Genomic DNA, 115,343 nt, shown 5'->3' on the forward strand with positions numbered 1-115,343 from the left:
CAGATGAACAAGGAAGGCACCAACCGCCTGCGTTTCGTGGTGGATGCTCAAGGTAACGTCCTGTCGTTCAAACTGGTGGACAGCGCCGGCACGGAGTCCCTGGACAAGGCCACCCTGGACATGATCCGCGACGCCCAGCCGCTGCCCAAGCCACCGGCCGACATGCTGACCAACGGCTCTGTCGAAATCGTCGCGCCGTTCGTGTATTCCATCGACAAGCGTCGGCGCTGACCCCCTGCTTCGATCGTTCCCACGCTCCGCGTGGGAATGCCTCAAGGGACGCTCCGCGTTCCAGCTCCGGCACACCGCAAGCAGGTGTGACGCAGAGCGTCACGGGCTGCATTCCCACGCGGGAGCGTGGGAACGATCGGCACAGACAGACGACATTGGACAGTGTCACACCGCGCCCGCAGTCTGATAACGTGCGTCTATCGATTGCAGCCGGTATGCTTGGCTCGCAACTTCACGGACGCTCGCCATGACCCTCACAGAATTACGCTACATCGTGACCCTCGCCCAAGAGCAGCACTTTGGCCATGCGGCCGAGCGTTGCCATGTCAGCCAGCCGACGCTGTCGGTGGGCGTGAAAAAGCTGGAAGATGAACTCGGCGTGCTGATTTTCGAGCGCAGCAAGAGCGCCGTGCGCCTGACGCCGGTGGGCGAAGGCATCGTGGCCCAGGCGCAGAAAGTGCTTGAGCAGGCCCAGGGCATCCGCGAGTTGGCCCAGGCCGGCAAGAACCAGCTGACCGCTCCGTTGAAAGTCGGCGCCATCTACACCGTCGGCCCGTACCTGTTCCCGCACCTGATCCCACAACTGCACCGGGTCGCCCCGCAGATGCCGTTGTACATCGAAGAAAACTTCACCCATGTGCTGCGGGACAAGCTGCGCAACGGCGAGCTGGACGCGATCATCATCGCCCTGCCCTTCAACGAAGCCGACGTGCTGACCCTGCCGCTCTATGACGAGCCGTTCTACGTGTTGATGCCGGCCCAGCATCCCTGGACTCAGAAAAAGACCATCGACGCCGGCCTGCTCAACGACAAGAGCCTGCTGCTGCTCGGCGAGGGTCACTGTTTCCGCGACCAGGTGCTCGAAGCCTGCCCGACCCTGACCAAGGGCAGCGAAGGCGCCAAGCACACCACGGTGGAATCCAGCTCCCTGGAAACCATCCGTCACATGGTCGCGTCGGGTCTGGGTATTTCGATCCTGCCGCTGTCGGCGGTGGACAGCCACCACTACGCCCCCGGGGTGATCGAAGTCCGCCCGATGACGGCGCCCGTGCCGTTCCGCACCGTTGCCATTGCCTGGCGCGCCAGCTTCCCGCGGCCCAAGGCCATCGAGATCCTCGCTGACTCGATCCGCCTGTGTTCCGTGGCCAAGCCGCCTTCGGCCAAGTAACCCTCGACCATGACTGAGCTGTCCAAAGTACCGGTCACGACCCTCAAGGGTGTCGGTGAAGCCATGGCCGAGAAACTGGCCAAGGTCGGTCTGGAAAACCTCCAGGACGTGTTGTTCCACCTGCCGCTGCGTTACCAGGACCGCACCCGCGTGGTGCCCATTGGTCATTTGCGGCCGGGGCAGGACGCGGTGATCGAAGGCACCGTCAGTGGCGCCGACGTGGTCATGGGCCGCCGTCGCAGCCTGGTGGTGCGCCTGCAGGACGGTACCGGCGGGCTCAGCCTGCGCTTCTATCACTTCAGCAATGCGCAGAAGGAAGGCCTCAAGCGGGGCACCCGCGTGCGTTGCTATGGCGAGGCGCGGCCCGGTGCGTCGGGGCTGGAGATCTATCACCCGGAATACCGCGCCATCACTGGCGACGAACCGCCGCCGGTGGACGAAACCCTGACCCCGGTCTATCCGCTCACCGAAGGCCTGACCCAACAGCGCCTGCGCCAGCTCTGCCAGCAGACCCTGACCCTGCTGGGCCCCAGCAGCCTGCCCGACTGGCTGCCCAAGGAACTGGCCCGGGACTATCAACTGGCGCCACTGGCCGACGCGATCCGTTACCTGCATCACCCGCCAGCCGATGCCGATGTCGAGGAACTGGCCCTCGGGCACCACTGGGCCCAGCACCGGCTGGCCTTCGAAGAGCTGCTGACCCACCAACTGTCGCAACAACGCCTGCGCGAAAGCCTGCGTTCGCTGCGCGCCCCGGCGATGCCCAAGGCTCGGGACTTGCCAGCGCGCTACCTGGCCAACCTGGGCTTCACGCCAACCGGAGCCCAGCAACGGGTCGGCAACGAAATCGCCTACGACCTGAGCCAACCCGAGCCAATGCTGCGGCTGATCCAGGGCGACGTGGGCGCGGGCAAGACCGTGGTCGCCGCCCTCGCCGCGCTCCAGGCCCTGGAGGCCGGTTACCAGGTGGCGCTGATGGCGCCCACCGAGATTCTGGCGGAACAGCATTTCATTACCTTCCAGCGCTGGCTCGAACCCTTGGGCATCGAAGTCGCCTGGCTGGCCGGCAAGCTCAAGGGCAAGAACCGCACCGCCGCCCTGGCGCAGATCGCCGAAGGCGCACCGATGGTGGTGGGCACCCATGCGCTGTTCCAGGACGAAGTGCAGTTCAAGAACCTGGCCCTGGTGATCATCGACGAACAGCACCGTTTCGGCGTGCAGCAACGCTTGGCCCTGCGCCAGAAAGGCGTGGGCGGGCGCATGTGCCCGCATCAGTTGATCATGACCGCCACGCCGATTCCGCGGACCCTGGCCATGAGCGCCTACGCCGACCTCGACACCTCGATCCTCGACGAACTGCCACCCGGGCGCACCCCGGTCAACACCGTGCTGGTCACCGACACCCGGCGGGTCGAGGTGATCGAACGGGTGCGCAGCGCCTGTGCCGAGGGGCGGCAAGCCTACTGGGTCTGTACGTTGATCGAGGAATCCGAAGAGCTGACCTGTCAGGCCGCCGAAACCACATACGAAGACCTCACCGCCGCCCTCGGTGAGTTGAAAGTCGGGCTGATCCACGGCCGCATGAAACCCGCCGAAAAAGCCGCCGTCATGGCCGAGTTCAAGGCCGGTGCCCTGCAATTGCTGGTCGCTACCACGGTGATCGAAGTCGGTGTGGACGTGCCCAACGCCAGCCTGATGATTATCGAAAACCCCGAGCGCCTGGGCCTCGCGCAACTGCACCAGCTACGTGGTCGGGTGGGCCGGGGCAGTGCCGCCAGCCATTGCGTGCTGCTGTATCACCCGCCGCTGTCGCAGATCGGCCGCCAGCGCCTGGGCATCATGCGTGAAACCAACGACGGCTTCGTCATTGCCGAAAAAGATCTCGAATTGCGCGGCCCCGGTGAAATGCTCGGCACGCGCCAGACCGGTCTGCTTCAATTCAAGGTAGCCGACCTGATGCGCGACGCCGATCTGCTCCCTGCAGTACGCGACGCCGCCCAGGCTCTGCTGGAACGCTGGCCCGACCATGTCAGCCCACTGCTGGACCGCTGGCTGCGCCACGGGCAGCAATACGGCCAAGTGTGAGCACGCTCGCAGTTTCCGGGCGCATCTGCCACGGCAAGCTGGTTATACTGCTCGACTTGTAGGAAAACGGATACAGACCATGACTGAAGCTGCCCTCGTCCCCGAAATTCCGCACGCTCCGTCAGTGATTCGGCAGTTGCTCGAGAAATTAGGCATCGGCTTTGACGAAGTAATCGAACGACCGAGCCTGAACCCCGCCCGCAAGGTGCAGGCGGTTCTGCTACACGATGCCGTCGGCGCACTCATGGTGCTGTTTCCACAAAGCCAGCTGCTGGACCTCAACCGCCTGGCCGAACTCACCGGTCGCAAACTCACGGCGGTACCGACCGAACGCCTGGAGCGCATGCTCGGCAAACATAGCCTGAGCCTGCTGCCCGGCCTGCCGGCACTGACCAGCTCGCCGTGCCTGTACGAAGAGAGCCTGCTGCGCGAACCGAAGCTGCTGATCCATTCGGGCGAGCCGGGGGTGCTGCTGGAAGTCACCAGCGAAGCCTTCAAGAGCATGCTCACCAAGTCCAGCGCCGCGACATTCGGCGAGCCCGTGAGCAATATCACCCCCAACCTGGACCGCCCGCACGACGACCGCGCGGAAATCACCCAGGCTGTACAGGCCTTCACCGCGCGCCGGATCCAGCAACGGCTGGAAGAAACCATCGAGATCCCGCCACTGGCGGAAACCGCGCAAAAAATCATCAAGCTGCGGGTCGACCCCGACGCCACCATCGATGACATCACCGGTGTCGTCGAAACCGACCCGGCCCTGGCCGCGCAGGTGGTGAGCTGGGCCGCGTCGCCGTACTACGCCTCGCCGGGCAAGATCCGCTCGGTGGAAGACGCCATCGTCCGGGTGCTGGGTTTCGACCTGGTGATCAACCTGGCGCTGGGCCTGGCCCTGGGCAAGACCCTGAGCCTGCCCAAGGACCACCCGCAACACGCCACGCCGTACTGGCACCAGTCGATCTACACCGCCGCCGTCATCGAAGGCCTGACCCGCGCCATGCCCCGTGCCCAGCGCCCGGAAGGCGGCCTGACGTACCTGTCCGGCCTGCTGCACAATTTCGGCTACTTGCTGCTGGCCCACGTGTTCCCACCGCACTTCTCGTTGATCTGCCGCCACCTGGAGGTCAACCCGCACCTGTGCCACAGCTACGTGGAACAGCACCTGCTGGGCATCAGCCGCGAACAGATCGGCGCCTGGCTGATGCGTTACTGGGACATGCCCGACGAGCTGGCCACCGCCCTGCGCTTCCAGCACGACCCGCACTACGACGGCGACTATGCCGCCTACCCGAACCTGGTCTGCCTGGCCGTGCGCCTGCTGCGGGCCCGTAGCGTCGGCTCAGGCCCGGACGAAGAGATTCCCGATGCACTGCTCGAACGTGTGGGCTTGACGCGGGAGAAGGCTAACGACGTGGTCAGCAAAGTGCTGGAAGCTGAAGTGTTGTTGCGGGAGTTGGCTTCGCAGTTCCATAGCTGAAGAGCACACCGGATCACTGCGTCACCGAGCCTTTGTGGTGAGGGGATTTATCCCCGCTGGGCTGCGAGGCAGCCCTAAAATCTGTATGCCGGGTGTGTCAGGCTGATTGCATCCAACCTTGTTGGGGCTGCTTTGCAGCCCAACGGGGATAAATCCCCTCGCCACAAAAGCAGTCACTAGGCTTTCGTCTTCCTCGGCTTCAGATACCGCATCAGCCCCTGAAACCAGATCACCAGCGCCGGGCTGCCCTTGATCTGGATCGACTTGTCCTGAATCCCGTTCATGAACGCCAGCTGCTTGTTCTTGGCCTGCATGGTGGCGAAGCCATAGGCGGCGTCCTTGAAGGCGATGGCGAAGGCCGGGGTGGGGTAAGTGCCAGAGTGGCTGGTGATGCGCTGATTTTTCACGGTGAAATGCCGGGCGACCTTGCCGTCCAGGGTTTGCAGCTGGAACACCAGCTCCTTGTCGCCCAACTGCTGCTGGAACGCTGGATTGGTCCGGCTGGCCTTGCCCATCAAGAACCCCAGCATCCACAGCAGAAAACGAAATTTCATGGGCACAGCCTCGTCAGAAAAGATGAATGGCTGGCAGTTTAGCGATTCTTCGGCACAACGCCATCATCGAATCACGTTGGCGAGAGATGAATAGCTTTTCATGAAAGATGACTGCTAAGTCACGGCATAGCGCCGAAAGATCTCTTTTTCGATCCATTCTGTCCAAGGCGCCTGGCTGAATGCGTTAGCCAGCCTGAGCGAGGGACTTGCTCCCTCACCGCGAACCGGTCCGGCTCCCGGGGCCGGAACGTTGAACAGATCGAAAGTGGGCGGCCGGCTCATTGAACAAAAATGCAGACCGGCACCGTACAAGCCCCTTTCTGGCCCGTCACGGTGATGTATTTGATAGGGGTAGGGCTGTTATCCGGGAGCAGGATATTGATAGGAACCTCAGGATAACTTTCGCTGTTATAACTCTGCGTAGGCTCGACTTTCTGAGACAGACCTTTCTGGCTGACCACGATGGAGACCTTACTTCTATTCCAGACCTGCGCCGTGGTGGTGGCTACAGCAGCTGCGCCCGAAGCCGGAACGGCCGCTTCAGGCACCGCGCCCTGGGTGGCGGGCTCGGGGGTTGGCACGATGGCTGTCGCCGTCTCGGCGTTCGTGGACTGCATGGAAAACGCTAGAAACAAGGCTGCAACGTGGATCGAATGCTTGATGGCCATTTTTTCCGTGTGTCCTTGTAAAGTGCCAATGTGCGAAACCAGCGCCCTTTCCTGCAAATACGCTTCTTTTGACGCATGACTGTCATTCAACAATCAATGCAGATGGGTGTCACCTGTAGTAACTGACAGGTCGCCATCTCTGGTTTTCGCGAAAGATGCCTAAAAGATCGCAGCCCCCGGCAGCTCCTACATCGGTTTCTGTAGGAGCTGCCGGAGGCTGCGATCTTTTGATTTCTTGTCCCTGCCAACCCCTCGGATATTTCCTTCAAAACGTCGGGCTGTTCATGAACTAGGCAGGGCGCTGGTGCGCCGCTAACCTTTGTTCGTCATCGCAAAAAACGGTGACACGGACGTGCAAGTCCGGTTTGGTACGCAATTGGTTATGGCTATTGACCGAGCATTTTTTTATGCTCGCGTCCGTTATGGCGATTGTGCGTGGGAGGCCTTCGGGTCTGCCGGCGGTACCGGACCGGTCTTGCACACCTACGCACAGTTGCCACCTCTTCGAATGCAAGCGAAAGGATGGCAACTCCAACTCTGGTACATAAATATGGTCAAGCCGTCACCTAACCCGCCGCAAAGCGGCCACAAATCCCGCGTCGAAACCCTCGAAGCCAAAAAACACGAAGACGCCGCCACCCGCGCCCTCGACTACTACCTCAACCCCCCACCCTCCCCGCCTGAAGCCGACAAGCACCAGCTCTTCATCGTCGCCCCCCACATCGACACCGAAACGCTGCTGGCCAATGCCTCCGAAGACCTGCAATCGATCAGCACCATCGCCGCCGACCTGGCCGATGACGTCGACGACTCACGCCGCTGCATCGCCCTGGCGATCAGTCGCATGGCCGATGGGGTTCAGTTGTTGGTGGAGCGGGCGTTGGATCGTCTGGAAGCGCAGGAGACGGCGGCGGGGTAATCTCGGCAGGAATGGCGCCATCGCGAGCAAGCTTTGCTCCCACAGGTTCAACTCCACAGCCGAAAGTGACAGGTTGGCTATAAGACCGCCTTGCTTTTGCTTTTGCTTTTGCTTTTGCTTTGCTTTGCTTTGCTTTTGATCTTCAGGCCCCATTAACCACGACGGCCGAACGCAGGCATTGCGTAGTGGGCATCCCGGCATGGATGCCGGGTTAGCCGCGCTGGGCCATGGATGGCCCTTCGCGGCGGGCCCACGGAGCAATGCCGGAGTGAGGGCATGCCGAGCCTAGGCGAGGCACCGAGTGGTGGGGCCAAGCCTTTTTTGCTTACTTTTTTTGGCGTCTGAAAAAAAGTGAGCCGCCGTAAGGGCGGAACCCTAAGTGGCCGTTACCGCAGCAATGGATATGTACTCGACGCAAGACCGCCATCGCGAGCAGGCTCGCTCCCACAAGGGAATCGGGGATAACGCGGATACTGCGGCCAACACAAAACAACTGTGGGAGCGAGCCTGCTCGCGATGGCGGGGTGTCAGTCGGCAGCGATACCAACTGAACCGACGCTATCGCGAGCAAGCTTTGCTCCCACAGGTTCAACTCCACAGCCGAAAGTGACAGGTCGGCTATAAGGCCGCCTTGCTTTTGCTTTGCTTTGCTTTTGATCTTCAGGCCCCATTAACCACGACGGCCGAACGCAGGCATTGCGCAGTGGGCATCCCGGCATGGATGCCGGGATAGCCGCGCTGGGCCATGGATGGCCCTTCGCGGCGGGCCCACGGAGCAATGCCGGAGTGAGGGCATGCCGAGCCTAGGCGAGGCACCGAGTGGTGGGGCCAAGCCTTTTTTGCTTACTTTTTTTGGCGTCTGAAAAAAAGTGAGCCGCCGTAAGGGCGGAACCCTAAGTGGCCGTTACCGCAGCAATGGATATGTACTCGACGCAAGACCGCCATCGCGAGCAGGCTCGCTCCCACAAGGGAATCGGGGATAACGCGGATACTGCGGCCAACACAAAACAACTGTGGGAGCGAGCCCGCTCGCGATGACGCGGGACCAGTCGACATTGAAGCCAACTGAACCGACGCCATCGCGAGCAGGCTCGCTCCCACAGGGTTTATGCAGTGATCAAATGATCAGCAGCAATCACTCAATCAAACATTCGGGCAAGGAACCGGTGCCCAGTCGCCCAGGTCCGGGTTTTTGCACATGCTGTTGACTTGAGTATTGCCAGCGCTGGCGACCTGCTTGCTTTCATCCTGCTTGGCCTTGGCGGTCTGCAGGGTTTTCTCGGTGGTGACCGCTTCTTTCGGCACGGTTGGCAGCACAGGCTTTTTCGCCGGTTTCACGGTTTTCTTGGTCTTGGTGGTCGGCGCTACGACTGGGGTGGTTTCGGCGGTTGCCACGGTGACCACGTCAGTGCGCTGTACGCCCACTTGCTGCAGGTCTTTCTCGTAGGCCTGGGTGTAGTTGTTCAGGTCTTCGGAGGCTTTGCCGTTGACCGCGACGATCAGGTCGTTGGACTCTTTCAGGCCGGCGACGATTTCCGCCAGGCGCTTGCGGCCTTCGGTGTCGTTGACGGTCTTGGCCTTGCGGTCGGCGACCAGTTTGGTGAACGCGCTCTGGTAGCACTGCTGCGAAGCCTTGGCGTAGGCGGTGCTGCGGTCGATGTCGCCCACACGCTTGTTGACGTCGGCGGCGTAGGAGGCGATGCGCTGGTTGTCATCGGCGATCTGCTTCTGGCGCTCGTTGTAGTAACCCACTGCACCACCGGCCAGGGCGCCGCCCGCGGCACCGATGGCGGCGTTGCGGCCACGGTCTTCCTTGTCGGCGGTCAGGGCGCCCAGCAGCGCACCACCGACGGCACCGACGGCGGCACCGGTGACGACCGACTGGGTCATGTTGCCTTCGGTGGCGCGCAGGTGCTGCACGGGCTCGTAGCAGTTAGGGTAGTACTCGACCTTGGTGCTCGACGCGACCTTGGATGTCGGCGACGTCGCGCAACCGGTCAGTACGGTGCTGAAACCGACAGCGACCATCAGCAAGTGACGCTTGGAAACCGAAGCAAAAGGTTTACGGGAGAAAAGCATAGTTGTGTTCTCTTTTAAGTTTTGACCAACCCAGCACGGCCGACGCCGCCTGGGTTCCCTCCAAGCTTGCCAACACTGAGCGCTCAAGACCGCAGGGCGCTCGTTGCCAGCAATTCCTTCAATATCGCCGCCGGGTCGGCTCGTTTTTGTTGACGATAATCCCCGACATGACGAACGAATAAGGTCGCGCGCGCCACCAGGCTCTTGCCCAGCACCGGCTTGCGCTCCATCTCCTCCTTGATGCGTTGAAACTGCGCCTGGATCACGGCATCGGTGTAGCGCGTGCCGGTCGCCAGGTTGTCGATATAGATCGCCACCGCGCCATCCAGCGCGCTGCGGCCGTTGTCGATGGCCGTGGCAAACAGTTGCGCGCTGGCATCGTCCTTGGCGTCCACCGCCGTCTGGTAACTGCGTTGCAGATTGGTCAGGCGGATGTTGTAGTTGTTGACGGTCTCGGCCACCAGGGCCGCCGACTGGATCAGGTTGCCGGCCGCTTCCTCGCGCTGCTGGGCGATGAGCGAGACGTTGCGCTTGAGCTCTTCGTTGACCAGTCCCAGTTCGGCTTGCAGGCGCGGGTCGACGCTGGCGGCGATGATGCTGTCCAGGCGTTTGGTCGGATCCTGGGCGTCGTCGATGGCATCGGTCAGGGACGCGAGGCGGCCTTCTTTCTGCCATTGGGCGAACAGTTCCTTGTAGCGCGAACGTGGTGCCGACAACGCCCCGACGGCCACCCGGAAGCCGGTGGTTTCGTTGCTCTGCTCGGTGCCGTCGGCAGCGAACAAGGGGTATTCGCGACGCATGCCGGTGAACAACGTGCCCTCGCCTTCCAGGTAGTTACCGCCCTTGACCACGAAACCACCGTAGGCGCCCTGGCGCCGTCCGGAATGCACCAGTTGGAAGGATTCCTGAACCATCTCGGCCGCGTTGCCGATCACGTCGAACAAGCCAACGGGGTTTGGCAACTTGGTGCCGATAGGCATCAGTCGTGCGGCCTGGCCCGTGCCGCCGGCCACTTGGTTGAACACCGCCCAATCGGCCAATGGCCCGTCGCTTTCACTGCCCTCCAGGCGCCGTGGGAACAGGCGCCCTTCCAGGTCCTGGCGGCTGACGGCCTGTCCGCCACGGGCGGCGAATTCCCACTCGACTTCGGTGGGCAGGCGCACGAAGCCCAGCCCGCCGTCTTCGGCGGAGGTGCCGCGGCCGCTCACCGGCAGCAGGTCCTTGTGGTATTTCATCAGCCAGGCGCTGTACACCGCCGAGAAACGCTCGGCCTCGAACTTCGACAGCTTCACCTTGGGCAAGCGCCCGGCCATGCCCTGGGGCAGCTCGGCTTGCAAGGCTTCGCAAGCCGGTGCAGGTTCGCCGCTGGCCAGGGACTGCGCCTGGGCCATGACCTGGGCGTACTGCCGCGCCGTAACTTCGTATTTGCCGATGAAATACAGCATCGGCTTGAGCGGCGTCTGGGCGTCGGTCTTGGGCATCAACGGCGTGATGGTCTTGTTCCAGTCCTTGGGCAGGTCCTTGAGGGTGAACTGGCCGTTGATGAAGTCGCGTCGATAGCCGGAAATGAACGACTGTTGATAACCGGCCTCGCCCTCGCTGAACGGGTAGCCCAGGCTGATCTCGCGGTCGTCCAGAGTGCCCTGGGCGAGGATGTAGACGTAACGGAACACCATCTGTCCGTCACACGGCAGCGGCAGGCTGACGTCATCGGGTAACGGCTTGGGATTGTCCAGCTTGTCGCTGCCTTCATCGGCGCTTGCCAGGTTGCTCAGAGCGGCCAGACTGGCCAGGCTCAGCGCCACGGCGGCGCCCAATAACTTATACATCGCGAATTCCTTCAGAAGCCTGGATGCGCGCCACCCGCCAGCCGCCACAGGCCGCCGCCACGGCGCTGACGCCGAGCACGGCCACCAGGGCCAGGGTGTAGTGACGCAGCAGCAGATGGCTGGCGTACTCACCCGGCATCTGCGCAAATAAATGATTCAGCCCCGACTGCGCCAAGCCGTACAGCCCGACGCTCAGCACAGCTGCAAGGCCGGCGCTGTACAGCGCCTGCAACACCACGAACAGCAACAGCGCGGCGGTGGACACCCCCAGCAGGCGCAGCACCGACAGCTCCCGCCGCTTGCGCTCGACCGCTGCCAGCGCCCCGGCAAAAATCGCCGCGAACGCCCCCGCCAACGCCAACCCGGCGATGATCCAGAACACGATCGACAGGTTGCGGCTCAACGATTGCACTTGTGCGATGGTCTGGGCCTGAGTCGACACCAACAGATTCTGCGCCGCGAAATACTGCCGCAGCGGCTCCACATCGCCGAGGCTGCGGGCGTACAAGCGAAACGCCGGATAGACACGCTGCCCGGCCACCCCCACCGCCTCGCCCGGCCAGCCGAACGCGGGCACGGCACGCCCGTCGCGGTAATCCTCAGCCGCTTCCAGCAAGGCCAGCGGCGCGAACAACCCATCACGGGCGAAGGCTTCCAGCGGCAACACGTGCAGCACCCGGACCCGGGTCCGCTGCGCCTCACTGCGACCGGCCACCTGCCGACCGAAACTGGCCTGCAACCAATCGCCGGCCTTGGCGCCGAGCTTTTCGGCAGCGGTCTGGCTGAGCACGACCTCGTCCAGTCCTTGGGGCAACGGCAGATGTTCGAGCAGCGGGTCGTTGGCGGCGGTGGGGATCATCTCGACGGTGACGGCCGCCGTCGCGTTGTTCAGGTCCGCCGTTGCGGCGATCTGCCGGGTGCGCGGAAGGGCGAATGACACATCGCTGCGCTGGCCCAACTGCTCGATGAACTCGGCGCTGAAGCGACCACCACCCAGAGGAATGATTTCCCGGGTGGCCGGGTCGCTCTGCAGGCGCTCGGTCAGGCTGCTGACCAGACCGAATTTCAGCCCGAACAGCACCAACAACGGTGCCACCACCGCCACCAAGGCCAGCACCGAGCAGGCCGACAGCCAGGCGTCGTTGCGATAGTCTTGCCAGGCCAGGGAAGCCACCAGCGCGCTGCGCATCAGCAAGCCTCCCCAAGGGTGGCGGTGACACCGCCGTCGACGTCGCGACGACAACTGATGCGCCGCACCTGCAAGCCGCTGGCGCGGGCCAGGGCTTCATCGTGGGTGGCAACCACGCAGCACACGCCGCTGTCGCGGGCCTGGGTCACCAGCAACTGCATGACCCGCTCGGCGTTCAACGGGTCGAGGGCCGCCGTCGGCTCATCCGCCAGCAGCAGCCGTGGACCGTGGGCCAGGGCCCGGGCACAACTGACCCGCTGGCGCTGGCCGACGGACAGGTCCGCCGGTTTCTTGTCCAGTTGATCGGCAATATCCAGTTGCCCAGCCAGGCGCGTCACGCTGCCGTCATCCTTCAAGCCCAGCAGTTTGCGCGACAACTCGATGTTGCCACGCACCGTCAGGAACCCGAGTAAACCGCCGGTTTGCAGCACATAGCCCAGGTGCCGACTGCGCAGCTGCGCCAGCTCACTTTGCTCGGCGCCGCGCCACAGCCGGGCGATGTCCAGCGTGGTATTGGCAGGGGTAAAGTCGAACTGCCCGGCCTGATCCGGTGCAAGCACCAACGCCAGCATATCCAGCAAGGTGCTCTTGCCGCAGCCGCTGGGGCCGACCAGTGCCAATTGCTCACCGGCACGCAGTTGCAGCCGTGGAATCACCAGGCTGTAGCGTTGGCTGCCGGCACCCCGGCTTTTGTGCACTGCGCTCAGGCTCAGCATCATGGCAAGGTCGACAATGGAACACGGTACAGGGCATCGCCCGGCTCGGCGTCGCCGAAGCGCACCCAGTTGGCGAGGTCGTTGTGGAAGGTTTCGTAGAGACGGATTTTCGAATCCAGCTCGTCGATGAAGTCTTCCTGCTCGGCCACGCTCAAGGACAGCCACAGGTCCTGGGTCATGTTCAGCGACTTGCTGCGGTACGGCAGCCCTTCCAGGTACTCGCCCAGGATGCCGCCGTCGGCCAGGTTGCCGCCCTTGCGCAAGGCGGAAGGGTCGCGGCTCATGTAGGCACTGGCGCTGGCGATTTCCTGGAAGAAATCCTTGGGCGAACTCTGGGTCTTGCGGGCCGCGTCGACGATCAGTTTCAGCGACTGTTGCAGGTCGTTGAGCTGCAGCTTGGTCAGCATCACGCAGACCTGGAACGCCGGCAGCGCCGGGTTGGTCAGGTCGCGGTCGGCGGTCCAGGCGCTGACCAGTTGCGGTGCCTGGCTGGCGGCCTTGTGGCCGAGGAAATCCATGTGCATGGCATAGCCGACCGCCGCCGATTTGTCGGCCAGGCTCGGCGCGGCGCCCAACTGCGGAACTGCCTGCTCCTTGTTGCTGCGTACCTGGTGCACCAGGTCGGCGAATACCGTGCCGATCTCGTCCACCCGCTCGCCCAGCTTGCGCACATCTGCGCCCGCGACGGGAATGTACAGGTCGCCGATCTGCGGGTTCGCGTCGGCGGTCAGGGTGCGGTATTGGCTCTGGGCACCGGCGTGGGTTTTCTTGCCGGCGTCGCTGAGCAGGTGCAGGGCGTAGATCTTGATCTGCTTGCCCAGGGCCGCCTGACGCACTTCGGCTTCGTTCATCTGCGTGGTGGAAAAGGGATCGTTCTTGCGCAAGGCACCGGCGTCGGTAACGAGCAGGATCAGGCGCCCACCATAACCGGACCAGTCCATGTTCTCGACCGCTTCCATGACCCCGGCAAACGCATCCTCGTTGAACGAATGGCTCGACACCGTTGACGCCTTGACCTGCCGTGCAAGGTCGAGGAAGCGTTGCGGGTCACGGCCCTGCTCCAGGGTGATCAGGGTCTTGGCGACGTATTCCAGGCCCGGGGTTTTCTTGGTGCTGTTGCGGAACCCCACCAAGCCGAAGCTGACGCTGTCCAGCTCGCCGCGCTCGGCGATGCGGGTCTGCAGCTCATGGACCACGTCGCGCACCTGATCGATGTAGGGCTGCATGGACACGGTGGTGTCCACCACCAGGACCACAGCAGTGCGGAACGCATCGGCATTGGCGGTCAGGATCGGCGTGTTGTTGGACGCTGCCCGAGGGGTGTTGCCAGGGTCGATGGAGGCCACGTTGAGCAACTGCACCGGCTGGCCATTCTCGTCAAAGCTTTCGCGAGAGTCGAAAATCGGCAACAGGTAGAACTGGTTCTGCGGCACGGCGCTGGCGGCCGGCTCCAGGGCCAGCACTTGCTGGTTATCCTCGCGGTTCTGCTGGGCCTTGAGCAGCACGTTCTTGGCATTCGACGGGTTGGCCAGCAGCTTTTCCACTTCACCAGGCTGACGCAGGAACATCACCGGCGCCCGGCCGGAACGTTCGGTGAACTTGAGCACCAGGCTCTGTTTCCAGTCGCTGACCTGGGCAGCCGGCAACCAGCCGTCGCTGCGTCCGTCCGTGGCGGCGCCGACCCGCATCCACTCGCTGCCATTGACGTCCTTGCGCTGATACACGTACAGCACCGAGAACGCCGGCAGCTCCTTGCCCGGCGCGGCGCCCGGTTCGGCGGCAAGTTTCGCCCCCGGTTTGCTCAGCACTCGCTGGAACAGGGTTTTCTTGCCAGCCATCAACAACGGACGCTGGCCGCCATCGGCTTCCGTCGCCACGGGAGGATTGACCGGCGGGGCCACGGGCGGCTTGACCGGTGGCGCGTCGGGGCTCTTCATCGGAGGTGTCTCAGGCGCTTTGACCGGCGGCTTGCTGGACGAGGCCGTGGATGCCACGGACTGCTTGCTGGTTTTGCCGCTGTCACCGGACAACCACCAATACCCCGCGCCACCCAATGCCAACGCCACGGCCACCGCGACAGCGGCCAGGGCAAACACCGGGGTCTTGCGTGGCTGCGCAGCGGTAGGTCGCTGGGGCGGGCTGACCGGTGGCGCGGTTGGTTTCGGTTGTGGCGCCGGTTGTGATTGGGGCTGCGCGGGGCCGCTCGGGATGTCGATGGACATCGGCGTCAATCCCGCCAGGTCATCGCGACTCGATTGCGGCGGCACGGGCAGCGGCAATGGTCGGATCAGGGTCGCCTCAGCCGAATCCGCGGGCAGGTTATCCAGGGCCCGCAACAGCGCCGCCGCATCCGGGAAGCGTTCCGCCGGGTCCTTCGCCAACAGCTTGCGCAGCACGTCCTGGTAACGGCCGTGGTGCACCGGTAGCTCCGGCAGCGGTTCGGTCAGGTGGGCCAGGGCCGTGGACAGCGCATCGTTGCCGGTATACGGCAGCTTGCCGACAAGAATTTCGTAGAGCACCACACCCAGGGCATACAAGTCGGCGCGGCCATCGATGTCCTGGCCACGGGCCTGTTCCGGGCTCATGTAGCTGGGCGTGCCTACCGCGAAACCGGCCTGGGTGAATTGGGTGCGGTCGTCCAGGGACTTGGCGATGCCGAAGTCCGAGAGCACCGCCGTGCCATCGGCGCGGAACAGGATGTTCGCCGGCTTGACGTCACGGTGCACCAGGCCCAGCCCATGGGCGTAGCCCAGGGCCGAGGCGATCTGGCGAATGTAGATCAGGCCCTGCTCCGGCGACAGGCCAGCGGCGATGCGCTCCTTGAGCGTGCCGTTGGGCAGGTATTCCATCGCCATGTAATACAGCTCACCGACATTGCCGATGTCATGGATGGTGACCGTGTGCGGGTGCGACAGGCGCGCCAGGGTCTTGCCTTCGCGCAGGAAGCGCTCGCAGAACGTCGGATCGGCAGCCAGGGCGGCCGCCATGACCTTGAGCGCCACCTTGCGCTCCAGGGAACGCTGGGTCGCCAGGTACACGCTGGCCATCGCGCCTTCGCCAATCTCGCCGTCGATGTCGTAGCCGGGGATCTGGATGTTCGAAACGGGATTCATGACGGCACCTTCACAACCACCACGGTGATGTTGTCCGGGGCACCGCGCATCAGGCCCAGGGAGACCAGGCTGCTGGCGATTTCGCCCGGTTCGTCGTGGCTCAGCACTTCGCGGATTTCTTCGTCTTCAACGGTCTTGGTCAGCCCGTCGCTGCACAGCAGGTAGCTGTCGCCCGGCACCAGCAGCAGCTCGGTCATCGCCACGTTCAACTGCGCCTCGACACCGATGGCGCGGGTGACGATGTTGGCCCGTGGATGCACTCGGGCTTCGGCTTCGCTGAGCAGGCCGCTGTCCTGCAGGTCCTGGACGTAGCTGTGATCCCGGGAGATGCCTTCCAGCACGCCGTCGCGCAGGCGGTACAAGCGGCTGTCGCCGGCCCACAGGCACATGCCGCGCAGGTCACGGGTGGCGAGTACCACCACGGTGCTACCCATCATGGTCACGCCACGGTTGGCGGTTTCTTCACGCACGGCGGCGTTGACCCGCTGCAGGTCGCTTTGCAGCGCCGCGACGTATTCGTCCAACGAACGGCCCACGGCAATGTTGCGCAGGCTGTCGACGATCAGGCTGCTGACGTAGTCGCCCGCCGCGTGCCCGCCCATGCCATCGGCGACCACCCACAGACCGTTTTCCGGCAGGTCCAGACACGCATCTTCGTTGACCTGACGGACCATGCCGACATGGCTTTTGCTTGCAGACTTGCAGGCTTTCCCAGCACTTGGACGCATCTACACAACACCTTCTTGGCCGAGCAAAAATTGCGCAAAGTCAGCGGCGGCCGGCAGGCCCTGGCAGCGCATCAAACCGGGCGCGATGCGCTCCGAACCCTGGCCCCACCACAGGCTCGCCCCTTCGCAGGCCGACTCGGCCAGGGCGCTCATGCGCCGCTGCGGGTCGGTGGCATCGAAGCGATGCAGGCTGGCAAACCGGCTGCTGGGCACCCGTGGCAGAAACATCGGACTGCCAAGGTTTTCCAGTTCCGCGCCGAAGGCTTCGAACGTGGCCTCTACGCTCAATGTGCTCAGCAACAGGTTCTCCACCCGCTCGAACCACCCGTCCGCACCGCCGACCACCGACGCCGGGTCCGCATCGGGCTCCAGCAGCACCGCGACAGTCAGCGGAAAATAGCGCCCGACCCGGTCGATGCTCGGCATCACCACCCCAACCGCAGCGTCCGGCCCACACACGCCGGGGGCGACCATGAAGCGCCACAGCGGGCTGACCAGATAGGCATCCAGCCAACGCTCGCCGAGGCTGGTCTGGCTGGCAAGCAAACCCGCCGCCAACCACGAGTCCCACGGACCGATAAAGCTCTGGGGCAAGCCACGGCTGACAAAGTCCCCGCGGCTGGCCAACTTTCCATAGAAACCCGCTGTACTCATAGCCGCTCCGGCAGGCTGAAGCCGCTGAGCACGCGGCTCTTGAACGGGTTGAAGGCACTGTTGGCCCGCAACTCGTAGGAAGCGCTGGCGTTATCGACCCGCAGCCGCAGGTTGAAGCGGTCCGGCGAGTTGCCGGCGGTCAGGTCCGACTGCTCCAGCAACCGGAACCAGGCCCATGGCCCGTCCAGGGTGATGCCGGAGCGCCCGCTGGAAGACGGCGGCATGACCGAGATCCGCACCACGCCAATGCTGCCCGGATTAGGCCACTGCATGGCAGTCGGGCGACTCGGGCCGTGGTCGTAGCTCAACTGCTGGCCGTCGAGATCGAGCAGGAACTGGGTGATGGTCGAGTCCATCGCCACCGGCTTGAGTTCGAAACGCACCATCGGCTGGGTGCCGCCGGAACGGAAGAACGCATCGCGAATGGCCGCCGCGCGCTGGAAGGTCTGCAGCACGCCAGGGGCGATGCCGAGCTTCTGCGCCGCGCCCGGCTGCCAACGCCAGGTCGGCGTGGAGGTGTCGACGTAGGGTTGCAGGTACTTGCGGAAGTAGTTGTCCATCACCCCGCCGACGCCGAAGAACTGGCCGAAGTCATCGAGGGTTGCGTCCCGCGCACTGCCTGGCGACATCGGATAGCGCCCGGCCAGGGACTGGCGGTAGATGTTCACCACTTCGCTGGTCCAGGCGGCGTTCAGTTGATTGCGCACCCCGCCCATCATGCTGTTGGTGGTGGAGTTGACCACTGACTTGACCAGCCCCTGCACCAACGGCGGCTGACGTTCGGCGTTGAGGCTGACCCGGGTAGCGGCTGCCGCGGCCTGGTTCTTGGCCTCGCCGAGCAAGGCGTCGCCGCTGGCCCCGACCATGGCACTGACCTGAACATACAGCGCGTTCATGTCGGCCAGCAGGCCATCGATGGCGGCCGGTTCACCGTCGTTTTTGCTGACGATGCTGTTGAGCTCGGCAAAGTGCGCCGTGATCGGATCATCGCTGGCCTGCGGCGCGCTTTGCGTCGCCTGCTCCTGGCCGAGCAGATTGCCCAGACGTTCCTTGAGCTTGTCCACGCCGCCTTCCACTGGCGCGCCCTGGGCGGCCAGCAGGCGTTCGTCCTGTTGCAGGTCGGTTTCCTTCGCCACCGCCACCAACAGTTTTTTCAATGGCGAGGTCGGCCCGGAAATCACCCGCAGTACATCGGCGGCCTGGGCCACGCTGGTGATCGGCACGAAATCGATGTCGGCGAGCAAGGCGTCCCACTGGCGCTGATAGTCCTGGAAGTACAGCCGGCGCACATCGGCGGCCAGGCTGGCAACGTTCTGCTGATCGGCCTCTTCGTGCCCCAGCACCCATTGCTCTTCAGCCAGGGTGCCGGTCTGGCTCAGGCTGGTGAGCAAGAAGCCCTGGCGGTAACCCTTGACGGTGAAGAACCCGCTCAGAGGCTCGCCCAACGGCTTGCCGCTCTTGCGACTGAACACCAGCGCGGCGTCACGCCCGGCGGCTTCGTTGATACGGAAGTCCGGGATGCCTTCGGGCAGCTTCTGCCGTTTGATCCGGTCGTAGACACGCTGGGCCACGGGCAGCTGTTGCAATTGCCGACGCAGGTCTTCGATCAGCCGTGGGTCCAGCCGTGCAGTAGGCGGGTGACGTTCGAACAGCGCTTGCAGATGCTCGCTCAGGGCCACCCGTTGTTCGGCCGGCAAGTCACGGGGCAGGCTGCGATCCCAGTCCAGGGCGATCCAGGCCTTGATGAAGTCGGCGTCGTAATGCTCGTTGTCGGCGAGCATCAGATAGGCCTTCAAGCCTTCGTAGAGGAAGTCCGAATTGCCGCCGCTGTGCAGTTGCTCTTCGATGCGCGTCAGCAGGCGCGGCGCGAACACCGCGATCAGCAACTTGCGATAGACGCTGCCTGACTCGGCTTCCAGCATGTCGCCCTGGTACAGGCCCAGGCCTTCGGCCCAGTCCGGCGCATCCCCCGCCAGGTGTTTCACGGCGTTGAGCAACGGCAGCACTGCGAGCACATCGCGCTGTGCCGGGCTGAGGTTCTGCACGGTCTGGCCCAGTGGCGCGACCTTCTGGTCGACCTGGGCGATGTACGCCTGGTTGGCGCGATAACTGACCCACCACAAGCTGCCGACCACTAGTACCACCACCACGGTGGAGGCCAGTACGCCACGGGCGATCCATTTGCGCCGACGCTCGACCTTCGGATCGACGCCCACCAGCCCACGCTCGGCGAAGGCCACAGCGGTAAAGAGTTTTTCGATGAAGTAGCTGCGCCCGGTGCCGGTCTGGCGTGCCAGATGCTGGCGGTCCAGGTTCATGCTCTGGGCCATGGAACCGATCAGTCGGTCGATCGGGCTGCCTTCCTGGGTGCCGCTGGTGAAATACACACCGCGCAGCAGTACGCGCTCTTCGAAGGCGTTGGGCTTGAACACGCCTTCGAGGAAGCTTTGCAAGCAATCCTTCAACGCGCCGAACTGCTGCGGGAAACCGTAGATCAGATCACGCCGCGCCGGGTCACGTTCCTGTTGCAGGCGTTCTACCAGACGGTCGTTGAGGCGTTGCTCCAGACCGACGAATTCGCTTTGCAGGTGCGCCAGCGGACTGTCGTTGCTCTTGCCGTCGTCGAGGGCGAAGGTCATGCCCCAGACCTGGGCGCGCTCTTCCTTGCTCAGGGTGTCGAAATACTCCATGAACCCGGGCACCAGATCGAGCTTGGTCAGCATCAGGTAGACCGGGAAGCGCACGCCCAACTGGGTGTACAACTCCTGGATGCGCAGGCGAATCGCCGCGGCATGGGCGGCGCGCTCGGCGTCGCTGCCCAGCAGCAGGTCGGACAGGCTGATGGCGATGAACGCACCGTCAATCGGACGCCGGGCCCGCTGTTTTTTCAGCAGGCCCAGGAAGCCCAGCCAGGCGGCCTTGTCGATGGCCGCGTCGCTGTCCTGGGTGGTGTAGCGCCCGGCGGTGTCGAGTAGCACGGCTTGATCGGTGAACCACCAATCGCAATTACGGGTACCACCGACGCCACGCACCGCGCCAGCGCCCAACTGGGCAGCCAACGGGAAATGCAGCCCGGAGTTAACCAACGCGGTGGTCTTGCCCGAACCCGGCGGGCCAATGATCACGTACCACGGCAGCTCGTAGAGGTTACGGCGCTCGTCACCGCCCAGCTTGGCCTTTTTCAAGAGTGCCAGGGCTTCGTCCATGCGTTGGCGCAGGGTTTCGAGCTCTTCGGCGGTGGCGATGCTGGTGGGGTCGGGTGGCGTCTGCTCGGCCAGGCTGCGCATGACTTCGGCGGCCTGGCGACGGGCCTGGATGATGCGGAACACGCGGTAGGCGATCCACACCGCGAACACCAGGATGATCAATGCCCAGCGCCGGCCTTCGGGCACCAGCCAGTCCAGCAGCGGGCCGACGAACCAGATGATCAGGCTCAGGGCAATCAGCCCCAGCAACGGGATGACCCAGCGGATCATGAAACTGAAAAACGCCTTCACTCGACTCCCTCCGCCAATACGGTGATTTCAACCCGACGGTTGCGTGCACGCCCTTCCGTGGTGGCGTTGGACGCCAGTGGTTCAGTGTCGCTACGGCCTTCGGCGCTGAAGCGCTCAGGCTGGCCGGTCTTGGCCGACAGAATCTGCAGCACCGACTGCGCCCGCGCTTCGGACAGCGCCCAGTTGGACGGGAAACGCAACGTGGCAATCGGACGGTTGTCGCTGTGGCCGGTCACCAGGACCTGGCCCTTGACCTTGCGCACCGCCTCGGCAATGCGCAGCATCAACGGCTCGAAATCGTCCTTGATGCTGGCGCTGCCCGAGGCGAACAGTTCGTCGCCACGGATGGTCACCACCGAACGGTCGACGGCGTCTTCCACAGCGATGCGGCCAGCCCTGATTTCATCGGCCAGGAAACCGGCCAGGCGGGGTCGCTCGATCACTTTCGGCTGCACCACGGGGCGGTCGATGGTCTGCACCGGGATCTCGCCGAGGAAATGAATGTTCTTGAACACCGGTTCGGCATCGGAGGCGAGTTTCATGCGCAGGCCGAACAACAGCGCCAGCAGCAAGGCCGCGCCGATGGCCACGGCGATCCACGGCGGCATGAATTGCGCCAGGCGGTCGCGGGCCACGGTGACGCCGCGCCAGTGTGGCGACAACTCGCGTTCGTAGTCGCCACGGGCACTGCGGATCACCGCACTGGTGCGTTCGCGCAACGCTTCGAGTTGGCTGCGACCGTCGTTCATCACCCGGTAACGCCCCTCGAAACCGAGGCACATGCACAGGTACAACAGCTCCAGCAGGTACAAGCGTTCCCGTGGACTTTGCAGGCAATGCTCCAGCAGCTGGAACACCTTCTCGCCACCCCAGGCTTCGTTGTGCACGGTGATCAACAGGCTCTGCTTGCCCCAATCGCTGGTGCCGCCCCACGGCGTGCTCAACACCGCTTCATCCAACGCAGTGCACAGGGCGTAGCGGGCCAGCAGCACGTCGTTGCGCACCACGCCGGCAGCCTCGGCGCGTTCCTCGAACTGGCGCAGGTACGCCAGCAGTTGTGCGCGCAGGCTGGCCGGTGCCGGATGCGCAATGGTATTGCGCAAGCGCGTCAGCAGGGCCAGCAGCGGGCCGGCGGCGCTTTCCAGCGGATTGAGGCCTTGGGCCTTGCCAGTCAGGACCGGCGCGGCCGGCATCGACAGCGGCGCGGGTGCTGGCTGCGGGCGTCCGGCATCCGGGCGGAACGGATCCGCGCCACGGCCACCGGGCGTTGGCATGAACTGGGTACGATCGTCGTTGCTCATCGCGAATTATCCTCGGATCGCCCAGAACGCCAGGTTCAGCCCTGGGAACTGACCAGCGATGTGGAACGCAAAGCCGCCGGAGTTGCCCAGCTGTTTCCAGTGGTCGCTGCCCCGGTCGAGTTCGTAATAGGTGGAGCCGGCGTGATACGGAAGCTGACGTGGCGCCACCGGCAGCGGCAACAGGCCGATGCCCGGCAGTTGCAGGTTGACCAGGTCACGGATGTGCTCCACCGAACCAACCTTGCTCTGCTGGCCGAAGCGGCTGCGCAGGGTTTCGGCGGGAACGTCGGCGCGCACCACCAGGATGAAACTGGCGCTGTCGAGCAACGTCTTGTCGGCCAACATCGCCACGTGGATGCCATAGGCTTTTTCCACAATCGGAATCGGTGTGGCCTTGCTGTCGATCAACATCGACAAGGCCTCACGCAACGCCTGCATCACCGGCGTGAAGCTCAGCACCAGGTCATCATGCTGGTAGGGCGGGTATTCCTGCGGTCGTCGCCCGGAGGCGGTGAAGGTCGAGAACTCTCCGGCCAATGCCACCAGCTCGCTGTAGAACCGCTCGGGGTGCAACGGGCTCAACTGGCTCAGGTGCTGGACCAGCGGTTGGGCGCGGTTGACCAGTTGCAGCAGCATGAAGTCGGCGATCTCCGAAGCGCCACCGGCACCGGACGCCACGACCCGCCCGGCGAGGGCTTCGCCGCGTTGATGGAGCAGGCCCAGCAGTTCGCTGCGAAACGCCGCCAGGGGCTTGGAGGCGATCACATCCAGCAGCGGCGGGATGTAGGTGTCGTCGAGCACCAGGGCGCGGTCGGCGCGCTTCTCCTTGATGCGCACCACGCCGACGGCGGCGTAGTCGCCAATGCCGTCCTGGGCGGTCAACAAACGCAAGGCCCGGGAGCCCACGGCCACCGGCGCACGGTTTTCGAACGGTGCGTTGTCGTCGCGTACTTCACACACCTGGCTGACGTAACGCGCGGCCCCCAGCACTTCTCCTTCATCCACGGTGTCACGGGTACCGGCGCGCTTGAGCGGCAGGGCCAGGTACACCAGGCCGTCGCGCAGGCTGTCGTCGATGTTCAGCGGGGTCGGCGCCACGTCATCCTGGGGAATGTTGAAGGGCGTACCGTCCGGCAACAGGCCACGCGCCGAGATGATCGCCAACTTGCCCTGGGCCAGCAGGCCCTGGTCGATCAGCAATTCGGAAAAGCCCCAGGCGCCGGCCGACAAGGGCCGGCTGCGTGCGTCGATGAGGTTTTCCAGGTAACGGTCGTGCTGTTGGAAGTGCTGCGTTCCGATGAACATGCCTTCCGACCAGACCACGCGATTGTTCCAGGACATGGGGGCTCCGATTGCTTATTGGGCAGGGCTGGATGGGGGAACGACGACGTCGCTGCGCACGGCGCGTACATCGAGGCTGATCTGGTATTCGGTGTAGGCGCGCGGGGGCACATTCAACACCGTGCGCCACAGCGACTGATCCAGTTCGCGGTAGCCCACCAGGATGCCGATATAGCGGGTCGACGGGTCGAGGTCGCGTTGCAGGCTCAATTGCTGGTCGGGATGGATCAGCACTTCGTCCTGATCGATCAGATCGGCGCCCAGCGTCGCCTGGGCCCGTTCGGCCAGGGCGAAATAATCGGAACGGCCGAAGGTCGCCGCATTTTTCAATTCGAAAATCCGCACCCGCACCGGGGCCGGCTGGCCAGTGGCACCGGGGTTGAGACCGTTGATGGCGTGGAAGTGCAGCTCGACGGCGGCGGTATCGGCCTCAGCCTCTTCGGGCTGGGGTTTGGCCGCATCCTTGGCGCACGCCGTCAACAGAAGCGCGGTGGCAACTGCGAGTAAAAACCTGGGAATCATCCTGCGTCCTCAATGACGTTTGAGCTATCCGTTGTTTATCTTGTGAAGGATTATGGACAGCGACGCTCAACGGCGTCGCTGTCGGGTACTGTGTTCTTCGTAGGCACGACTGAATTCACGACCGAACAGGTCCTGGAAATCCTCCTGGGCTTCCCGGGAAATATTGCTGTAGAGCTCGGTAAATTGCTGCCAATACTGGGCCTGCCGCGAGCCGCTGAAAATCCCCGTCAGCCCGCCAGGCTTGCCCATGCGTTCTTCCAGTTGCGCCGGCTCGAAGCGCGCCAGCAAATGTTTGATCGCCGCTTCCACACCGGCCATTACCGCCAGTTGGTGCGCCCGCAGGTCATCGAAGCTGTCCCGCACGGCCGCGTCCGGTGCCATGAACGCCTGGTTGCCATGGCGCAACAGCAGCAACAGGGCTTCATCGACGTTGGGGGCGAATTTCAACGGGTTGTTTTCCACCGGCTGGATCATCGTCTGCTGGATGCGGAACTCGCCCTTGAGACTGCTGCGAGCGCGCAAGACGTCGATCAGGCCTTCGACCATCAACCGATAACTGCGCCCGATGCTTTCCATCTGCGCCTCGGCCTGGGTCTTGTCCAGGCGCAGCTGGTCCAGGCCGGCGCCGCGCAGGAAGGCTTGCAGCAGGTCGGGTTGGGCGGCGTCGACCGGAACGGTCGGCGTGACCGGCATGACTGGAGCGACCGGCGCGACTGGAGGTTCGACCCGAGCCACCGGTGGCTCGGGCAACGGCGCAGGTTCGGTCGGTATGCGGATATCCGCCAGATTGAACTCGGCGACACTCGTCTCAGGCGCGAAGATGTCCGGCAGCGGGATCGCAGGCTCGGGCATCTGGGGCACGGCTATCGAGACCGGCTCGACCACCGGCAATTGCGCGACCGGCGGCGGGGCAACGGACACCGGTGCCGGCTTGTCGCTGAACAGGTCCCAATCTTCCGGGATCACCGAGGCGGGACTCATTGCCACAGGCTCGACCACGGGCGGCGGGCTGGGACGAGGCATCGGCGTTGGTGGACGGAAATCATGCTGCTGGGCCGGCACATGATCGGGCTGGGTGGCCGGCGGCACGCTGGGCGGCGCAAGGAAATCGAACAGGTCCGGCATTGTGTCCATGGCAGAGACGCCCTGGAACTGCGCCGGCGGAACCATGGGGATCGGCGCGGGAGTATTCACTGGCGCGGCCGCCTGGCGGCCCATCAAGGCTTCGAAGCTGCTGGACGACTCGGCAAAGGGGTTGCTGTCGGTGGCCGGCAGACTGAAGTCGACCAGCGCCTGGATTTCATAATCACCGATGCGGATGATTTCGCCATCCTGCAGGGGTTCACTGTTGCCTTTGCGCAGGCGAACACCGGCCTTGACCAGCTCCACGCCATTGGTGCTGTTATCGGTTAAATAATATCGGCCGTCTTTGTATTGAATAACGCAATGTTTACCGGACACCAAACGTTCCGGGTCCGGCAATACCCAATCATTATCGGAACTACGGCCAATTGCCATCACTCCCTGATCCATGGACTTTTCAGAACACTGACCGGGGGTAATCTTGTGATAACTAGTGATAGTCAAACACAGCGGCATCTCGCCTCCTTGCCAAATACTTTTCACACGTCTGCGCGCGCGGGTGAGCTAGGGAACATTCGCCTGGTGACTCACCGGAAAACCTTGCAAACAACCGCGAAACGGCTTTTTGCCAGCATGATGGCTGATATTAACCGGCCTGCATGACAAAAAACCGCTCTCAGAACCTTCCTCGACCTGCCAGTCGCGCGGGTTGTTAAGCGCCTCACAACTGTAACAGAGTGGAAATAGCTTACCTTGACAAGCGATAAGTACTACACCAAAAATGCACAACTCCTTGAATATAAATGATGGCACTTTAAGATCATCACGCATCTAAGGGGCCATTACCGTTAAGGGAGATGCGAAGTTCCACCCGGAACTTGCATGTGAACTGCCCGACTTCATTGTTCCTCGGGCGATAGGGAGATCGATCCAAGTGGATGTGCCTTTGTTGCTCGCCGCCGTTTCCGCGAACTCGCCTTGTGGCGAAGACCTGGAATATGACGCGGATTTCCTGCGCCTGGAACGTGATTCCCAAGGTCAACCCGAGCGCAGCATGGGCGACTCGATATTGCCCGCCGAGCCCCCCGAGTGGCGCAGCATCCAGCAACAGAGCCTGGACCTGCTGCAACGCAGCAAAGACCTGCGCATCACCCATTTCCTGTTGCAGAGCTCCCTGGCCCTCGAAGGTCTTCCAGGCCTGGCCCGCGTCTTGACGCTGATCAGCGAATTACTCAAGCAATACTGGGCCGACCTGCACCCGCGCCTGGATGCCGATGACGACAACGATCCCACCGTGCGCATCAACGCCCTCGCCGGCCTGACGTCCGATGTCACCATCCGCCTGCTGCGCGAGAGCATCCTGGCCCGTTCGCGCGCCTTCGGCCCGGTCACCCTGCGCGCCGCCGCCAACGCCAGCGGCCTGCAAAGTTTCGCGGACGAAAGCCTCGGTGCCGAACAGCTGGCCGGCGCGTTGCGCGACAGCGACCCCGAACAGCTGGAAACCACCCGCGCGGCGCTGCTGGAAGCTCGCGCCGCTGCCGAAGCCATCGAGCAGGAGGTCAGCGATCAGGTCGGTTCCGCCCAAGGTGTGGACCTCGGCCCGCTGAAGCAGCCACTGAAGATGGCCTTGCAGATTCTCGGGCAGTTCGCGCCGCAGAGCGGCGACAGCACCCTCTCTGACGCCGTCGCCGACGACAGCGCCGCACCGAGCGAATACACCAGCGCGCCGAGCATGCCGCGCAATACCGGCACGAGCACGGTCAGCGGTGAAATCAACAACCGCGACGACGTGCTGCGCAGCCTGGACCGGATTCTCGCTTACTACACCCGTCACGAGCCCTCCAGCCCCCTGCCGGTGCTGTTGAATCGGGCCAAGAATCTGGTGCACGCCGACTTCGCGGCCATTGTGCGCAACCTGATTCCCGACGGCATGAGCCAATTTGAAAACCTGCGCGGCCCGGACAGCGAATAACAGCGAGCGGATCACGCAGTCACGTCACCGGCCCCACCGGATGACGCCAACACCGTCGCTCAAGCGACCAGGAGCAGCAACGTGGCGAAGCAAAGTTCTCAGAAATTCATCGCGCGCAACCGCGCGCCTCGAGTGCAGATCGAGTACGACGTCGAGCTCTACGGCGCCGAGAAAAAGGTCCAGTTGCCCTTCGTCATGGGGGTAATGGCTGACCTCGCCGGCAAGCCCGCCGAGCCTCTGGCACCCGTGGCCGACCGCAAGTTCCTTGAAATCGACGTCGACAATTTCGACTCGCGCCTCAAGGCCATGCAACCGCGCGTAGCGTTCCATGTACCCAACGAACTGACCGGCGAAGGCAACCTGAGCCTGGACCTGACCTTCGAGAGCATGGACGACTTCAGCCCGGCCGCCGTGGCTCGCAAGGTCGACTCGCTGAACAAGTTGCTCGAAGCACGCACTCAACTGGCCAACCTGCTGACCTACATGGACGGCAAGACTGGCGCCGAAGAAATCATCATGAAGGCGATCAAGGACCCAGCGCTGTTGCAGGCCCTGGCGAGCGCGCCGAAGCCAGCACAGGATCAATGATCATGACCGACAATACCGTCCGCGAAGGCGCACAGAACCTGGGCGCGACTGAAGAAACCAGCGAATTCGCGTCCCTGCTGCTGCAAGAATTCAAACCCAAGACCGAGCGCGCCCGCGAAGCGGTCGAGACCGCCGTGCGTACCCTGGCCGAACAGGCCCTGGCGCAGACCGACCTGGTGTCCAACGACGCCATCAAGTCGATCGAGTCGATCATCGCCGCCATCGACGCCAAGCTCACCGCCCAGGTCAACCAGGTGATCCATCACCCGGACTTCCAACAGCTGGAAAGCGCCTGGCGTGGCCTGCACTACCTGGTCAACAACACCGAGACCGATGAGCAACTGAAGATCCGTGTGCTCAACATCTCCAAGACCGACCTGCACAAGACCCTGAAGAAATTCAAGGGCACCGCGTGGGACCAGAGCCCGCTCTTCAAGAAGATGTACGAAGAAGAATACGGCCAGTTCGGCGGCGAGCCTTACGGCTGCCTGGTAGGCGACTACTACTTCGACCAGTCGCCACCGGACGTGGAACTGTTGGGCGAACTGTCGAAAGTCTGCGCAGCGATGCACGCACCGTTCATTTCCGCCGCTTCGCCAACCGTGATGGGCATGGGCTCCTGGCAGGAACTGTCGAACCCGCGCGACCTGACCAAGATCTTCACCACACCGGAATACGCTGGCTGGCGCTCCCTGCGTGAATCGGAAGACTCGCGCTACATCGGCCTGACCATGCCGCGTTTCCTGGCGCGCCTGCCGTACGGCGCCAAGACCGATCCGGTGGAAGCCTTCGCCTTCGAAGAAAACACCGACGGCGCCGACAGCTCGAAGTACACCTGGGCCAACGCCGCCTACGCGATGGCCGTGAACATCAACCGTTCGTTCAAACACTTCGGCTGGTGCTCGCGCATCCGCGGCGTGGAGTCCGGCGGTGAAGTGGAAAACCTGCCGGCCCACACGTTCCCGACCGATGACGGTGGCGTGGACATGAAGTGCCCGACCGAGATCGCCATTTCGGACCGCCGTGAAGCGGAACTGGCGAAGAACGGTTTCATGCCGCTGCTGCACAAGAAAAATACCGACTTCGCCGCGTTCATCGGCGCCCAGTCGCTGCAGAAACCGGCCGAATACGACGATCCGGACGCCACCGCCAACGCCAACCTGGCCGCACGCCTGCCGTACCTGTTCGCCACTTGCCGTTTCGCCCACTACCTGAAGTGCATCGTGCGCGACAAGATCGGTTCCTTCAAAGAGAAGGACGAGATGCAGCGCTGGTTGCAGGACTGGATCCTCAACTACGTCGACGGCGACCCGGCGCACTCCACCGAAACCACCAAGGCCCAGCACCCACTGGCGGCAGCCGAAGTGATCGTGGAAGAAGTCGAAGGCAACCCGGGGTATTACAACTCCAAGTTCTACCTGCGCCCGCACTACCAGCTCGAAGGGCTGACCGTGTCGCTGCGCCTGGTATCGAAACTGCCTTCGGCCAAGGGCGCGTAACAACCCCTTGATGTGATCGTTCCCACGCTCGGCGTGGGAATGCCGCCCGGGACGCTTCGCGTCCCTGGAACGCAGAGCGTCCCAAGATGCGTTGCCACGCAGAGCGTGGGAACGATCAACACAACACAACGTGGTTAGAAACCACACAGGGAGAAAACATGGCTGTTGATATTTTCATCAAGATCGGCGACATCAAGGGCGAGTCCATGGACAAGGCCCACAAGGACGAAATCGACGTCCTGAACTGGAGCTGGGGCATGTCCCAGTCCGGCAACATGCACATGGGCAGTGGCGGCGGCGCCGGCAAGGTGAACATCCAGGACCTGTCGTTGACCAAGTACGTCGACAAGGCTTCGCCGAACCTGATGATGCACTGCGCCAGCGGCAAACACATCGACAAGGTCAAGCTGACCGTGCGCAAGGCCGGCGGTGAAAGCCAGGTCGAGTACATGATCATCAACCTGGAAGAAGTGCTGATCACATCCCTGAGCACCGGCGGCTCGGGCAGCGATGATCGCCTGACCGAAAACGTCACCCTGAACTTCGCCAAGGTGCTGGTGGACTACCAGCCTCAGAAAGCCGACGGCAGCAAGGAAGGCGGTCCGGTCAAGTTCGGCTGGAACGTGCGTCAGAACGTCAAGGTGTAATCGAACACGCCCCCGGTGCCACGCGCCGGGGGTGTTTGGTGCTAGCTCTAATCCAATCCTTTGCAGCGCGGTGTCTGAGTCATGGCCAAGCCTTCGTTTATCAATTTGTGGAAAGCCTATTCCGACCTGTTGGTTGCCCATCCTGACGCAAAACCCTGTGACGGTCCCTGGGCAAACCAATGCGCCATACGCATGAGCCTGACGCTCAATGCGGAGAAAACCATCAAGGTCAACAAATCCACCTACACCAAAGACCCCCTGTGCAAGCATGAACACGCCAGGGGCGCCGAGTCATTGGCCAATTGGTTGTGGAAACATCATCTGGGCCGTCCAACTATTCTCAGTAACAGCCCCGAAGACCGAAAGACATTGATGGGCAAGACCGGCCTGATTTTCTTCAAGGACTGCTTCCAGCAATCCGGAGAGACTGCCGAAGGTCGTAGCGGCGACCATATCGATCTATGGAATCGTGGCCTGACCCAAACCAGCGACCTTTTCTATCGATCCAAGAAAGTCTGGTTCTGGGAGCTCACTTAATGAACAAGGCCCTGTTCGCCCTATGCCTGACGACTAGCCTGACCAGCCTGAGCGCATGCGCCGAGTATGCCGGGACGCCGACCACCCAGGCGGTTTTCGAGGGCCAGCCACTCAGCCTGGTGGACGATCAGGGTCAATGCACGCTGGTCAAACCCGACCAGAGTCGCATGAAGCTGGACATGGAATGGCCGTGCGGCTTCAGCTTGGATAAACAGCAGAAATTGCGCGTGGAAATGTTCAATAACATCCCGATTTTTGCGGTCTGGCGCAGTGAACACATGCCCGCCCCCAGCCGCGATTGTCTGAGCAAAATGCAGGCTATTCGTCAGCTGCCGGAAGGTTTCGAGGCGGGAACGGTCAGCCTGTATGCAGCTTGCGGCGCCGGCGGAGACCAGAAAATGTACGTGGCACCCTTTACGTGGTAACCGAAATCGCCACCCGCGATCGCCTCCAACCCTCCCTATTGGACCGGTTGACCGACGACGATCCGACCAACCCCAAGGAAAGCGCCGACAAACGCGTGCTGTCCCTGACCCAATTGAAGGCCTCGGTGCTGCGTGACCTGGCGTGGCTGCTCAACACCACCTCATTGCTCGACGCCGATGCCACGCTGCACACCCCGGCGGGTACCTCAGTGGTGAACTTCGGGCTGCCGGCGCTGGCCGGCAACAGCGCGTCGAACGTCGATCTTTCGGCGCTGGAAGCGCTGATCCACCAGGCCATCGCCACCTTCGAGCCGCGCATCCTGCGTCATACCCTGCGGGTGCGGGCCCGGTCGACGGCCGAGATGAACCACAACGCCTTGAGCTTCGAGATCGAAGGCGACCTCTGGGCGCAGCCGGTGCCGTTGCGCCTGATGCTGCAAACCGACCTGGACCTGGAAACCGGCCATGTGCGCGTGGTCAACGCCGATCAGCGGAGACGCTCATGAACCCGCGCCTGCTGGAGCTGTACAACCAGGAACTGCACCACGTGCGCGAAAGCGCGGCGGAGTTCGCCAAGGAATACCCCAAGATCGCCAGTCGGCTGACGTTGTCCGGCATGGACTGCGCCGACCCCTATGTCGAGCGGCTGCTGGAAGGTTTCGCCTACCTGACGGCGCGGGTCCAACTCAAGCTCGACGCCGAGTACCCGACCTTCACCCACAACCTGCTGGAAATCGCCTACCCCCATTATCTGGCGCCGACGCCGTCAATGACCGTGGTGCAGATGCAGGCCGACCCTGACGAAGGCTCCTTGAGCAGCGGCTTCGAGCTACCCCGGGACAGCGTCCTGCGCGCCGCCCTGGGGCGTGAAACCCAGACCTGCTGTGAATACCGCACGGCCCACTCGGTGACTTTGTGGCCCTTGCAGGTCAGCCAGGCCGAGTACTTCGGCAACCCGTCCACGGTGCTCGGACGCCTGGCCGCCAGTGAGCCGAAAGCCAAGGCCGGCCTGCGCCTGACCCTGCGCACCGGGGCCGAATTGCCGTTCAACAGCCTGGCTCTGGACAATCTGCCGCTGTACCTCAGTGGTGCCGACGAACAACCGTTCCGCCTTTACGAACAATTGCTGGGCAGCGCCTGCGCGGTGTTCGCCCGCCAACCCGGCGGCAATTGGGTCGAGCGACTGCCCCAGGATGCGTTGCGCTCGCGCGGCTTCGATGATGTCGACGCTGCGCTGCCGGTGGTGCCGCGAGCGTTCCAGGGCTATCGCCTGTTGCAGGAGTACTTCGCCCTGCCCCAGCGCTTCCTGTTCGTCGACTTCACCCAACTGAGCCGAGCGGTCAAGCGTTGCGACGGCCAGGAGCTGGAGTTGATCGTGCTGTTCGACCGCCACGACCCGAGCCTGGAAGGCAGCGTCGGCGCGGCGCAGTTCCTGCCGTTCTGCACCCCGGCCATCAATCTGTTCCCCAAGCGCCTGGACCGCATCCACCTGTCGGACCGGGTCAACGAGCACCATGTGATCGCCGACCGCACCCGGCCGATGGATTTCGAAGTGCATTCGCTGACCGGCCTCACGGGCCACGGCACCGGGCCGGAGCAACCGTTCCTGCCGTTCTATGCCGTGCGCGACCCGTCCCGTTATGGCCGCGACCAAGCCTATTACACGGTGCGCCGTGAACCCCGGGTGTTGTCCAGCGATCAGCGACGCAACGGCCCGCGCTCGACCTACATCGGTAGCGAAACCTTTGTCAGCCTGGTGGACAGCCAGCAAGCGCCCTACCGCCATGACCTGCGCCAACTGGGCGTGACGGCGCTGTGCACCAACCGCGACCTGCCGTTGTTCATGAGCGTGGGCAGCGGCAAGACCGACTTCACCCTGGCCGACAGTGCGCCGGTCGGCGCCGTGCGTTGCGTTGCCGGGCCGAGTCGGCCACGGGCCAGCCATGCCCACGACGCCAAGGCCTGGCGGCTGATCAGCCAGTTGTCGCTGAACTACCTGTCCCTCAGTGAACAAGGCCAGGGCGCCGCCGCCCTGCGTGAACTGCTGCGCCTGTACGGCGACAGCAACGATGCGGCGCTGCAATTACAGATCGAAGGCCTGCGGGAAGTCAGCAGCAAAGCCTGCACCCGACGCCTGCCGATGCCCGGCCCGATCGTGTTCGGTCGGGGCCTGGAGATCACCCTGGAATTCGATGAAAACGCGTTCCGCGGCACCGGGGTGTTTCTCCTCGGCGCCGTGTTCGAACGCTTCCTGGCACGCTACGTGTCGATCAACAGTTTTACCGAGACGGTGATCCGTACCACCGAACGCGGCGAGATCATGCGATGGAAAGCCAAGCCCGGACGTCGTCCGACCCTGTGAGTACCCTGGACGCGATGCACCAGGAACCCTGGGAATACGACTTCTTCCAGGCGTTGCGGCGCATCGAGTGCGAAACCCCCGAACTGCCGCGCCTGGGCCATTCTTTGCGCCTGGCCGATGACCCGCTGCGCCTCGGGCAACAGGCCGACTGCACCTTTGCCCCGGCCACCCTCGCCTCGGTGCAACCGGGTGTCGACGGTGCGCCGGCGCGGCTGGAGCAGTTCTTCTTCGGCCTCGGCGGCCCCAACGGCCCGATGCCGTTGCACATGACCGAGTACGTGCGCGAGCGTCAGCGCAACAACGCCGACAGCACCAGCAAACGCTTTCTCGATGTGTTCCACCATCGCCTGCTCAGCCTGTTCTATCGGGCCTGGGCCGAAGCGCGGCCAACGGTCAGCCATGACCGCCCGGACGACGACTACTGGTCGGCGCGCCTGGCGGCGCTCAGCGGCCGGGGCATGCCGAGCCTGCTCAAGCAAGGGCTGATCCCTGATACGGCAAAACTGCATTACAGCGGTCACCTGGCGGCACAAACCCGCTACCCGGACGGTTTGAAAGCCATCCTCAGCGAATATTTCGGCCTGCCGGTGGAGATCGAGGAATACGTCGGCCAATGGCTGGAATTGCCCGAACGCAGCCGCGTCGGCGTCAGCGCCCATCAGCTGGGTGTGGACTTCTGCCTGGGCCGCTACGTGTGGGACCGCCAGCACAAGTTCCGCATTCGCCTCGGGCCGCTCAAGTTCGTCGACTACATGGGCATGCTGCCCGGTGGTGAGCCGTTCAATGAGCTGGTGGCCTGGGTCGCCGAGTACCTGGGCCATGAACTGGACTGGGACCTGAACCTGGTCCTGGAACAGCCCGAGGTGCCGGCGCTACAACTCAACGGCCGTTTCCGCCTGGGGTTCAACACCTGGCTGGGACAGCCCGAAAAAGATGCCAACGATCTAATACTGGCCCGGCATTACGCCGAACAGGCCAACACCTCACAGACCTCAAGGAGCCATGAGCATGGGTGAAATCAGTCGCGCCGCGTTGTTCGGCAAACTCAACAGTGTGGCCTACAAAGCCATCGAAGCCGCCACCGTGTTCTGCAAATTGCGCGGTAACCCCTATGTGGAACTGGCCCACTGGTTTCACCAGTTGCTGCAACTGCAGGACTCGGACCTGCACCGCATCATCCGCCAGTTCAACGTCGAGCCGGCGCGCCTGGCCCGGGACCTGACCGACGCGTTGGACCGCCTGCCACGGGGCTCGACCTCGATCACCGATTTGTCTTCCCACGTCGAAGAAGCCGTGGAACGCGGCTGGGTCTACGGCAGCCTGATGTTCGGCGAAAGCCAGGTGCGCACCGGTTACCTGGTGCTGGGCATCCTCAAGACCCCAAGCCTGCGCCATGCCCTGCTGGGGCTGTCGTCGGAGTTCGACAAAGTCAAGGCCGAGGCCCTGAGCGAGCGCTTTGACGAATACGTCGGCGACTCCCCGGAAAACGCCCTGACCGCCAGCGATGGCTTCAACGCAGGCAGTGTGCCGGGCGAAGCCAGCGGCGCCATGGCCCCCAGCGCCATGGGCAAGCAGGAAGCCCTCAAGCGCTTTACCGTCGACCTCACCGAACAGGCCCGCAGTGGCAAGCTCGACCCGATCGTCGGCCGTGATGAAGAGATCCGCCAACTGGTGGACATCCTCATGCGCCGCCGGCAGAACAACCCGATCCTCACCGGTGAAGCCGGCGTGGGCAAGACCGCCGTGGTCGAGGGCTTTGCCCTGCGCATCGTTGCCGGTGACGTGCCGCCGTCCCTCAAGGACGTGGAGCTGCGCAGCCTCGACGTCGGCCTGTTGCAGGCCGGCGCGAGCATGAAAGGCGAATTCGAACAGCGTCTGCGCCAGGTCATCGAAGACGTCCAGGCCTCACCGAAGCCGATCATCCTGTTCATCGACGAAGCCCACACCCTGGTGGGTGCCGGTGGCGCCGCCGGTACCGGTGACGCGGCCAACCTGCTCAAGCCAGCCCTGGCCCGCGGAACCCTGCGCACCGTGGCCGCCACGACCTGGGCCGAATACAAGAAGCACATCGAGAAAGACCCGGCCCTGACCCGGCGCTTCCAGGTGGTGCAAGTGGCCGAGCCGTCGGAAGACAAAGCCCTGCTGATGATGCGCGGCGTGGCCTCGACCATGGAACAGCACCATCAGGTGCAGATCCTCGACGAAGCCCTGGAGGCCTCGGTCAAGCTGTCCCACCGCTACATCCCCGCGCGCCAGTTGCCGGACAAATCCGTGAGCCTGCTGGACACCGCCTGTGCTCGCGTCGCCATCAGCCTGCACGCCGTGCCGGCCGAGGTGGACGACAGCCGTCGGCGCATCGAAGCGCTGGAAACCGAACTGCAGATCATTGCTCGTGAGCACGCGATTGGCGTGGTCATCGGCACACGCCAGACCCAGACCGAAAGCCTGCTGAGCGCCGAACGCGAGCGCCTCGCCGAGCTGGAAAGCCGCTGGGCCGAGGAGAAGACCCTGGTGGACGAACTGCTCGCCACCCGCGCCACCCTGCGCGAACGCGTCGGTGTGGTGGACAGCGAGGATGCCAGCGAAGCTTCCGACAACGAAAGCCACGCCCTGCGCGAAAAACTGGTGGACCTGCAACAGCGCCTGACCGCCCTGCAAGGCGAAACCCCGCTGATCCTGCCGACCGTGGATTACCAGGCCGTGGCCTCGGTGGTCGCCGACTGGACCGGTATCCCCGTGGGCCGCATGGCCCGCAACGAACTGGAAACCGTGCTCAACCTCGACCAGCACTTGAAAAAACGCATCATCGGCCAGGACCATGCCCTGCAGATGATCGCCAAGCGCATCCAGACCTCCCGCGCCGGCCTCGATAACCCGAGCAAGCCCATCGGCGTGTTCATGCTCGCCGGCACCTCCGGCGTGGGCAAGACCGAAACCGCCCTGGCCCTGGCCGAAGCCATGTACGGCGGCGAGCAGAACGTCATCACCATCAACATGAGCGAGTTCCAGGAAGCCCACACCGTGTCCACCCTCAAGGGCGCGCCACCGGGCTACATCGGCTACGGCGAAGGCGGCGTGCTGACCGAAGCCGTGCGGCGCAAACCGTACAGCGTGGTGTTGCTGGACGAGGTGGAGAAAGCCCACCCGGACGTGCACGAGATCTTCTTCCAGGTGTTCGACAAAGGCGTGATGGAGGACGGCGAAGGTCGGGTGATCGACTTCAAGAACACCCTGATCCTGCTGACCACCAACGCCGGCACCGAGCTGATCGCCGAGGTGTGCAAGAACCCGCAGGACGTGCCCGAGCCGGAGGAAATCGCCAAGGCCCTGCGCCAACCGCTGCTGGAGATTTTCCCGCCGGCCCTGCTCGGCCGCCTGGTGACGATCCCGTACTACCCGCTCAGCGACGAGATGCTCAAGGCCATCACCCGCCTGCAACTCAACCGCATCAAGAAGCGCGTGGAGAGCACCCACAAAGTCGCTTTCGACTACGACGACGCGGTGATCGACCTGATCGTCTCGCGCTGCACCGAAACCGAAAGCGGCGGCCGCATGATCGACACCATCCTGACCAACAGCCTGCTGCCGGACATGAGCCGCGAATTCCTGACCCGCATGCTCGAAGGCAAGGCCATGGCCGGCGTGCGGATCAGCGCGGTGGACAACGAATTGCAGTACGATTTCAGCGACGCGGCCTGACCTGACAGGAACACAGAAAACCCTGTGGGAGCGAGCCTGCTCGCGATAGCGGAATTACATTCAACCTCGCGTTGACTGACCCACCGCCATCGCGAGCAGGCTCGCTCCCACAGTGGGTTGCGCTCCTTCAGCCAACACAACTTGCACGGGACACTCGATGTTATTCAACCAAGCCTCACGCCTGGCCAAAATCACCAGCCCCCTGGGGCCCGAGGTGCTGCTGCTCAAGGACATGGGCGGCGGCGAAGAGCTGGGAAGGCTGTTCAACTATGAGTTGCAGCTGCACTCACTGGACAACGCCATCGATCTCAATCAGGTGCTCGGCAAACCCATGTGCGTGAGCATGCAACTGGACGGCGGTGGCGAGCGGCATTTCCACGGCATCGTGGCCCGCTTCAGCCAGAACGTCGACCAAGGCCAGTTCGCCAGTTACCAGGCCACGCTGCGGCCCTGGCTGTGGCTGCTGACGCGCACCTCCGATTGCCGGATTTTCCAGAACCTGACCATCCCGCAGATCATCAAGCAGGTGTTCCGCGACCTGGGTTTCTCCGATTTCGAAGACGCCTTGAGCCGGCCCTATCGCGAGTGGGAATACTGCGTGCAGTACCGCGAGACCAGCTTCGACTTCGTCAGCCGCCTGATGGAGCAGGAAGGGATCTACTACTTCTTCCGCCATGAGCAGGGCCGTCATGTACTGGTGCTGGCCGATGCCTACGGTGCGCACACCAGCGCGCCCGGCTACGCGTCGGTGCCCTACTACCCGAAGAATGAGCAGCAACGCGAGCGCGACCACATTCACGACTGGCACCTGGCCCAGGAAGTGCAGCCCGGCTCGCTGGAACTCAACGACTATGACTTCCAGCGCCCCAGTGCGCGCATCGACGTGCGTTCGGCGATGCCCCGGCCCCATGCCGCCGGTGACTATCCGCTGTACGACTACCCCGGCACCTACGTGCAGAGCGAAGACGGCGAACACTATGCCCGCACCCGCATCGAAGCCTTGCAGACCCTGCACGAACAGGTCGAGCTGGCCGGTAACGCGCGGGGCCTGGGCTCGGGTCATCTGTTCAGCCTGACCGGCTTCACCCGCCAGGACCAGAACCGCGAATACCTGATCGTCGGGGCTCGCTACTACCTGTCCCAGGAAAGCGGCGAAACCAGCGGCGGCGCACCGTCGGCACAGTTCGAAAGCAGCCTGACCTGCATCGACGCGCAGCAGAGCTATCGCCCGCTGCCCCACACCCATCGACCCATCGTCAAAGGGCCGCAGACCGCCCTGGTGGTCGGCCCCAAGGGCGAGGAAATCTGGACCGATCAGTTCGGCCGGGTGAAGGTGCACTTCTACTGGGACCGACACGACCAGTCCAACGAAAACAGCTCGTGCTGGATCCGCGTGTCGCAATCCTGGGCCGGCAAGAACTGGGGCTCGATGCAGATTCCGCGCATCGGCCAGGAAGTCATCGTCAGCTTCCTCGAAGGCGACCCGGACCGGCCGATCATCACCGGCCGCGTCTACAACGCCGAGCAGACGGTGCCTTACGACTTGCCCGACAACGCCACCCAGAGCGGCATGAAGAGCCGCTCGAGCAAGGGCGGCACGCCGGCGAATTTCAATGAAATTCGCATGGAGGACAAGAAAGGCGCCGAGCAGTTGTACATCCATGCCGAGCGCAACCAGGACATTGTGGTCGAGGTGGATGAAAGCCATTCGGTGGGTCACGACCGCAACAAGAGCATCGGCCATGACGAGACAGTGACCATCGGCAACAACCGCCTGCGCATCGTCAAACAGGAAGACATTCTGTCGGTGGGCCTGCGCAAGACCGACAGCATCAGCCAGAGCTACGTCATCGAAGTGGGCGAAAACCTGCGGCTGGTGTGCGGTGAAAGCATCCTGGAGCTCAATGCCAGCGGCCAGATCAACCTGACCGGCGTGCAGATCAGCTTCTATGCCAAGGGCGATGCCGAGTTCAACACCGGTGGCGTCCTGCACCTGAACAATGGCGGCGGCCCGGGTGCCACCCCTGACGGCCAGGGCGTCAAGGCCAGCATCGACGCCAACGTCAAAGCCGCGTTCCCCAAGGGTTAATCCAGAGATTCAGGCGCCATGACTTACCGCATCAACGAATTCCAGCTCCAATTGCCGCCCAGCGAGTTGCTGGACGCGACGATCAACATCCTCAAGTTCCCCGAACTGGGCACGTCCTTGATCGTCAGTCGCAGCTTGCTGGCCGACGGCGAAACCCTGCAAAGCAACCTCGACGATCAGCTCAAGCGCCTGGAAAAACAGGTACAGGAACTGCGCTGCCAACCGGGCGCCACGGTACGCCTGGGCGCCAACCAGGAAGTCGAAGGCATCGAGCTGCGCAGCCAGTTCAGCAAGGGCAACGAAAAAGTCTTCCAGTACCAGTTGGCCCTGGTGCTGCCCGGTACTCGCAAGATGTTTGCCCTGAGCTACGTCAAGCCCGAGCCACTCGGCGCTGCCGAAGCCGCGCATTGGGCAACGATCAAGGCTTCGCTAGTGTTCGACGGGCCGGTCTGATGAGCGACGTGCATGTCTGACGCGCTCTGGGCTGCACGGCTGGGCGACGCGCTGGATCACACCTCGATGATGGCCGACATCCTCGGCGGGGTGCTGGAGGTGGCGGCCAACATCGCGATCACGGCCGTCGCCACCGCTGCCGTGGTCGCGGTCACCGGCATCACGGTCGCGACCGGCGGCCTCGGTTGCTTCCTGCTCGGCGCCGTGGTCGGTGCGGTCGTCGGCCTCGCCATGAGCAAGACCGGCGCCGACAAGGGCCTGAGCAATATTTGCGAGGGCATCGGCAACGCCCTCTTTCCGCCCACGGTGCAGGCGAACATCCTCACCGGTTCCACCGACACCCTGACCAACAACATTCCCGCCGCCCGCGCCGCCGGGGCCATCGAGTCCCATGTCGCACCGGCCGGCACCGAGCTCGAAGCGCCCGAGCCCAGCTACCTGGACATGGCCGAGAGTTTCTTCTCGCAGATGTGGCGGCCCACCGTCGCCACACCCGCCCCCGGTGCCGTGCCCAAGCCGCTGGACATGATCACCTGCCTGAAGCATCCGCCGATGCCGCCGCAGTTTCTGGCTGAAGGTTCGGATAAGGTCACCATCAACGGCCAGCCCGCCGTGCGCAGCGGCGACCGCAGCACCTGCGAAGCCAAGGTGGTCTCGTCCGGGCTGATTTCCCCCGACGTGACCATTGGCGGCGGCACCGTGGTGGTACGCGAGATTCGCAGCGGCAAGACGCCGGGCGTGGGGCTGGCGGTCACCGCGTTGCTGATGCTCAAGGGCGGCAAGGGCAAGTTCCTGAGCAACCTGCCGTGCATGTTGATAGGCGGCGCGGCCTCGATGGCGGTCAGCAGCGCGATGGGCGCGGCGGCCAACGCGGCCATGGGCTCATCGAACCCGGTGCATGCGGCGACCGGCGCCAAAGTGTTGGGGGATGTCGAGGAACTGGACTTCGTCTTGCCGGGCATCCTGCCCATCGACTGGCAGCGTTTCTACAACAGCCGCGACGAACGCCGTGACGGCCTGTTCGGTGCCGGCTGGAGCGTCGCCTACGAAATACGCGTAGAGGTCCTGCCCCATCCCGAGGGCGGCGAAACCCTGATCTATACCGACGAACAGGGCCGGCGCATCGACATGGGTTCGATCCCCTTGGGCGGCGCGGTGTTCAGCGCCGGCGAAGGCCTCAGCGTGCGGCGGCACGCCAACGGTGAACTGCTGATCGAAAGCGCGGACGGGTTGTACCGGTTGTTCAAGCCCACATCGGCGAACGCCACGCTGCTGCGCCTGGAGCAGCTCGGTGATCGCAACGACAACCGTATACACCTCGACTACGACGAAACCGGGCGCCTGGTGCGGCTGCGCGACACCTTCGATCAGGTGCAGGTCGAACTGGCCTACGACGAGCACCAGCCACGACGGGTCAGCCGGATCGACCGCCTTTACCCCGACCAGCGCCGCGAAGTACTGATGCACTACGGCTACGACGCCCAGGGGGACCTGGCGCAGGTGCGCCAGTCCAACAGCCAGGTCAAACGCCGTTATGCCTACGACTTCGGGCGGCGGATGGTGGAGCATCAGTTGCCCACGGGGCTGCGGTGCTTCTACGAATGGGCCTTGGTCGAAGACCGGGAATGGCGTGTGGTCCGCCATTGGACCGACGCCGGCGATACCTACACATTCGACTATGACCTGGCCGGCGGCATCACCCGCATCACCGACGGCTTGAATCGCGTCAGCACCCGGCGCTGGGATGCGCGCTACCAGATCACCGAAGCCACCGATGCACTGAATCGCACCTGGGCATTCGAATGGAACGACGAAAGCCAGTTGCTGGGAGCGACCGACCCCAACGGTGGGCAGCATCAGTTCAGCTATGACGAAGCCGGCAATCTCTGCCAAACCCTCGACCCGCTCGGCCGCAGCGAATCGACGCTGTGGCTCGAACACTGGGCCCTGCCTCTGGCCGAAACCGATGCCGCGGGCAATACCTGGCAGTACCGCTATGACGCACGTGGCAATCGCATTCGCGAAACCGACCCGCTGGGCCACGTCACCCGCTATCGCCACGACGCCCACGGCCAAGTGGTGGAGGTCATCGATGCCAGCGGCAAAAGCAAGACCATGCGCTGGACGGCCCTCGGCCAACTCAGCGAACACACCGACTGCTCCGGCTACACCACCCGGTTGAACTACGACGAGCGCGGTCTGTTGCTCAGCAGCAGCGATGCGCTGGGGGAACGCACGCGCTTCAGCTACGACGACCAGGGCCGGTTGCTGAGCAAGCAGTTGCCGGACGGTCGCATCGAACACTATCAACGCGATGCCAGCGGCCAGTTGATCGGCTACAGCGATCCCGCCGGCCACACCACGTCTTTCCAACACACGCCGAGCGGTCAACTGCGCCTGCGCACCGATGCCCATGGCCGACGGGTGGAGTTGAGCTACGACAGTTATGGGCGGCTGCTGGCCCTGACCAACGAGAACGGCGAAAGCTATCGGTTTGCCTGGGATGCGGGCGACCGCTTGAGCGCCCAGCACAGTCTGGATGGCAGCCTCAAGCGCTACGCCTACGATGCGCTGGACAACGTCACTCGCGTGCAGGCCTTCGCCGTTCCCGGCAGCACCGACCTGGACCTCTCGCCGCAAGCGCCCGTCATCCATGAGCTGGAACGCGATGCCATGGGTCGGTTGGTCGCCAAGGTCACCGCCGATGGGCGAACCGAATACCGCTATGACGCCCTCGATCAGGTCAAGACCATCACCTTCACCGGCCTGGCCGGCGAACAGCAAAGCATCGGCTTCAGCTACGACGCGCTTGGTCAACTGATCACCGAACAAGGGTGGGCCGGTCGCCTTACGCATCGCTATGACGAACTGGGCAACCTTACACAGACTCAGCTCCCCGATGGTCGCTGGCTGAACCGCCTGCACTACGGCAGCGGTCATTTGCACCAGATCAACCTCGATGGCCAGGTCATCAGTGACTTCGAGCGCGACCGCCTGCACCGCGAGGTGCTGCGCACCCAGGGCAGTCTCAGCACCCGTAGCGAATACGACCGCAGCGGCCGCCTGCGGGCCCGTCAGCGACGGCAACGGGAGCAGTCGACACTGCTGCCGCCAGCGGCGCAGTCGTTGTTTGCCTACGACGGCAGCGATCAGCTGGTGGAGCGCTTCGACAATCAGCCCGAAGCGCCCCATCGTCAACTGCTGCACTACGACGCCACCAGCCGCATCCTCGCCAGCCAGGACAATCTCAAGGGTCAGCGTGAAGGTTTCGCCTACGACCCGGCCGCCAACCTGCTCGACGGACTGGCGGGCTCCGGCCACGTCACCCATAACCGCTTGCTGACCTATCAGGACAAGCGCTACCGCTACGACGGCTTTGGCCGCATGGTGGAAAAACGCAGCAGCCGACGCGGTGTCCAGCGCTTCAAGTACGACGCCGAACAGCGTTTGGTGGAGGTGCACAACGACAACGGCTCGGTCGTGAAGATGACCTACGACCCGTTGGGCCGCCGCATCGAAAAAACCGAGTACGATCGCCATGCTACCCCGCTTGGTCGTACGCGCTTTACTTGGGATGCGCTGCAACTGTTGCAGGAACACCGCGACAGCCAGACCAGCCTCTACATCTATGCCGACGACGGCCACGAGCCTTTGGCACGGGTCGATGGCCTTGGTGAGCAGCAAAAGGTCCGTTACTACCACAACGACTTCAACGGCCAGCCCGAACAACTTTCGGAAAGCGACGGCCATACGCTCTGGCGCGCCCATTACCAAGTGTGGGGCAACACCGCCGAAGAGCTGCGCGAACCGTATTACATCGAAGAGCAGAACCTGCGGTTCCAGGGCCAGTACCTGGACCGCGAAACCGGGCTGCACTACAACACCCTGCGCTTCTACGACCCGGACATAGGCCGTTTCACCACGCCGGACCCCATCGGCCTTGCCGGGGGGCTGAACCTCTACCAGTACGCACCGAACCCGGTGAGCTGGATCGACCCTCTGGGGCTGATGAAATGCACCACCCCGCCGAAGGGGCGCAAGGTCAATCGGACGGTTTATCGGTTCGAAGAACCCGGGCGGATCAGCACCACCTGGACCGCCCACAAGTGGAACGTTGCCGCCCGGCACCGTTATACCGCGCCGGGGCTTGGCGGCGTCTATGGCGCCAACTCGCGCAAGACCGCCATGGGCGAGGTCAATCACTGGGGCGTGGACCTGTCCACGCGGGTGCTGGTGAGCAAAAAGGTGCAGCTCAACAACGTCCTCGATCTGACCCGGGCCGATGTGCGCAAACAACTGGGCGTGTCCCTTAAAAGCATCACCGGCAACAAATACACCCAGACCCACCAGATTGGCGCCTGGGCCAAGGCCAACGGTTATGATGGGATCCTGGCGCCGTCGGCGCGAAACCCGACCGGCAGCAACTTGATCTCCTTTGCAGGTTTTTGACATGGGACTGGAAGACGAATATGTCGGCGACGCCGACTGGCAAACTTTCGTGCGCCTGTACGAAGAGGACTACCTCGACGACAGCGCTCGCACGCTCGCCAAGGCCATGGACGACCACCTCGACATGGCCGTGGTGCTCTACGGGAAACGCGGGCTCAAGGAGGGCATGTGGTGGCTGGAACAGGTCGTGCCGGCCCTGGGTAACAAGCGCCCGGCCGATTGCCTCAAGAATCCAAAGCTGGTCAAACGCCTGAGAATGGCCTTGATGAGCATGCCGTAACCCATAGCAATACACCGTGAAGTGCTGTGCACCCAAGGGCAGACCCGCACCCGCAGCGAATAAGACCGCAGTCCCTGTGCCTTGCGCACCGCATCAGTCGAAACTCAGCACCTCGCCGCCCTTGGCCTCGAGCATTTCGCTGAACACCGGCAACCTGGCAACGAAATCCGCTTCGAACGCCAGGTAGCGGTCCTGTGCCGGCAGGTAACGCACCTGCGGCTTGATACGCCGGATATCCTGGCTGGACAGTTTGAGCACCTGGTTGTCGAGCTGATTCCAGAACCAGGCCAGGGTGTACGAGCCGAACGTATTGGTGGTGTAGTTCCAGACCCACCAGTCACCGTGCCCTCGGCTGACATGAACATGCCCGTGGAACGTGCGTAGCGTGATGAGGTTCTTTGGCTCTGTGACGAGCAGGCGAGTGTCCTGGCGCACCTCGCTGCCAAAGCCATCCAGCAGCGCCTTCGTTGCGGTGCCCGTGACCAGGTTGAAGCGCCACGCCAGCAGCACGGTCTCGTGGTAGCGCGGGTCTTCGAGATTAGGGCGCTTGTCTTCGCTGAACAGCAGGATCTCATCACCCCCAGGTAGGCGGTCGAAGCCCTGAGGTGGTAGCCGTCCACCGCCGGCATCGGCCTGGCGGCGATGGCCTGGTGCGGTGGGTCCTGGTTCCAGATCCAGCACTGTGGGCCGTTGTGTTGCATGAACAGCAGGCGACGGGGGCCGATAGGCAGTATCGTCAGTTCATCCGGGTGTTCGAAAATGACTTCGCTGGCCTGCGCGGAGATCCGCCAGATACGCGTCATCGGCACCGGCTCGTAGATGCGCTGGCGTTCGAAGACCTCGGTATCCACCACGACGCAGGGTTGTTCAAATCCTGGCCACTCTACCTCGGCAGGGCCGAAAGTCTGGATGTCGTCGCCTTGGCGAACTTCGTACTTATAGCGGTCGTCCGAACTGTAGTCGCCGCTCCTGACCCGACGCCGCCACAGGCTGCGCCGGGCATTGGCGTCGATGAGCTGCAGATCGGCGCCGTCGAGCCCATCGGTGCGATGTTCGAGCATGTCCTGCTCGGCGGGCGGCCATTGGTTGTAGTCAATCAGGAAGCACAGCCACTGCTCATCGTCCTGCTCGGTAATGGCGGCCCAACCGTTGTGGTAGTTGCCGTCATGGACGTAGGTGGGGCCGGGATAGTCGTGCACTTCCTGGAACCAGTTCACCTTGCTGCGCCTGGCCGGTTTGCGCGCGGTTTTCCGCTCAGCGACCCTAGCCTTTTCCGGCTCGATCAAGCTCGCGGTGAAGTCCTCCTGGTCTTGCCAGTGCCTGGCAAATGCCTCGCGCTGCTCGGTCGGGACCACGACCGGCCGATAATCATCGCCGCCAGCGTCCAGGTTCCACAGGTCATAGGCGCTTTCAGCCAAGGCGTTCGCCAGCGCCTGGAAGCAGATCTCGGGCATTTCGTTGGAGAGCTCGTCCAGCAACGCCTCGAATGGCTGGCCGACAAACACGTCGATATCGGGGTAGTAATGCTGGAGCAACCCAAGGAGCTCGCCGCCCGGCGTTTTCCAGTCGATATGAACCAGCGGATCAAAACGAGATTGCATCACGCCTGCCTTCCTTGAGTGTAAGGGCCAGCCCTAAATGCCAGTCAGTTAAGCCTGTGGGAGCAAAGCTTGCTCGCGATAGCAGTAAGTCAGTCACCCATAATGTTGACCGGCCTGCCGCTATCGCGAGCAAGCCTTGCTCCCACAGGTTTCTGCACCGCCCTGTCAGATGTTGGCCGGCACGAAGTCCGGGCCGCCCAGCTTGTCACGCACTGTCACTGCCGAGCGCATCAACGGTGTCCACATGCCATCCGGGCTGTTCCACGTAGCGCCCGCCCAGCGGGTATCGGCTACCAGTTCGGCCTTGTGCCGTTCCAGCAAACGCTTGAGGGCGACGGCGACACTGCCCATGTCCACGTCAAACAGATCGCCATAGGGGCCTTGCGGCTGCTTGCGCTGTTTGTCCTGGCAGAAGCGGTAGTACCAGAGCCAGTCGTGGGCGATGTAGATCGCCCGCGTGCGGTCCGGGTAGGTCGCCAGCATCGTCAGCAGCGCCGAGACGAAGCGCATGGGGAAGCTGGCGTCGTGGGTCTGGCGCCAGTACGGCATGATCAACTGGTCGAACGCGGCCACCACGTTCTGCGGCTCGTCGTTATCGCTCTTGGCTTCGAGAAAGTAGAACGGCTCGCCCACCAGGAACTTGTCCAGATCGTTATTGGCCAACGCCAGCAGCAGCACGTTGTCACTTGGATTGCTCATTGGATTCTCACTACGTCTCGGGTGGTCATCAACGCGTTGATATCGTTGCCATGGGCGATGGGCACGTTGTCCAGCACCGCTTCGCGCATGCCGCCCGGATGGGTCAGGCCGCCCGGCCGCCACAGCGAGTTCACCCCGCCTTCGTTACCGGTGGGCATCAGCACCTTGGGGTTGTCCAGGTTCATCATGTAGATGTCCTTGCCCACCAGCGATCCCGGATCGTAACCCAAGGCCGACTCCAGTACCGACACGTCGCCGGTTTTCTTGTACTCGGCGACCACGGCGTTCAGGTCGGATTTTGCCATGACGAACTTGTTCGGGTTGAACGAACCATATTTGGGGTTGGCGATATCGTCCGAGGTGAACAGGAAACTGCCACCCTCCTCCTCGAAGGTCTTGAGGTGCTTATCGACATACGGGCCTTCCAGATAATCCCGCGGCGGCGGTCGGCTGCCCTTGGGAATCGCCATGATATCGGCTTCGGTCACCCCCGCCTTGTAGGCCGCCGCGCGGGGTGTCGGGGCCGCGCCTAGACGAGCCATTTTCGGCCCCAGGCCCAGCAGCGCCATGCCGGCGATGCCCTGGAGCAAGTCGCGATAACCCGGGCCGAGGCGGTCGCCCAACTGACCCAACAGCGCCATGCCCCCCATCATCGCGCCACCGATCACCACAAACCCGGCGAAGGCCGCCGCACCGGCCATCGCCGCCAGCACCGCGGCGGCGCCCATGGCGACCATGCCCAGGGCTTCCAGCCCGGTGTGCAGCCACCCTTCGAGATCGAGGACAAAGGCGACCGCAACCGTTGGCCCGCCAATGAACGTATTGGGACTGCCGCTCTTGATATGCGCGCCGCAGACCATCTTGCTCTGCAACCGCGCCGCGGGCCGGCCGTTGATGAAAACCGTTGCGCTGCCTTCGGCGATCAGCACCGGGAATGGCCAGATCGGGTGATTCATCGGCAGACCCGAACACGAGGACGACACGTCTGCCCCCGCGCGCATCGCGTTGCGGTTATTGATCTGGACGTTGAGGCTGCCCATGACCAGCACCCCCGTGGTCGGCTCGGGCAGGTTGAAGATGGTGTTCAGGCCCTTGATGATCTGGAACATCGACAGGCCGCCCGCGGCAATCGAACCAGCCATGATCGCCAGCGCCACGCCGCCGGTCGCCACGGTGGCTGCGACCACCGCCGCACCGATCAACGCACCGGCAACGGCACCCGCCACCATCGCGGCGACACCAAAACCGTGGGCAATTTCATCGCCAAGACGCGCAGCGGCCAACATATCCATTTGGGGTTATCGTCTTCGCGCAGGGTAATCAGGCCGTTTGTGGACGCAGCTTGAGTGAGTGCATGGCCATCTTCCACGCCGACTCGTGGTGCACGAGATCGTTCGGGGTGGTGGTCAGGGTCGTGATCAATCCCACGGGCTGGCGATCGATGAATACCTGGCGCAGCATCAGCTCCCACCCCTCGCGCTGCCAGCTGTAATCGAGCAACACCGCTGCATGGCCATGGAGCGCGAAATCCCAGCGCTTGATCAGATTGAATCCGGGCAACTGCTGCTCGGCGCTTGCCAGTTGCGTGGCGACGTAGTCGTTGAACGGTGTATCGCCCCGGCCCGGGTCGCGGCTGATGACGAAACTGGCTTCCCTGGCCGTTCCGACGGCGGGCAACTTGAAGATGTTAATGCTCTGGTCCTGCCAACTGTCGGGAATGTCGAGGTCGGCTTCTTGGAGGCGATAGAGCGGCATGATTCGGGTTGTTTCCAGGCAAGGAGGTGGCGGAGTCAGCGGCAGATCTTCAAGCAATAGATGGTAACAATCAAGGCATGGGGAGGGGCCGTTCACGGGGCTATGACACCCGTCTCATTTCTCCCTCCCACAGCCTCCCTGATCACCCATTACCTGGATCTTCAAGCCGTCTTGCACGTCAACCAGGCGCTCCAGAAAAGGCTGCTGAAGAAGCGGGTGGCATCGCCGAATCCGGACTCATGCAACAACGTCATGACGGCTGCCTCGGAATGCGGAGGGTCGGCACCCTCAAGGATCTTACCGAGCTTGACCTTCACTTCATCCGGACTTGCGCCGTGCTGCCGCCAGCGTTGTCCCCAGGCCGCCAGCAGCAACGGTTGGCTGGCATAAGCATATTGGTTCCCCGCGACGATCAGCGGCGCCCCCGGTTTCAAATGGGCCCGTATGGACCGAAAGATCTGCCGCTTGGCTTCATCGCCCTCGAGGTGATGGAACACACCGATCAAGGTGGCGGCATTGTAAGACCCGTCCGCTGCCAGGTCCTCGACCTGACCAAGATGCAGGCGTGTTCTTTCAAGCAAGCCGTTCGCCTCCAACTGTTGCCTGGCGGCCTCCAGCATCGGCTCAGAAGGGTCGACGGCAGTAAAGCGCCAACCTGGCTCCAACGCTGCCATTGCAATGATCTCCTGAGCCGTGCCGCCAGCGCCCACGACCAATATGTTCGCCGAGGGTGTCTGATCGAGGCTTGCCGCCAGCATGCAGGCGGCCAAGTCTTGGCAGGCGTCATACCCGGCCAGCGCGATACGGCTTTGTCGACCGTATTCATTGGCTCGGGCGGCATCGAATTTTGCAGCTGAGGGGTGTGGGGATGATTTCAAGGCGGCTCTCCTATGTCCGAGAATCAAGCTACGTCACCCGTTGGGATAATAAAAATTCATTAATTTCATGCGCTACATTCCCATTAGGAATGGCAAGCTCTATTCGAATTGAATTCGACGCCAGGGTAAGCTTCCCTCCAGCCCCCCATCTCGAGCCGCACAACGATGAATAACCAGGCGATGCGCCGTGTGTTAATGGCTTTGATTTTCCCGATGATGTGCGCACCCGTGCACGCGGCAACGTGGCAGATCTGCCGTCTGGAACTGCGCATCGTCGAGGTGCTGAAACAACCGTATCCGCAGCTCCAGGCCCAGGTCCTGAAAGTAAGCCGCAAATCGCCCGCGATCGAATGTCCGGAGGAAGGCTCGAGCCTCACGTTCACGCCGGAAACCCCCGACTACCAAGCCACGCTGCCCCGCAAGCAATGGCCGGGGAAAGGGCAGTCGGTGCGTGTCGAGTACCGGTACCTGGATGGCATTTGCAAGGGCGATGGCAATAACTATGCGTGCCGCATCAGGCATTACCCGGTGGTGGGTCGGTAGACCGCTATCGCGAGCAGGCTCGCTCCCACAATGGATTGGGGTCGTTCGCAGATCCCCTGGGGGAGCGAGCCTGCTCGCGATAACAGCTTGACGGGCACTGGGCCACTGAAAAAAAGCCATAAAAAAGGGCATCCGACTCCCTCGTCATGCCCTTTTTCATTGCTGCTTTATCCCCTCTGCCCGAGGAGCCCGTAGCAATTACGGGTTAACGCTGTCCTTCAACATCTTGCCCGGTTTGAAAGCAACGGTGTTGCTGGCCTTGATTTTCACCGGCTCACCGGTTTGTGGGTTCTTGCCGGTGCGGGCGCCGCGGTGACGTTGCAGGAAAGTGCCGAAGCCCACCAGGGTGACGCTGTCCTTGCGGTGCAGGGCGCCGGTGATTTCTTCCAGGACGGCGTTGAGGACGCGGTTGGCTTGTTCTTTGGTGAGGTCTGCTTTTTCCGCGATGGCGGCGGCGAGTTCTGGTTTACGCATGAATGAAGCCCCTTTGACGGTTTTTTTGTTGTTATGTCTGGACTGTTCTCTTGGGAAACAGCCTCTAAGGCACCGCAGGCTCTACACTGCGGCAGACGGGAGTGAGGATGGCACGGGCCCGGACACGACGCCAGTGTCCGCGCGACCTTTGTGGCATCAAAAGCATGGCTTTTGCGACAGAACCCCCAGTATTTACGCCAGCAAGGGCGGAAGTTCCTTGTTCAGGGCCAGTTTCTCCGTCACCGCTGTGCCTGTCAGGGCATAGCCCAGGAGGTTGCCTTCGGCGTCGCGGCACAACACCTTGATGTCGGAGCCCTGCCCTTCGACACTCCAGGTACCCTCACGGCCCCGTGGTGGTGGCGATACGACCAACGGGCATACCGGTGTCTTCACAGTAATCGGCATCGGACCGTAGCCGACGGCGGTCGGATTGCCCGCCAGGGTCTGGGCCAGGGCGCGGGCGCAGCTCATCAGCGGCATCACGTACAGCAGGTTCAAGCCATCGACCTCGGCGCAGTCGCCCAGGGCATAGATGTTGGCGTGGGATGTTTTCAGGTGGCGGTCGACCACCACGCCCCGATTGACCACCAGGCCGGCGGCGGCCGCCAGGTCGATACGCGGACGCAGGCCGATGGCCGAAACCACCAGGTCGCAGGCGATCACCTGGCCGTCGGACAGATGCGCCTCCAACCCGTCGGCGACCCGTTGCAGGCGGTTGAGTACCGGCCCCAGGTGGAAGCGGGCACCCAGGCTTTCCAGTCCAGCCTGCACCGCAGCGGCGGCAGCCGGATGCAGCAGCGTCGGCATGACCTGCTCGCAGGGCGCCACCAGTTGCACTTCGTAGCCGCCGAGGATCAGGTCGTTGGCGAATTCACAGCCGATCAGGCCGGCGCCCAGCAACAGCACCCGGCGCTTGCCGGCGGCCGACGCACGAAAGCGGGCGTAGTCTTCCAGGTCATTGATGGGGAAGATCAGGTCCGCCGCGTCGCCTTGCACCGGCACGCGCACGGTTTCAGCGCCCCAGGCCAGGACCAGGTCGCGGTAGTTCAGCGCTTCTTCACCGATCCACAAGCGCTTGTGGCCCGGATCGATGCCGCTGATACGGGTGTGGGTGCGGACTTCGGCCTTCAGTTGCTCGGCCATGGTCCCCGGCTCGGCCATGCTCAGGCCGTCGGCGTCCTTGTTCTTGCCAAAGCCGGTGGAAAGCATCGGCTTGGAGTAGGAACGACCGTCGTCCGCGGTAATCAGCAGCAGCGGGGTCTCGCTATCGAGTTTGCGAAACTCCCGGGCCAGGTTGTAACCGGCCAGGCCGGTACCGACGATGACGACAGGTGCGCTCATGTTGCTCTCCATGGGGCCTTTACGTGAAGGATGATCAGTTGATTTCGATCATTTCGAAGTCCATTTTGCCGACACCGCAGTCCGGGCAAAGCCAATCGTCTGGAACGTCCTCCCAGCGGGTGCCGGGCGCGATGCCATCGTCAGGCCAGCCGTCAGCTTCGTTATAGATCAGGCCACAGACGATACATTGCCACTTCTTCATTCCAATTCTTCCTCAAGATGTCAGGCCTTGGCCGGTATTTTCCGACTCAGGGCCGTTTTGTACTGATGGCTCGCGGCAGATGCAAGCACGATCGGCAGGCCGTAGGCCAGGCCAGTCAAAACCAGCGTCCGACATGGTAAGCTCGCGGCCTCATTTGCTGCCATTCAAGACTTCTGTGCCGCATACAAATTCGATATTTCCTACACTTCAATGGCAGCCCCGGCACCTGCTGTCACCTCGCCCCGATGCCGGTGTACTCGACTGGCTGTTCGACGAAGGCTCCCTGACCCGGCGCCTCACGCACCTGTCGGACGGACATTTCAGTGTGGCACCGTTGTTCGAGGGCTGGCAGCCGCTGCGCGACGACGAGTGTGCCGCGCTGGACCTGGCTCCTGGCAGCGAAGGCTGGGTGCGCGAGGTGTATCTGCACGGCCACGGCGAGCCCTGGGTGTTCGCCCGCAGCGTGGCGGCCCGCAGTGCATTGCAGGGCGACGGCTTGCAGATGGACGAACTGGGCAGCCGATCCCTGGGTGAGCTGCTGTTTAGCGACCAGGCTTTCCAGCGCGGGGCCATCGAGGTGTGCCATTACCCCGAGCCATGGTTGCCGCACGAGGTGCGCGCCGCTGAGTTGTGGGGCCGGCGCTCGCGTTTCGATCGCGGGGCGTTGAGTGTGCTGGTCGCGGAAATCTTCCTGCCGCGCCTGTGGAGCGTCGCCCGCGCCTATTCGGAGACTTGCTGATGTACTTGCAACTGCTCAAATCCTTGAATCGCTTGAACCCGCGGGCGTGGGACTTCGTGCAATTGACCCGCATGGACAAGCCCATCGGCATCTATCTGCTGCTGTGGCCGACCCTGTGGGCACTGTGGATTGCCGGCGACGGCTCGCCGTCGCTGGCCAACATCGTGATATTTGTCCTCGGCGTGACGCTGACCCGGGCCGGTGGCTGCGTGATCAACGATTGGGCCGACCGCAAGGTGGACGGCCACGTCAAGCGCACCGCACAGCGCCCGCTGGCCAGCGGCAAGATCAGTTCGAAAGAAGCCCTGGTGTTCTTCGCCGTGCTGATGGTTGTGAGTTTCCTGCTGGTGCTGTGCACCAACACGCCGACGATTTTGCTGTCCTTTGGCGGGCTGGCGCTGGCCCTCACCTACCCGTTCATGAAACGCTATACCTACTACCCGCAGGTGGTGCTGGGCGCGGCGTTCTCCTGGGGCATGCCGATGGCGTTCACCGCCGAAACCGGCCATTTGCCGGCGTCCGCGTGGTTGCTGTACATCGCCAACCTGCTGTGGACCGTGGCCTACGACACCTACTACGCGATGACCGACCGGGACGATGATTTGCGGATCGGCGTGAAATCCACGGCGATTCTGTTTGGCGATGCCGACCGGGTGATCAATCTGACGCTGCAGGGCCTGGCGCTGGGCTGCCTGCTGCTGGCCGGCTCGCAGTTCAAGCTGGGCGGCTGGTTCCACCTGGGGCTGCTGGTCGCCGCCGGGTGTTTTGCCTGGGAGTTCTGGTACACCCGTGGCCGGGACCGGATGCGCTGCTTCCAGGCGTTCCTGCACAACCATTGGGCGGGGTTGGCAATTTTCGTGGGGATTGTGCTGGATTATGGGTTGCGCTGAGGCTAACTGTGGCGAGGGGCGGTGCGACGTTTCGCTAAATCCCCTCGCCACAATTGAATTTCACTAGCCCAAGCAGGTGGTTCGTCAGTCGGCCTTCGCAGCCTTCCAGGCGCCATCCATCAGGCCATCACCGGTCTTGTCCCCGGGCGCCTTGTCCTTGATGAAGGTGTACAACGGCTTGCCGTCGTAGGCCCACTGCATCGAGCCGTCGTCTCGCTTGATCACGGTCCATTCGCCCATGGACTTGTCGGTGTCCGTCGCCATGAGCGGTGGCCAGTTGGTTGCGCATTGGCCATTGCACATCGACTTGGCCCCTGCGTCCTTGGCAAACGTATACAGCGTCATACCTTTGTGGTCCGTCAGCATGCCGTCCTTTTCCATCGCCGGCTCAGCCGCGAAGGCCAGCGCCGGAAGCGCCAGGGCAGCCGTTACCGCCAATGCCTTGAGGGATTGCGTGAAATAAGTCATGGAAACCTTCTTTGGTGGTTGTCAGGATTCAGACTGAAAAGCGTAGTCCAGAATCCTCCTTGCCGTCGGACGCGGAAATACTGTCACACGACTGCAATAATTCCGTTATCTAATGCGGCGCAAGACAGTTAAATGACAAGAGGATTACCCCATGGTTGGCAGGAGCATTCTGATCGTCGACGACGAGGCGCCCATCCGCGAGATGATTGCCGTTGCGTTGGAGATGGCCGGCTATGACTGCATGGAAGCAGAGAACTCCCAACAGGCCCATGCCATCATCGTTGACCGCAAGCCCGACCTGATCCTGCTGGACTGGATGTTGCCCGGCACGTCTGGCATCGAGCTGGCGCGACGCCTCAAGCGTGATGAGCTGACCGGGGACATCCCGATCATCATGCTCACCGCCAAGGGCGAAGAAGACAACAAGATCCAGGGCCTGGAAGTGGGTGCGGATGATTACATCACCAAGCCGTTTTCCCCACGGGAGCTGGTGGCGCGCTTGAAAGCCGTGTTGCGCCGCGCCGGGCCAACCGATGGCGAAGCGCCAATTGAAGTCGGCGGCCTGCTGCTGGACCCCATCAGCCACCGCGTGACCATCGACGGCAAACCCGCCGAGATGGGCCCGACCGAATACCGCCTGCTGCAATTCTTCATGACCCACCAGGAGCGCGCCTACACCCGCGGGCAACTGCTGGATCAGGTCTGGGGCGGCAACGTCTATGTCGAGGAGCGCACCGTGGATGTGCACATCCGTCGCCTGCGCAAAGCCCTCGGTGACGCCTACGAGAATCTGGTACAAACCGTACGTGGCACCGGTTATCGTTTTTCTACCAAGGCCTGACCCGAGCCCTGACCGCCCGACAAGCTGACAAGGACGCGCGCTCAATTGAATCAAAACTGGCATGGCACCCTGATTCGCCACATGTTGTTGCTGGTGACCGGCTGTTTGCTGATCGGCCTGATCAGTGGCTATTACGGCTGGAGCCTCGCCGCGGGCCTGGGGCTTTACCTGGCCTGGACCCTCAAGCAGTTGCTGCGCCTGCATGAATGGCTGCGCCTGCACAAACCCGACGAGGCGCCACCCGACGGCTACGGCCTGTGGGGCGAGGTGTTCGACAGCATCTATCACCTGCAACGTCGCGACCAGCGCGTTCGCGGCCGCCTGCAGGCGGTAATCGACCGGGTCCAGGAATCCACTGCCGCCCTGAAAGACGCGGTGATCATGCTCGACAGCGACGGCAACCTGGAGTGGTGGAACCGCGCCGCCGAGACCCTGCTGGGCCTCAAGACGCCCCAGGACAGCGGTCAGCCGGTGACCAACCTGGTACGTCATCCGCGCTTCAAGGAATATTTCGAACAGGACAACTACGCCGAGCCCCTGGAGATTCCCTCGCCCACCAACGACCGGGTGCGCATCCAGTTGTACATCACCCGCTACGGCAACAATGAGCACTTGATGCTGGTGCGCGACGTCACGCGCATCCATCAATTGGAACAGATGCGCAAGGACTTCATCGCCAACGTATCCCATGAGCTGCGCACGCCGTTGACGGTGATCTGCGGTTACCTGGAAACCCTGCTCGACAACGTCGAAGAGGTGAATCCGCGCTGGAGTCGGGCCTTGCAGCAGATGCAGCAGCAGGGCGGGCGCATGCAGACCCTGCTCAACGATTTGCTGTTGCTGGCAAAACTGGAGGCCACCGATTACCCGTCGGACAACCAGCCGGTGCCCGTCGACGACCTGCTGCAGATCATCAGCGAGGATGCTCAGGAGCTGTCCGGGCCCAAGCGGCAGACCATCACCCTGGAGGTCGACCCTGCGGTGCAACTCAAGGGCAGCGAGGCGGAACTGCGCAGCGCGTTTTCCAACCTGGTGTTCAACGCGGTCAAGTACACGCCGGAACAAGGCCGGATCCACATCCGTTGGTGGGGCGATGTGCAAGGTGCCCACCTGAGTGTGCAGGATTCGGGCATCGGCATCGACAGCAAACACCTGCCACGGCTGACCGAGCGCTTCTACCGCGTCGACTCCAGTCGCAACTCCAACACGGGAGGCACCGGGTTGGGCCTGGCGATCGTCAAGCACGTATTGCTGCGCCATCGCGCACGCATGGAAATCAGCAGCGTGCCCGGCCACGGCAGCACGTTTACCTGCCATTTCGCCCCGGCACAGGTGGTTCGCGCGCGCCTCACCAACCCCGCCGATTGACACCGGTCGGCACTACCCCCTAGGCAATCGCCGAGTCAGCCGCTACATTGGCTGACTTATGCCTGCTTTTTCAGGCCCTCATTTTTAACCTCTACAGCCCTTACGGAACCTGCAAAACTCCATCATGGACCCTTCCCCTGGCTTGTCCCTCGTTACACTCTTCGCCGAATTCGGCATGATTCTTTTTGCTCTGATCCTGGTTCTGCTCAACGGTTTTTTCGTTGCGGCCGAATTCGCCATGGTCAAATTGCGCTCGACCCGGGTCGAAGCCATTGCCGACCAGAACGGCTGGCGGGGGCACATCCTGCGCACCGTTCACAGTCAGCTCGATGCCTATCTGTCTGCCTGTCAGCTGGGTATCACCCTCGCCTCCCTGGGCCTGGGCTGGGTGGGCGAGCCGGCGTTCGCCCATATCCTCGAACCGTTGCTGGACCTGGTGGGCGTTCAGTCGCCGGAGTTGATCAAGGGTATTTCGTTCTTCACCGCGTTCTTCATCATTTCGTACCTGCACATCGTGGTCGGTGAGCTGGCGCCCAAATCCTGGGCGATCCGCAAACCCGAGCTGCTGTCGCTGTGGACCGCCGTGCCGCTGTACCTGTTCTACTGGGCCATGTACCCGGCGATCTACCTGCTCAATGCCAGCGCCAACGCCATCCTGCGCATCGCCGGCCAAGGCGAACCCGGTCCCCATCACGAACACCATTACAGCCGTGAAGAGCTGAAGCTGATCCTGCACTCCAGCCGTGGCCAGGACCCGAGCGACCAGGGCATGCGCGTCCTGGCGTCGGCGGTGGAGATGGGCGAGCTGGAAGTGGTGGACTGGGCCAACTCCCGGGAAGACCTGGTGACGCTGGAATTCAACGCGCCGCTCAAGGAAATCCTGGCGCTGTTCCGACGCCACAAGTTCAGCCGTTATCCGGTGTACGACAGCGAGCGCCAGGAGTTCGTCGGCCTGCTGCACATCAAGGACCTGCTGCTGGAACTGGCGGCCCTGGACCACATTCCCGAGTCGTTCAACCTGGCCGAACTGACCCGCCCCCTGGAGCGCGTGTCGCGGCACATGCCGCTGTCTCAGTTGCTGGAGCAGTTCCGCAAGGGCGGCTCGCACTTCGCCGTGGTCGAGGAAGCCGACGGCAATATCATCGGCTACCTGACCATGGAAGACGTACTGGAAGTGCTGGTGGGCGATATCCAGGACGAACACCGCAAGGCCGAGCGCGGCATCCTGGCGTACCAGCCGGGCAAGCTACTGGTACGTGGCGACACGCCTTTGTTCAAGGTCGAGCGCCTGCTGGGGATCGACCTGGACCATATCGAAGCCGAGACCCTGGCCGGGCTGGTCTACGAAACCCTCAAGCGGGTGCCGGAAGAGGAAGAAGTGCTGGAAGTCGAAGGTCTGCGGATCATCATCAAGAAGATGAAAGGACCGAAGATCATTCTGGCGAAGGTGTTGATGCTCGATTGAGCATCGCCCTGTGGCGAGAGGGTTTATCTGTGGCGAGGGGATTTATCCCCGTTGGGCTGCGCAGCAGCCCCATACAGCCTACTCAATCTGCCTGAAACACCGCGTTGCTGGTGTTCAGGGCTGCTTCGCAGCCCAGCGGGGATAAATCCCCTCGCCACAGATAGATCCTCTCGCCACAAAAACTCCCTCGGCACACCTCCAATCTATTGCTTGCCCACCGCAAAGCTGGGCAACTCCCCCACCGGTTGATCGAACTGGTAGGGGATCGACACCAGCCCCAACCCGGTATTGCGCTGCACCACGAAGTGCAGGTGCGGCCCGGAGCTGTTGCCGGTGTTGCCCGATAGCGCCAGTGGCGTGCCCACCGCCACCCGCTGTCCTTCCCGAACGCTCACCGAACCTTTCTGCAGGTGCAAGTAGACGCCCATGGTGCCGTCATCGTGCAGCACCCGCACGAAGTTGCCCGAGGGGTCGTCGCCACGGCCGGTCTGTTCATTCTCGGTCTTGATCACCACGCCGCCCCGCGCCGCAATGATCGGCGTGCCTACCGGCATGGCAATGTCCATGGCGTAGCGGTTCTTCGGACCGTAGTGACTATATTGGCCGTTGGCCCCCTGGCTCAGCCGGAACGGCCCACCGCGCCACGGCAACGGGTAGCGATAGGCCTGTGCCACGTCTGCCGGGTCGCCCAGGGAGTATTCGAACCTGGGGGTGTACATCAACGGCTTTCCAGGTTGAATGGCCGTGAGCAGCGCCAGGCGCAGGTTGCTGCGCGCCGGCAAGACCCGACGAATCGGCCGGCTCGGCGCCCCGCTCACATTGTCCAGACCGGCGAAACTCAATTCGATCTCTACCGGTGCGTACAAGTCATTGCGCACGAACACTGCGTCCGCGCCCTTCTGCTTCTTGATGTCGAGAAACACCTGGCGCTCCAGGTGTTCAACCATGCGGTCGCGAAACACGAACACCTGGGCGCCCCTGCTCGGGCGATCACTATAGGACACCACGCCATTGGCATCCGTGGATTTGTAGATCGTCATGGCCATGGCCGAAGTGGAGGCCAGGACAAGACCGCAAGCGAACAGCAGGGGCGCGAGCATGGGCAAAGGTTCTGTCGAGAAATGGAGGCCTGTCCAGCAGCCTAGCAGCTGAAATGGACCAGCGTAATCAACGGATGTTTCAGAGGGATCAGTGAGGTGATCGTTCCCACGCTCCGCGTGGGAATGCAGCCTGGGACGCTCCGCGTCCCTCAAAACCGAACGCAGAGCGTCTGTGGAGGCATTCCCACGCGGAGCGTGGGAACGATCTCTGAAAGGCGCTACCGGATCAGGCGCCCGGTACGAAGTGCTTCTGGGCGGTGCCGCGGGCGATCAGGCGGGAGATGTAATCGAGTTTCTGCGGGTCTTTGTCGACGAAGCGGAAGGTCAGTTGCAGCCACTCGCTGTCCGGCGTCTGTTCGTGGGCGACGATGGCGTGCAGGTAGCCGTTCAGACGAGCGGTTTCGGCGTTGTCGCCCTGCTCCATGTCCAGCACCGAGCTCTCGAGCACCTGCGGCAGGGTGTCGGAGCGCTTGACCAGCAGCAGCGCTTCCTTGAGGCTCAAGGCCTTGATCACGCACTGCTGGGTGCCGCTGGACAGGCGCAATTGGCCCTGGCCGCGGTTGGCGCCGGCAGAGGCGGATGCGACAGGTGCCTTGACCGGCGGGCTGTTGAGCAGGCCACGGGCCGGCGCAGCGGCAGCAGCAGCAGGCGCCGCAGCGGCTGGCCTGGCGGGCGTCGGGGCTGCTGCCGCGACAACCGGAGCCGCCTTGCCGCCCGTCAGGGCGCTGAGGGAATCATTGCCGAACGCCGAGTTCATCTTGGTCGGAGCGCTGTTCATCAGCGTGTCGAGCTTGCCGACCTTGTGCAGGGCCTGTTTGACTTTGGTCAGCAACTGTTCGTTGGTGAAGGGCTTGCTGACATAGCCGGAAACACCGGCCTGGATCGCCTGGACCACGTTTTCCTTGTCGCCACGGCTGGTGACCATGACGAACGGCATGCCCTTGAGGTTGTCCTGCTGGCGGCACCAGGTCAACAACTCCAGGCCAGACATTTCCGGCATTTCCCAGTCGCACAGCACCAGATCGAACGCCTCGCGGGCCAGCAGAGCCTGGGCCTTTCTGCCGTTCACCGCGTCTTCGATACGGATGCCTGGGAAGTAATTGCGCAGGCACTTCTTCACCAGGTCACGAATGAACGAAGCATCGTCCACGACCAACACACTGACCTTACTCATCCAGATACACCTCTAAAAAATCCCGGCAAGCATACCGCTTTTACTGATGGCACATCGCCAAAAACCTTCAGTCACGCCGGGACTTTTCGTTCACGGGGTGCTGCTGTCGATAAAAAAAATGGCAAAAAAAAGCCCGACCAGAAGGCCGGGCGCTTTTCTTGGCAATCCTACTTATCGTCAGTTTCGCCCGGAACATTAGGGGTTTCGGACAGGGTGCCCTCAACTTCTTCCTTCATTCGCTTGAGTCCCATGTGCCGTACGTCGGTACCACGCACCAGGTAGATCACAAGTTCGGAGATGTTGCGCGCATGATCGCCGATACGCTCCAGGGAACGCAGCACCCAGATGATGCTCAGCACCCGGGAGATCGAGCGCGGGTCTTCCATCATGTAGGTCGCCAGCTCACGCAGGGCGGTCTTGTATTCGCGGTCGATGATCTTGTCGTACTGGGCCACCGACAACGCCAGGTCGGCGTCAAAGCGGGCGAAGGCGTCCAGGGCATCGCGAACCATGTTGCGTACCTGGTCGCCGATATGACGCACTTCGACATAGCCCCGTGGCGCCTCGCCCTCTTCGCACAACTGGATGGCGCGACGGGCGATCTTGGTGGCTTCGTCGCCGATCCGCTCGAGATCGATCACCGACTTGGAGATGCTGATGATCAGCCGCAGGTCGGAAGCAGCCGGCTGGCGACGCGCCAGGATACGCAGGCACTCTTCGTCGATGTTGCGTTCCATCTGGTTGATCTGGTCGTCGATCTCGCGCACTTGCTGGGCCAGGCCGGAATCGGCCTCGATCAGCGCGGTCACCGCGTCGTTGACCTGCTTTTCCACCAGCCCGCCCATGGCCAGCAGATGGCTGCGCACCTCCTCCAGCTCGGCGTTGAACTGGGCGGAAATGTGGTGAGTAAGGCCTTCCTTCGAAATCATGGGTTTGCTCCGCAAAAGCTGTGAGCTGCAAGCTTCAAGCTGCAAGCTGATTTGTGTCGTTACGCTGAACTGCTTTTACTTGCCGCTTGAAGCTTGCGGCTCGCAGCTGCCGCTAGCCGTAGCGGCCGGTAATGTAGTCTTCGGTCTGCTTCTTGGCCGGATTGGTAAACAAGGTGTCGGTATCGCCGAACTCCACCAGCTTGCCCATGTACATGAAGGCCGTGTAGTCGGAAACCCGCGCCGCCTGCTGCATATTGTGGGTCACGATGACGATGGTGAACTTGGACTTGAGCTCGTAGATCAACTCTTCGACCTTCAATGTCGAGATCGGGTCCAGGGCCGAGCAGGGTTCGTCGAGTAGCAGTACTTCCGGCTCCACGGCGATGGTGCGGGCAATCACCAGGCGTTGCTGCTGACCACCGGACAGGCCCAGGGCCGAATCATGCAGGCGGTCCTTGACCTCATCCCACAGTGCCGCCCCCTTGAGCGCCCATTCCACGGCTTCATCGAGAATGCGCTTCTTGTTGATGCCCTGGATGCGCAGTCCGTAGACCACGTTTTCATAGATGGTCTTCGGGAACGGGTTGGGCTTCTGGAACACCATACCCACGCGACGGCGCAGCTCGGCGACGTCTTCGCCCTTGCGGTAGATGTTGTTGCCGTAGAGATTGATTTCACCTTCGACGCGGCAACCGTCCACCAGGTCGTTCATGCGGTTGAAGGTGCGCAGCAAGGTCGACTTGCCGCAGCCCGACGGACCGATGAACGCGGTCACGCGCTGTTTCGGGATGTTCAGGCTGACATCGTACAGCGCTTGCTTCTGGCCGTAGAACAGGCTCAGGCCCGGCACTTCGATGGCGACAGTTTCATCGGCCAGGTTCAGGCTCTGCTTATCGCGACCCAGGGCCGACATGTTGATGCCGTGTGTATGTGCTTCGTGTTGCATGGGAGGCTCCCTGTGCTAACAAATTCGGTTCGGTTGGCTGCTGAGCAGCCATGCCAATCGGTGTACTTGTGTGGGAGCAAGCCCGCTCCCACATGGAAATCAGCTATCCAGTGCCTTGTACTTCTCGCGCAGGTGGTTACGGATCCACACGGCCGACAGGTTCAACGTGGCAATCACCAGCACCAGCAGCAATGCCGTGGCATAGACCAGGGGCCGTGCCGCTTCGACGTTCGGGCTCTGGAAGCCCACGTCATAGATATGGAAGCCCAGGTGCATGATCTTCTGGTCCAGGTGCACGTAGGGGTAGTTGCCGTCCAAGGGCAGCGACGGCGCCAGTTTCACCACACCCACCAGCATCAGCGGCGCCACTTCACCGGCGGCACGGGCCACCGCGAGGATCATGCCGGTCATCATCGCCGGGCTCGCCATCGGCAGGACGATCTTCCACAGGGTCTCGGCCTTGGTCGCGCCAAGGGCCAGGGAGCCTTCACGCACGGTGCGCGGGATCCGCGCCAGGCCTTCCTCGGTTGCCACGATCACCACCGGCACCGCCAGCAGGGCCAGGGTCAGGGAGGCCCAGAGCAGGCCCGGGGTGCCGAAGGTCGGCGCCGGCAGCGCTTCGGGGAAGAACAGACGGTCAACCGAGCCGCCCAGCACATAGACGAAGAAGCCCAGGCCGAACACGCCGTAAACGATGGCCGGTACGCCCGCCAGGTTGTTCACCGCAATGCGGATCAGGCGGGTCATCGGGCCCTGACGGGCGTACTCACGCAAGTAAACCGCTGCCAGCACGCCGAACGGCGTCACGATCATCGCCATGATCAGGGTCATCATCACCGTGCCGAAAATCGCCGGGAAAATCCCGCCTTCGGTGTTGGCTTCACGGGGATCGTCGCTGAGGAACTCCCAGACCTTGCTGAAATAGAACCCGAGCTTGGTGAAAGTGCCCATGCCGTTCGGCTGGTAAGCGTGCACCACTTTGCCAATGCCGATTTCCACTTCCTTGCCGTTGGCATCGCGGGCGGTCAGGCTATCGCGGTTGAACTGGGCGTGCAGGTCGGTCAGGCGCGCTTCAATCTCCTTGTAGCGGGCGTCGAGCTCGGCACGTTCGCTGGCCATGTCGGCTTGCGCAGCGGCGTCGAGTTTGCCCTCCAGTTCCAGCTTGCGACCGTGCAGGCGGATACGCTCCAGGCCGGCGTTGATCGCACCGATGTCGGATTTTTCCAAGGTCTTGAGCTCGGCGGCGAGCTGGTTGACCCGCGCAATGCGAGCCTGCAACTGCGGCCAGGCGGCCTCGCCTTCGGCGACGACCTTGCCTTCTTCCTTGACGTTGACCAGATAGCCGTAGAAGTTGCCCCACTCGCGGCGCTCGATGGCCATCAGCTCCGGCGGCGTGGTCTGGTCGCTCAGCCAGTCACCGACGATCCAGGTGAAGTCGGTGCCGTTCAAGTCCCGGTTGCCGACCTTGATCAGCTCGCGGGTCATGAACTCGGGGCCTTCGTCCGGCACCGGCAGGCCAGCGCTTTTCAGGCGCTCACGGGGCACTTCTTCCTTCTGCACCACTTCGCCGACCACCAGGTGCGCGGGCATGCCCGGCACGTTGTAGTTGGCGTGGATCAGGTCCGCCGGCCAGAAATGACCCAGGCCACGCACGGCAATCACTGCCAGCAGACCAATGGTCATGATGACCGCGATGGACACCGCGCCACCGCTGATCCAGACGCCGGGGGCGCCGCTCTTGAACCATCCTTTCAGGGAGTTCTGTTTCACAGACTTCTACCTTTCTTAAAGCGACGAATATTTCTTGCGCAGACGCTGACGGATCAGCTCGGCGAGGGTGTTCATGATGAAGGTGAACAGCAGCAACACCAGCGCCGACAGGAACAGCACGCGGTAATGGCTGCCGCCGACTTCCGATTCGGGCATTTCCACCGCCACGTTGGCCGCCAGGGTCCGCAGGCCTTCGAACAGGTTCATTTCCATGACCGGCGTGTTGCCGGTGGCCATCAAGACGATCATGGTTTCACCCACCGCACGGCCCATGCCGATCATCAACGCCGAGAAGATGCCGGGGCTGGCGGTAAGGATCACCACGCGGGTCATCGTCTGCCAAGGCGTGGCGCCCAGGGCCAGGGAGCCCAGGGTCAGGCCGCGCGGCACGCTGAACACGGCGTCTTCGGCGATGGAGTAGATGTTCGGGATCACCGCGAAGCCCATCGCCAGGCCCACCACCAGGGCGTTGCGCTGATCGTAGGTGATGCCCAGGTCATGGGAGATCCACATGCGCATGTCGCCGCCGAAGAACCAGGCTTCCATGTACGGGCTCATGTACAGCGAGAGCCAGCCCACGAACAGGATCACCGGGATCAGCAGCGCACTTTCCCAGCCATCCGGCACTTTCAGGCGAACGGACTCCGGCAGGCGGCTGAAGACGAAACCGGCCACCAGGATGCCAATCGGCAACAGCATCAGCAGGCTGAAGATACCCGGCAGGTGCCCTTCGACGTAGGGCGCCAGGAACAGGCCGGCGAAGAAGCCGAGAATCACCGTCGGCATGGCTTCCATCAATTCGATCACCGGCTTGACCTTGCGGCGCATCCCGGGGGCCATGAAGTACGCGGTGTAGATGGCGGCGGCCACCGCCAGCGGTGCAGCCAGCAACATGGCGTAGAACGCGGCTTTCAACGTACCGAAGGTCAGCGGCGAGAGACTCAGCTTGGGTTCGAAATCGGTGTTGGCGGCGGTCGATTGCCAGACGTATTTAGGCTCGTCGTAGTTCTCGTACCAGACCTTGCCCCACAACGCGCTCCAGGAGACTTCCGGGTGCGGGTTATCCAGCAACAGCGGTTTCAGCTTGCCACCCTGCTCCACGATCAACCGGTTGGCCCGGGGCGACATGCCGAACACGCCCTGCCCATCGACCACCTGGTCCACCAGCAATGTGCGGTGGGCAGTGCTGTGGAACACACCCAGCTTGCCAGCGGCGTCGAGGGCGACGAAGCCCTTGCGGCGCTCTTCGGCGGTGATCTCGACGATTGGCGCGGTGCCCATCTGGAAGGTGCGGATCTCTTTCAGGCGCTGCTCGCCGTCCACATCCCGGGCCATGAACCACTGGGACAGGCCGCCCTTGGAGTCGCCGACGATCAACGAAATCCCGCCCACCAGTTGGGTCGCGGTGGTGACCTGGGCGTCGGCATTTTCCAGCAACTTGTAACGACCGTTGAGGCTCTTGTCCCGCAGGCTGAACACATCGGCCTGGGCCCGGCCGTTGACCACGTACAGCCATTGCTGGCGTGGGTCGACAAAAATGTTCTTCACCGGCTCGGTCATCTGCGGCAGATCGATCCGCGTCTGCTCGCTGGTGACTTCACCGGTCATCATGTTCTCTTCGCTGGTGATCGACAGCACCTGCAACTGAGCACCGCTGGAACCGGCGATCAGCAGGGTCGAATCGGTGGCGTTGAGGCTGACGTGCTCCAGGGGTGCGCCCTGCTCATTCAAGGCGATAGGTGTTTCGCCATAGGGGTATTCAACGGCCGGTGAGATGGTCTTCTTGCCGTCCGGGTAGCTGACCTTATAGGTGTGTCGGAACACCAGGGCCTGGCCATTGGACAGACCGATGGCTACCAACGGGCTGCCGGGCTGGTCTTCGCCAATGGACGTCACGCTGGCACCGGCTGGCACCGGCAGGTCGACACGACGCAGCTCGGCACCGCTGTCGATGTCGTAGAACAGCGCCTGGCCCTTGTCGGAAATCCGCATGGCGACCTGGTTCTGCTCTTCGATAGCGATCATCAGCGGCTTGCCGGCGTCCTGCATCCAGGCCGGGGTGATGGAGTCCTTGGCCGTCAAGTCCGCGCCCTGGAACAGAGGCAACACCACGTAGGCCAGGAAAAAGAAGATCAAGGTAATGGCAGCCAGAACGGCAAGGCCACCGACCAGGACGTACCAGCGGGTCAGGCGGTCCTTGAGTGCACGGATACGGCGCTTGCGTTGCAGCTCAGGCGTATTGAAATCAATGCGCTTGGGAGGGGAAGTCGTAGTCATTGTGGAATTGGCCAGATCATTCATGCGCACACCCTAGCGATCCTGTATGACAGAAAGATGACAATGCAGTGACGCAGCAAATCCGCCGCCCGTGGAAGCTGGCAGCGGAGAGGAAATTAGTGTCTGTGGGAGCGGGCTTGCTCGCGAAGGGGCCAGCACATTCAACATGGATGCCGACTGATCCATCGCATTCGCGAGCAAGCCCGCTCCCACAGAGAACCGGGCGTTGGCCCGGGCTCAGGTGTTACTTCTTGGCGACGTTTGCGCCTTCCGACAGACCCAGGTCAGCCAGTGCCTTGGCGGCTACTTTGGCTGGCAGTGGGATGTAGCCGTCCTTGACCACGACTTCCTGACCTTGCTTGGACAGGACCATCTTCACGAACTCGGCTTCCAGCGGGGCCAGAGGCTTGTTCGGTGCCTTGTTGACGTACACGTAGAGGAAACGCGACAGCGGGTATTTGCCGTTCAGTGCGTTCTCTTCGCTATCTTCGATGAACTCGGTGCTGCCTTTCTTGGCCAGGGCCACGGTTTTCACGCTGGCGGTCTTGTAGCCGATGCCCGAGTAACCCACGCCGTTCAGCGAGGAGCTGATCGACTGCACGACCGAAGCCGAGCCAGGTTGTTCGTTGACGTTTGGCTTGTAGTCACCTTTGCACAGGGCTTCTTCCTTGAAGTAGCCGTAGGTGCCGGATACCGAGTTGCGACCAAACAGTTGAACCGGCTTGTTGGCCAGGTCGCCGGTCACGCCCAGGTCGCCCCAGGTCTTGACGTCAGCCTTGGCGCCGCACAGGCGGGTGGACGAGAAGATCGCGTCGACCTGTTCCATGGTCAGGTGCTGGATCGGGTTGTCCTTGTGCACGAATACAGCCAGGGCGTCCACGGCAACCGGGATAGCGGTTGGCTTGTAGCCGTACTTCTGCTCGAAGGCCTGCAGTTCGTTGTCCTTCATCTTGCGGCTCATCGGGCCCAGGTTGGAGGTGCCTTCGGTGAGTGCGGGCGGCGCGGTGGAGGAGCCGGCGGCCTGAATCTGGATGTTTACGTTCGGGTATTCCTTCTTGTAGTTCTCGGCCCACAAGGTCATCAGGTTTGCCAGGGTATCGGAGCCGACGCTGGACAGGTTGCCCGACACACCAGTGGTCTTGGTGTAGCTCGGGATCGCAGGGTCAACAGCGGCAACCGCGTTGGCAGTCGCTACGCCAGCAGCGACAAAAGTCATTGCCGCCATCAAACGCTTCAGTTTCATGCCTTACTCCTAGCAGATAGGGTGTGTTAAGTCGGCCAAGTATCGGTAAGCCGTGTGAACACTCTATGGCTGAAATATGACAATTGGATGAAAGGCCAGCATTGAGTTTTACAGGATGATTCGCAGAGTCCCCTATCGCGAGCAGGCTCGCTCCCACAATGGTTCTGCGCCGTCGCGTAAACCCTGTGGGAGAGAGCCTGCTCGCGATGAGGCCAGTAAAGCCAATGAAAAACGGAAGACTAGCGCCCTTTCCTCCACAGGTAGGCACCCACCACCATCCCGACCCCACACAACACCGCCACATAATAAGCCGGCCCCATCGGGCTCTCCTTGAGTAGCAGGCTGACGATCATCGGCGTCAGGCCGCCGAAAATCGCATAGGCCACGTTGTAGGAGAACGACAGGCCGCTGAAGCGCACCACCGGCGGGAAGGCTTTGACCATGACGTAGGGCACCGCCCCGATGGTGCCCACCAGCAGACCGGTGAGGGCATACATGGGGAACAGCCACTGCGGATGGTCGGCCAGGTTGTGGTAGAAGGTCCAGGCACTGGCCAGCAACGCGGCGCAACCGAAGACGAAGACCCGTCCCGCGCCGAAGCGGTCCGCCAGGGCACCGGCCAGGATGCAGCCAATGCTCAACATCACGATCGCCACACTGTTGGCTTGCAAGGCGGTGGTCGCCGCGAAATGGTAGACCGTCTGCAGGACCGTCGGGGTCATCAGGATCAGCACCACGATGGCGGCTGACAACAGCCAGGTCAGCAGCATGGAGATAACGATGGCGCCGCGGTGGTCGCGCAGCACCGCGCGCAACGGCACTTCTTCAGCCAGGGCCTTGCGCAATTGCAGTTCGGCGAACACCGGAGTCTCGTGGAGCCACTGGCGCAGGTACACCGAAAAGAGCCCGAACACACCGCCCAGCAGGAACGGAATGCGCCAGGCGTAATCCGCCACTTCCACCGGCGTATAGAGGCTGTTGATCGCGGTGGCCACCAGCGAGCCCAGCAGGATCCCCGCCGTCAGGCCGGACGTGAGGGTGCCGCAGGCATAACCAATGTGGCGCCCCGGAACGTGTTCGGAGACAAATACCCAGGCCCCCGGCACTTCGCCGCCAATGGCCGCGCCCTGGATCACCCGCATCAGCAACAGCAGGATCGGCGCCCACATGCCGATCTGCGCGTAGGTGGGCAACAGGCCCATGATCAGCGTGGGTACGGCCATCATGAAGATGCTCAGGGTGAACATCTTCTTGCGTCCCAGCAGGTCGCCGAAGTGCGCCATCACGATCCCGCCCAGGGGCCGGGCCAGATAGCCGGCGGCAAAGATGCCGAATGTCTGCATCAGGCGCAGCCACTCGGGCATGTCGGCGGGGAAGAACAATTTGCCGACCACGGTGGCGAAGAACACGAAAATGATGAAATCGTAGAACTCCAGGGCGCCGCCCAGCGCAGACAGCGACAGGGTCTTGTAATCGTTGCGGGTCAATGGACGGGCGGGTTGCGCAGGGGCTGCCGTGCTCGAAGGCGCAGTGGTCATGGCGAAGGCTTCTCTTATAGTCGGTTCTGCAACCCGCAAATCGGGGTTGGAGCGGTTTGGCACGATAGCAAATTGTTCGAAAAAGCACAGTGAGGCGCGTCATTCTCGGTCGAAATCAGAACCCGGTAGTCGTCTCGACGTCTATCGCCCGATATACTCGCTAGCTTGCGACACTCTGTAAGGGGTTGCTGTGCGAAAACGTCGTTGGTGCAGGGTTTGTAGGAAAAAACGCCAGAACCAGCCGGTTTCGCAGAGTCTCCCTTTAGCGCGCCTTTACGAAAAACGTGACGAACGCAATGTGTTCGGGCTGAATCGTTTTTTACGAAGACGGCTATTCACCTGAAGTACAAGACAGAGTTACGGGTCAGAGGCACCCCCGGCATGATAGAGCTCGAACAAGAAGATCCAATTCCGCAAGGCGACCTGGCCCTGCAAATCACCGCGCTTCCCCGCGAGACCAATGGCTTCGGCGATATCTTCGGCGGCTGGTTGGTGTCCCAGATGGACCTGGCCGGCACGGCAATGGCCAGCCGGGTAGCCGGCGGGCGCGTGGCGACCGTAGCGATCGATCGCATGGCGTTCCTGGTGCCAGTGGCCGTGGGGGCTCAGCTGTCGTTCTACACCCAGACCCTGGAAATCGGCCGCAGCTCGATCCAGATGATGGTCGAGGTCTGGAGCGACGACCCACTGTCCAGTGAATGGCGCAAGGTGACCGAGGCGGTGTTCGTGTTCGTTGCTATCGATGGCAGTGGCCGCACCCGTTCGGTTCCGCCGCGCGCTCGTTAAACGCGACGGCCGTTTTGCGGTCCATTGCGGTTCCTGTTCCTGAACGAGGTTTGCAGTATGCCCACGCCCAATGTCGAAGCCGTCAAACTGGATGAACTCAATGGCTGGCGTATCCGCCACGGTCAGGCCGAGTTGCTGGTGGCCCAGCAAGGCGCGCATATCCTCAGCTATCAAGTGGACGGCCAACCGCCGCTGATCTGGCTCAACGACCAGGCGACCTTCAAGGCTGGCAAGAGCATCCGTGCCGGTGTGCCGGTGTGCTGGCCGTGGTTCGGCAACCTGACCCGTAACCCCGACAGCGTCCAGGCCATGCGCGTGAGCAACGAGCCGGCCACCGCCCATGGCCTGGTGCGGGCGATGGATTGGGAATTGAAAGGCATCGAAACCGAGGGCGAAGGCCTGAAAGTCGAATTCGTGCTGCCCTATCCCGAAAACGGCCTGCCGGGCTGGCCTCATCAGGTCGACCTGACGCTGACCATCGTGATGGACGCGCAATTGCACATCCGCCTCACCAGCCATAACCGCGGCAGCGAAACCGTCAGCCTCAGCCAGGCGCTGCACAGCTATTTCGCGGTGAGCGACGTGCGCAACGTGCATGTCGAAGGCGTGGCCGGCTTGAACTACATCGAAACCCTGGACGACTGGAATACCGCCACCCAGGCCGGCGACCTGCACTTTGCCGGCGAGACCGACCGTGTCTATCTCGATACCCCGGCGACGCTGAGCATCGTCGATCCGCATTGGGAACGGCGGATCGAACTGACCAGCAGCGGCTCGCGCTCGGCGGTGATCTGGAACCCCTGGACCGAACGCGCCAAGGCCTTCAGCGACATGGCCGACGATGGCTGGCAGCGCATGCTGTGCATCGAAACGGCGAATGTGATGGACGATGTGGTGACGCTGCTGCCCGAGGCCAGTCATACCCTGGGCGTGAGCATCAGTAGCAAACCGCTCTAAAACCCATCACATCCCTCGGTGGGAGCGAGCCTGCTCGCTCCCACAGGGGATCTGCGTCAGGTTGACCTGAGCTACAAATCCGCTTCCTGCACCACCCGCACCTTCTCCGCATCCAGCGCATACGCCGCACTCGCCAGGTCGTTGTCGACCTTTTCGATCTTCAGCGTGCCGGTCACCCACAGCGGCGTGTAGATGTCGTCCAGCTTCAAGCCCTTGGGGTAGCGCACCAGCACCAGTTGGTTAGGCGGTGGCGGCGGAACGTGGATGCAGGCGCCGGGGTATGGCACCAGAAAGAACAGCGTGCTGCGGCCCTTGGCGTCGGTTTCCAGCGGTACCGGGTAGCCGCCGATGCGGATGTGCTTGTCGTTCATCGAGGCCACGGTCTTGGTCGAATACATCACCGCCGGCAAGCCTTTGCTTTGCTTCAGGCCACCCTTGTTGGTGAAGGTGCCATTGGCTTCGGGGGAGTTGTGGTCGATCTCGGGCATGGCCTCAAGGGCTTTCTGGTCCGACTTGGGCATCAGTTCGAGCCAATCGGTTTCCGGCAATTCGGCAGCATGGGCCAGGCCACTGCCCAGCAGAAGAAGGGTCAACACTAGACGGCGCATGAAAGGGCTCGGCAATGAGTGGTAGATGGAACGCCGGGCATTCTAGCCCCCTGCGCGCGCCATGCGCAGGGGGCTTTGTCGCATTGACTCAGTTTCTTTTGATCAGGCCGTAGATCACCAGCAGCACAATCGCGCCGACCAGGGCACCGATGAAACCGGCCCCTTGCCCGGCCTGGTAGATACCCAGGGCCTGGCCGCCATAGGTGGCTGCCAGCGAACCGCCGATACCGAGCAGGATGGTCATGATCCAGCCCATGCTGTCGTCGCCCGGTTTCAGGAAGCGTGCCAGCAGGCCAACGATCAAGCCGATGAAGATGGTTCCGATGATTCCCATGGCATTTCCCTCTTTTTTGAGACGCTAAGCCAAAGCCTGGTCAGGCTTTGGCGCTTAGCCATGAGAGAGTCTTGCCGATGAATGGTTCCACCGAAAACACGCACTATTGCTCGGCGATCAGCGTCTCGACCTTGATGATCTGCTGGGCCAGCGTGGCCCGGTCAGCACAACGCAGGTTGGCGTGGCCGACCTTGCGACCGGCCTTGAACGCCTTGCCATAGTGATGCAGATGGCAATCGGCAATCGCCAGGACCTTCTCGGTGTCCGGTACTTTGCCGATGAAGTTCAGCATCGCGCTTTCGCCGACCTTGGCGGTCGAGCCCAGCGGCAGCCCGGCCACTGCCCGCAGGTGGTTCTCGAACTGGCTGCACTCGGCGCCTTCGGTGGTCCAGTGCCCGGAGTTGTGCACCCGCGGCGCGATTTCGTTGGCCTTGAGACCGCCGTCCACTTCAAAGAACTCGAACGCCATCACGCCGACGTAGTCGAGCTGCTTGAGCACGCGGCTGGAATAATCCTCGGCCAGGGCCTGCAGCGGATGGTCGGTGCTGGCGACGGAAAGCTTGAGAATGCCGTCCTTGTGGGTGTTGTGCACCAGCGGGTAGAAACGGATTTCACCGTCGCGGGCACGCACGGCGATCAGCGAGACTTCACCGGTGAACGGCACGAAACCTTCCAGCAGGCAGCCCACGCTGCCCAGTTCGGCGAACGTACCGGCTACGTCTTCAGGGTTGCGCAGGACTTTCTGGCCCTTGCCGTCATAACCCAGGGTGCGGGTCTTGAGCACGGCCGGCAGGCCGATGGCTGCGACGGCGGCTTCCAGGTCTGCCTGGGATTGAATGTCAGCGAAGGCCGGGGTAGGAATGCCCAGGTCCTTGAACATGTTCTTCTCGAACCAGCGGTCGCGGGCGATGCGCAAGGCTTCGGCGCTCGGGTAGACCGGGACGAACTGGGACAGGAAGGCGACGGTTTCGGCCGGGACGCTCTCGAACTCGAACGTCACCAGATCGACTTCATCGGCCAGTTGGCGCAGGTGATCCTGGTCGCCGTAGTCGGCCCGCAGGTGTTCACCCAGCGCGGCGGCACAGGCGTCCGGCGCCGGGTCCAGGAAAGCGAAGTTCATCCCCAGCGGCGTACCTGCCAGGGCCAACATGCGACCCAACTGGCCGCCACCGATTACACCGATCTTCATTCGTCAACAACCTCAGGCAATGCGTGGGTCTGGATTGTCCAGGACGCTGTCTGTCTGCTCAGCGCGGAATTTTTTCAGCACGGTATGGAATTGTGGATGCTTGGCACCCAGGATACTCGCCGACAACAGGGCGGCGTTGATCGCGCCGGCCTTGCCGATGGCCAGGGTCGCGACCGGAATGCCGGCCGGCATCTGCACGATGGACAACAGCGAATCGACGCCCGAGAGCATCGACGACTGCACCGGCACGCCCAGCACCGGCAGGTGGGTCTTGGCCGCACACATGCCTGGCAGGTGAGCCGCACCACCGGCACCGGCGATGATCACCTCGATACCACGGGCCTCGGCTTCTTCGGCGTACTGGAACAGCAGGTCCGGGGTGCGGTGGGCAGAGACCACTTTCACCTCATAAGGGATGCCGAGCTTTTCCAGCATATCGGCGGTGTGGCTAAGGGTGGACCAATCGGACTTGGAGCCCATGATCACGCCAACCAGTGCACTCATCGTCGTGCCTCTTCTCTCTGGGCGCCCGCAGGCGCGTCAAAAAACAACAAGCCACGCGGGAAACCGGCGTGGCTTGTTGTACGAATAATGGCCGATCTGGACCGGCCGAAGGCCGCGCAGTATACCGCAATGAAGCAGATAAACAGCCCCTGTCGCGACCATCTGTCATTTGTGCCTGGACAGCGGTTTTATTGACTTCAAGGTCAATACAAGAACACCCCAGATCCCCCTCTGTGGGAGCGGGCTTGCTCGCGAAAGCGGAGGATCAGTGCAGAAGGTGGTGACTGGCACGCCGCCTTCGCGAGCAAGCCCGCTCCCACATCTGATCTGTATTGATTCCATACGTTGTGAACGACACAAACCCTGTGGGAGCGAGCCTGCTCGCGATAGCGGTGGGCCAGGCAACAGTGATGTTGAATGTCAGTCCGTCATCGCGAGCAGGCTCGCTCCCACAGGGTTGTGCGTGTTTTCAGGAGCCGGCGCCACCTTCGAGCTTGCGCCACAGCAATCGCACATTGGCCTTGCGCACCAGGGCACAGCGGTACAGGCGGATCTCCAGCGGGACGTGCCATTGCGCACCGCCGCAGATCACCAGTTCGCCCCGGGCCAGTTCGGCGCGCACGCTCAGTTGCGGCACCCAGGCGATGCCCAGGCCTTCCAGGGCCATGCTTTTCAAGCTGTCGGCCATGGCCGTTTCGTAGACAGTGGTGAAACGCAGCGCCCGCTGACGCAGCAACTGGTTCACCGAACGACCGAGAAACGCCCCGGCGCTGTAGGCCAGTAGCGGCACGCTGGCCTCGCCTTCGAGGTCGAACAGCGGCTTGCCGTTGGCATCGGCGGCACACACCGGCAGCATTTCGGTCTGGCCCAGGTGCAGCGACGGGAAGATTTCCGGGTCCATCTGCATCGCCGAATCCGGGTCGTAGAACGCCAGCATCAGGTCGCAACCGCCTTCACGCAGGGCATGGACGGCATCGCCGACGTTGGTCGCCACCAGGCGCGTGGCGATGTTCATGCCTTCGTTGCGCAACTGCGCGATCCAGCGCGGGAAAAAGCCCAACGCCAAGGAGTGCGCAGCCGCTACCTGGATCACTTCGCCCTGCCCGCCTTCCAGATGATGCAAATGCCGCAGCACCTCGCCCAACTGTTCCACTACCGTGCGCGCCGTCACCAGGAACAACTGCCCGGCCGCTGTCAGCTCGACCGGCGTGCGGGAGCGGTTGACCAACGTCAGCCCCAGCGCCGCCTCAAGGCTACGGATCCGCCGACTGAACGCCGGTTGCGTGACGAAACGCCGTTCGGCCGCCTGGGAGAAACTGCGAGTAGCCGCCAAGGCACTGAAGTCCTCGAGCCATTTGCTTTCAAGATTCATCACGCTCTCCCGAAACATGCACCAAAACAGGTCACACGTCCGCCGTACCGTCGGCGTCACATCCGCATTATGCCGAATATGCATAGGGCAGTGTTTAACAGCATTGGCCCTTACGTTTATGAGAGCCTACGATCCACAGCGTTCCGGCTCAGACCGGGTCCTTATCGAGATGATTTCCATCATGTCCTCCGCTGCATCATTCCGCACAGAAAAAGACCTGCTTGGCGTACTCGAAGTACCAGCACAAGCGTATTACGGCATCCAGACCCTGCGAGCGGTGAACAACTTCCGTCTCTCGGGCGTTCCGATCTCGCATTACCCCAAGCTGGTGGTCGGTCTGGCGATGGTCAAACAGGCTGCCGCTGACGCCAACCGCGAGTTGGGCCAACTCAGCGAAGCCAAGCATGCAGCCATCAGCGAAGCCTGTGCCCGTCTGATCCGCGGCGATTTCCACGAAGAATTCGTGGTGGACATGATTCAGGGCGGCGCCGGCACGTCGACCAACATGAATGCCAACGAAGTCATCGCCAACATCGCCCTGGAGGCCATGGGCCACCAGAAAGGCGAATACCAGTACCTGCACCCGAACAACGACGTGAACATGGCGCAGTCTACCAACGACGCCTACCCGACCGCGATCCGCCTGGGTCTGCTGCTGGGTCACGATGCGTTGCTGGCCAGCCTCGACAGCCTGATCCAGTCGTTCGCCGCCAAGGGTGAAGAATTCAGCCACGTTCTGAAAATGGGTCGCACCCAGCTGCAGGACGCCGTGCCGATGACCCTCGGCCAGGAATTCCGCGCCTTCGCCACCACCCTGAGCGAAGACCTGGCGCGCTTGAAAACCCTGGCGCCCGAACTGCTGACCGAAGTGAACCTGGGCGGCACCGCCATCGGCACCGGCATCAACGCCGACCCGCGCTACCAGGCCCTGGCCGTACAGCGCCTGGCAACCATCAGCGGCCAGCCGCTGGTACCGGCCGCCGACCTGATCGAAGCCACGTCTGACATGGGTGCCTTCGTCCTGTTCTCCGGCATGCTCAAACGCACCGCGGTCAAACTGTCGAAGATCTGCAACGACCTGCGCCTGCTGTCCAGCGGTCCACGCACCGGTATCAACGAAATCAACCTGCCGGCCCGCCAGCCAGGCAGCTCGATCATGCCCGGCAAGGTCAACCCGGTGATCCCGGAAGCGGTCAACCAGGTGGCGTTCCAGATCATCGGCAACGACCTGGCCCTGACCATGGCAGCCGAAGGCGGCCAACTGCAGCTGAACGTGATGGAGCCACTGATCGCCTTCAAGATCTTCGACTCGATCCGCCTGCTGCAACGGGCCATGGACATGCTGCGCGAGCACTGCATCGTGGGCATCACCGCCAACGAAGCGCGCTGCCGCGAACTGGTCGAGCACTCGATCGGCCTGGTCACCGCCCTGAACCCGTACATCGGCTATGAAAACGCCACCCGCATCGCCCGTGTTGCCCTGGAAAGCGGCCGCGGCGTGCTGGAACTGGTGCGCGAAGAAGGCTTGCTCGACGACGCCATGCTCGACGACATCCTGCGCCCGGAAAACATGATTGCTCCGCGTCTGGTCCCGCTGAAAGCGTGATCGATGCAACCACCGCTCACCAGGTCGAGGGACTAGACACCTCTCACCTTTTGAGGGCTTGGGGATTATTCCCCAAGCCCTTTTTTTGCCACTGCCACGGAGGCCTTATGCCGAAAACGACAACATCGGATAAAGATCGCAGCCTTGGACAGCTCCTGCAAAGGGCTGTCGAAGGCTGCGATTTTCGTTAATCCCAGCAAGTCGTTTCGTCGCTTGCACCACAACCGTGCAGACGGGCATCGCACTGATAGGTATAGTGCCGCCCCTCTTCACATGTGTGGTCGTCGGTAGCGAGATCTTAAACATGCGAAACCCGAACTAATAACAACCCGCGAATTGGACCGGGACGAAACCTCGCCTCACCTGTCAAGCCGTGCGCCGACGGATGTTTCGTGATGTTTCCAAATGGCCAGCATTTGCTTAAACAAAAAACAGCGAGGAATACTCATGCTCGAAGTCATCAACGACTTCCTCTCAGGGAAAGTGCTGATCCTGCTCATTGTCGGGCTCGGCGGCTACTTCACGATCCGCTCGCGTTTCGTCCAGTTCCGTCATTTCTTCCACATGTTCGCGGTGTTCCGTGACAGCCTAAAAAGCAGCACCGACCAGCTCAGCTCCTTCCAGGCCCTGATGCTCAGCCTCGCCGGTCGTGTCGGCGCGGGCAACATTGCCGGTGTCGGCATCGCCGTGACCCTCGGCGGCCCCGGTGCAGTGTTCTGGATGTGGGTAACCGCGCTGGTCGGCATGTCCAGCAGCTTCTTCGAGTGCTCCCTCGGCCAGCTGTACAAGCGCTGCGACTCCGAAGGCCAGTACCGTGGCGGCCCGTCCTACTACATCCAGCACGGCCTGCAGAAACGCTGGTTGGGCATGATCATGGCCTTCCTGCTGCTGATCACTTTCGGCTTCGCCTTCAACGGCCTGCAAGCCCACGCCGTGACCCACTCGCTGAACAATGCCTTCGGCCTCGACACCACCTACACCGGCCTGGGCCTGGCGGTGCTGCTGGGCCTGGTGTTCATCGGCGGGATCAAGCGTATCGCCCGCGTCGCCGACCTGCTGGTACCGGTCAAGACCCTGGCCTACATCGCCGTGACCATCTACGTGATCGTGCTGCAGTTCGACCACGTACCGGCCATGCTGGCTACCATCGTCAAGAGCGCCTTCGGTCTGGACCAAGCGTTCGGCGGCCTGATCGGCAGCGCCATCGTCATGGGCGTCAAGCGCGGCGTCTTCGCCAACGAAGCAGGCCTGGGCAGTGCGCCTAACGTGGCCGCCGTTGCATCGGTCGAACACCCGGTCGCCCAAGGCGTGGTCCAGGCGTTCAGCGTGTTCCTGGACACCTTCGTGATCTGCACCTGCACCGCGCTGCTGATCCTGCTGTCGGGCTTCTACACCGCAGGCTTCGAAGGCGACGGCATTGCCCTGACCCAGAACTCCCTGGCCGCCGTGGTCGGTGACTGGGGCCGGATGTTCATCTCCGTGGCCTTGGCGCTGTTCGTGTTCACCTCGATCCTCTACAACTACTACCTGGGCGAAAACAACCTGCGCTTCATGCTCGGTGAGAACCGCAAGGCGCTGATCGGTTATCGCGCACTGGTACTGGTGCTGATTTTCTGGGGCGCCATCGAAAACCTCAGCACCGTGTTCGCTTTCGCCGACATCACCATGACCCTGCTGGCCTTCGTGAACCTGATCGCGCTGTTCCTGCTGTTCAAGGTCGGCATGCGCATCCTGCGCGACTACGACGCCCAGCGTTCGGCCGGCATCAAGACTCCGGTCTTCGATTCCAGCAAATTCCCGGACCTGGATCTGGACCGCAAAGCCTGGCCAGCCAGCCCATCCGCCTCGGCTGCCCAGCCTGACGCGGTGACCGGTGTGGCCGCAGCGCAACGCTGATCGGCAAGCCTGCTGCAAAAACCGGGCGCATCCCCTGCGCCCGGCGTGACACAACGTAAGGTCGGCGTCATGCTCGACCTTATGTTGGGCAGCTCGACAAAGCTGCCGTTTTCGTCCTCGGAGAACAACCATGAATTCCTCGACCTATCCTGCCGCCCAGCACGTCATGGTGCTCTACACCGGCGGCACCATCGGTATGCAAGCCAGCGCCCACGGCCTCGCCCCGGCTTCCGGCTTCGAAGCTCGCATGCGCGACTACCTGCACAGCCAACCTGAACTCGCCGTCCCGCAATGGCGCTTCCGGGAAATGTCGCCGCTGATCGACAGCGCCAACATGACCCCAACCTATTGGCAGCAACTGCGCGAAGCGGTGGTCGACGCCGTGGATGTGCAAGGTTGTGACAGCGTGTTGATCCTGCACGGCACCGATACCCTGGCCTACAGCGCGGCGGCGATGAGCTTCCAGTTGTTGGGCCTGCATGCCCGTGTCTGCTTCACCGGTTCCATGCTGCCCGCCGGCGTGACCGACAGCGACGCCTGGGAAAACCTCAGCGGCGCGCTGGTCGCCCTCGGCCGGGGCCTGGCGCCGGGCGTGCACCTGTACTTCCACGGCGAGCTGCTGGCGCCGACCCGTTGCGCGAAAGTACGCAGTTTCGGTCGCCATCCGTTCAAACGCCTGGAGCGTCAGGGCGGCGGTGCCAAAGCCACGTCGCTGCCGGCGCAGTTGAATTACAACCAGCCGAAGCAACTGGCGAACGTCGCGGTACTACCGTTGTTTCCGGGCATCAGCGCCGACATCCTCGATGGCCTGCTGAGCAGCGGCATCCAGGGCCTGGTGCTGGAATGCTACGGCAGCGGAACCGGCCCGAGCGACAACCCGGCCTTCCTCGCCAGCCTGACCCGAGCGCGGGACAGCGGCGTGGTGGTGGTGGCGGTGACGCAATGCCATGAAGGCGGCGTGGAGCTGGACGTGTACGAGGCCGGCAGCCGTTTGCGTGGCGTCGGCGTGCTGTCCGGCGGCGGCATGACCCGCGAGGCTGCGTACGGCAAGTTGCAGGCGCTGATCGGCTCAGGGCTGCCGGTGGATGAGATCCGGCGGTTGGTTGAGCTGGACCTGTGTGGCGAACTGATCTGACCGCCAGGCACACCTGTGGGAGCAAGGCTTGCCCGCGACAAAGTTGACGCGATCCTCAGAAATCGCGGCGATATATCGCGAGCAGGCTTTGCTCCTACAATTTGCTGCCACGAAGCATGGCAGCTTTGGGCTTTACTCCCGGCACACAACTTGCTCCATTTACAGCTTCCCCAGGCTGGAAACGGACATGCTTCATTCCCACCTCACCACCCTCAACGCCGTCTCACTGGTGCTCAACGCCTTCAAACATGAAGGCCTGCCCAGTGACGAATTGCTGGCCGGCAGCGGCATCAGCGCGGCGGACCTGAGCCGGGCCGACACGCGTATCACCACCAACCAGGAAATGCAGGTCTGCGCCAACGCCGTGGCCCTCAAGCGCGACATCGGCCTGGAATTGGGGCGCAGCATGCACGTTTCCTCCTACGGCATGCTCGGCTACGCCCTGCTCACCAGTGCCACCTTAGGTGACGCCTTGCAGCTGGCGCTGCGCTATCCGGCGCTATTGGGAACACTCTTCGACCTGAACCTGGAAGACGATGGCGAGCACCTCTGGTTCAGCGCCAGCGACTATCGGGAGGCCCCGGCCCTGGCCGCATTCAACGCCGAATTCTGCATGGTCTCGCTGAAAGTCATCTGCAACGACCTGCTCGGTCACCCGCTGCCCTTGCGCGCGGCGCGCTTCGAACACCCGGCACCGGATTACCAAGCCCGCTACGGGGCCCATTTCGATTGCCCGGTGCGTTTCGGGGCCATCGACAACGCCTTTGCCTTCGACCGCCACTGGCTCGATCACCGGCTGCCGCTGGCCGACCCCATCACCCACCACGCCATGGTCGAACGCTGCCGCAAGCAAAATATCGAATTCACCGGCCGCCAGGCCTGGCTGGGCCGCATCCGCCAACTGCTCGCCGCCCAGCTCGACGCCGCCCCCGGCCTGGAAGGCCTGGCCGAACAAATGAACTGCTCCGCCCGCACGTTACGCCGGCACCTCAAGGATTCGGGTTGCAGTTACCAGGAGCTACTGGACGAACTGCGCTTCGAGCGGGCCAAGCAAATGCTCTGCGAGGACCAACTCCCCATCCACCGCATCGCCGAACTGCTGGGCTTCAGCGAAACCGCCAGCTTCCGCCATGCCTTCGTTCGCTGGAGCGGCGTGGCGCCGAGCCAGTTCAGGTCTTGAGCCCACGACTGTGGACCGCTCCCATCTCCTGTGGCGAGGGGATTTAGCGAAGCGTCGCACCGCCCCGCCGGGGTGCGCAGCAGCCCCAATCCAACCGACGCCACACACTCGTAAACCGGATAACGGCCCTTGACCAATTAGGATGCCCGTCCTACGCTCAGAACCAATAATTAGGTCGACCGTCCTAACCTCAATCAATGGGGGCCGGAAAGGTGATGGGGAGACAGTTGGATGGCTGAAATCACAACCCGCGAGCGCATCGTCGCGGAGGCAGACCGGCTGTTCTATGAGAACGGTTACGAACACACCTCTTTCGCAGACATCGCCCACGCCGTCGGTATCTCTCGTGGCAACTTTTATTACCACTTCAAAAGCAAGGACGAGATCCTGGATGCCGTTATCGCGGAACGTCTGCTGAGCACTTCACACATGCTTAAAGCATGGGAGGCAGAAAGTGCCTCCCCCTCCGAACGCATCAAGAGCTTCATCTTCATCGTCGTCACGAACCAAGCCCAGATCATTCGCCATGGTTGCCCGGTTGGCACGCTATGCAGCGAGCTGGCCAAGCTTGGCCACCCGGCGCAGCCACAGTCCAGCCAACTTTTTGCCCTGTTCCGTACCTGGTTGCGCCAGCAGTTCGTTCTATTGGGGCGCGGGCCAGACGCGGATTCGCTGGCAATGCATGTATTGGCGTTCAGCCAGGGTGTGGCGTTGCTTGCACAGGCGTTTCACGACGAGCACTTCGTCAAGCTCGAGGCCGAACGCATGAGTAGATGGCTCGACGGCATCACCGACGCGACACGGACTTCGACCCAATAACCCATCACCCTTAGGAAGGACCTACGAATGTTCATCGTATCTCTACGATTTTCAGCTGGACGCGAACTGGCGGGTCAGTGGATGCAAGCCCATAAGGACTGGCTGCAGTGCGGCTTTGACGACGGTGTCTTTATCCTGGCTGGAAGCCTTCAGCCGCAAGCCGGAGGGATGATCCTGGCAAGCGGAATCACACTGGCCCAACTTGAGGATCGCGTCAGTGGCGACCCCTTCGTGATTCAGGGTGTCGTGCAGGCAGAAATTGTCGAGGTGAAGCCATCGAAGGCCGACCCACGCCTGGCATTTTTGCTGGCCAGTACCGGGAGCTGACGCCATGGATACGACGATCATTGGCCTGGATGGGCAGCGTCGATGCCGCTGGTGCGCAGCCGCGCCGGAATTTCTTCAGTACCACGATACCGAGTGGGGCTTTCCTGTGGTTGACGATAGACGCCTGTTCGAGAAGATCAGCCTTGAGGGATTCCAGTCCGGCCTCAGCTGGCGCACGATCCTGGCCAAGCGGGATAACTTTCGTGCCGCCTTTGATGGCTTCGACTTCGTCCGGGTCGCTCAGTACAACGACAGCGATGTAGAGCGTCTGCTTCAAGACGCTGGCATCGTTCGCCATCGCGGCAAGATCGAAGCTGTCATCAACAATGCCCGTCGTGCCTGCGAGCTCGTCGAAACGGAAGGCTCGTTGGCTTCCTTTTTTTGGCGCTACGCTCCTCAGGTTGCGAACCCGATTGAACCTCAGACCGCCTCGACGTCTGTCGAGTCGGTCGCGCTATCGAAAGAGCTGAAAAAACGAGGCTGGAAGTTCGTTGGGCCTACGACCGTTTATGCGTTCATGCAGGCAATGGGATTGTTGAACGACCATGCAACTGAATGCGTTATCAGGACACGAGTCGAACATGCACGGCGGGGCATCGAACAACCTTAGGTATTCCTGAAACCAGGCAGCCTAGCTTCAATCGAATCGATGCCTGCCTACCGGCAGACTCCACCAGTCAACCTGCGACGGGACAAGGTTGCTCGCCACACATTGCAACCATTTCCAGCCCGAGTCGCATGTCCGACCGCCAGCCTTTCGCCAGACTACCCAACCTTGCGCCTTTGCCTACAACTACGCCAGAATCCACCCGCTTGTGCGCCCAGCCCCATGCCCCTAACGTAATCCCCGTCGCTGACACTCAGCGACCGGGCTTGGCGGCCCGGGACACGAACGGCGCAAGCCCCTCAAACATGATTGCAATGGCCTGGCCTTGCACGCTCTTGTTATGACGGGTTGCGCAAGGATCCCCTCGGGGATGCCGGGTTCCTTTCGTTCCGGTCCGCCAACCTTGTGTAATCCGTCACCCCATCTGCTTGGCGGCAGACGGTGATGGTTCCTCTTACGAAAGGAGCACCACCATGTTCAAGATCACACCCAATCCCCCTGAAGCAGACCCAACCTCCCCCTATGCCGACGGCATTAACGCCCGCAAACTCGACGCCGCCGCCAAGCGTGTCCTGGATTTCTATCTACTACCGAAACCGGAAAAACCTGAAGCCACCACTCAACCGAGCCAGCTGTTCACCGTCGTAGAAGACGTCGACACCGAATGCCTGCTCGCCAACCTCAGCGAAACCCTGGCTTCGGCTGATGCGATGGTCAGTGATCTCGCATTCGAATTGGATGGCTCTCGCCGCCACGTTGCCCTTGGCATTCAGCAATTGATCGAGCTGAGTTCATTACTGGCGAACCGGGCGTTGGATAACGTTGATCCGCGATAGCCGTAAGCCTTCCCGCAAGCCCGGCGCATTGCGTCGGGTTCACTTCAGAAGTGTTTATCCTGAACGGCCATGACAACGACTTGAGGGCCGATTTCGTCGCACATCCATTGAAGGGTGTAACGTCCCTATGCAGTCGCCAGTACCGCTCCTGCTTCTTGCAAATGCTCGCGGAACCGGACGGCGTAGTCCTCTGCAACGGCCGCCTGAATACTGGGATGTTTAGCCAGGGCACGACGCCACTCAGCCACTCGGCTCAGCCCATCGAACAGAGGGTGGTTGGATGCGAATCCAAGTATGTCGAAATAGCGAAAGACCGGGGCCATGGCGATGTCGACCATACTGAGTCTTTGTCCGGCGAAATAAGGGCCGTCTGACATTTCACCGTCGAATCGCTCCAGCTTTCCTCTCAAAGCTGCGGATTTTCCAAGGGCTGTCTGCTGATCTGAGGCGTTCAGAAATCCCCATGCGTCCCCCAGGGTGGCAGATGCGAATTCGACCCAGGCGCGGTGTTGTGCTCGGGTCAGCGCATTCACCGGATGCAACGCAGGGTCGGGGTGCACGTCCTCCAGGTATTCACAGATGGCGACGCTCTCGAATAGAACGGACCCGCCCTCATTGCCATCTGGCACCTTGAGCAGCGGAACCTTGCCCGTTGGTGACATCGTCAGAAACCAGTCCGGCCTGTCGCGAAGGTCGACATTTACACGCTGAAAGGAAACTTCTTTTTCGAGCAACACGATGGCCACTCGCTGAACGAATGGACACAAGTGGTGGCTGACGAGCACCAGCGGTGATCGGGACATTGGAATACCCATCAATAAAAGAATCCGCGCCCGCCGCCACGCATGGGCGCCGGGCTATATAGACGCGTCGTTCGTGCGAAGCACTTAGAGCGAGCGGCCGCCGTCGACAATGATTTCCGAACCAACCGTCCATCGTGACTCGTCCGAAGCCAGGTACAGCACAGCCTTGGCGACTTCCTCGGGCGTGCCGAAGCGGCCGAACGGGATGGTCGCAACGATGTCTTTGTTGACCTGCTCGCGATAGGCATCGGGAATCCCGAGCTTGTCGTAAAGCGGCGTATCGACCGGGCCGGGGCTGACGGCATTGAAACGAATGCCACGCTGGAGCAGTTCGCTCGAAAGCGTCTTCGACATGTTGAGGAACGCGGCCTTTGTCGCCCCATACACCGATGAATGCGCAGCGCCGATGTGTGCATTGACCGATGTATTGAGCACGACCGACGCGGGGTTCGCAAAGACGGGTAGCAGCGCCTGAATCAGAAAGTACGGCCCCTTGACGTTGATGTCGAAGGAGCGATCGAACATGTCCTCCGTCCACTCCTCGATTGGCAGCCAAACGGATACGCCCGCATTGAGGAAGGCAACATCGAGTTGGCCATAGTGAGTCTGAACGGCATGCGCCAGTTCCTTCTGAGCAGCGATGCTGGCCGAGTCGGCACGGAGTACCAGAACCTCGCTCCCCAGTTCCGCCTGGGCATTTGCGATGGATGCCGGATTGACTCCAGTGACGATCACCCGTGCGCCTTCAGCAAGGAATTGCTTGGCCGTTTCCAGGCCAATGCCGCTGGTGCCACCGGTAATGAGAGTGCGTTTGCCTTGTAATCGGGACATGTAAAGTTTCCTTTCGGTTTTCAAGGTCAGTCGATGCACTGACCTGCTTGAGGGAAACTATGTATTCATGCCCACGTATTGATAAGATTGTTTCTTTGCATACGTTTCATGCCAAAACTGCATGAATAAGAGGCTCAAATGGATCGACTGCTGCTGATGACCTGCTTTGTCCGCGCTGTCGAGACAGGAAGTTTCTCGGCTGCGGGGCGCGACTTGGGGCTGGGTCAGCCCAACGTCAGCCGCTATGTGGCGGCGCTGGAAGATCATCTACATACCAGGTTGCTGCACCGATCCACGCGAAAGCTTGCTCTCACCCCCGAGGGAGAGCGCTATTACGCAGACGCCCTGCGCATTCTCGACGCTGTAGCACAATCGGAGTCGTCCTTCAGGGAAAACGTCGCCCCGTCCGGATTGTTACGCATCGCCTGTCCGACCGCGCTAGCCCATACCTTCGTCTTGCCGCATGTCTCCACCTTCCTGGAGCGCTATCCAGAGTTGACGCTCGATCTGCAGCTCAATGACCGCTATGTAAATCTGGTCGACGAAGGGGCTGAACTGGCGATTCGCATCGGACATCTGGAAGACAGCGCAATGCGTGCCCGACCGCTGGCCTGGTTCGAGCGTGTGTGCGTTGCCAGCAAGGGATACCTGGCCAAACGCGGAGTCCCCGTTACGCCCAATGATCTGAGAACGCACGATTGCCTGATCTACACCTTGCTGTCGACAGGCACTACATGGCGTTTCCGCAATATCGAGGTTCCCGTTTCCGGCAGGCTTCGGGTCAACTCACCCGAAGCCATACGAACGTGTGTCAATGCCGGGCTGGGGATCGCACAGGGGCCTGAATGGCTTTACGAGGAAGGGCTGAAAAATGGCAATCTGCAGTTGGTGCTGAGGGACTACGTAGCCCCGCCTGTTCCCCTTCAAGTCGTCTACCTGGCGGATAGGCTCCTGCCCAAACGCGCCCTCGTATTCATGGATTTCATCGCCGAAGTATTTGCGAAGAGTCCTGCATTCAGCGAGCGCCACAAGCTGTCTCAGTTGCAATAGTCCAGCGTACGACCGCGCCATCGCCATGCCTTGATCCTAAGGTCCTGATCCCACCAAAGAGCCATTTCCGGTCAAACCTTTTGGCCATTTCAATCCCCTTTTGGCCTCTCCCACCGTTCTCCTGAGTTCCACCCGCCGCAAGACTATCCTCAACCGATCAGTCCCCTTGCGGAGAACAACAATGCTGACGATCTATTCAGACGATCACCACCTGCACCACGGCCGCTGCGAGCTCATGGACGGGCAGCTCATGCCCTGTTTCGAAATGCCCTCCCGCGCCGACCACGTGCTGGAGCGGGTCAAGGCTCGTGCGCTGGGGCCGGTGCAAGCGCCACGGGATTTCGGCCTGGCACCCATCCAGCGCATCCACACCCCCGCCTACCTGGAGTTCTTCAAAGGCGCCTGGGATCGCTGGGCCGAATACAACCGCGACGGCGACTTGCTGCCCTTCACCTGGCCGGCTCGCACCCTGCGCACGGTGATCCCGAAGAGCCTGCACGGCCAACTCGGCTATTACAGCTTCGACGGTGGCGCGCCGATCACCGCCGGGACCTGGCAAGCCGCCTACAGCGCGGCCCAGGTGGCCCTCACCGCCCAGGCCGAGATCCAGCGTGGCGTGCGCAGTGCCTTTGCGTTGTGTCGGCCGCCGGGGCATCACGCTGCCAGTGATCTGATGGGGGGTTATTGCTACCTCAACAACGCGGCCATCGCCGCCCAGGCGTTTCTCGACCAGGGCCATGGGAAGGTCGCAATCCTCGATGTGGATTACCACCACGGCAACGGCACTCAGTCGATCTTCTATGGGCGCAGCGATGTGCTGTTCGCCTCGATTCATGGCCATCCGGAGGCAGAATTTCCGTTCTTCCTCGGTTATGCGGACGAGCGCGGCGAAGGCGCTGGCGAAGGCTTCAACTTCAACTATCCGTTGCCGGCCGGCTCAGGCTGGGACACCTGGAGTGCTGCGCTGGAGCAGGCGTGCAGCGAGGTCCAGGGTTACGACGCCGATGTCATCGTCGTCTCGCTGGGCGTGGACACGTTCAAGGATGACCCGATCTCGCAGTTCAAGCTCGACAGCCCGGATTACCTGGCGATGGGCAAACGTATCGCGGCACTTGGCAAGCCGACGCTGTTCGTGATGGAAGGCGGCTATGCGGTGGCGGAAATCGGCATCAACGCCGTGAACGTTCTCGAAGGTTTTCAAAGCGCCCAATGAGGAAGAAGAGCATGCAAAGACTCAAGCGTTTGATGGTCCCCGCCCTCTGCACCGCGCTGCTGTGTAGCGCAGCCCAGGCCGAAGAGCGGACCTTGCGCGTCTACAACTGGTTCGACTACATCACGCCCAAGGCCCTGGAAGACTTCAAGGCGCAGAACAGTCAGGTCAAGTTGGTCTACGACATTTTCGATACCAATGAAGCCTTGGAGGCCAAGTTGCTGACCGGTAATTCCGGCTATGACGTGGTGGTGCCTTCCAATGTGTTCCTTGCCAAGCAGATCGAGGCCGGGGTATTCCAGCCGCTGGACCGCAGCAAGTTGCCGAACTGGAATCACCTCGATCCCAAGTTGATGAAGTTGATCGAGGCCAACGATCCGGGCAACAAGTTCGCCGTGCCGTACATGTACGGGACCATTCTGATCGGCTTCAACCCGGACAAAGTCAAGGCTGTCCTGGGTGATAACGCGCCAGTGGACAGTTGGGACCTGATCTTCAAGGAAGAAAACATCAGCAAGCTCAAGCAGTGCGGCGTGGCGCTGCTGGATTCACCTTCGGAAATCCTGCCCCTGGCCTTGCAGCACCTGGGACTGGACCCCAACAGCAAGAAGCCGGCGGATTATGCCAAGGCCGAGGCGTTGATGATGAAGCTCCGGCCGCACATCACGTACTTCCATTCTTCCAAGTACATGGCGGACATCGCCAATGGCGACATTTGCGTGGCGGTTGGGTATTCCGGGAGTTTTTCCCAGGCGGCCAATCGGGCCAAGGATGCCAAGAACGGTGTGACGGTGGACATGCGGCTGCCCAAAGAAGGCGCGCCGATCTGGTTCGACATGCTTGCCATTCCAAAAGGGGCGAAGAACCCGGATGACGCGTACGCCTTTATCAACTACTTGCTGCAGCCGAAGGTGATTGCACCGGTGAGTGATTTTGTGGGTTATCCGAATCCGAACAAGGATGCTACCGAGATGGTGGATCCGGCGATTCGTGGCAATCCCAATCTTTACCCGACAGAGGCGGCCATGGCGACGCTGTATACCTTGCAGCCTTTGCCGAGGGATGCCGAACGGGTGCGCACGCGGGTCTGGACCCGGATCAAGTCTGGGCAATGACCAGGGGGCTTGCTCGCGATGGCGGTGGGTCAGTCACCAGCGATGTTGGATGGACCGACGCCTTCGCGAGCGAGCCCGCTCCCACAGGTTCTGCGTCGGGCATGAAGATCGGGTACGCCGCCAATCCCATTGTGGGAGCGAGCCTGCTCGCGATGGCGATGGGTCAGTTACCCGTGATGTTGGATGGGCCGACGCCTTCGCGAGCAGGCTCGCTCCCACAGGTTCTGCGTTGTGCATGAAGATCGGGTACGCCGCCAATCCCAATGTGGGAGCGAGCCTGCTCGCGATGGCGATGGGTCAGTTACCCGTGATGTTGGATGGGCCGACGCCTTCGCGAGCAAGCCCGCTCCCACAGGGAGCGGCATCACCAGGCCCTTAACGACACGAGCAATACATAGTTACCACCTCCGCTGTTTCTCGCACCACTAGCATGGATATCCCGAAGCGTTCGACTTCGGGATTCCATTCATCGCGAGACAGGGAGACTCAGATGACAAACACTTCTACCACCACGATCCCCAAGGCCGACGCCAACCCCAGGGACGCTATATTGAATCAGTTGCTCGCCGGCCCCACGTATCCGGAGGTCGCGTCCATACTTCTGCGCGACGGCCTCAAGAAACTCTACCCCACGCTGAACCTTGACCCACACAACACAGTGGTCGGCGAACCGAGCTGGGACATTGTCGACGGCGAAATCGTGCCACGCCCGACCCGCTATGAAACCCTTGCCGAAATGCTGGCCGGCCTGGTGAACGAAAAAAGCGATCCGATGCTGTTGATCGAAGGGTTGCATTACCTGACCCAGCTACCACTGACGTCCCCGAGTGTGCATTTGCCAGTGCGCATCGACCAGATCGGGCGCCTGGTCAATGAGCTGGTGCCGGCCATGTTGACGGCCTGTCAGGAGCAACAACTGGCGTACTGGAATGCATCCGTTGGCGAGTCCGGCCCACGCTGGCATGAACTCTCCAGCACCCTGCGCAAGGCGTGGAACGTCGGGCGTATCGAGGGCTGGACGACGACTGAGTGCGACATGGCCAGGCAACTGTTCCATTACCCCGACCGCAAGGACCGCAAGGAGAGCGACCCTTATGACACCCACGCGTATCTGATCGACGTCGACAAGGTGGATGGCCCAGAGGTGAAACGGCTGGGCGACAACTCAATCGTGGTCCTGATCGGCACCATCGAAGGCAAGGAAGTCATCCTCAAGTACTCGATCGTCAACGGTTACGAGAAGTTCGCTTCACGGCAGGCCCTGGGCCAATCCCTCCCGAACCATTTCGGTACGGCCAGCTATCGCAAAATCCAGTGGCGGCTGTATGAGCCCGACGGCAACATTTTCGATCACAAGGCCTGCGGGATGATTGCCGAGCAGGTCAAGGTCATCGGGTCCTCCCCGCAGACCTGGGTGACCTACGAGCCCCCTGTCAACGGCGAAGAAGCCGCTGAGGACGAGCTCGTGGCCTGGTTCCAGAGACAGATGCCCCATTGGTTGCTGGAGGCCTCGCCGTCCGATCAGACGCTGTTTGCCCAGTACATGAAGAACCTGTCGATACTCAATCAATCCCATGCCGGCAAAACCTATCTGGATGGGATTCCTGCCATCAAGGACTACGCGTTAAGCGAGCTGAAGAAACAGATAGTCCTGGACCACCCCGATGCCTCGACGCTCGATCTGAATGAAATCGAGTTCGAGGTACGCAGCCCCGTTATCTGGGGGAGCTTCGTCGTGCCCGGAAAGGTCGATACCACCCGCTTCACCTTGGTCGAGCTCGCCTTGCAGAACCTGATCGCCCTTCCCCTGGGCGACAAAGCCGTCCAGTCCCTGGGCGAGAACGAGTTGCCCGAGTGGATGACCGTGGCGTACATCGAAAACCTCATCACCCAAGTCGATATCGGTCGCACTTACCTCGAGCTGGTGAAGGGCAAACTGCTCGACGATCCGGCAGAGTCGAGCCGCCGCGAAAAGTTGTACACCTCCCAGTTGCGCATCCAGCTGCCAATGCTGGCGCTGGAATGCAAAATCCGTGGGGAAGGACGCCTGGACGATAGGGGTTACCGCTACGTCGCCGCGCTGATGGAGCTTGATGAAGCCGATCGCAAGGTGGATGGAAAAACCATTGTCGTGCGCCAACTGGCCTTCGTACCCGAACTACAACTGGGCGACTCGGAAGACGTCGTGACCAATATGTTCGTCATCGGCCCCGAGGATGCGAGCGCCGGGCCTTGCCTGCTGTATCGGCCCATGCTGGAGCCGCAACTGAGCCAGTACCCATCGTTCAGCAACCTGTTGTATGCGATCAGGCAAATCCCTTCGTTACGCCAATCGGTGCTGGCCTGGCTGCCTGATGGGGTGCGTAACGATTACGGCCGATTGGTTTTTCCGGACCTGTTGCCCTCCCCTTGGGGCATCGTGTCGTTCGTGACCGACCCTTTGACCTCCTTGGCCTATAGCGGTCCCGTCAGTTTGACCGACAAAACCCTGGGGACGGATTTCCTGCCACAGTTGTTCAAGGCCAATGCCGATGCCTTGGTCGAACTGGCCGATCGGCAATCGGTGTCCAACCAGGAAAATCGCTGGGAAACCTTCAAACGCGCGGGCTGGCTGATGTTCAACCTGACCTTGCCTTACCTGGGAACCGCCGTTGGTACCGCAGCCTGGCTCTGGCAAATCCTGGACGACGTCGACACGTTGATGCAAAACAAACCAGAGGCCGAACGACCGGCCAAGTGGGAGGCATTCACTGACCTGCTGCTGAACATCGCGCTGGCGATCATTACCCACGCCATCGACCGCGCCAGGGCTGCCAGGAGTCCTCATCGGGTAAAAGCCCCGCCAGAGGTGCGCGAACTGGAAAACCTGCCAAAAACCCCACACAAACTGGTGATAGAGCAACTCGGAGCGCTTCCGAGTACGTCGCTGCCGACCGAGCACTACGAGACCATCCGTTCCATTGGCGCCTTGATGGGCAGATCGCGGGAAAGCGCACAGTTCATCGACACCTTCAGCATCGATGAACCCGCAGATCCGGGAGAGCTCCAAACCGAGGGCGTGCTCAAGGGACTCTACGAACAGACGGGGGACTGGCACGCAAAAATGGCCGGCAAGTGGTTCAAGGTACGGGTCGAAGGCGAGCTGGTCTCTATCGTCGACGGAAAAAATCCCGCCCGCGAGGGCCCTCCCCTGATGGGTGATGCCCACGGCAAATGGCACATCGACACACGTCTGCGGATACGCGGTGGCGGGTCCAAAGGTGTCAGGCAGAAAGTCATCGCCGACGCACAGCGGCGTCGGATCGATCTGCTAGCTGCACTGAATCAATTCGAAGCAAAGAAGCCGCAGAACCAGAAAGCGCTGACGATGCAGGCCGAGGCAATGGACGAAGCGTCGGGCGCGGCCAGGGAAATCAAGCGCGATGTATATGTCGCCACGCTGAAAACCCAGCGAGAAAACTACGAGCAAGCGTTGAGAACTTTGATGGAATGGCCACTTTTCCAGTCAAGGCCCGACTACCCTCGCACCCGACTTGGTTACCTGAACGCCCAGGTCAACTTCACGTTCGCCGAGTTGGAAGCTCTCCAGGAACGCTTCATTCCGGCCTTGGACAAAGCCAAAGGCTTGATCACGTCCGGGGTGAAGGTGCTGGAACAACAGCACATTGACGCCGCCGAGAGCATGGTCAGCGTCGGTGACGACATGATCGAGCGCCTGGACTATATGGAGACGCGCTTCACCGAACTGAAGAACGTCGGCTATGAAGGTTTCGAATTCATCCGGCGGCACCGTAAGAAGATGCCGATCTATACGGCCGCCGACCTTCGCCTGATCAAGATCGATATGTTTCGTCACCTGTGCCTGACGCTGGAAAGTGTCGAGTCGATGCCCGAAGGCTGGGAAGCGCTCAACCAGGTTGTCGATAACGCCACGGTCGCGTACCAAAGCCTGCGCGACGCCATCGATGAGCGCAGCGTGATCCGGCTGGATGAACGGATCGATGCATTCGGTAGCCTGGCCGAGCAGTTCGCCGCCATCGACGAACACCTCCACTACCTGAGTAACGAGTACAAGAGCAGCGTGCGTCAGCCCCAACTCGCCCGACTGCGAACGGGGATCGCTACGCTTGAACAATGGACGTTGCGTCATCTGGCGACCGCCCTCGACGAGAGAAGAGATCGGCGAAACGCTGGTTCCCCGTATGAGCAACGCCCCAGGCCGAGGAAAAAGTTCATCCGAGCGCGCTTCTGGGGCCTGGTCAGCGGCGAGCCGCGTTTATCCCGATCGATGGAGGAAACCGATTGGCTCGATGTGAAGAATCCGTTCTCGGGAGACATCATCGTCACGTTCCATCGCAAGGAAACCGGCGAATGGATCCCGCATATGAAACCCGACGCCTCGACCTCCACCGTCCCGGCCTTGAACATCAGCATCACGAAGGGCAACGACCTGATCAACGGGCTGGCGGCGTTCAAGGCACAGATCGAGGAAACCGTGAACCAGCCCAGCAAGACACCTGCCGGCATCGGGATGATCCTCAATGCCCACGCAGGCAGGATGGAGAAAGTCAGCGCGGCCATCAAGAAGGCCCTCGACCAGGCGCAAGGCGTGACCTCAAACGAAACGTTCGAACTGCCGCAAGAGCAGCGACGCTCGGCCGAGACCCTGCGCACGCAGCTTGAGAAGGAAGCGAGCGCCCTTTATGTCCTGGGGTTCGAAACCGTTCTGAATGTCATCAAACAACGTCCGCCGACCATGAGCAGCATCATATGGCTTAAAAGTCGGAACCTGATTTCCATCACCAAACAGAAGAGCCGGCAACGCATCAAGTATCCGCCCTATGGTTTCCTCGACCGGTACGAGATCAAGGACATGAAAACCGGTAAAGCGCTCTGGTATGCAGACTTCCGTTACTCGACAAACTGGGTACCCGCTTACACATTCCTTTCCGCACGCCTGAAAACCGTTGCCCAAGCCAATCACAGGACCACCGTCATCGCCGACACCGAATCCCTCACCCAACGCCAACTGATCGACCATTATCGCGCTGAAATCGCCGTGGATCAGGCCAAAGACGTGTTCTTTAGAAAAACGCGACCATAAATGCACAGCCGGGCATCCTCCAATGCCCGGCCTTCACGCCTCAGCTCTTCCAGACATTCACCAGGCTCGCCAACGCGGCAGCGATTGCCGCGGGTGGCACGGCTGCAAAACCCAGCACCAGCCCGCCACGAACCGGCGAGGTGGCGCTGGGCAACCAATAGTTGCTCAAGCCATTGACTTCGACCCCTGCCGCAGTCGCCTGGGCGATCAGTTCACGCTCACGTTCGACACTGTCCACCGGCACCGTGACATGCAGCCCGGCCACGACGGTCGGCATGGCGCCGACACCCGCAATGTTTTTTGGCCAGCCCGCCAGCAGTGCATCACGCCGCGCCAATGCGGCCCGCCGCATACGCCTGATGTGACGCTGGAAATGCCCCGCCGCCATGAACTCGGCCATCACCGCCTGGGTGCTGACTTCGGAGTGGCGCACATCCACCGCACGGCGACGGGCAAAGGCGTCCACCAGGCCGGGAGGCAGCACCAGGTAGCCCAGGCGCAAGGCCGGGAACGCCACCTTGCCGAACGTCCCAACGTAGAGCACGCGTCCCTGGCGATCCAATGCAGCCAACGGCGCCAGTGGCGCGCCGCTGTAGCGGTACTCGCCGTCATAATCGTCCTCGACGATCCAGCCGTCATTACGCTCGGCCCAGGCCAGCAACTCCAGCCGCCGCGCGAGGCTCATCACCACCCCGGTGGGGTATTGGTGGGACGGTGTCACGTAGGCCAGTCGACAAGGGTTCAACGAGGCGAGCGCGCTGCAATCCAGGCCCTCACCGTCCACCGGCACGCCTCTCACGTCGGCACCGGCCACGGCAAAGGCATGCCCGGCTGCGCGGTAGCCTGGGTTTTCCACTGCCACGACGTCTCCAGGGTCCACCAGCAACTGTGCACAAAGGCTGATGCCCTGCTGCGCGCCACTGGTGATCACAATTTGCTCAGCCGTGCAGTGCAAGCCACGGGAACTACGCAAATATGCTGCGATCAGCCCACGCAAGCGGGCATCGCCCTGGGAGTCGCCGTAGCACAGCTGTTGCAAGTCCGGTTTGCGCCAGAAAGCCGCGTTCAGCTTGGCCCAGACGTCGAAAGGGAACAGATCGAAAGCCGGGACGCCCACCCGAAACGCTCGTGGCGGACCACTGGGAGGCGCTGGTAAATGGTGCTTTTCGACCCGATCCAACGCACCACTGTGGATAACTTTACTGGATGAAATCACAGGCAAATCCAACCAATCTGTGGATAACCCAGTGGATAAGCCTGTTGAAAACCCTGTGGACACTTTTGTGGATATGTTTTTCTCTCCGGGCCTCTTCGCGCGCAAACTCGCTTCCCCGGCGGTACCCATTCCAATGTGGGAGCGAGCCTGCTCGCGATGAGGCCGGCCCAGCATGAGAGAAGACAGCTCTGCCACGTAAGTGCCGTCCCCTACCCGCCCTTCAATGAAACCCTCGGCATAGAGCTGGTCGTAGGCCCGGACCACGCTGTTGCGAGAAATCGACAGCGCCGCCGCCAGGTCACGACTGGCCGGTAGCCGGGTGCCGCTGCCCAGCCGTCCATCCAGCACCCGCGCCCGCAGCGCCTGGTAAAGCTGGCGGCTGAGCCCCTGACGACGGTCCAGCTCGATTCCCGCTGGGTTGAATGACAGCGGCGGCACGACGTTGCTCATGACAACCCTCGCAAATGGACCTATCGAATTGGTCTTAAGTGGCTCTTACAACAGACCAATAGCCTGCCTAGGATGCTCGCATTCGCCAAGGAAAATCGTCATGTACAACCCCAAAGCCTTTGCCGTCGAAGACCTGTCCCAATTACACCGGATGATGGAAGCGTGTCGCCTGGCCTTGCTGGTCACCCATGGCGAGCATGGCTTGCAGGCCAGCCATCTGCCGCTGTTGCTGGACACCCGACAAGGCCCCAACGGCAGCCTCTACGGGCATATGGCCCGGGCCAATCCACAATGGCGCGACCTGGAATCCGGGGCCGAGGCGCTGGTGATATTTGCCGGAGCCGACGCCTACGTCAGCCCGGGTTTCTATCCCAGCAAGACCGAACATGGCAAAGTCGTGCCAACCTGGAACTACCAGGCCGTACACGCCTATGGCGGCGCCGAGGTGTTCAATGATGCCCATCGGTTGCGCAACCTGGTGAGTGCCCTCACCGACCGCCACGAAAGCGGCCGGGCCCAGCCGTGGCGCATCGACGATGCGCCGGCTGAGTACATCGACAGCATGCTCAAGGCCATCGTCGGCTTCGCCCTGCCCATCCAGCGCCTGGAAGGCAAACGCAAACTCAGTCAGAACCGCGCTCCCGCCGACGCAGCGGGTGTGCGCCAGGGATTGGCCGCCAGCCACAATGCCCAGGACCACGCCGTCGCGAGCCTGATGTCCGAATTTTCGACCAAGGAATGAACATGAGCCAGATCGAGATCCGCCCCGTTACCGCTGACGATAACGCCGCGTGGCTGCCGCTGTGGCAGGCCTACCTGAGGTTCTACAACACCGAACTGCCGGAGGCGGTGAGCCAAAGCACTTGGCAACGCTTGCTTGATGAGCGCGAACCGACCCATGGGGCCCTGGCCTGGCGCGGCGACACGGCCATCGGCCTGGTGCACTTCATTTATCACCGGTCCAATTGGAGCATCGAGAATTCCTGTTACCTGCAGGACCTGCTGGTCACGGAGCAGAGCCGTGGCACCGGCGTCGGTCGTCAGCTCATCGAGTACGTCTACGCCACCGCCAAGGCCGATGGTTGCTGCAAAGTACACTGGCTGACCCATGAAACCAATGCCACGGCGATCCAGCTCTACGAGCGCATCGCCGAACGTCCCGGCTTCATCCAATTTCGCAAAGCCTTGTAAGGAGCGCCGCATGTTGACTTCACTTGCCGATTGGAAAGGGGTTCCGGCACCGTTCACACAGTTGATCGAAGGGCGTTTCATCCGCCTGGAAAAACTCGATCCGGCACGGCACGCCGACGGTCTGTGGCAAGCACTGGAAGGCCCCGGGGCCGATCCGAAACTCTGGGACTATCTGCCCTACGGCCCCTTTTCCGAGCGCAAGGCGTTCGATGCCTGGCTGGGTAATCATGCCGCGAACATCGACCCATACTTCTTCACGGTGATCGACCGCGCCAATGGCGAGGTGCAGGGCATTCTCAGCCTGATGTCCATCGTGCCAGCCCAGGGTCGCATCGAAATCGGCCATGTGACGTTCGGCGCTTCCATGCAACGTTCGCCGAAAAGCACCGAGGCGGTTTACCTGCTGGCGAAAGAGTCCTTCGCTCTGGGTTATCGACGCCTGGAGTGGAAATGCAACAACGCCAACGCCCGCTCGAAATACGCTGCCGAACGATTGGGGTTCACGTTCGAGGGCGTCTTCCGCCAGCACATGGTAGTCAAGGGACAGAACCGCGACACTGCGTGGTACTCGATGCTGGATTCGGAATGGCCGGCCATCGGCGCGGCGTTCGAGCAATGGCTCAGTGAAGAGAATCAAAGCGAGAACGGACAGGTGCGTAGCCTGGCGGAATGTCGCTCATCGCAGTGAGTGATAGATGATCGCCACCGCGAATCCCTTCGCGATGGCGATCGATCAAGGCAAGCTATCAGGACTCAGGCGGTTTCCGGGTGGCCAGGAAGGGTTTGAGCACCTCGGGCGTCACCGCACTTCGGGCATAGGGCCAGGCCCATTGCGGTATCGATCCATGAGCGCTCACGTAGCTGGCGAAATCCAGCCGGCTGTGCCCCGCCGGGCTCTGCGAGAAATCGAAATTATGGAGAAAGTACTGGGCCTGTCTTTCGCTCATGGTGTACGACCCCATGATCAACTGATGCGCCCGGGCCTCTTCATTGACCAGGCTGTCTATCAACGCCTCCGTGAAAGCCGACTCGCTGTTGAGCGAGCCGGGCCGCCCCAGGGTGAAGCGAATATTGCTGTCGCTGAATGCCGGACCCGTCAAATCCTGCCAGATGGCCCTGGCGCTTTCCCGCGAGATCCCGCGCATGGCACGAATGGACATCCACAGGTTCGGCCTGCTGAACAGGATCGCCACCCGGCTGTTGGAAAGCCGCTGCCCTGGCGCAGTGAACAACCTGGCGACAGCCGACAGGTCACTGTCCTTAAAGTACCGGACCTCCTGGAGAAAGTTGAAGAAGTCCAGTAAAGCCTGCCGATGCGTGAACAGACTGTTCAGGTTCCAGTCATCGAACGGTCGCATCCAGTTGATATCGACGCCAGCGTACCTCGTCAATTCGTCATAACGACTACTGACATAATCGCCGATGAGCTGAAGTCGCATGTTGGATATGCTCGGGTTGCGTATCCATTGTGAAAGCAGACTCACGGGAAACAGGCCACCCAGGTTGGAAGCGATCACCGGGGACTTGAGAAGAATATTTGCCCGCGTCTGCAACATAGGAAATCGCTCGAGCGCCACGGTGAGCAGGTCGGCCAGGTCCTCGGCACGGTCGTAATAAATGTGCTGCTCCAACAGCTCCGAGTCGTCATCCATGGCATTGCCGGTCTCTTGCTCGTACCGTCTCTTGACCTTTTTCAAATCATCACGATCCACCAGATAGGCACCATTGAGCAGCTCCTCTAGCTGCGTATCGTCGAGATGACCATGCAGAGCGTCATCGTAGAGGACATATGCCAGACTGTTCTTGGGATGGTGATCGGTCAGCTCTCGGGCCCTGACCCCGTATTCGAGCATGATATGAATCACGTCCTGGGAGAACATGAGGTGTTCATTGTTGAGCAGTTCTTCAATCTCCGAGCTTTCGACGGGGCGCAGTAGCGTGTCCTCGAAGAAGGTCCGCACGGATCGATCGCTTTGCATGTAGTAAGGAATGCTGCTCAGTATCGGACGACCCGGAGCCCGGGGGGACAAGTAGCTACCGATGTGTTGCAGGATCTCGGGTGGCAAGTCGGCTTTCCGGGCTTGGTTCAAGGTCCTGCGCACCATGTCGTCGGCATACAGGTTCAGGAAATGCACCAACGGTCGAAACAGGTTATGCGGGTTGCGCGTGCCATAGACAATCTGACTCACGTCATACACAGCGGCCTTGCCCAACAAGTTCTCCAGGGAGCGTGCGTTATCCGCCAGCGCCTGCTGCAAACCGGTGGGCGGTGACACCAGGTAATGACTCATCTCCGGGTGTAGATCGATATAAGCGGCGGTTTCATTGCGCAGCCCCTGCATCGAAAACGTTGGCTGGGGCTGCCCCTCGTTCAGTCCCCGGGCAACGGCATTGAAGAAGCAATTGCCGTCGGCATCGAACGTGACGTCAGTGTTATCAGCCAACCTTAAGGTGTAATGATTTTCACCGGTGCGTATCAGCACCACGTCAGTGTTGGACCTGAGCGGATGCGCGCCCGTCGGATAGCCGCTTTCCTCTTGCCCGGGGGTGAAGCGTATCGACCAGTCCTGGCGTCCACGCCGTTGATCGATGATCAACAAGCTGCGATGTTGCGGCCAGCTTGGAAGGCGGGTGATGAGTGCCGGGACCAGATCCATGATCTCGACGTCCCACTCGTTTGACGTGCGGATCAGATCGGCCACGGCGCGAAGCGATGTCGAAGGTTGCTTAGGGGCTGACGGGCCCGGTTGGGGAGGTCCTCCGCTCGGGCGTTTGCCCCCTCCGCCCAGGCCAAAGCCCACGGCATGCCACTGCCCATCGGGCGCGCGGGCCACCGTGCTCCTCATCACGCCACTGGAGCGAATATTCAAGCCCGTCGCCGGGTCGACAATGGTGGCCTCGATGGCCTTGAGCGACGTATGGTCATGGACCCGGAATACCGTGCCATCGGGTTGCTGCACATACACCTGGCGAGCAGAGCGCCCCGTGACGCTGTCCGTGATCGTGGGGCGATAAAAGCCCTGGGCATCCGCTGACACTCCCCGGAGCACCGACCTATCCGCCACGGCATAGCGCCGATAAAGCGTTTCTTCCAAGGGCAATCCAAATGGCGCTTTAGCCTGGCTTTGGCGAGCCGTTATCGCCAGGAAAGAGGAGCGCCCTCGCACGTTGACGCTCACGCCACCGAAGCCGACAGCCTTCCGGGTGTTTGCCACCGCATGGACGAACGCCAGTGTCGTCGTATTCGTTGGCACGGCACCGGTCCTGACCACCAAAAGGCCGGTCCTGACGGCACGGGTCAGCATCTGGAAACCGGGGATCAACAGCAGGCCGGCCAGGTCCATGACAATTTCAACCGTCATCATCACCAGCCGCGCGACGGTCTGCAGGCCGATGTCCCGGCTGCTGTTGGAGCGGTGATCCGCGTATGCGCTGTGGAAGTTGACGTGGGCCCGGTGAAAGCGCTCAAGCCAATCATCGGTAATCAAGACGCCACTGATCAGGGGCCGACCGCGGTGCTGCCCCAAGGCGCGCTTTATCTCCTCTGGATCGAGGGCGCAAATGCGCGAACGGAAATACGCTCGCCATTCTTCCTGTTGCAGCAGCCCGGTAATGCCATCGCTCAGGTCGGAAAACTCTTGCAGGTCATGGCCCTGGGGGCTGTCCGGTAAATACACGCCCACGGTGCCCTTGATGTCCGGCCCAAGCTGGTCTGAAAAGATCAGCACACCATCGATGCCGAGCGCGTTGCGCGGTGTACCACCTTGCGCGCTGACACTGCCCCCCAGGAGAAGACCATGGACATGGACCCTGTGCCCGCCAACCCAGGCCCGATTCGCCGCCGTGGGTGATTGCAGGACCGCCTCCAGCCAGCTAGCCAGCAGTTTTCGCGGATGGGCTGGCTTGGCAACCGGATCCGTCACTCTGGCCTGGAACACTGTGTCGCCCCTGAGTGCAGCCTCATAGCCCTTGAACTCCAGGTGGGCCCGGTACGACGCCTGCCAAGCCGCCTTGTACCGAGGTTCATTCATTTGCTGGCGCAGCAGGATTTCATAATTGCCACCGACATCGAGGCTCGTCGCCATCCTGGCCAGTTCGCCCCCAGTCACCGTGATCAGGAAACCGTTTTCCGGATGGCGGATCCGTTGACCGTGTTGATCGAGAAGGTAGACCGCCAACACTTCGCGCATGGCGTTCGGGTATTGCCGTGGCCGCAGATTGTCGAGCATCAATTGGGTCAAGCTGCTGGTACGGGACTGCCTGGGGCTGGCCCGGTCACCGTAGAACAGCCTGACCAGGGTTTGGTCCGGGTCCACGTCGATGCGCGGGTGAATGGTTTGCTGCAGGTACTGCTTGATCTTCTGGCGAGCGAACTGCACCAGGGTCGGAACACCGCTGCCCAGTGTGTAGACGGCCTCGAATACCTTTGTTTCGAGGCGGCGATAGTGGGCTCGCTCGGCAAACGTCGCGGTCTTGTAGAAACCGGGGCGACGGTTTTCCACCAAGGTTTCCTGACGGGCCGCCAGTGGCCCGGCCAGTGACAACAGGGGCAAGCCAAGGGCATCTTCCGTTTGCCGGGCAAAGTCACTCACTGTCACCGTTGCGTTTCCTGGCGCATCCAGGACTTTCTCCAGCGCCGTACTTTGCATTTGCAGCAGATCCGCCGCCGCCACTTCGAAAACATGCCCGGACAGTTCGACGGAAATGTCCTGGATCTTGCACGCCTGGCCCTCAAGGGTGGGAAATACCTGTCTGATCAGGTCCTGGAAAGCGTTGAAGCGCTGAAGCCCATGCTCCAGGGAATACAGGAACAGCGATGGCCGGTCGGTAAACTTGACCACCATCGCGGCAGGCCATTTTTGCGGCTGCGCGGCGCCGCTATCGAGCCTGACCGCATAGACATGGGGAACCGGTGCGCGCAACAGGCGACTTCTGTCCGCCTGGGAAGGATGGGTGGTGATGATGTCCAACAGGCGATCTTCATCGCTTTGCTGGATTCGCTCACCCTGGCTGAGTCGAGCGGCAGGATCCCGATCGGCTTTGTACAGGTCGAAAAGATGCAGGAAGCGCCGAGACAATAACTGCGCCAGGGCGACTTCGGTCGTGGATGACGCCGCCACGCCTGGCAACACCTCCCAGCCCTTGCGCTGACGAAAGAGCTCCAGTTCGTCGCGGAACTGTCGCTTCACCCGTTCATTCGTGGCTGGATGGGCCACATAGAACACGGCTTCCATGGCCCGCAACGTGTGCTCATCCAGCGGGCCGGCAAAGACGCTGTCGGCCTCCTCCAGGGAATCCGGACGGGTAAAGAACCCGACGCCCCCCTTCGAAAAGTCGGGCGCCGTGTCGCTGAGCAAACAGTTGCGCATGACGTGGGTAAAGCTGTCCGAGGCGGCCAGGATGCGCCCACCGTCCGGGCCCGTGGTGAAGCGGCTCACATAGCATTGATCCGGTTCGATGTCCGGAAGCAGCGATGCACGAAATTTCTTGGCGGGAATCCTGGTCTTGAGCAGGCCGACCAGCAGCGCGCCCATCACCCTGTCGAAGGTGGGAACGGCTGCGAACAGATGGGTCAGCTGTACCTGGTGGGTGTCCAGCAAGTCCAGTTGCCTGAGCTGTTCCTTCGCCTGGGCATCGATCGTTTCTGATTGCGGTATAGGTGACGCAACACCCGGTTCATCCTTGGGGAAATCGACATTTCAATGGTCCGGTTCTGATTGAAAGAGTCCGGACCCTATCGCGCTGTTCGTCCCGAGATGACGTACATATGTATAGAGGGCAGTGGAACTGGAGGGGAAACGTAAGCTGATATTTATGGACAGCTGAAGTCCGCTATCGCGAGCAGGCTCGCTCCCACAGGGGAATGCGTTCCATCCTGTGGGAGCGAGCCTGCTCGCGATGACAATCGTTCAGCTGATGATTCGCTAAAGGCTCAAACCAACTTCTGCGCCAGAACCGCAATATGCTCCGGGCCGATTCCGCAGCAACCACCCAGGTGACTGGCCCCACGTTTCTGCCAGTCCGCCGCCCATTGAAGGTAGCCCGGTGGATCGAGGTCTTCACGCAGCGGATCCAGCCCGTCGTTGGCGGTCGCTTCTTTGGGTTGCGGCGGGAAGGCGTTGGCGTAGGCGCCGATGTGGATCTTCACCCCCAGGCGCTCGAAGGTTTGCCGGGCAGCATCGATCGCAGCACCGATCACCTCCGGCTGGCTGCAGTTGAACAGCAGCGCCTCGACGCCCAGTTCGGCCGCAACGGCCGCAGCCTCCGCCACCGGCTCGCCGGAACGCAAGCGCGGCACTTCATCAGTGTCTTCGTCCTTGAGGGTGAACGACAGCCAGAACGGCTTGCCATCCTGGGGCAGCCCGGCATGAATCGCCTTCGCTTCCACCGTCGAGCTTTGGGTTTCGGCCAGCCACAGGTCGACATGGGGCGCCAGGCCGGTTACCAGAGGCGACAACAGCTCACTGGCGCGGGAGGCATCGAACAGATCAGGCCGATAGGAACCGAACAGCGGCGGCAGCGAGCCGGCAACCCGCACGGCTTTGCCGGAAGCTTGCACCGCCCGCCGGGCCAGTTCGCCGGCCAGCGCTGCCAGGGCCTGGCCTTCGGCGGCGAAGCGCGCTTCGCCAATGTGAAACGGTACGACAGCATAGCTGTTGCTGGTGATGACATTGGCGCCGCTGGCGATATAGGCCGCGTGCACGGCCTCTACGGCCTGCGGGGCTTCGCTCAGGGCCAACGCCGACCATTCGGGTTGCCTGAACGGCGCGCCACGGCGCTGCAGTTCGCGGCCCATTCCGCCGTCGAGAATGACTGTCGTTGCTGAGCCCATATACGATTCACTCATAAGCTTATGAAAATAACTCACTACCGGAGTTGTTCTTATAACTATTTAATACGCACTCTTCAGTTAACCACAACCTGTATTTTCAGCCAGGGCCCTACATGAAACTTCAACCATTGATGGCCTTGGGCCTGACTCTGCTGGCCGCCGCTTCGCAAGCTTTCGCCGGTACCACGCTGGACCGTGTCGAGCAGAAAAAAGAACTGGTCGGCGTATTGATGGAAAGCTATCCGCCCTTCTCGTTTCTCAACGATCAGAACCAGCTCGACGGGTTTGATGTGGACGTAGCCAAAGCTGTGGCGCAGAAGCTGGGCGTGAAGCTGCGCCTGGAAACGCCGTCCTGGGACGTGATCGCCGCCGGACACTGGAGCGGGCGCTACGACATCTGCATCTGCTCCATGACACCGAGCAAGGCCCGCGCCGAAGTGTTCGATTTCCCGGTGCAGTATTACGCCTCGCCGGCGGTCATCGTGGTCAACGCCAAGGACGACCGGATCCACGGCGCCAAGGACTTGAGCGACAAGAAAGTCGGCCTCACCAGTGCCTCCAGCTACGAGAGTTACCTGAACAAGAACCTGGTGATCGAAGGCGCCGAGGATACCCAACTGAGCTATCCGTTCGACAACGTACAGATCGCCCCGTATGACACCGACAACGTGGCCTTCCAGGACTTGGGCCTGGGCGCCGGGGTACGCCTGGACGCGGTGCTGACCAATCTGGTGACCGCGCAACCGCGCCTGACCGAAGACAAACGCTTCAAACTGGCCGGCGAGCCGCTGTACTCCGAACCGAACTCGGTGGCCATCGAAAAGGGCGATGCCCAGTGGGACAGCAAGGTGCGTGAAGTCTTCGCCCAGTTGAAACAAGATGGCACCTTGAGCAAACTCTCGCAGAAATGGATCGGCGCCGACATCACTCAATGACCTCTTTTCCATCCCCTTCCCAGCCACCGCAACCGGTGGCTGAGTCGCGCCTGAAGAAAATCTTCGGTTTTCGCACACGGCTGTACCTGACCTGGGCGGTCATGCTGGCGCTGTTCGCGAGTTTTTTCCTGGGCTTCGACCTGAAGTTCTCGATCATCCTGGACAAGTTGCCGAACCTGATCGGCCTGCACCTGGCACCCAACGGCTTTCTGCAGGGCGCGGTGCTGACGCTGTTCCTGTGTCTGTGTTCGATCGTCGCGTCGTCATTGCTGGGCTTCATCACCGCCCTGGCACGACTGTCCAACAGCGCGGTGGCGTTCGGCATTGCCAGTTTCTATGCGTCGTTCTTCCGTGGCACGCCACTGCTGATCCAGATCCTGCTGATCTACCTGGGCTTGCCGCAACTGGGGTGGTCCCAGGCGCCGTCACCGCCGGGATCATTGCCCTGTCGCTGAACTACGGCGCTTACCTGAGCGAAATTTTCCGCGCCGGCATCGTCGGCGTCCCCCAAGGCCAACGCGAAGCCTCGCTGGCGCTGGGCCTGAGCGAGACAGTGATCTTCTGGCGCGTCACCCTGCCCCAGGCCATGCGCACCATCATCCCGCCGACCACCAACCAGTTCATCTCCATGCTCAAGGACTCTTCCCTGATTTCGGTGATGGGCGTCTGGGAGGTGATGTTCCTCGCGCAATCCTATGGCCGCTCCAGCTATCGCTACATCGAAATGCTCACCACGGCGGCGATCATCTATTGGCTGATGTCCATCGCACTGGAACTGATCCAGGCGCGCATGGAGCGGCATTATGGGAAGGCGTACCTCAAGCGCAGTTGACAGCCCCATCGCTGTCAAACGGACCGTTCCGAGAGTGATGTAGGGCAACGCCACGTACCGTGAGCGCTGACGCGACGAGGCCTTGCTCAAGACGCGACCGGCCTACAGGCTTCGTCGCGATCTCTCGCCAGCGGCACAGCCATAGCCGGCATCGCGCTCCAGAGTGAATTTTTAAAGTGCGGACTCCCTTCATGAGAGGCCGCATTCAATGCCAGACCAACACGCATATCCACTCCAATACCTTGCCTTGGCGATTGCCCTGATGCTCGGTTGCGCCGATGTCTCCATGGCTCAGCCAATCGTCAATGACGCCCTGCCCTCACCCCCGGAAACCACCGCCCAGGTACAAGCCCGCCTCAAGGCGTTCGCCAGTGCACCGGAGAGAAATCGCACCAGAGTCACCAAGACCGTGCTCGCGCTGGAAACGGGCAGCGACGACGATCTGGTCATCGTGAGCGGACGCGGCAAGCTCATGGGGCTTGTCGACGGCGGAGGCGGAATCAATGTCCTGCAGTTGGACACCGTGTCAGGGGGCAAGCTGGATGAGGTACGCAATTTCCAGGACCTGCATGTCAAGCGAGGGGAATGGTCGAACGCCCAGGGCTTCGATGGCCGAAGCCTGATTGCGCCGAAAGCCAAGCTGATCAACACCGGGCATCTCGGTGGTGAGGTACACGTTCTGGGCGGCTTCGATAATCAGGGCATTGTCGCCAGCAGCGTATTTGTCGGGCCCAATGCCCACATGACGAACCCGGGCACCGCTGGGACTGTCGTTGTGGCGGAAACAGCCCGGTTCAGCGGCAGCGGAACGGTGGAGAGCCTCGATGTGGCAGGACTGTTGGAAGTCGGTCCGGCAATGGGTGCGCCTTTCATTGCCAAGGACTTCAGGCTGGCGCAAGGTGCTGAGCTCGTCTACGGCGTCAACGCCCAGGGAGGCAGTGCCACGATCACGGTCGGGGGAATCGCGACCCTGGATAACGCCACGCTGAAAATCAACGCCGCCCCGGGCGAATATGTCGGTACAAACGAACATACCGTTATCAACGCATCCAGGGTCGAAGGCGAATTCGGACAGGTCATCAGCGAACTCGCATTCATGACTGCGACGCCCCGTTACCTGGAGACACAGGTCAATCTAACCTATGCCCGGAACGAGGTTCCGATTGAGTCGCTAGCGGCTACCAAAAACGCGCGCGAATTCGCAGCCCACATCGACGAGCCACAGCCGGTTGAATCGGTTGCGCCACCCGATGTGCAAGCGCCTGCTGTAGCTCCAACACCCAAAGCTTCCGAGCCAGCGAGAACTGCGGCCGTTGCGCAAGCGCCTGCTGTAGCCCCAGCACCCAAAGCTTCCGAGCCAGCGAGAACTGCGGCCGTTGCGCAAGCGCCTGCTGTAGCCCCAGCACCCAAAGCTTCCGAGCCAGCGAGAACTGCGGCCGTTGCGCAAGCGCCTGCTGTAGCCCCAGCACCCAAAGCTTCCGAGCCAGCGAGAACTGCGGCCGTTGCGCAAGCGCCTGCTGTAGCCCCAGCACCCAAAGCTTCCGAGCCAGCGAGAACTGCGGCCGTTGCGCAAGCGCCTGCCGCTCCGCTGCCAGCCGCCCAACCCGCCGCAAAGCCCAACGCCGCCATCAACGCTTTACTGGGCACCAACATATTCACGGCTGCCGACGCTATCGACCAGCTCACGGGTTACGACACCGCCAACCTCGCCAACGCTACCTTGAGCAGCAGCGCTCCGATCAGCACCGGGATGCTCTCGGTCATGGCCCGGAGAAAACCGCAGAGCGAGCCTGTCGACGGTCAGGTCTGGGTCCAGGCCATCGGCAACAATGGCGTTGTCGGTAGGCAATGGGGAAGCGATGCCCTCAAGTATTCAACAACGGGGCTGATGCTGGGGACCGATTGGACGGTGAGCCCTGAATGGCGCCTGGGCATCATCGGCAGCAAGACGCAGACGCGGCTGGACGGCCACCGCTTCGACGGCGAACTCGACAGTTGGTACCTGGGTGCATACGCCCTGTGCCAGGATGGCCCGCTGGCGCTGCGGCTGGGCGCCGTTCATGGCGACCATGACGGCAGTACCAAACGTCACGTGGCCTTCAATGGTTTCAGTGATCGCCTCAAGGGTCGTTACGATGCCAACACGCAACAGGTCTTTGGACAGATGGGCTACCGCTTCGACCTCGCTCATCTTGAGATCGAACCCTATGCCCATTTGGGCTACCAACGTTATCAACGTGACCGCTATCAGGAAAAAGGCGGGGACGCTGCGTTGAAGGTCCATGACCAGACCCAGGACGCTTACAGCAGCCACCTGGGCCTGCGCCTCGCCCGGCCTTTTGCCCTGGATCGCGGTATGCAATGGACTCCTCGCCTGAATGTCGGCTGGAAACATCTCTACGGCGACGTCACCGGCCGTTCTCGCCAGGGCCTGGTGAGCGGCGGTAGTTCCTATCGGGTGGAAGGCTCCGAGCTGGACCGCGACAGCCTGCTCGTCGAAGCGGGGTTGGACCTGGCTGTTTCACCCTGGCATACGCTGGGACTGGGCTATAGCGGTGAAACGGGCAACGACAACCGTAACCAGGCGCTGATGGGCCACTGGCGGATGATGTTCTGATCGCCTAAGGAGAGGCTGTGGAAAATCGTGTGGGAGCGAGCCTGCTCGCGATGACGTCAGGTCAGCCAGTATCGATGGCGGCTGGTACATCGCTATCGCGAGCAGGCTCGCTCCCACAGGGGTTTGGTGTGGGGCAGGCATTTGCGCAAAAAAAAAGGGGAGCACATGCCCCCCGAGGTTAAAGCGTTGTATCGAGGCTGTTAGCTCAGCCTTCGATCTCGATCAGGATCTCGCCCGGATTGACCCGGTCGCCCTTGGCCACATGAATGGCGGTGACCTTGCCGGCGATGGCCGCCTGTACTTCGGTCTCCATTTTCATGGCTTCGGTGATCAGCACAGCTTGGCCAGCCTTCACCACGTCGCCTTCCTTGACCAGCACATCGACGATGTTGCCCGGCATGGTGGTGCTGACGTGGCCAGGTGCAGAGGCTTGCTTGCGCTTGCTGCTGCCGCCGCTGACGAATTCATTGAGCGGTTCGAACACCACTTCTTCCGGCATGCCATCGATGGACAGGTAGAAATGACGCTTGCCTTCGGCCTTGACGCCTACCCCGGTGATGTCGACGCGGTAGGTTTCGCCATGAACGTCGATGACGAACTCGGTCGGTACGCCTTCGCCGCCCGCCGAGCCCACACTGCCTGCCTCAGGGATCGGCAACAGCACTTCCGGAGTCAGGGTGCCGGCTTCGCGCTCTTCCAGGAACTTGCGCCCGATATCCGGGAACATGGCAAAGGTCAGCACGTCTTCTTCGGATTTGGCCAAGGCGCCGATTTCGCCGCGCAGCTTGGTCATTTCCGGCTTGAGCAGATCAGCCGGACGCACGTCGATCACGTCTTCGCTACCGATAGCCTGGCGACGCAGCTTCTCGTTCACTTCACCCGGCGCCTTGCCGTAGCCGCCTTGCAGGTAGAGCTTCACTTCATTGGTGATGGTCTTGTAGCGCTCGCCGGCCAGCACGTTGAAGAAGGCCTGGGTGCCGACGATCTGCGAGGTCGGCGTGACCAATGGCGGGAAGCCGAGGTCTTCGCGCACTCGCGGGATTTCCGCCAGCACTTCGTTCATGCGGTTCAGCGCGCCCTGCTCTTTCAACTGGTTGGCCAGATTGGAAATCATCCCGCCGGGTACCTGGTTGACCTGGACACGGGTGTCCACCGCCGTGAACTGGCTTTCGAACTGGTGGTACTTCTTGCGCACCGCGTAGAAGTACAGGCCGATTTCCTGCAGCAACTCCAGGTCCAGGCCGGTATCGAACTCGCTGCCCTTGAGGGCAGCGACCATCGATTCGGTGCCAGGGTGGCTGGTGCCCCAGGCAAAGCTGGAGATAGCAGTGTCGATGTGGTCGGCGCCGTTCTCGACAGCCTTGAGCTGGCACATCGCGGCCAGGCCGGCGGTGTCATGGGAATGGATGAACACCGGCAACGATTGCTCGGCCTTCAACGCCTTTACCAGTTCGCCAGTGGCGTACGGGGTCAGCAAACCGGCCATGTCCTTGATCGCCACCGAATCGCAACCCATGGCTTCCATCTGCTTGGCCTGGGCCACGAAAGCGTCGATGGTGTGCACCGGACTGGTGGTGTAGGCGATGGTGCCCTGGGCATGCTTGCCGGCAGCCTTCACCGCCTCGATGGCCACGCGAAGGTTACGTACATCGTTCATCGCATCGAAAATGCGGAAAACATCGATGCCGTTGACCGCGGCCTTGGCCACGAACGCCTTGACCACATCATCGCTGTAATGGCGATAGCCCAACAGGTTCTGGCCGCGCAGCAACATTTGCAGACGGGTGTTGGGCAGCGCGGCGCGCAGCTGGCGCAGGCGCTCCCACGGGTCTTCTTTCAGGAAACGCACGCAGGCGTCGAACGTCGCGCCGCCCCAGACTTCCAGCGACCAGTAGCCGACTTTGTCGAGCTTGTCGCAGATGGGCAGCATGTCTTCGGTGCGCATGCGGGTAGCGAGCAGCGATTGGTGGGCGTCGCGCAGGATTGTGTCGGTAACAAAGATCTTCTTGGACATGGTCATACTTCCTTACAGGCCTGCGTGGGCGGCAATGGCGGCGGCGATGGCCAGGGCCAGCTCTTCGGGTTTGCGCTTGATCGAGTAGTTGGTCAGTTCAGGGTGGCTTTCGACGAAGCTGGTGTTGAACTGGCCGCTCCGGAATTCCGGGTTGCGCAGGATTTCCTGGTAGTACGCGGCAGTGGTCTTGACCCCCTGCAGGCGCATGTCATCCAGGGCACGCAGGCCTCGGTCCATGGCTTCTTCCCAGGTCAACGCCCAGACCACCAGTTTCAGGCACATCGAATCGTAGAACGGTGGAATGGTGTAGCCGGTATAGATCGCCGTATCGGTGCGCACACCCGGGCCGCCAGGGGCGTAGTAGCGGGTGATCTTGCCGAAGCTGGGCAGGAAGTTGTTCTTCGGGTCCTCGGCGTTGATCCGGAACTGCAAGGCAAAGCCACGGTGCTGGATGTCTTCCTGCTTGACCGACAACGGCAGCCCGGACGCAATGCGGATCTGTTCGCGAACGATGTCGATACCGGTGATTTCTTCGGTGATGGTGTGTTCCACCTGCACCCGGGTGTTCATCTCCATGAAGTACACCTCGCCCTCGGCGAGCAGGAACTCCACGGTGCCGGCGTTCTCATAGCCCACGGCCTTGGCGGCGCGCACCGACAGGTCGCCGATGTAGGCGCGCTGCTCGGGCGTCAGTTGCGGGCTGGGGGCGATTTCGATCAGCTTCTGGTTACGCCGCTGGATCGAGCAATCCCGTTCGAACAGATGCACCACGTTGCCGAAACTGTCGCCCAGGATCTGCGCTTCGATGTGCTTGGGGTTGACGATGCATTTTTCCAGGAACACTTCCGCCGAACCGAACGCCTTGGTGGCTTCGGAGATGACCCGTGGGAAAGCCTGTTCCAGTTCTTCACGGCTGTTGCAGCGTCGAATACCCCGACCGCCGCCGCCGGACGTGGCCTTGAGCATCACCGGGTAACCGATCCGGTCGCCCTCGGCCAACGCCTCTTCGATGCCCGATACGTTGCCTTCGGTGCCCGGTGTAACCGGCACACCGGCCTTGATCATGCTGCGGCGCGCTTCGGTCTTGTCGCCCATGCGGCGAATGACTTCGGCCGCAGGACCAATGAATTTAATTCCGCGTTCGGCGCAGATGTCCGCCAGTTCGGCGTTTTCCGAGAGGAAACCATAACCGGGATGCAGGGCATCACAGCCAGTCTCCACGGCGAGGTTCACCAGTTTGCGCGGGTTGAGGTAGCCGGCCAGCGGGTCAGCGCCGATGCTGTGGGCCTCGTCCGCACGCTTGACATGCAGGGCATGGCGATCAGCGTCGGAATAGACCGCGACCGAGCGAATGCCCATCTCCGCGCAAGCGCGCACGATGCGGACGGCAATCTCACCACGGTTGGCGATCAGGATCTTTTTTATCAATTGGAGGTTCCCTTGAGCCGGTGATACCACGGCCTGAGGTTCAGGCCGACGCGTGACCAGATGTAACAATCGGTCGCAGCACCACACTAGTCCCGGCCGTTGATTAACAAAAATGAATATTTATTGGGTCAGGCATAAGGGAAGACTTATAGTTGACCTACCCGTCGTGGACCAGAGTGGCTATAAAATGCGTAAGTCATTGATGCGTATGACATTGCGTCAGCTTCAGATTTTCAACGAGGTGTGCGACCTGAGGTCCTACAGCCGCGCAGCTGATGAAATGTCTCTCACTCAGCCGGCCGTTAGCCTACAGATTCGATCCCTGGAAGAGCTGATTGGCCAACCGCTGTTTGAGTACGTTGGCAAAAAACTCTACATGACCGAAGCCGCCGAAGCCCTGCAACGCGCCAGCCGGGACATCTTCGGACGCCTGGAAAACCTCGACATGCAGCTTTCGGACATGCAGGGCTCGCTGCAAGGTCAACTGAAGCTGGCGGTGGAGTCCAGCGCCAAATATTTCGTGCCGCACCTGTTTGCCGCGTTCAAGCGCCAGCACCCGGAGGTCAATCTGAGCCTCACGGTGGTCAATCGCGGACAAGTCATTCGCCGGCTCTCGGACAACCGGGACGACCTGGTGATCATGTCCATGGTCCCTCAGGACATGGGGTTGGAGTTCCTGCCATTCCTCAACAATCCGATCGTGGCCGTGGCGCCGCCGGATCATCCGTTGTGTCACATGGGCCCGCTGCGCTTGCAGGATCTGGAGCCATATACGTTGCTGCTGCGCGAGCCAGGATCAGGCACGCGGCTGGCCTGCGAGGAGTATTTCAAGGAGAAACGGGTGCATTTCACCCAGACACTGGAGGTGGCATCCGCGGAGGCCCAACGCGAATGCGTGGTGGCCGGCCTGGGCGTGGCATTGTTGACGCGCCACGCCGTGAGCCGGGAGCTGTCGTCCGGCGCACTCATCGAGCTGCCGGTCGAGGAACTGCCGCTGTACCGCAGTTGGTGCCTGGTACAGGCCAGGGCGAAACGACTGTCGCCAGTGGCCCACGCCTTCCTGGCGTTTGTGCGCGGCGAACGCGCTCAGATCATTGGCCTGGTTGAGCGTTTCGACGGGAAGCCGCCGGCGTCGCCTGCCAGTAATTGAATTCTGTGACGTCAGGATATTCGCTGATTTCCGCCAGGAGCTGGCGCTGCTCATAACGGTCTTCGATCGCACGACGAAACGCCATGCGGCGCTGGTCTTCCTGTTGACGACGGGTTTTGACGGCGCTGCGTTCTTCGTAGGACTGGGTCATGTCGAGACTCCCAAGACGTATACGGGAGTTTTACGATGACAATACGGGATGACGATTTAGCGGCGCAGGGGTTACAGATCGATGAATGTTGCGACTAGTGGCCTCTTGCAGCTTGAGGCTCGTACCTTGCAGCTTCTAATCATCCAACGCCTTCACCGACTTGGGCGACAGCCGCAGGCTGCGAAGGCTGCGCTTGACGCTCTTGAGGTGGTTGACCAGACTCGGCCCACGGGCCATGGCAACGCCCATCGCCAGCACATCGATCACCACCAGGTGAGCGATGCGCGAGGTCAGCGGCGTGTAGATCTCGGTGTCTTCATGCACGTCGATGGCCAGGTTTACCGTCGAGAGTTCGGCCAATGGCGTCTGGCTCGGACACAGGGTAATCAACGAGGCGCCGCTTTCGCGAACCAGGTTGGCAGTGATCAACAGATCCTTGGAGCGCCCCGACTGGGAAATGCAGATCGCCACATCGGTGGGCTTCAGGGTGACCGCCGACATGGCCTGCATGTGCGGATCGGAATAGGCAGCCGCCGTGAGCAACAGCCGGAAGAACTTGTGCTGCGCATCCGCCGCCACCGCGCCCGACGCACCAAAACCGTAGAACTCCACACGCTGGGCCTGGGACATGGCCGTGACCGCTTTCTGCAGCGCCACCGGGTCGAGCTTCTCGCGGACCTCCATGAGGGTGTGCAGGGTGGTGTCGAAGATCTTCAGGCTGTAGTCGGCGACCGAATCGTCTTCATGGATCGCAAACTGGCCGAAGCTCGCACCGGCCGCCAGGCTCTGCGCCAGCTTGAGTTTCAGGTCCTGGAACCCGGAGCAACCGATGGCGCGACAGAAGCGCACGATGGTCGGTTCGCTGATGCCGACACTGTGGGCAAGATCAGCCATGGAACTGTGCATCACGGCCGCGGGATCAAGCAGTACGTGATCGGCGACTTTCAGTTCCGATTTGCGCAGCAGGTGGCGCGACTGGGCGATGTGTTGCAACAGGTTCAAGGGGATGGACTCTTGTTATTGGCGGTGGCCGGGATGTAGCAAGTTTGTAGTTATACTACAGGAATTGCCTTTTTGCCTGCCCAATACGTAACTCGATATCCCGATTTCATGCTGTATGCACGCCATGTAGCAGCCAGGCGCTATAAACCGTCTTCATCGGCCTGCAGCAACGCGGCCAGGCTTTCTGCCTCGACGGGACGGCTGATGAGGTAGCCCTGGACTTCGTCGCAACGCTCGGCTTTCAGGAATTCGAGTTGTCCCGGCCGCTCGACACCTTCGGCCACCACCTTGAGCGATAGCCCGTGGGCCATGGTGATGATTGCCCGGGTGATCGCCGCATCCTCGCCCCCCTCCTCCAGCCCGCGGATGAACGCCTGGTCGATCTTCACGTAATCCACCGGGATACGCTTGAGGTAACTCAAGGAAGAATAGCCGGTGCCGAAGTCGTCGATCGCCAGCTTGACCCCAAGGTCGCGCAACTGTTGGAAGGTGGCGATGATGTGTTCAACGCTGTCGAGCAACTGGCTCTCGGTCAACTCCAACTCCAGGTACTCGGGAGCCAGGCCGGTTTCTTCCAGCACTTGGCGCACAAGGCTGACGAGCTTGCCCTGGCGCAACTGATGCACCGACAGATTCACGGATACCCGGATCGGTGCAAGCCCCTGGCGCTGCCATTCGCACGCCTGCCAGCAGGCCTGGCGCAGCACGAATTCGCCAATGGGCCCGATCAGTCCGGTCTCCTCGGCGAGGCCGATGAAATGCCCCGGCGGCACCCGCCCCATGGCCGGATGATCCCAGCGCACCAGCGCTTCCGCCGCCTTCAGACGACCGCTCGCCAGGCACAATTTGGGCTGGTAGAAGACCTTCAGCTGCCGCTCTTCAAGGGCTTTGCGCAGCTGGTTCTCCAATTGCAGGCGCTCCAGCGTGCTGGCCTGGAGGCTGTCGGTGTAGAACTGGAAGTTGTTGCCACCCAGGTGCTTGGCGTGTTGCATGGCCATGTTCGCCTGGTTGACCAGGGTGGAAACATCCCGCGCGTTGTCGGGCAGCAGACTGATACCGATGGAGGCACTGACCACCAGCTCGTGACCTTCAATGGTCTGTGGCAACCGCAACTTGGCGGACAAGCGGGTTGCCATGCGCGCCAGGCTTGAGAGATTGCCATAGGCATCGAACAGCACCGCGAACTCATCGCCGGACAACCGCGCGATGGTGTTGGCCTCCGGCAGCGCATTGATCAGGCGCCGGGCCATTTTCTGCAACAACTGGTCGGCGATGTCGTGGCCAAGGCTGTCGTTGAGCAGCTTGAAGCGGTCCAGGTCGATATGCAGCAAGGCCAGGCTGCGGCGCCCGCCTTGGCGCACCCGCTGCTGCGCTTCCTGCAGGCGTTCGCGGAACAACGAGCGATTCGCCAATCCGGTCAACTCATCGTAATGGGTGAGATAGCGCATCCGCTCTTCGGATTCGCGCCTGGCCGATAGATCGGCGAAGAAGCCCACGATATGACTAACGCTTCCGCGAAAATCTCGCACAATGCTCAATTGCAGCCACTGCGGATATAACTCGCCATTGGCCCGCGCTTCCACCAGTTCACCCTGCCAGGTGCCGTGTTGCTTGAGTGCCTGGCGAATCACGGGATAGTGCCGGCGCGCATCGCGGCTGCACGGCAGGTCGACGACGTTACGTCCCAGCATGTCCTCGATATTAAAACCGGTAATCCGAGTGAATGCCTGGTTGGCGGCGAGCAGCGCATAGTGGGGGTCGAAGATCACGATACCTTCGCTGGCGGCCTCGAACACTGTCGCCGCCAGTTGCCGTTGCTGTTCCAGCTCTTTACTGACGCTGATGTTTCTTCGGGTGCCCACCATGCGCAATACCCGGCCGCTGGCGCTGCGCTCCACGGCCCGGCCACGGTCTTCGATCCAGACCCAATGGCCATTACCGTGACGGATGCGGTACTCGATCTGATAGTCCTCGCTACGGCCCTTGAGGTGTTCGACCAGGGCTCGCTTGAGCGCTGGCAGGTCTTGGGGGTGCAGGCGTGGCGTGAGGTGGCTGAGCATCGCCGTGATGTATTCCGGCTCCAGACCCAGCAATTCCTTGAGCTGGGTGTGATGGACTTCATCAGTCTGCAGGTTCCAGTCCCACAACCCCAACTCACTGGCCTTGAGGGCCAGGGCCAGGCGCGCCTCGCTCTTGCTCAAGGCCTGGCTGGCGGCCTCCAGTTCGAGACTGCGCTGTGCGACCCGCGCCTCGAGACTCACTTGGGCCGCACGCAGTTGCTCCTCGGCGAGACGACGCTGTTCGACCTCCCGTCCCAAGGCCCCGTTAAGCTGCGCACTGCGGATTTGCGTCTGTTGCAGATGCTCGATCAACGCCTGATTCTGGAACCGTCGCAGCATGCCGCTTTGCATCAATCGATTGACCTGCCAGGCCACCACGCTCAGGGATACCAGCACCACCAGACCGAGCCAACCCCATCCGCGCTGCTGTTCGTCACCGCCCCAGAAGAGGAAGCCGATGGCCGGCAACAGGCAGGGCAAGGTGAAAGACAGGAATGCCGGTAGGCTCACGGCATAGGCAACACTGGCCGACAGCGTGGCTGCGCCGATCAGGCCGAACACCCAGGCCTGTTGCTGGAAGCTGTCGGCCGGGACCAGGGCGATGCCGGCCCCGGCCAGCGTCAAGCCAGTCATCGCCGAACCGAGCAGGAACATGCGCAACCAGATCGGGTGCGCCTGGCGGCTGGGGATCGCCGAATCGAAGGCCGCGACCTGTATCACCCGTAGCGCCACCAGCGACAACAGCCAGACCAGCCATACGCTGACCAGGAAATAGCGTGACGGCTCCCACAACAGGGCGGC

General features: G+C 62.0%; 91 protein-coding genes and 2 pseudogenes (2 of these 93 only partly in view). 46 read left to right on the forward strand and 47 right to left on the reverse strand.

The genetic code is table 11. The features are described from left to right. The 4 genes from PCOSP_RS28475 to PCOSP_RS28490 all read left to right on the forward strand — a co-directional run. Positions 1–231: the end of an energy transducer TonB gene (locus PCOSP_RS28475; RefSeq protein WP_139641184.1), read on the forward strand. The gene continues 528 nt to the left of window position 1, outside the view; the window shows 231 of its 759 coding nt (coding positions 529–759); the start codon falls outside the window, past its left edge; the stop codon is at positions 229–231. Between the two features lie 247 nt (positions 232–478). Continuing rightward, positions 479–1,399, forward strand: a complete 921-nt coding sequence (locus PCOSP_RS28480; protein WP_041024076.1) for a hydrogen peroxide-inducible genes activator — start codon at positions 479–481, stop codon at positions 1,397–1,399. Between the two features lie 9 nt (positions 1,400–1,408). After that, a complete protein-coding gene (recG, locus tag PCOSP_RS28485; protein WP_175364170.1) occupies positions 1,409–3,484 on the forward strand; it encodes an ATP-dependent DNA helicase RecG in 2,076 nt (691 codons plus the stop codon). Positions 3,485–3,563: 79 nt separating this feature from the next. Further along, positions 3,564–4,961, forward strand: coding sequence for an aminoacyl-tRNA deacylase and HDOD domain-containing protein (locus PCOSP_RS28490; protein WP_139641188.1), 1,398 nt, complete (start codon positions 3,564–3,566; stop codon positions 4,959–4,961). 176 nt (positions 4,962–5,137) lie between these two features. On the opposite strand, the gene PCOSP_RS28495 is transcribed toward PCOSP_RS28490, so the two are convergent. Both PCOSP_RS28495 and PCOSP_RS28500 read right to left on the reverse strand, forming a co-directional pair. Next, positions 5,138–5,515, reverse strand: a complete 378-nt coding sequence (locus tag PCOSP_RS28495; RefSeq protein WP_464709961.1) for a helicase — start codon at positions 5,513–5,515, stop codon at positions 5,138–5,140. A gap of 278 nt (positions 5,516–5,793) precedes the next feature. Beyond that, entirely contained in the window at positions 5,794–6,273 is a 480-nt protein-coding gene (locus PCOSP_RS28500) for a hypothetical protein (RefSeq protein WP_464709962.1), read from the reverse strand. Positions 6,274–6,733: 460 nt separating this feature from the next. Here PCOSP_RS28500 and PCOSP_RS28505 point away from each other — a divergent pair, with 460 nt between their 5' ends. Beyond that, positions 6,734–7,102: a DUF6124 family protein gene (locus PCOSP_RS28505; protein WP_464709963.1), complete on the forward strand. Its 369-nt coding sequence runs from the start codon at positions 6,734–6,736 to the stop codon at positions 7,100–7,102. 1,143 nt (positions 7,103–8,245) lie between these two features. Here PCOSP_RS28505 and tagQ read toward each other — a convergent pair. From tagQ to tagH, 12 genes are all read right to left on the reverse strand, one after another. Next, positions 8,246–9,181 carry a type VI secretion system-associated lipoprotein TagQ gene (tagQ, locus tag PCOSP_RS28510; protein WP_464709964.1) on the reverse strand — a complete coding sequence of 312 codons (936 nt, stop codon included), beginning with the start codon at positions 9,179–9,181 and terminating at the stop codon, positions 8,246–8,248. A gap of 83 nt (positions 9,182–9,264) precedes the next feature. Beyond that, the gene (locus PCOSP_RS28515; protein ID WP_139641196.1) at positions 9,265–11,010 is read right to left on the reverse strand and encodes a formylglycine-generating enzyme family protein; all 1,746 of its coding nucleotides are present in this window, start codon (positions 11,008–11,010) and stop codon (positions 9,265–9,267) included. Beyond that, the gene (locus PCOSP_RS28520) at positions 11,003–12,199 is read right to left on the reverse strand and encodes an ABC transporter permease (RefSeq protein WP_139641198.1); all 1,197 of its coding nucleotides are present in this window, start codon (positions 12,197–12,199) and stop codon (positions 11,003–11,005) included. The genes PCOSP_RS28515 and PCOSP_RS28520 overlap by 8 nt, the downstream gene beginning before the upstream one ends. Continuing rightward, the gene (locus tag PCOSP_RS28525; RefSeq protein WP_464712011.1) at positions 12,199–12,915 is read right to left on the reverse strand and encodes an ABC transporter ATP-binding protein; all 717 of its coding nucleotides are present in this window, start codon (positions 12,913–12,915) and stop codon (positions 12,199–12,201) included. The genes PCOSP_RS28520 and PCOSP_RS28525 overlap by 1 nt, the downstream gene beginning before the upstream one ends. Further along, positions 12,915–16,028 carry a serine/threonine-protein kinase gene (locus PCOSP_RS28530; protein WP_464709965.1) on the reverse strand — a complete coding sequence of 1,038 codons (3,114 nt, stop codon included), beginning with the start codon at positions 16,026–16,028 and terminating at the stop codon, positions 12,915–12,917. Before PCOSP_RS28530 ends, PCOSP_RS28525 begins: the two co-directional genes overlap by 1 nt. After that, the gene (locus tag PCOSP_RS28535; protein WP_139641203.1) at positions 16,025–16,756 is read right to left on the reverse strand and encodes a PP2C family protein-serine/threonine phosphatase; all 732 of its coding nucleotides are present in this window, start codon (positions 16,754–16,756) and stop codon (positions 16,025–16,027) included. The genes PCOSP_RS28530 and PCOSP_RS28535 overlap by 4 nt, the downstream gene beginning before the upstream one ends. Beyond that, positions 16,757–17,410: a type VI secretion system-associated protein TagF gene (tagF, locus tag PCOSP_RS28540; protein ID WP_139641205.1), complete on the reverse strand. Its 654-nt coding sequence runs from the start codon at positions 17,408–17,410 to the stop codon at positions 16,757–16,759. It abuts the gene before it with no gap. Next, positions 17,407–20,907, reverse strand: coding sequence for a type VI secretion system membrane subunit TssM (gene tssM, locus PCOSP_RS28545; RefSeq protein WP_464709966.1), 3,501 nt, complete (start codon positions 20,905–20,907; stop codon positions 17,407–17,409). Before tssM ends, tagF begins: the two co-directional genes overlap by 4 nt. Beyond that, positions 20,904–22,208 carry a DotU family type VI secretion system protein gene (locus tag PCOSP_RS28550; RefSeq protein ID WP_175364129.1) on the reverse strand — a complete coding sequence of 435 codons (1,305 nt, stop codon included), beginning with the start codon at positions 22,206–22,208 and terminating at the stop codon, positions 20,904–20,906. The genes tssM and PCOSP_RS28550 overlap by 4 nt, the downstream gene beginning before the upstream one ends. Before the next feature lie 6 nt (positions 22,209–22,214). Beyond that, entirely contained in the window at positions 22,215–23,549 is a 1,335-nt protein-coding gene (tssK, locus tag PCOSP_RS28555; RefSeq protein ID WP_464709968.1) for a type VI secretion system baseplate subunit TssK, read from the reverse strand. A 15-nt stretch (positions 23,550–23,564) separates the two neighbouring features. Continuing rightward, a complete protein-coding gene (tssJ, locus tag PCOSP_RS28560) occupies positions 23,565–24,071 on the reverse strand; it encodes a type VI secretion system lipoprotein TssJ (protein ID WP_139641214.1) in 507 nt (168 codons plus the stop codon). Positions 24,072–24,137: 66 nt separating this feature from the next. Then, on the reverse strand, positions 24,138–25,670 hold the full coding sequence (tagH, locus tag PCOSP_RS28565) for a type VI secretion system-associated FHA domain protein TagH (RefSeq protein ID WP_464709969.1): 1,533 nt from the start codon (positions 25,668–25,670) through the stop codon (positions 24,138–24,140). Between the two features lie 418 nt (positions 25,671–26,088). Between tagH and tssA the strand changes: the two genes are divergently transcribed. The 14 genes from tssA to PCOSP_RS28635 all read left to right on the forward strand — a co-directional run bounded on the left by tssA (position 26,089) and on the right by PCOSP_RS28635 (position 44,154). Further along, positions 26,089–27,126 carry a type VI secretion system protein TssA gene (gene tssA / locus PCOSP_RS28570; RefSeq protein ID WP_139641218.1) on the forward strand — a complete coding sequence of 346 codons (1,038 nt, stop codon included), beginning with the start codon at positions 26,089–26,091 and terminating at the stop codon, positions 27,124–27,126. Between the two features lie 81 nt (positions 27,127–27,207). Beyond that, a complete protein-coding gene (gene tssB, locus PCOSP_RS28575) occupies positions 27,208–27,714 on the forward strand; it encodes a type VI secretion system contractile sheath small subunit (protein WP_003177230.1) in 507 nt (168 codons plus the stop codon). Positions 27,715–27,716: 2 nt separating this feature from the next. Beyond that, positions 27,717–29,213, forward strand: a complete 1,497-nt coding sequence (gene tssC / locus PCOSP_RS28580) for a type VI secretion system contractile sheath large subunit (protein ID WP_024776801.1) — start codon at positions 27,717–27,719, stop codon at positions 29,211–29,213. Between the two features lie 158 nt (positions 29,214–29,371). Next, positions 29,372–29,860, forward strand: a complete 489-nt coding sequence (locus tag PCOSP_RS28585) for an Hcp family type VI secretion system effector (protein WP_047698356.1) — start codon at positions 29,372–29,374, stop codon at positions 29,858–29,860. Positions 29,861–29,941: 81 nt separating this feature from the next. Next, positions 29,942–30,397: a T6SS effector amidase Tae4 family protein gene (locus PCOSP_RS28590; protein ID WP_024776799.1), complete on the forward strand. Its 456-nt coding sequence runs from the start codon at positions 29,942–29,944 to the stop codon at positions 30,395–30,397. Further along, positions 30,397–30,822 carry a hypothetical protein gene (locus PCOSP_RS28595; protein ID WP_464709971.1) on the forward strand — a complete coding sequence of 142 codons (426 nt, stop codon included), beginning with the start codon at positions 30,397–30,399 and terminating at the stop codon, positions 30,820–30,822. The genes PCOSP_RS28590 and PCOSP_RS28595 overlap by 1 nt, the downstream gene beginning before the upstream one ends. Further along, on the forward strand, positions 30,816–31,328 hold the full coding sequence (gene tssE / locus PCOSP_RS28600; RefSeq protein ID WP_139641220.1) for a type VI secretion system baseplate subunit TssE: 513 nt from the start codon (positions 30,816–30,818) through the stop codon (positions 31,326–31,328). The genes PCOSP_RS28595 and tssE overlap by 7 nt, the downstream gene beginning before the upstream one ends. After that, positions 31,325–33,184: a type VI secretion system baseplate subunit TssF gene (gene tssF / locus PCOSP_RS28605; protein ID WP_139641222.1), complete on the forward strand. Its 1,860-nt coding sequence runs from the start codon at positions 31,325–31,327 to the stop codon at positions 33,182–33,184. The genes tssE and tssF overlap by 4 nt, the downstream gene beginning before the upstream one ends. Further along, positions 33,148–34,200 (forward strand): type VI secretion system baseplate subunit TssG, encoded by a 1,053-nt coding sequence (gene tssG, locus PCOSP_RS28610; RefSeq protein WP_175364125.1) that lies wholly within the window; start codon positions 33,148–33,150, stop codon positions 34,198–34,200. The genes tssF and tssG overlap by 37 nt, the downstream gene beginning before the upstream one ends. Then, complete coding sequence (gene tssH / locus PCOSP_RS28615) at positions 34,193–36,883, forward strand: type VI secretion system ATPase TssH (RefSeq protein WP_055136873.1); 2,691 nt, start codon at positions 34,193–34,195, stop codon at positions 36,881–36,883. Before tssG ends, tssH begins: the two co-directional genes overlap by 8 nt. 157 nt (positions 36,884–37,040) lie before the next feature. After that, positions 37,041–38,972: a type VI secretion system Vgr family protein gene (locus PCOSP_RS28620; RefSeq protein ID WP_024776793.1), complete on the forward strand. Its 1,932-nt coding sequence runs from the start codon at positions 37,041–37,043 to the stop codon at positions 38,970–38,972. An 18-nt stretch (positions 38,973–38,990) separates the two neighbouring features. Continuing rightward, positions 38,991–39,425 (forward strand): DcrB-related protein, encoded by a 435-nt coding sequence (locus tag PCOSP_RS28625; protein ID WP_175386915.1) that lies wholly within the window; start codon positions 38,991–38,993, stop codon positions 39,423–39,425. Positions 39,426–39,437: 12 nt separating this feature from the next. Next, entirely contained in the window at positions 39,438–43,874 is a 4,437-nt protein-coding gene (locus tag PCOSP_RS28630; protein ID WP_464709974.1) for an RHS repeat-associated core domain-containing protein, read from the forward strand. Between the two features lies 1 nt (position 43,875). Continuing rightward, positions 43,876–44,154 (forward strand): hypothetical protein, encoded by a 279-nt coding sequence (locus PCOSP_RS28635; RefSeq protein WP_139641231.1) that lies wholly within the window; start codon positions 43,876–43,878, stop codon positions 44,152–44,154. A 93-nt stretch (positions 44,155–44,247) separates the two neighbouring features. Here the strand turns inward: PCOSP_RS28635 and PCOSP_RS28640 are convergent, their stop codons facing one another. The 6 genes and pseudogenes from PCOSP_RS28640 to PCOSP_RS28665 form a co-directional block, all read right to left on the reverse strand. Then, on the reverse strand, positions 44,248–44,835 hold the full coding sequence (locus tag PCOSP_RS28640) for a hypothetical protein (protein WP_464712021.1): 588 nt from the start codon (positions 44,833–44,835) through the stop codon (positions 44,248–44,250). Between the two features lie 704 nt (positions 44,836–45,539). After that, a pseudogene (locus PCOSP_RS28645) lies at positions 45,540–45,755 on the reverse strand (hypothetical protein); the annotation flags it as partial. Positions 45,756–45,920: 165 nt separating this feature from the next. Beyond that, positions 45,921–46,454: a hypothetical protein gene (locus PCOSP_RS28650; protein ID WP_464709975.1), complete on the reverse strand. Its 534-nt coding sequence runs from the start codon at positions 46,452–46,454 to the stop codon at positions 45,921–45,923. Beyond that, the gene (locus PCOSP_RS28655; protein ID WP_464709976.1) at positions 46,451–47,746 is read right to left on the reverse strand and encodes a PAAR domain-containing protein; all 1,296 of its coding nucleotides are present in this window, start codon (positions 47,744–47,746) and stop codon (positions 46,451–46,453) included. Before PCOSP_RS28655 ends, PCOSP_RS28650 begins: the two co-directional genes overlap by 4 nt. Before the next feature lie 28 nt (positions 47,747–47,774). Then, a complete protein-coding gene (locus PCOSP_RS28660) occupies positions 47,775–48,209 on the reverse strand; it encodes a DcrB-related protein (RefSeq protein ID WP_464709977.1) in 435 nt (144 codons plus the stop codon). A 161-nt stretch (positions 48,210–48,370) separates the two neighbouring features. Beyond that, positions 48,371–49,087: an SAM-dependent methyltransferase gene (locus PCOSP_RS28665; RefSeq protein WP_464709979.1), complete on the reverse strand. Its 717-nt coding sequence runs from the start codon at positions 49,085–49,087 to the stop codon at positions 48,371–48,373. A 165-nt stretch (positions 49,088–49,252) separates the two neighbouring features. Between PCOSP_RS28665 and PCOSP_RS28670 the strand changes: the two genes are divergently transcribed. Next, positions 49,253–49,630 (forward strand): hypothetical protein, encoded by a 378-nt coding sequence (locus tag PCOSP_RS28670; RefSeq protein ID WP_464709980.1) that lies wholly within the window; start codon positions 49,253–49,255, stop codon positions 49,628–49,630. Between the two features lie 198 nt (positions 49,631–49,828). Here the strand turns inward: PCOSP_RS28670 and PCOSP_RS28675 are convergent, their stop codons facing one another. The 3 genes from PCOSP_RS28675 to PCOSP_RS28685 form a co-directional block, all read right to left on the reverse strand. Next, the gene (locus tag PCOSP_RS28675) at positions 49,829–50,104 is read right to left on the reverse strand and encodes an HU family DNA-binding protein (RefSeq protein WP_024777879.1); all 276 of its coding nucleotides are present in this window, start codon (positions 50,102–50,104) and stop codon (positions 49,829–49,831) included. Positions 50,105–50,296: 192 nt separating this feature from the next. Further along, complete coding sequence (locus PCOSP_RS28680) at positions 50,297–51,445, reverse strand: NAD(P)/FAD-dependent oxidoreductase (protein WP_139641242.1); 1,149 nt, start codon at positions 51,443–51,445, stop codon at positions 50,297–50,299. A gap of 34 nt (positions 51,446–51,479) precedes the next feature. Beyond that, positions 51,480–51,647 (reverse strand): rubredoxin, encoded by a 168-nt coding sequence (locus tag PCOSP_RS28685; protein WP_139641244.1) that lies wholly within the window; start codon positions 51,645–51,647, stop codon positions 51,480–51,482. 175 nt (positions 51,648–51,822) lie between these two features. On the opposite strand from PCOSP_RS28685, the gene PCOSP_RS28690 reads away from it, so the two are divergent. Continuing rightward, complete coding sequence (locus tag PCOSP_RS28690; protein WP_257225562.1) at positions 51,823–52,386, forward strand: chorismate--pyruvate lyase family protein; 564 nt, start codon at positions 51,823–51,825, stop codon at positions 52,384–52,386. Next, positions 52,386–53,276, forward strand: a complete 891-nt coding sequence (ubiA, locus tag PCOSP_RS28695; RefSeq protein WP_175362304.1) for a 4-hydroxybenzoate octaprenyltransferase — start codon at positions 52,386–52,388, stop codon at positions 53,274–53,276. The genes PCOSP_RS28690 and ubiA overlap by 1 nt, the downstream gene beginning before the upstream one ends. 84 nt (positions 53,277–53,360) lie before the next feature. Here ubiA and PCOSP_RS28700 read toward each other — a convergent pair whose 3' ends face one another. After that, a complete protein-coding gene (locus PCOSP_RS28700; protein ID WP_139641250.1) occupies positions 53,361–53,744 on the reverse strand; it encodes a COG4315 family predicted lipoprotein in 384 nt (127 codons plus the stop codon). 151 nt (positions 53,745–53,895) lie between these two features. Between PCOSP_RS28700 and phoB the strand changes: the two genes are divergently transcribed. The 3 genes from phoB (at position 53,896) to PCOSP_RS28715 (ending at position 57,418) form a co-directional block, all read left to right on the forward strand. Further along, entirely contained in the window at positions 53,896–54,585 is a 690-nt protein-coding gene (gene phoB / locus PCOSP_RS28705; RefSeq protein WP_003177195.1) for a phosphate regulon transcriptional regulator PhoB, read from the forward strand. A gap of 81 nt (positions 54,586–54,666) precedes the next feature. Then, the gene (gene phoR / locus PCOSP_RS28710) at positions 54,667–55,953 is read left to right on the forward strand and encodes a phosphate regulon sensor histidine kinase PhoR (protein WP_241801609.1); all 1,287 of its coding nucleotides are present in this window, start codon (positions 54,667–54,669) and stop codon (positions 55,951–55,953) included. A gap of 124 nt (positions 55,954–56,077) precedes the next feature. Then, positions 56,078–57,418, forward strand: coding sequence for a hemolysin family protein (locus PCOSP_RS28715; protein ID WP_041020539.1), 1,341 nt, complete (start codon positions 56,078–56,080; stop codon positions 57,416–57,418). Positions 57,419–57,621: 203 nt separating this feature from the next. On the opposite strand, the gene PCOSP_RS28720 is transcribed toward PCOSP_RS28715, so the two are convergent. The 8 genes from PCOSP_RS28720 to PCOSP_RS28755 all read right to left on the reverse strand — a co-directional run bounded on the left by PCOSP_RS28720 (position 57,622) and on the right by PCOSP_RS28755 (position 68,395). Then, the gene (locus tag PCOSP_RS28720; protein WP_464709983.1) at positions 57,622–58,518 is read right to left on the reverse strand and encodes a peptidoglycan DD-metalloendopeptidase family protein; all 897 of its coding nucleotides are present in this window, start codon (positions 58,516–58,518) and stop codon (positions 57,622–57,624) included. Between the two features lie 226 nt (positions 58,519–58,744). Continuing rightward, positions 58,745–59,692 carry a response regulator gene (locus PCOSP_RS28725; RefSeq protein WP_175386720.1) on the reverse strand — a complete coding sequence of 316 codons (948 nt, stop codon included), beginning with the start codon at positions 59,690–59,692 and terminating at the stop codon, positions 58,745–58,747. A gap of 167 nt (positions 59,693–59,859) precedes the next feature. Next, the gene (phoU, locus tag PCOSP_RS28730) at positions 59,860–60,621 is read right to left on the reverse strand and encodes a phosphate signaling complex protein PhoU (RefSeq protein ID WP_139641260.1); all 762 of its coding nucleotides are present in this window, start codon (positions 60,619–60,621) and stop codon (positions 59,860–59,862) included. Between the two features lie 112 nt (positions 60,622–60,733). Next, a complete protein-coding gene (gene pstB, locus PCOSP_RS28735) occupies positions 60,734–61,567 on the reverse strand; it encodes a phosphate ABC transporter ATP-binding protein PstB (protein WP_024777868.1) in 834 nt (277 codons plus the stop codon). A gap of 99 nt (positions 61,568–61,666) precedes the next feature. Continuing rightward, positions 61,667–63,337 carry a phosphate ABC transporter permease PstA gene (pstA, locus tag PCOSP_RS28740; RefSeq protein WP_041020232.1) on the reverse strand — a complete coding sequence of 557 codons (1,671 nt, stop codon included), beginning with the start codon at positions 63,335–63,337 and terminating at the stop codon, positions 61,667–61,669. A 15-nt stretch (positions 63,338–63,352) separates the two neighbouring features. After that, a complete protein-coding gene (locus PCOSP_RS28745) occupies positions 63,353–65,386 on the reverse strand; it encodes an ABC transporter permease subunit (RefSeq protein ID WP_464712013.1) in 2,034 nt (677 codons plus the stop codon). A gap of 472 nt (positions 65,387–65,858) precedes the next feature. After that, on the reverse strand, positions 65,859–66,857 hold the full coding sequence (locus PCOSP_RS28750) for a phosphate ABC transporter substrate-binding protein PstS (protein ID WP_139641264.1): 999 nt from the start codon (positions 66,855–66,857) through the stop codon (positions 65,859–65,861). A gap of 239 nt (positions 66,858–67,096) precedes the next feature. Beyond that, positions 67,097–68,395, reverse strand: a complete 1,299-nt coding sequence (locus tag PCOSP_RS28755) for an MFS transporter (RefSeq protein ID WP_139641266.1) — start codon at positions 68,393–68,395, stop codon at positions 67,097–67,099. 381 nt (positions 68,396–68,776) lie between these two features. Between PCOSP_RS28755 and PCOSP_RS28760 the strand changes: the two genes are divergently transcribed. Beyond that, a complete protein-coding gene (locus tag PCOSP_RS28760) occupies positions 68,777–69,181 on the forward strand; it encodes an acyl-CoA thioesterase (RefSeq protein WP_139641270.1) in 405 nt (134 codons plus the stop codon). 57 nt (positions 69,182–69,238) lie between these two features. Further along, positions 69,239–70,138: a D-hexose-6-phosphate mutarotase gene (locus PCOSP_RS28765; RefSeq protein WP_464709985.1), complete on the forward strand. Its 900-nt coding sequence runs from the start codon at positions 69,239–69,241 to the stop codon at positions 70,136–70,138. A gap of 71 nt (positions 70,139–70,209) precedes the next feature. Here the strand turns inward: PCOSP_RS28765 and PCOSP_RS28770 are convergent, their stop codons facing one another. From PCOSP_RS28770 to PCOSP_RS28790, 5 genes are all read right to left on the reverse strand, one after another. Beyond that, on the reverse strand, positions 70,210–70,746 hold the full coding sequence (locus PCOSP_RS28770; RefSeq protein WP_144929008.1) for a DUF3299 domain-containing protein: 537 nt from the start codon (positions 70,744–70,746) through the stop codon (positions 70,210–70,212). 88 nt (positions 70,747–70,834) lie between these two features. Then, positions 70,835–71,080 (reverse strand): GlsB/YeaQ/YmgE family stress response membrane protein, encoded by a 246-nt coding sequence (locus tag PCOSP_RS28775; protein WP_003187057.1) that lies wholly within the window; start codon positions 71,078–71,080, stop codon positions 70,835–70,837. A gap of 103 nt (positions 71,081–71,183) precedes the next feature. After that, the gene (locus PCOSP_RS28780) at positions 71,184–72,269 is read right to left on the reverse strand and encodes a 5-(carboxyamino)imidazole ribonucleotide synthase (RefSeq protein WP_047703863.1); all 1,086 of its coding nucleotides are present in this window, start codon (positions 72,267–72,269) and stop codon (positions 71,184–71,186) included. Between the two features lie 12 nt (positions 72,270–72,281). Continuing rightward, a complete protein-coding gene (gene purE, locus PCOSP_RS28785) occupies positions 72,282–72,773 on the reverse strand; it encodes a 5-(carboxyamino)imidazole ribonucleotide mutase (protein WP_003196369.1) in 492 nt (163 codons plus the stop codon). 469 nt (positions 72,774–73,242) lie between these two features. Beyond that, a complete protein-coding gene (locus PCOSP_RS28790) occupies positions 73,243–74,145 on the reverse strand; it encodes a LysR substrate-binding domain-containing protein (RefSeq protein WP_139641275.1) in 903 nt (300 codons plus the stop codon). 181 nt (positions 74,146–74,326) lie between these two features. Between PCOSP_RS28790 and aspA the strand changes: the two genes are divergently transcribed. The 8 genes from aspA (at position 74,327) to PCOSP_RS28830 (ending at position 82,551) form a co-directional block, all read left to right on the forward strand. Beyond that, positions 74,327–75,751: an aspartate ammonia-lyase gene (gene aspA, locus PCOSP_RS28795; protein ID WP_139641277.1), complete on the forward strand. Its 1,425-nt coding sequence runs from the start codon at positions 74,327–74,329 to the stop codon at positions 75,749–75,751. A gap of 447 nt (positions 75,752–76,198) precedes the next feature. Continuing rightward, positions 76,199–77,647 (forward strand): alanine/glycine:cation symporter family protein, encoded by a 1,449-nt coding sequence (locus PCOSP_RS28800; RefSeq protein ID WP_139641279.1) that lies wholly within the window; start codon positions 76,199–76,201, stop codon positions 77,645–77,647. 130 nt (positions 77,648–77,777) lie between these two features. Continuing rightward, positions 77,778–78,782, forward strand: a complete 1,005-nt coding sequence (locus PCOSP_RS28805; RefSeq protein WP_464709988.1) for an asparaginase — start codon at positions 77,778–77,780, stop codon at positions 78,780–78,782. Between the two features lie 187 nt (positions 78,783–78,969). After that, positions 78,970–79,962 carry an AraC family transcriptional regulator gene (locus tag PCOSP_RS28810; RefSeq protein WP_464709989.1) on the forward strand — a complete coding sequence of 331 codons (993 nt, stop codon included), beginning with the start codon at positions 78,970–78,972 and terminating at the stop codon, positions 79,960–79,962. A gap of 231 nt (positions 79,963–80,193) precedes the next feature. Further along, the gene (locus PCOSP_RS28815) at positions 80,194–80,781 is read left to right on the forward strand and encodes a TetR/AcrR family transcriptional regulator (RefSeq protein WP_265075499.1); all 588 of its coding nucleotides are present in this window, start codon (positions 80,194–80,196) and stop codon (positions 80,779–80,781) included. 27 nt (positions 80,782–80,808) lie between these two features. After that, positions 80,809–81,108, forward strand: coding sequence for a YciI family protein (locus PCOSP_RS28820; protein WP_175386725.1), 300 nt, complete (start codon positions 80,809–80,811; stop codon positions 81,106–81,108). Between the two features lie 4 nt (positions 81,109–81,112). After that, positions 81,113–81,718: a DNA-3-methyladenine glycosylase I gene (locus PCOSP_RS28825; RefSeq protein ID WP_265075500.1), complete on the forward strand. Its 606-nt coding sequence runs from the start codon at positions 81,113–81,115 to the stop codon at positions 81,716–81,718. Positions 81,719–82,188: 470 nt separating this feature from the next. After that, positions 82,189–82,551, forward strand: coding sequence for a DUF6124 family protein (locus tag PCOSP_RS28830; protein WP_175362298.1), 363 nt, complete (start codon positions 82,189–82,191; stop codon positions 82,549–82,551). 125 nt (positions 82,552–82,676) lie between these two features. Here PCOSP_RS28830 and PCOSP_RS28835 read toward each other — a convergent pair whose 3' ends face one another. Both PCOSP_RS28835 and PCOSP_RS28840 read right to left on the reverse strand, forming a co-directional pair. Beyond that, positions 82,677–83,366: a glutathione S-transferase family protein gene (locus PCOSP_RS28835; protein WP_306669513.1), complete on the reverse strand. Its 690-nt coding sequence runs from the start codon at positions 83,364–83,366 to the stop codon at positions 82,677–82,679. Between the two features lie 72 nt (positions 83,367–83,438). Next, on the reverse strand, positions 83,439–84,185 hold the full coding sequence (locus tag PCOSP_RS28840; RefSeq protein WP_139641288.1) for an SDR family oxidoreductase: 747 nt from the start codon (positions 84,183–84,185) through the stop codon (positions 83,439–83,441). 138 nt (positions 84,186–84,323) lie between these two features. Between PCOSP_RS28840 and PCOSP_RS28845 the strand changes: the two genes are divergently transcribed. From PCOSP_RS28845 to PCOSP_RS28860, 4 genes are all read left to right on the forward strand, one after another. Further along, on the forward strand, positions 84,324–85,235 hold the full coding sequence (locus tag PCOSP_RS28845) for a LysR family transcriptional regulator (protein ID WP_464709991.1): 912 nt from the start codon (positions 84,324–84,326) through the stop codon (positions 85,233–85,235). Positions 85,236–85,416: 181 nt separating this feature from the next. Beyond that, positions 85,417–86,448 (forward strand): histone deacetylase family protein, encoded by a 1,032-nt coding sequence (locus PCOSP_RS28850; protein ID WP_464709992.1) that lies wholly within the window; start codon positions 85,417–85,419, stop codon positions 86,446–86,448. An 11-nt stretch (positions 86,449–86,459) separates the two neighbouring features. Next, on the forward strand, positions 86,460–87,560 hold the full coding sequence (locus PCOSP_RS28855; RefSeq protein WP_139641294.1) for a polyamine ABC transporter substrate-binding protein: 1,101 nt from the start codon (positions 86,460–86,462) through the stop codon (positions 87,558–87,560). Between the two features lie 490 nt (positions 87,561–88,050). After that, positions 88,051–92,664 (forward strand): dermonecrotic toxin domain-containing protein, encoded by a 4,614-nt coding sequence (locus PCOSP_RS28860; protein WP_464709994.1) that lies wholly within the window; start codon positions 88,051–88,053, stop codon positions 92,662–92,664. 40 nt (positions 92,665–92,704) lie between these two features. On the opposite strand, the gene pdxR is transcribed toward PCOSP_RS28860, so the two are convergent. After that, on the reverse strand, positions 92,705–94,330 hold the full coding sequence (gene pdxR / locus PCOSP_RS28865) for a MocR-like pyridoxine biosynthesis transcription factor PdxR (RefSeq protein WP_464709995.1): 1,626 nt from the start codon (positions 94,328–94,330) through the stop codon (positions 92,705–92,707). 100 nt (positions 94,331–94,430) lie between these two features. On the opposite strand from pdxR, the gene PCOSP_RS28870 reads away from it, so the two are divergent. Genes PCOSP_RS28870 through PCOSP_RS28880 form a run of 3 tightly spaced genes read left to right on the forward strand, consistent with a single transcriptional unit; the run spans position 94,431 to position 96,209 of the window. After that, a complete protein-coding gene (locus PCOSP_RS28870; RefSeq protein WP_139641302.1) occupies positions 94,431–95,072 on the forward strand; it encodes an FMN-binding negative transcriptional regulator in 642 nt (213 codons plus the stop codon). A 2-nt stretch (positions 95,073–95,074) separates the two neighbouring features. Then, positions 95,075–95,521 (forward strand): N-acetyltransferase family protein, encoded by a 447-nt coding sequence (locus PCOSP_RS28875; protein WP_464709997.1) that lies wholly within the window; start codon positions 95,075–95,077, stop codon positions 95,519–95,521. Between the two features lie 10 nt (positions 95,522–95,531). Further along, positions 95,532–96,209, forward strand: a complete 678-nt coding sequence (locus PCOSP_RS28880; protein ID WP_024777843.1) for a GNAT family N-acetyltransferase — start codon at positions 95,532–95,534, stop codon at positions 96,207–96,209. 58 nt (positions 96,210–96,267) lie between these two features. Here the strand turns inward: PCOSP_RS28880 and PCOSP_RS28885 are convergent, their stop codons facing one another. Both PCOSP_RS28885 and PCOSP_RS28890 read right to left on the reverse strand, forming a co-directional pair. Beyond that, entirely contained in the window at positions 96,268–101,121 is a 4,854-nt protein-coding gene (locus PCOSP_RS28885; protein ID WP_464709998.1) for a dermonecrotic toxin domain-containing protein, read from the reverse strand. A gap of 332 nt (positions 101,122–101,453) precedes the next feature. Next, the gene (locus PCOSP_RS28890) at positions 101,454–102,353 is read right to left on the reverse strand and encodes a homocysteine S-methyltransferase family protein (RefSeq protein ID WP_175362292.1); all 900 of its coding nucleotides are present in this window, start codon (positions 102,351–102,353) and stop codon (positions 101,454–101,456) included. Between the two features lie 113 nt (positions 102,354–102,466). Between PCOSP_RS28890 and PCOSP_RS28895 the strand changes: the two genes are divergently transcribed. From PCOSP_RS28895 to PCOSP_RS28905, 3 genes and pseudogenes are all read left to right on the forward strand, one after another. Then, positions 102,467–103,288: an ABC transporter substrate-binding protein gene (locus PCOSP_RS28895; protein WP_175385407.1), complete on the forward strand. Its 822-nt coding sequence runs from the start codon at positions 102,467–102,469 to the stop codon at positions 103,286–103,288. Continuing rightward, a pseudogene (locus tag PCOSP_RS28900) lies at positions 103,285–104,120 on the forward strand (amino acid ABC transporter permease). The gene PCOSP_RS28895 and the pseudogene PCOSP_RS28900 overlap by 4 nt, the downstream one beginning before the upstream one ends. Positions 104,121–104,328: 208 nt before the next feature. Beyond that, positions 104,329–106,737: an autotransporter outer membrane beta-barrel domain-containing protein gene (locus tag PCOSP_RS28905; protein WP_464709999.1), complete on the forward strand. Its 2,409-nt coding sequence runs from the start codon at positions 104,329–104,331 to the stop codon at positions 106,735–106,737. A gap of 205 nt (positions 106,738–106,942) precedes the next feature. On the opposite strand, the gene oadA is transcribed toward PCOSP_RS28905, so the two are convergent. Continuing rightward, positions 106,943–108,751: a sodium-extruding oxaloacetate decarboxylase subunit alpha gene (gene oadA, locus PCOSP_RS28910; protein ID WP_139641313.1), complete on the reverse strand. Its 1,809-nt coding sequence runs from the start codon at positions 108,749–108,751 to the stop codon at positions 106,943–106,945. 12 nt (positions 108,752–108,763) lie between these two features. Further along, positions 108,764–110,179 (reverse strand): acetyl-CoA carboxylase biotin carboxylase subunit, encoded by a 1,416-nt coding sequence (locus PCOSP_RS28915; protein ID WP_024777837.1) that lies wholly within the window; start codon positions 110,177–110,179, stop codon positions 108,764–108,766. Positions 110,180–110,366: 187 nt separating this feature from the next. On the opposite strand from PCOSP_RS28915, the gene PCOSP_RS28920 reads away from it, so the two are divergent. Beyond that, complete coding sequence (locus PCOSP_RS28920; protein WP_139641315.1) at positions 110,367–111,329, forward strand: LysR family transcriptional regulator; 963 nt, start codon at positions 110,367–110,369, stop codon at positions 111,327–111,329. Here the strand turns inward: PCOSP_RS28920 and PCOSP_RS28925 are convergent. The 3 genes from PCOSP_RS28925 to PCOSP_RS28935 form a co-directional block, all read right to left on the reverse strand. After that, positions 111,271–111,480, reverse strand: a complete 210-nt coding sequence (locus PCOSP_RS28925; RefSeq protein WP_024777835.1) for a PA3496 family putative envelope integrity protein — start codon at positions 111,478–111,480, stop codon at positions 111,271–111,273. The two genes, PCOSP_RS28920 and PCOSP_RS28925, sit on opposite strands and share 59 nt — an antisense overlap. Before the next feature lie 135 nt (positions 111,481–111,615). Next, the gene (gene hexR / locus PCOSP_RS28930) at positions 111,616–112,482 is read right to left on the reverse strand and encodes a transcriptional regulator HexR (protein ID WP_003187110.1); all 867 of its coding nucleotides are present in this window, start codon (positions 112,480–112,482) and stop codon (positions 111,616–111,618) included. Between the two features lie 140 nt (positions 112,483–112,622). Beyond that, positions 112,623–115,343 carry the 3' portion of a putative bifunctional diguanylate cyclase/phosphodiesterase gene (locus PCOSP_RS28935; protein WP_464710001.1) on the reverse strand. The gene runs 153 nt beyond the window's last position, so only the last 2,721 of its 2,874 coding nucleotides appear in the window; its start codon lies off the right edge, out of view — the gene reads right to left on this strand; its stop codon occupies positions 112,623–112,625.

It is taken from the genome of Pseudomonas sp. MAFF 730105 (assembly GCF_055380705.1).

Bases quoted from the DNA above. Each gene is read 5' to 3' on its own strand.
- PCOSP_RS28480 (WP_041024076.1), top strand. From the start codon at position 479: ATGACCCTCACAGAATTACGCTACATCGTGACCCTCGCCCAAGAGCAG.
- recG (WP_175364170.1), top strand. From the start codon at position 1,409: ATGACTGAGCTGTCCAAAGTACCGGTCACGACCCTCAAGGGTGTCGGT.
- PCOSP_RS28490 (WP_139641188.1), top strand. From the start codon at position 3,564: ATGACTGAAGCTGCCCTCGTCCCCGAAATTCCGCACGCTCCGTCAGTG.
- PCOSP_RS28495 (WP_464709961.1), bottom strand. From the start codon at position 5,515: ATGAAATTTCGTTTTCTGCTGTGGATGCTGGGGTTCTTGATGGGCAAG.
- PCOSP_RS28505 (WP_464709963.1), top strand. From the start codon at position 6,734: ATGGTCAAGCCGTCACCTAACCCGCCGCAAAGCGGCCACAAATCCCGC.
- tagQ (WP_464709964.1), bottom strand. From the start codon at position 9,181: ATGCTTTTCTCCCGTAAACCTTTTGCTTCGGTTTCCAAGCGTCACTTG.
- PCOSP_RS28515 (WP_139641196.1), bottom strand. From the start codon at position 11,010: ATGTATAAGTTATTGGGCGCCGCCGTGGCGCTGAGCCTGGCCAGTCTG.
- PCOSP_RS28520 (WP_139641198.1), bottom strand. From the start codon at position 12,199: ATGCGCAGCGCGCTGGTGGCTTCCCTGGCCTGGCAAGACTATCGCAAC.
- PCOSP_RS28525 (WP_464712011.1), bottom strand. From the start codon at position 12,915: ATGCTGAGCCTGAGCGCAGTGCACAAAAGCCGGGGTGCCGGCAGCCAA.
- PCOSP_RS28530 (WP_464709965.1), bottom strand. From the start codon at position 16,028: ATGAATCCCGTTTCGAACATCCAGATCCCCGGCTACGACATCGACGGC.
- PCOSP_RS28535 (WP_139641203.1), bottom strand. From the start codon at position 16,756: ATGCGTCCAAGTGCTGGGAAAGCCTGCAAGTCTGCAAGCAAAAGCCAT.
- tagF (WP_139641205.1), bottom strand. From the start codon at position 17,410: ATGAGTACAGCGGGTTTCTATGGAAAGTTGGCCAGCCGCGGGGACTTT.
- PCOSP_RS28550 (WP_175364129.1), bottom strand. From the start codon at position 22,208: ATGAGCAACGACGATCGTACCCAGTTCATGCCAACGCCCGGTGGCCGT.
- tssK (WP_464709968.1), bottom strand. From the start codon at position 23,549: ATGTCCTGGAACAATCGCGTGGTCTGGTCGGAAGGCATGTTCATCGGA.
- tssJ (WP_139641214.1), bottom strand. From the start codon at position 24,071: ATGATTCCCAGGTTTTTACTCGCAGTTGCCACCGCGCTTCTGTTGACG.
- tagH (WP_464709969.1), bottom strand. From the start codon at position 25,670: ATGCCGCTGTGTTTGACTATCACTAGTTATCACAAGATTACCCCCGGT.
- tssC (WP_024776801.1), top strand. From the start codon at position 27,717: ATGACCGACAATACCGTCCGCGAAGGCGCACAGAACCTGGGCGCGACT.
- PCOSP_RS28585 (WP_047698356.1), top strand. From the start codon at position 29,372: ATGGCTGTTGATATTTTCATCAAGATCGGCGACATCAAGGGCGAGTCC.
- PCOSP_RS28590 (WP_024776799.1), top strand. From the start codon at position 29,942: ATGGCCAAGCCTTCGTTTATCAATTTGTGGAAAGCCTATTCCGACCTG.
- PCOSP_RS28595 (WP_464709971.1), top strand. From the start codon at position 30,397: ATGAACAAGGCCCTGTTCGCCCTATGCCTGACGACTAGCCTGACCAGC.
- tssF (WP_139641222.1), top strand. From the start codon at position 31,325: ATGAACCCGCGCCTGCTGGAGCTGTACAACCAGGAACTGCACCACGTG.
- tssG (WP_175364125.1), top strand. From the start codon at position 33,148: ATGGAAAGCCAAGCCCGGACGTCGTCCGACCCTGTGAGTACCCTGGAC.
- tssH (WP_055136873.1), top strand. From the start codon at position 34,193: ATGGGTGAAATCAGTCGCGCCGCGTTGTTCGGCAAACTCAACAGTGTG.
- PCOSP_RS28620 (WP_024776793.1), top strand. From the start codon at position 37,041: ATGTTATTCAACCAAGCCTCACGCCTGGCCAAAATCACCAGCCCCCTG.
- PCOSP_RS28625 (WP_175386915.1), top strand. From the start codon at position 38,991: ATGACTTACCGCATCAACGAATTCCAGCTCCAATTGCCGCCCAGCGAG.
- PCOSP_RS28630 (WP_464709974.1), top strand. From the start codon at position 39,438: ATGTCTGACGCGCTCTGGGCTGCACGGCTGGGCGACGCGCTGGATCAC.
- PCOSP_RS28635 (WP_139641231.1), top strand. From the start codon at position 43,876: ATGGGACTGGAAGACGAATATGTCGGCGACGCCGACTGGCAAACTTTC.
- PCOSP_RS28650 (WP_464709975.1), bottom strand. From the start codon at position 46,454: ATGAGCAATCCAAGTGACAACGTGCTGCTGCTGGCGTTGGCCAATAAC.
- PCOSP_RS28655 (WP_464709976.1), bottom strand. From the start codon at position 47,746: ATGGATATGTTGGCCGCTGCGCGTCTTGGCGATGAAATTGCCCACGGT.
- PCOSP_RS28660 (WP_464709977.1), bottom strand. From the start codon at position 48,209: ATGCCGCTCTATCGCCTCCAAGAAGCCGACCTCGACATTCCCGACAGT.
- PCOSP_RS28670 (WP_464709980.1), top strand. From the start codon at position 49,253: ATGAATAACCAGGCGATGCGCCGTGTGTTAATGGCTTTGATTTTCCCG.
- PCOSP_RS28675 (WP_024777879.1), bottom strand. From the start codon at position 50,104: ATGCGTAAACCAGAACTCGCCGCCGCCATCGCGGAAAAAGCAGACCTC.
- PCOSP_RS28680 (WP_139641242.1), bottom strand. From the start codon at position 51,445: ATGAGCGCACCTGTCGTCATCGTCGGTACCGGCCTGGCCGGTTACAAC.
- PCOSP_RS28685 (WP_139641244.1), bottom strand. From the start codon at position 51,647: ATGAAGAAGTGGCAATGTATCGTCTGTGGCCTGATCTATAACGAAGCT.
- ubiA (WP_175362304.1), top strand. From the start codon at position 52,386: ATGTACTTGCAACTGCTCAAATCCTTGAATCGCTTGAACCCGCGGGCG.
- PCOSP_RS28700 (WP_139641250.1), bottom strand. From the start codon at position 53,744: ATGACTTATTTCACGCAATCCCTCAAGGCATTGGCGGTAACGGCTGCC.
- phoB (WP_003177195.1), top strand. From the start codon at position 53,896: ATGGTTGGCAGGAGCATTCTGATCGTCGACGACGAGGCGCCCATCCGC.
- phoR (WP_241801609.1), top strand. From the start codon at position 54,667: ATGTTGTTGCTGGTGACCGGCTGTTTGCTGATCGGCCTGATCAGTGGC.
- PCOSP_RS28715 (WP_041020539.1), top strand. From the start codon at position 56,078: ATGGACCCTTCCCCTGGCTTGTCCCTCGTTACACTCTTCGCCGAATTC.
- PCOSP_RS28720 (WP_464709983.1), bottom strand. From the start codon at position 58,518: ATGCTCGCGCCCCTGCTGTTCGCTTGCGGTCTTGTCCTGGCCTCCACT.
- PCOSP_RS28725 (WP_175386720.1), bottom strand. From the start codon at position 59,692: ATGAGTAAGGTCAGTGTGTTGGTCGTGGACGATGCTTCGTTCATTCGT.
- phoU (WP_139641260.1), bottom strand. From the start codon at position 60,621: ATGATTTCGAAGGAAGGCCTTACTCACCACATTTCCGCCCAGTTCAAC.
- pstB (WP_024777868.1), bottom strand. From the start codon at position 61,567: ATGCAACACGAAGCACATACACACGGCATCAACATGTCGGCCCTGGGT.
- PCOSP_RS28745 (WP_464712013.1), bottom strand. From the start codon at position 65,386: ATGCAGGACGCCGGCAAGCCGCTGATGATCGCTATCGAAGAGCAGAAC.
- PCOSP_RS28750 (WP_139641264.1), bottom strand. From the start codon at position 66,857: ATGAAACTGAAGCGTTTGATGGCGGCAATGACTTTTGTCGCTGCTGGC.
- PCOSP_RS28755 (WP_139641266.1), bottom strand. From the start codon at position 68,395: ATGACCACTGCGCCTTCGAGCACGGCAGCCCCTGCGCAACCCGCCCGT.
- PCOSP_RS28760 (WP_139641270.1), top strand. From the start codon at position 68,777: ATGATAGAGCTCGAACAAGAAGATCCAATTCCGCAAGGCGACCTGGCC.
- PCOSP_RS28765 (WP_464709985.1), top strand. From the start codon at position 69,239: ATGCCCACGCCCAATGTCGAAGCCGTCAAACTGGATGAACTCAATGGC.
- PCOSP_RS28770 (WP_144929008.1), bottom strand. From the start codon at position 70,746: ATGCGCCGTCTAGTGTTGACCCTTCTTCTGCTGGGCAGTGGCCTGGCC.
- PCOSP_RS28775 (WP_003187057.1), bottom strand. From the start codon at position 71,080: ATGGGAATCATCGGAACCATCTTCATCGGCTTGATCGTTGGCCTGCTG.
- PCOSP_RS28780 (WP_047703863.1), bottom strand. From the start codon at position 72,269: ATGAAGATCGGTGTAATCGGTGGCGGCCAGTTGGGTCGCATGTTGGCC.
- purE (WP_003196369.1), bottom strand. From the start codon at position 72,773: ATGAGTGCACTGGTTGGCGTGATCATGGGCTCCAAGTCCGATTGGTCC.
- PCOSP_RS28790 (WP_139641275.1), bottom strand. From the start codon at position 74,145: ATGAATCTTGAAAGCAAATGGCTCGAGGACTTCAGTGCCTTGGCGGCT.
- aspA (WP_139641277.1), top strand. From the start codon at position 74,327: ATGTCCTCCGCTGCATCATTCCGCACAGAAAAAGACCTGCTTGGCGTA.
- PCOSP_RS28800 (WP_139641279.1), top strand. From the start codon at position 76,199: ATGCTCGAAGTCATCAACGACTTCCTCTCAGGGAAAGTGCTGATCCTG.
- PCOSP_RS28805 (WP_464709988.1), top strand. From the start codon at position 77,778: ATGAATTCCTCGACCTATCCTGCCGCCCAGCACGTCATGGTGCTCTAC.
- PCOSP_RS28810 (WP_464709989.1), top strand. From the start codon at position 78,970: ATGCTTCATTCCCACCTCACCACCCTCAACGCCGTCTCACTGGTGCTC.
- PCOSP_RS28815 (WP_265075499.1), top strand. From the start codon at position 80,194: ATGGCTGAAATCACAACCCGCGAGCGCATCGTCGCGGAGGCAGACCGG.
- PCOSP_RS28820 (WP_175386725.1), top strand. From the start codon at position 80,809: ATGTTCATCGTATCTCTACGATTTTCAGCTGGACGCGAACTGGCGGGT.
- PCOSP_RS28825 (WP_265075500.1), top strand. From the start codon at position 81,113: ATGGATACGACGATCATTGGCCTGGATGGGCAGCGTCGATGCCGCTGG.
- PCOSP_RS28830 (WP_175362298.1), top strand. From the start codon at position 82,189: ATGTTCAAGATCACACCCAATCCCCCTGAAGCAGACCCAACCTCCCCC.
- PCOSP_RS28835 (WP_306669513.1), bottom strand. From the start codon at position 83,366: ATGGGTATTCCAATGTCCCGATCACCGCTGGTGCTCGTCAGCCACCAC.
- PCOSP_RS28840 (WP_139641288.1), bottom strand. From the start codon at position 84,185: ATGTCCCGATTACAAGGCAAACGCACTCTCATTACCGGTGGCACCAGC.
- PCOSP_RS28845 (WP_464709991.1), top strand. From the start codon at position 84,324: ATGGATCGACTGCTGCTGATGACCTGCTTTGTCCGCGCTGTCGAGACA.
- PCOSP_RS28850 (WP_464709992.1), top strand. From the start codon at position 85,417: ATGCTGACGATCTATTCAGACGATCACCACCTGCACCACGGCCGCTGC.
- PCOSP_RS28855 (WP_139641294.1), top strand. From the start codon at position 86,460: ATGCAAAGACTCAAGCGTTTGATGGTCCCCGCCCTCTGCACCGCGCTG.
- PCOSP_RS28860 (WP_464709994.1), top strand. From the start codon at position 88,051: ATGACAAACACTTCTACCACCACGATCCCCAAGGCCGACGCCAACCCC.
- pdxR (WP_464709995.1), bottom strand. From the start codon at position 94,330: ATGAGCAACGTCGTGCCGCCGCTGTCATTCAACCCAGCGGGAATCGAG.
- PCOSP_RS28870 (WP_139641302.1), top strand. From the start codon at position 94,431: ATGTACAACCCCAAAGCCTTTGCCGTCGAAGACCTGTCCCAATTACAC.
- PCOSP_RS28875 (WP_464709997.1), top strand. From the start codon at position 95,075: ATGAGCCAGATCGAGATCCGCCCCGTTACCGCTGACGATAACGCCGCG.
- PCOSP_RS28880 (WP_024777843.1), top strand. From the start codon at position 95,532: ATGTTGACTTCACTTGCCGATTGGAAAGGGGTTCCGGCACCGTTCACA.
- PCOSP_RS28890 (WP_175362292.1), bottom strand. From the start codon at position 102,353: ATGGGCTCAGCAACGACAGTCATTCTCGACGGCGGAATGGGCCGCGAA.
- PCOSP_RS28895 (WP_175385407.1), top strand. From the start codon at position 102,467: ATGAAACTTCAACCATTGATGGCCTTGGGCCTGACTCTGCTGGCCGCC.
- PCOSP_RS28905 (WP_464709999.1), top strand. From the start codon at position 104,329: ATGCCAGACCAACACGCATATCCACTCCAATACCTTGCCTTGGCGATT.
- oadA (WP_139641313.1), bottom strand. From the start codon at position 108,751: ATGTCCAAGAAGATCTTTGTTACCGACACAATCCTGCGCGACGCCCAC.
- PCOSP_RS28920 (WP_139641315.1), top strand. From the start codon at position 110,367: ATGCGTAAGTCATTGATGCGTATGACATTGCGTCAGCTTCAGATTTTC.
- PCOSP_RS28925 (WP_024777835.1), bottom strand. From the start codon at position 111,480: ATGACCCAGTCCTACGAAGAACGCAGCGCCGTCAAAACCCGTCGTCAA.